Genomic DNA, 115,343 nt, shown 5'->3' with positions numbered 1-115,343 from the left:
ATGGCGCGCACACCTACCCCCTGATCTATAGAAAAACTTCCTGTTTTTACTATACCCTCCTCTAAACTCCAGCCCTCGTTTTTGGTAAATTGAAAATACAAATCGGCATAGTCGATGCGATGTGTAAACATTGAGCCCAAGGCTTTTTGCAACTTAGCTTCGTCCAAACCAAATGGCGTAAGTAATATGTCTCGGGCAATCGCGAGGTGCTGCAGATTAGAATCAAAAAGTTTCATATGCTATCTATAGAAAAGGGGCGGAACCTTGCGCAAGAGGCGCAGGGGCAAAATTATTGTTTAAATTGATGCCCAGATCTTCGAATTGTAGATCATCTGACCGTAACGCAGGGATCAAACCAGTTTTCTGTGTTTTAAGGCGGGTAAATTCTCACGTATTCCCTGCAATAGGCTCATATCGAGTTCACCGCTGACAAGCCCCTCGCCTTCGGGCAAAACATCGACGATTTTACCCCAAGGGTCGATCAGCATACTATGCCCCCATGTGCGTCGGCCATTGGTGTGCAAGCCACCTTGTGCCGCCGCCAGCACGTAACATTGGTTTTCTATCGCTCTGGCGCGCAATAAGACCTCCCAGTGCGCCTGCCCCGTGGTGTGAGTAAATGCTGCTGGCACGACAATCAGAATACACACTCCCATCTTCCGAAACAGCTCTGGGAAGCGCAGATCGTAGCATATCGATAGGCCGACCTTGCCAAGATCGGTCTCGAAAGTACTCACCTCATCGCCAGCTACGATGGTTCTGGATTCTTCATAGGACTCGCTCCCCTTATTAAATCCAAACAGATGGATTTTGTCATAGTGTGCAATCGCTACGCCCTGAGGGTTGTAGACCAGGCTGGTGTTGAGCACCTTATTTTCTTCTGAAGATATCAGAGGAAGCGTGCCGCCTATGATCCAGACGCCCAGACGGCGCGCAGTGATGGATAGAAAATCCTGGATCGTACCGTGCCCGAGCGGCTCGGCGATGCTCAGCTTATCGGTTTCTTGCATGCCCATTTGCGGCCAATATTCAGGCAGTAATAATAATTGCGCTCCGCCTTCGCTTGCCTGTTGAAGCAAAGAAGCAGCTGTCGCCATATTTTGCGCCAGGTTTTCGGTCGAAACCATTTGTATCGCGGCTACTCTCATAGTTCACCTATATAAAAATTCGTCAAATTTTCACTTACTCACATCACGCAGCTCAGGGTTTGAGAGGCTGGTTTTGCTGTTCCCGGCCGCCGATCTTGCTCACATGTGGCTCTTTCCATGGTCCGGTAATCTGATATTCGTAAGTAAAAGCGCGTGCCAATGGTTCGCGTAAAAATAGCTGCGCTAAAAAAGTCCCAAGTCCTATCACAGGATTGACCGCCAAGGCATACACCACCGATGCCGCACCAGCATTTATTTCAGGAATCACGGCGACATGCATGTCCTGTGTCTCTTTCGCGATATCCGCACTACCATCAAGTAAAACTGTCGCGTTAACACTGCGCATTTTGAGGTTTTCGGTACGCGCAACGCCCTGGGTGATTTTCGCCATGCCGGTAATTCCATCGAAAGCAAAGCCTTCAGAAAAAACATCTCGAAAATCCAAGCTAAGACGGCGTGACAAGGATTGCATGCTCAATACTCCCAACAACTTGGCAGCACCAGGATCGACTTTCAAAAACTGCCCGCTAGCAAGGTCCAATCGAATCTGACCATTCATGCTAGCGACATCCATGGCATACGGTAGACCATTCCAGCGGATATCGCCCTCAAGCTTGCCGCGACCACCACGCATGACACTGACAAAACCAAATCTATCCAATAATTTCCCTGCGTCTTCAACGTCCAACACATAGTTGAGATCACTCACACTCTCACCTGAACGATTTGACCATTTCCCAGAAGCTTTCAATTCAGCATCCACATTCTTCAACGAGAGCTTTTTGATATACCATTCGCGACCGGATGGTGCCGGCGTATTACTCGCCGACAATTCTAACTGTCCAAGTTTTTTATTGAAAAGTTCAAAATTTTCAGCAACGATATCCAAAGACGGCAGTTGCGCCACCGACTTTTTTCCCTCTATCAATTCTGAAACCTCAGATGCGGCTGAAGCGGGGATATTCAAACGACTGAGACGCGCACTTAGCGCACCGCCATTTGCAACGTTGCTAGACTCAATAAAGCTTAGAAATCCGGACACCTGGCTAGAGTCGATATTGGCCTGCCATACGCCGCCCTGATGTGAGGCGCCAAGGACTACATTATCGAGCCGCTTACCCATAATATGTAACTCGGCCGTTCTGACTGCCAAAACATTTGGCTCGATATACGGGGCAAAATCTTGGTTTGCTCGGTTATTCATGTTGCTATTGACGCTACTGTCAGCAGGCCCACTACTACCGGCCATGACATTGCGCCACTCGTCGACATTCAAGGTTTTAATGTCGACATTCACGTTTAAGCCACTCGCTGGCTCAGGCGGTGGCGCATTGACACCCACCCCACCCCGCAGCACTTGCCATATAGCATTTTTTTCATCCGCTTTTTGTCTCTGATAACGCGCACCGATTGCCGATCCCAGGCTCAATCGCAACTCGTCACGTAACATAGCTGGATTCGTAGAAAGTACCGGACTCATTTCGAAATGCAAAGGCAGCGTGTCACTGACGTTTTTTCTTAAGGGTGCTGGAAAGTTCAGACTCAGGCCTTGGAGCGCAGAGTCTATGATCAATTCGGGTTGGCGCTTTTTGACGTTCACTTGTGCACTGTAGCGAGCAGCCCCGCCAACTCTGCTTAACAGTCGTTCTGCGAACTGCCCGGGGAAATTCTTTCGCAAGCCCTCAGCGGTTGCCAGGCCATCGAGTTTTATCCGAATATTCCCATCTTTTTGCGTACCACCGTTGGCAATGACGTTGCCGCCTAGGAGACTGCCCTTTAAGGCATTCAGTGTCAGGCCTTTTTCATTAAAGTCGAGTTTTCCATTCACTCCAGAAATAAGCGGTATGCTGGTTTGCAACAAGGCTTCGTTATTTGTGAATTGCAAAACCCCTTGTACTTTCGACTCGATCAACTGATTCAACGGTAATTGCAAACCCAATTTTAAATGCGCGTTACCACTGGCTTTACTTTCTTGTAAGAAGTGCCCCAACCACGCATCAACCGGACTCGCGTTCACATACTGAAGCATGGTCTGTAACGCCGAACTGACATTTCCTTCAATGTTCAAAATCGCATTGTGGCTTAACAAATCAGGAATCACAGCCTTCACTTTAATCAGATCAGCCGTTAAAGTTTTAGCGCTATCACCGCGAATTTCCATTCTCGCGCGATCAAAAACAAAGCTCCCATCGATGTTGTCGATGATAGGCCACAAGGGCATTTTTCCATCGTCGGACAGATGCGCCGGAGCGAAATTAAGTTTGCCGTCAAGTAGTTTACCTTTTACCAAAAATTCGGTTTTTGGTAGCAGCTTTCCGGCTACCGCGTTAAACGGAAAAAAGGCCACATCACCTTTTATTTTCACACTGACATCATCGGCCCGGCCATCAAGTATCGCCGTCGTTAGCCAATGCCGCAGGTCGTCCGGAGTTTGCGTAGGGATATATCGATCCAATTGTTTCAAATCAAAACCACTGAATTTCCCGGAAATATCGATTTCATGCTTAGCTTCTGGCTGTCCTTTTTGCGCAGTCATATTGTGCTTGCCAGAAAACGCCGCCTTCATATTCCCTTGCTGAAATTCCATTTTATTGACTTGAAAACGAAACTTATCCGTGCCTTCGAATTGCCAGACTGCTTGCATAAACAATTTATCAAATAGCATCAAGGGATTGACGAACACACCGGGCAACTGTAAAACGACGTCAGCCGAATTGAGCATAAAATCCCCCCCCTTTTCGTTCGCATCTAAGCTACCGGAGATATTTTCAAATCCTGGTATCGCCGGCATCGCTACCTTTGCCGGGCTGCTCACTGACTTGCCGCGCGCAGCTTGGGCAACTTGCGGTTTCATCGCCAAATTAAAGAATTGACCTTTTAACTGGTAAGACGAAATGTCTGGGTAAACACCCTGCCAACGTGCACTAAACTCTTTCAGCTGGCCGCGCGGAGCCAGATCTGCCAGCATCTGACGTTGATCTAATGGAAGAGGCAAGTGCTCCGCTAATTGCGCCAGGGCGGCCAGATCCAACTGTGTCGCATGCACCTCAATTTTTTCCGCCTGCCCCTTTTGCGCGGGGATAAAACTCTCGCTAATGGTGGCAGCGGGAAAGCGCAAGCCTGCTCGGGTCAACATAGAAAAATTAACCAGCGAAATGGTATGCCCAGCTTGACCGAATAGGGCGGGCAGATATTTTTGACCAAGCGCAGCTTTTTCCAATGCGACCAAGCGACCACTCACCTGCTCCATATCCAGCGCCGGCAAGTCTTTAGCAAATGTCCCGAAAACGTCAGACAAACTAAGATCGGCAGTAAAGTCAGTGATGCGCCCAGCCTCAAAGCTAGCCCAGGAACGCAGATCGCCTTGTCCTTTTTGTAGATCAACCCGGGCACTCAAATAGGTTTTTAAAGCGGACAAATCCACTTGCCGTAAATCGGCATAAAGCTCTCCGGACCAACTCGAAATATCCGATTTTTTTCGGGCAAAAGTAGGATGTTTAAAATTCCCACGAACATCCAACCCCGCAGCCAAATTCACGCCTGGTAGCGCCTTCAAGGCGAACTTATGATGTCCCCATCGGTTATTTAAAAGAAAATTCACATCCCTCAAATTTAATTCTGGTGCAGAGCGAGATTGATCATTCCAAGTTAAGGCACCGTGACGTATGACTATTTCGTGCTGCGCTAACAACCAGTCCAAGCCGGTACCATCACTCTCCTTTTGGGTATCGACGAAGAAACCCGCGACAAAAATCTGCCCCGTCTGATCTCTACGCATGTCTATGCTAGGTTGAATGATTTCAATTTTTCTAAAACGTAAATCAGCCACCACCAAGGACCACCACGACAGTGTGGCATTCACTGTTGGCAGCGTCAGAGCGCTCCGACCTTGCTGATCAAGAATGACGACATTATTGAGGATTAGGCGAGGATTTAAGCCTTGCCAGGAAGCCGTCAAATTAGAAATGCTCAGTTTTCGCCCTATTGCTTTACTTGCGCTGAGTTCTATATCAGACTTGTAACTAGCAACATTGGGCAAGACGGCATAGCGCAACGTAAGAAATAGCGCACAAAACAGGAAATACATGAGCACGAGCAGCTTTAGCAGAGTGCGCAAACTGCGAGCACAAGCGAAACCCAGCGAAGCACAGGATAGATGAAAGCAGCGAAACACTTTGTCACGCAGCTTCGAATTCCGAGATGGATCTTGGTCTGGCATTAAACGAGAGACAGGAAAGAGAAGTCGGCCGTGCGATTAAATTTTAGTTCAATTAAAACAGGCAAAAACAACATACTCTCCTAATTCCCAGTAAAAAAGTCCCGATATGCGCACGTTCTATATGCGCTTGAAAAATATACTCCACTGGAGTATATGAAAACCACAGATAATTAAGCGAATCACTACGATCCATTCACTCTGATCACTAAACACAGCTACCGCAGAGACTCCTACCATGACCACGCCTAGCATCACAACACAACAGCACCCTAGCTTGTCTCGTTTCGTTAACCGATGGTTGCAAGCCGATCCGTCCAGAAATTCTGAGCTGGAAGATATATCACGATTATCCTTGAGCACTAGCCTTTTCGCGCAAATTTTACAAAATAAAATACTTTCCGGCGCCTCCCTCAATAGCGCCATGCGGCGCCTGCGTAATTTGCTGATGGCGAGTCTGATTACCCGTGATTTGAGCGGCAAGCTTGATCTCAACGAGGTCGTCACCAGCATCAGTGATTTTGCCGATTTTGCGGTGCAAACCCACTTGCAGGCACTGATGCAAGAAATGATCGCCGTACACGGCCAACCAATCGGGGAAGAATCGGGAGAGTTGCAGGAACTAATCGTATTGGGTATGGGCAAATTAGGTGGTCGGGAACTGAATGTATCATCCGATATCGATTTGATTTTTTGTTACGCAGAAGACGGGGATACGCTCACCAGTTCCGAGCAACAGAGGTCCCTATCCAATCATGAATTTTTCAGCCGCTTAGGGAAAAAACTGATCGCCGCCATCGCGGAAATTAGCGGGGACGGTTTCAGCTTTCGGGTCGATATGGCATTACGCCCAAATGGCGCATCCGGGCCTCTGGTTGCCAGCTTCTCTATGGTGGAAGAATATTTCTTGATCCAGGGACGCGAGTGGGAACGCTATGCCTGGGTGAAGGCACGCGCACTGACTGGCATACAACAACAAATCTCGGTGCTCGAAAAAATCGTTCACCCATTTATCTATCGCCGCTATCTCGATTATGGGGTAATTGATTCTTTACGCACCATGCACGGACAAATTCGTGCAGAAGTCGTGCGTCAGGAAACGCGCCATCCAGAACGCGGCAATAACGTTAAACTGGGGCGCGGTGGCATACGCGAAATTGAATTTCTGAGTCAAGTATTTCAACTCATACGCGGCGGCCGCGAACTAGAGTTACGCGATAGATCGACACGAAACACTCTGCAAACCCTCGCAAAAAAAGGCATACTTGAGCCTGGCGTTGTGAGCCAACTGCTAGCCGCATATACTTTTTTACGCAATGTCGAGCATCGACTACAGTACCTCGACGATGCCCAAACGCATACCTTCCCGGTCAAGGAAGAAGACCAAAAAATCATCGCCGAGATGATGAATTGCATTTCTACGCAAGAGTTACTGGCGCAATTAAATCCCGTGAGACAATTCGTCGCAGAGCAATTTGATTCTATCTTCAAAGAGAAAAAAGAACAGGGAGTCGACGGTGTAACGCCCCCCACCCTGAACGATCAAGATGATAGTGAAACCATAGAGACTCATCTGCTTGCACTGGGATTTATCGACAGCAAAGAGGCAGCGCAGCGATTGCTAAATACCTGGCAATCACCCAGGTTGCAATCGCTTTCTGAAGCTAGTCGCAACAAAATGATGGCTCTGATTAACAGCGCGCTGGGTATGATTGCGCAACAAGTTGACGGGCAATTAGCCACTTTGTTACGGCTGTTGGACTTTATGGAGGCAATTGCCCGGCGCACCGCCTATCTGTCACTGTTAACCGAATACCCGCATGCCTTGCAAAGGGTGATACGGATGATGGCAGCGAGCGATTGGGCGGCAAAATTCTTAACCCGCCATCCTATCTTACTCGATGAATTACTCGATGAATCAGTGCTGCATCAACTGCCTGACTGGGAACTATTTGCCGATAATCTGCAACTGCAATTAGAACAGCAGCAAGGTGATACTGAACGCCAAATGGAAACACTTAGGGAAATGCACCATGCGCTCCTATTTCGTTTGCTAGCCCAAGATTTAGAAGGCACGTTGAGCGTAGAACATTTGGCCGATGCTTTATCTAAATTGGCCGATATCATCGTTGCGGCAACTGTAAAAGCCGCCTGGCAGACCATAACGAGCAGACACCGCGAAATACCGCAATTTGCCGTCATCGCTTACGGGAAACTGGGCGGCAAAGAGTTAAGTTACGCCTCGGATCTGGACGTTATTTTTCTTTACGATGATGATCATCAGGACGCACCTGCTTCCTACGCAAAATTGGCCCAGCGCTTCATTACCTGGATGACTTCGCATACACCGGCAGGCATATTATTTGATATTGATATCGCTTTACGACCCGATGGTGCTAGCGGCCTCATGGTCTCGTCGGTGAGTTCATTTAATCGGTATCAAGAAAAATCGGCCTGGCTGTGGGAGCACCAGGCACTTACCCGTGCCCGTTACTGCGCTGGATACTCACCGATAGAGGCGCAATTTGATGCAACGCGTGTGCAAGTACTAAAGCAAAAGAGGGAAACCCAAAAATTAAAAGAAGAAGTACTGGGTATGCGCAAAAAAATGCGCGACGCCAATCTGAATCGTACGGATTTATTCGATCTAAAACACGATGTGGGAGGCATGATAGATATTGAATTCATGGTGCAGTATTTAGTGCTACTGCATGCCCATCAATATCCTGAGTTGACCGCGAATATCGGCAATATCGCGCTATTAAAACGATGTGGAGATTTAGGATTAATTAATCCGGATATGGCCCTGGCAACCGCGAACGCCTATCGAGTATTTCGCAAGTTACAGCACAACATCCGCTTGCAAGGTGAGGAGAAAGCCCGAATAGGGAAAGAGAATATCGCCAGCGAAGTGCTGGCCACTAGTGGCTTATGGGCAAGCCTATTTGTATCTCACAAAGATTAGATGCCAGCTTGCAACATGGCGAACATCGGGATCAGGCTTGAGGCTTCAACGTCTCGAGCCACTTGCGGATGCGCCCGGCATCGGCCAAGCGAGAATATTTTCCTTTAGAATCAAGAAACACCATCACAATAGCGCGACCCTCTATCATCGCTTGCATCACCAGGCAGCGACCCGCTTCAGAAATATAGCCAGTCTTTTGCAAACCGATATCCCAGTCAGGGCTGGCAATCAGTCGATTGGTAGTCGAGTACTGCATAGGTCTACCACCAGGATTGACTACATATTTGGCATCTGTGGAATACTCACGGATCAGTGGATGTTGATATGCCGCATTGATAAGTTTTACCAAATCACGCGCACTGGCAACATTTTGACTGGATAAACCAGACGAATCGACATAGTGCGTGTCATTCATACCAAGTTGCTTTGCCTTTGCATTCATCGCAAGCACAAAGGCAGGTAGACCACCAGAGTAACTACGACCTAAAGCGGAAGCAGCACGATTTTCTGAGCTCATTAGGGCGATATGAAGCATGTCAGCACGTGACAGTTTCGCTCCCATTTTCAGGCGAGAACCAGTGCCTTTCTCCTTATCAAGGTCATCTGTAGTGACCTCAATAATCTCATTCATGTCCTGATTCGACTCGACTACCACCAAACTGGTCATTAGTTTTGTAATTGATGCTATTGGCAAGGAAACATTCGAATTTTTTTCGAACAATACTTTAGAACTGGACTGATCAACCACAAAAGCAACATTTGATTGCAAAGCTAGCGGATCCTGAGACGATTTCAATCCAGCAATATCACCAGCAGATGGGTGTTCGGCGACTGGGTGCACCAGAGCTAAACGTTCATAAACAACCCGGCGTTTTCCATGTACAAGCATAGTATGCTTCACCAATCGGCCGTTCTCAGCTTTGGCGCTCTTGTGTGTTACATGTTTTTTTTGCGACTGTTTATGAGATTCAGTCGTCGCAGCGACTGCCAAGGCCGCTGGCAAAATTGCAGTGGCAATGATAAACAGTGCTCGACGGAAAACTTTCGCCATCAATTGCTCCCTGTGCAAAATATATTGAATTAATTCAGTGTAGCAAAACCACAAAATTTCGCAAGAGAATTAAAGACTTAGCGCATAAACCTCATTAAGATTCTTTATCTTTTTTTTAAGTATTTTCGACCTCCGATAGTCTCTCGAATAACAGAAATATCAAAATGGTAGTTTTTTCGCAAGAATTTTTTTAAATAATTGAAGCATTAATTTTTTACATAACGCTAGTGCAAGCCATCAATTTAATACCATTGTCATATTCAATAGACATAATTACCAAATTAAGGAAAGATGATTGTTTTTTTTGGTCCTGACAGCCTTAATAAATTACCATGCTGCAACGCACAATTTTACCTTGACTTATGTAATATCCAAGATAGACTATCAGCTGCTGCAATGCACAATTATTACTCCACACGTCCTTATCGTCTTTCATCTAACCTTCTTTTAGGAGAATTTCATGTTTTCAGTACCTGAACAGTTTTCCAATGCAACTAAAGCAAACATCGATGCTCAACTTGCGTTGCTCACAACCCTGGCTGGCAAAACATTTGAGGGCATAGAAAAATTCGTAGAATTAAATATGACGGTCGCTAAAACCTCAATGGACGAATCCGCTGCCTTTGTAAAACAGTTGATGACTGCAAAGGACAGCCAAGAATTCTTTCATTTATCGTCGACTTATGCTCAACCTGCAACTGAAAAAGCGTTGTCGTATGGTCGGCATTTAGCGAATATCGCTACAAGCACTCAGGCAGAATTAGCGCGTACAGCAGAAACTCAAATCGCGGAAACAAATAGCAAAGTCATGTCTTTGTTTGAGGATGTTACAAAAAATGCACCTGCCGGCTCACAAAATGTCGTTGCCATGTTGAAAACAGTCATTGGCAATGCAAATGCTAGCTATGACCAACTAACCAAGACAACTAAACAAGCGGTCGAAACTCTAGAAGAAAATCTGAGCTCGGTAGCAAACCAAATGTCACAAGCCAGTACGAAAGAAGTAGCGCGTCTTCCAGCTAAAAAATAATTGCCATGCATTACACGAGCAAAATAAAAAAGCCTCGATATTTCGAGGCTTTTTTTACTGCCCTAGCTTAATAATCAGGCTTCACCTAAATACGCGGCCTGCACTTTCGGATCATTGAGCATGTCTTTTGCATCACCGCTCATCGTAATGAGGCCCGAATCCATCACATATGCACGATTTGCAGCCTGCAAAGCAAGTTTAGCATTTTGTTCCACCAACAAAATCGTTACGCCTTCTGCTGATACGGTACGCACCACCTCAAAAATCTTCTCCACCATGATAGGTGACAATCCCATTGATGGCTCATCGAGCAAAAGTAATTTTGGATGACTCATTAAAGCCCTCGCCATTGCCAGCATTTGCTGCTCACCGCCGGACAAAGTTCCAGCCAATTGAGCCGCACGCTCTTTCAGACGCGGAAAAACAGAGAACCATTTTTCGATGTCGGCATTGATGCCTGCTTTGTCATTGCGAGTAAATGCACCCATCATCAAGTTTTCCTGAATCGTCATACGGGTGAACACTCCGCGCCCCTCAGGAACCATGGCTAGCTGATCATTTACAAGATTAAATGAGTTGATACCTTTGATTGATTTGCCGTTGTAGATAATATCGCCTTCGACTTTACAGTCCGGCAAAGTACCGGTAATCGCTTTCAGTGTTGTCGTTTTACCCGCGCCATTGGCACCAATCAAGGTAATTAATTCGCCTTTATTGACTTCAAGATCAATGCCTTTAACGGCTTTAATGCCACCATAAGCAACTTTGAGATTGCTCACTCTCAATACATTTTCAACCATTAGTGGCCACCTCCCAAATATGCCTCGATAACTGCCGGATTTTTTTGAATCTCGGCTGGTATTCCCTCCGCAATCGGTTTACCGTAATCAAGCACAGTTATTCGATCACACAAGCCCATCATCAATTTGACGTCATGTTCAATCAATAAAATCGTCTTTCCTTCGGCCTTAATTTTTACAAGTAACTCACGCAAGGCCAATTTTTCGGTCGCGTTCATCCCTGCTGCAGGCTCATCGAGTGCAAGTAATTTCGGGTCGGTTGCCAGTGCGCGAGCAATTTCAAGTCTGCGCTGATCCCCATAGGAGAGGAATTTAGAGGTGCGGTCAGCAAACTGTCCAATTCCAACAAAATCGAGCAATTCCTGAGCACGAATCCGAATTTCAGCCTCTTCCTTACGTGCTGCAGAACTTCTAAAAACGGCACCGAATACACCTTGGTGGGTGCGAATATGCCGTCCAACCATGACATTTTCCAAGGCCGTCATTTCACCAAAAAGTCTGATATTTTGAAAAGTTCTTGCAATTCCCGCTTTCGCTACCTCATGCGGTGCTGATGGCGAATAAGGTTTGCCAGCAAGCTCGAAAGTGCCGGTGTCAGGCTGATATAGACCAGTGATGACATTGAAAAACGTCGTCTTACCTGCACCATTGGGTCCAATCAATCCGTAAATTTGACCTTGCTTAATATTGATGCCCACATTGGACAAAGCCTGCAGGCCGCCAAATCGTTTATTGGCACCCTCAATTTTTAAAATAGTTTGTTGAGTCATATCCCTATTCCTTATGCCGCGGCATCATTGGTAGTGGTCATTCTGTCTTCATGTTTTGGCGCTGGCCACAAACCCGCCGGACGATTCAACATAATTACAACCATCGCAAAACCGTACAGTAATTGGCGCAAAACTTCCGCCTCTACCCAAATTTTTCCGAATAAGAGCATTTGCACAGGCTCCACGACATGCCGCAACACTTCCGGTAATGCAGCTAATAATACGGCTCCGAGTATTACGCCAGGGATATGACCGATACCACCAAGCACAACCATCGCCAAAATAACAATTGACTCCATTAAGGAGAACGACTCCGGAGATACAAATCCTTGAAATGAGGCAAACATTGCCCCTGATATGCCCCCAAAGGATGCTCCCATAGAAAACGCCAACAATTTCATATTGCGGGTGTTAATGCCCATCGCTTTCGCAGCAATCTCATCTTCACGAATAGCCACCCAAGCACGCCCAAGTCGAGAGTCCTGTAATCGAAGTGAAATAACAACAATTGCTATACATAGTGCGAGGAACAAAAAGTAGTAGGCATTGACCGAAGGCATACTAAACCCACCCAAAATCACAGTAGCGTTGGACCCAGCCTCACCTCCTAAGGAGACACCGAAAATACGAATAGGGTCGATCATATTGATGCCTTGAGGACCATTCGTGAAGTTGATTGGTGAGTTTAAGTTATTCATAAAAATACGAATAATTTCGCCAAAACCCAAAGTAACAATTGCGAGGTAATCGCCACGCAACTTTAAGGTTGGTGCACCTAACAACGCACCAAACAAGCCGGCTAAAGCCGCAGCCAAAGGAACGATGAACCAAACTGACAAATGAATACCGTTTTGGCTTATTTCTGGGCCGAATAGGGTTATCAAAAAATTTCCCACTGCAGGATAATTATTAACAAACGACTCAAGTACCACAGCAAATTGCTGTGAACCTAGCAACGCAGCCAAATAAGCACCAACAGCATAAAACGCTATATACCCAAGATCAAGCAAGCCAGCGAAACCGACGACAATATTAAGCCCGAGTGCCAACATAATATAAAGTAGGGCAAAATCAATAATCCTAACCCAAGAATTTCCAAAGTTCGCAGCGACAAAAGGAAACAAGACGAGCAATACGCCCATTATGGCAAAACTGGTATATGCCTTCGTCGGATTACTTTTTACATCAAACATAGTAGACATCGCTTTCCCCTTACGCACGATCAGCCACACGTTCACCCATAATTCCAGATGGACGTAGTGTCAATACAATAATCAATACAACGAAGGCAAAAATATCTTGATAATGACTTCCAAGAATCCCGCCAGTCAAATCACCAATATATCCAGCGCCTAAACTTTCAATTAATCCGAGGAGAATGCCGCCAACCATCGCACCATAAATATTTCCAACGCCTCCTAAGACTGCGGCTGAGAATGCCTTTAATCCCGGCAAGAAACCCATAGCAAATTGAGCTGAAGAGTAGTTTGCAGCCCACATCACGCCAGCTATAGCAGCAAGCGCAGCACCGATCGCAAATGTGGCGACAATTACTTTATTTGAATCAACCCCCATCAAACCAGCAACCCGAGGATTTTCTGCGGTAGCACGCATAGCGCGCCCCATCTTTGTCTTCTCGACCAACAATACCAAACCCACCATCGCCAAGGTCGCCAATGCTAACAACAAGATTTGTGTTTGTGAAATCACAGCACCACCAATACTGACAGGTACCGAAGGCATAATCGCTGGAAAAGGAATAGGACTGCGACCCCAGATCATCATTGCGAAAGTTTGAACCAATGTAGAAACGCCAATCGCTGTAATCAAGGGCGCTAATCGTGGTGCATTGCGTAACTTTCGATAAGCTAGGCGTTCAATCAGCACGTTGACGGCAATACAGACAGGTATTGCGCCTAAAATGGCGATGATTAATTTAACAATACCAGGCAGGTCGGGTGCTATGACTTGTAGTACTTTAAGGATACTTAATCCAGCCATCGCGCCCACCATTAACACGTCACCATGGGCAAAGTTAATTAGATTCAAAACACCGTACACCATGGTGTACCCTAAAGCGACTAGGGCATACATACTCCCTAGTACCAAGCCATTAATTATTTGTTGGATAAATGTATCCATGTCGGTTTTCTTCCTATGAACGAATTAATATTTCTTTGAGACTAAAACCTATAACTACAGAGGTATTTTCAAAAAAATTATTTTAGATAACAAAAACGGCGCAAGTCACTTTATTCTTCTCCTAAAGGTCCGTGAGTCAGTTACCTTATTTGATATATCGCACTGTTCACAGCAGTGACGTAGTGATGAAAACACATGATAGAACTCTCCTCAACAATGTTGAATAATTTTTTTTATAATATTTTTTATTACACTAGGCATTAAGGCGCAGCATAAAAACGTAAACTTTACGTCAATTACACAAAGCTTACATTTCTCTGGAGCTAGCTATGCCCATACTACTATAGTCATCGTTCGTAACACGAAAGAAACTGTATTTATGCAAAATTAACAGCCACGTAATATTAACGATGAATAAACGAAATAAAATACTGAATAAATAAAAACCACAAACTTTTATTTACATAAAAAAGGTGTTTTTTAATTACTTATGCCATTCAAACCCTTTGGCATCGGAAACGTGACGTTTTCCTCAGTCCCAGCTAAAGTGCGCACACTTCTCACGCCTAAGGTTTTAAGCCGATTGATGACTTCAAGAACCAACAACTCTGGCGCGGAAGCTCCTGCAGTTACACCAATACGACTACAACCTGCTATCCATTCTGGATCGATCTGTTCAGCCTTATCTACCATAAAAGAATTGACACCCATTTTTTGGGCCACCTCTTTCAGACGATTGGAGTTTGAACTATTGACACTACCGACTACGATAAGCAAATCGACCTGAGGAGCCATAAATTTGACGGCAGCCTGTCGGTTTGTTGTCGCGTAACAAATATCGCCTTTTTTTGGTTCAATAATATTAGGAAATCTACTCTTTAGAGCCGATATAATTTCTAAGGTATCATCCACCGACAAGGTGGTTTGTGTCACATAGGCCAACTGATCAGGATTAGCTACCTTTAATTTTGCGACATCTTCAACAGTCTCCACTAAGAACATGCCCCCCTCACTTTGCCCCATGGTTCCCTCAACTTCGGGATGTCCCTGATGTCCGATCATGATAATTTCTCTATGCTCACGTCGCATTTTTGCAACTTCAATATGAACCTTAGTGACCAAAGGGCAAGTAGCATCAAATATTGTCAATCCTCTTTTTTCAGCCTCTAGTCTTACCGTTTGCGAAACTCCATGTGCGGAAAAAATCAAGGTATTTCCGGCCGGAACATCGTCTAAATTTTCAATGAAAATCGCGCCTTTTTGTTTTAAATCGTTGACGACGTATGCATTGTGAACAATTTCATGCCTCACATAAATCGGAGAACCAAATTGCTGCAGGGCGCGTTCAACAATTTCTATAGCTCGATCGACGCCAGCACAAAACCCTCGAGGCTGAGCTAGCAAAATTTCCTTATCCATGATGATCCTATAATATGCCGATAATTTTTACTTCAAACGTAATTATTTGCCCAGCCAATGGATGATTAAAATCGAACAAAGCACCATTCTCATTGAAAGCTCTCAAAATTCCCGCAAATTGCCCCCCCGCTGGTGCGGAAAATTCAACTAAATCACCAACAACATATTTTTCGCCAAATACAGAATTTTCTTTTAAGGTTTCCAAGGAAACTTGTTGTATTAAATCAGGATTTCTTGGTCCAAAGGCATTCACTGGCGCTAGTTCAAGTATTGTGTGTGACCCTTCCTCCAAACCCAATAAGGCCGACTCAAGTTCTGGAGCTAGTTGTCCAACGCCCAATTGCAAGGTGGCAGGGCTGTTATTAAAAGTGCTAATTATTTCATTGCCATCACTGCTAACTAAGCGATAATGTAAAGTCAGGTAGGCATCAGGGGTAACTACAGGGATCGTTGAATAAGGCATAATTTGGCATGAGTTCAATTAAGTCGCCATTGTAAATCAGCTAGAGCCTGAAGATCATTGCAACTTGTATTTCTTGTTCATTTGGAGACTATCAAATGGGAATAAGTGACTGGCCTGTTGATCAACGTCCTAGAGAGCGCCTTATTAAATACGGTGCCAGTGCGTTATCTGACGCAGAGTTACTCGCTGTATTTTTGCGGGTCGGAGTAAAAGGAAAAAGCGCAGTAGATTTAGGAAGAGATATGCTCGCGCAGTATGGGTCACTCAGTGCACTATTCGCGGCGAGCGCGAAGGACTTTTCGAAAATACATGGCCTAGGCGACGCGAAATATGCGCAAATACATGCGGTTTTGGAATTGGCAAAACGCGCCATTTCAGAAGACTTACGGATTTGTGAAAACCTGTCATCACCAAATACCGTAAAAAATTATCTGCAGCTACTCATAGGAAATAAACCCCATGAATCCTTCGCGGTTTTATTTTTAGATATAAAAAACCGACTAATTAAGACAGAAGAACTTTTCCGTGGAACACTCAATCACGCCAGCGTGTACCCAAGAGAAGTCGTCAAGGCAGCGCTACTACATAACGCTGCAAGCATAATACTTGCGCACAATCACCCGTCGGGATCATGCGAACCAAGTCAAGCAGATCTGGCACTAACCAACACATTAAAGCAGGCATTAGCACTTGTCGATATCCGAGTTCTTGATCACTTTATTATTGCAAATCCAAACGTTTACTCGTTCGCAGAGCATGGTCAAATTTAACAGCCAAAATTGTTAAATTTAAAAACATGTTAAGACACAATTGTTTTTCGCAAGTCGTTGATAATTCATGAGATTTTAGTTATACTCTTATTTTTCCAATTTCGGAAACCATTAAGGAGTAAAACATGGCGCGTGTCTGCCAAGTTACTGGGAAGGGGCCAATGGTTGGCAACAACGTTTCCCATGCGAACAACAAAACAAAACGTCGGTTTTTGCCAAATCTGCAAAACCGTCGCTTTTTCGTAGAATCAGAGAACCGTTGGGTAGCCCTTCGTTTATCTAACGCAGGCTTGCGTATTGTGGATAAAATCGGTATTGATGCCGTTTTGGTCGACATGCGTGCTCGCGGCGAAAAAGTTTAAGCAGAAACTATTTTTAGGAAAATATCATGGCTAAATCTGGTCGCGACAAAATCAAATTAGAATCGACTGCTGGTACAGGTCACTTCTACACTACATCAAAAAACAAGCGCACTATGCCTGAAAAAATGGAGATCATGAAATTTGATCCTAAGGCTCGTAAGCATGTTATTTACAAAGAAACTAAGATTAAATAAGTCTTATCTTCCCAAAAAGCCCGCTAAGCTAGCGGGCTTTTTTTATAAGTATTACCTTAATACTTATATGAAGCGCAAACTTGATCACTCATGCTCAAGATAAAGCACTCCATAATTTGTTGAAAAATAACCAAAAAAAAATGGCGTCTTAAGGACGCCACCATTAATACTTATTCAAACTTTCGACTAAGCGTAACTACGCAGCCTACGTGAAAAATCATGCAGGGTCTGGATGCCTGATGCTTCTGCTCTAACGCACCAATCTTGTAGTTGCTGAACTAACTGTTCGCGACTCGCGGTTGAGCGTTCCCAAATGAAGCCTAATTCAACGCGCATATCGTGCATAGTTTTCAGTGCATTACTATGCGCAAGCAACTCCGACAATTGTTGTTTTTGAGGATCCTCTAGCTTACTAGGTTCACGTTGTAAAAGTTTTTTTGCCGCCTTTAAAAAACCCGCTTCAAAAGGTGCTTTTTCACGTAATTGAGCCAATTCGTCACGCCACGCCTTGCGTAGTGATTTTGTATATTTGGCCATTACATCATAACGATTTGTGATGACCGCCTGCAAAGTTTCCATATCTATTACGGTTTTAATTTCCGCAAATTTCGGCTCTGGAGCCAATTTTCGAACTTTTGCTAAACCTATTATTTCCATACAACGGATATATAACCAACCGATATCAAATTCATACCACTTCGACGATAACTTCGCAGAGGTTCCAAAAGTATGGTGATTATTATGTAATTCTTCGCCGCCTATCAAAATACCAAAAGGAATGATGTTGGTAGAGGCATCAACACAATCATAGTTGCGATAACCCCAATAATGTCCAATTCCATTAATAATTCCTGCTGCAGTTACCGGTATCCACAACATTTGTATCGCCCAAACTGTTACTCCAACAACACCAAATAAGAAAACGTCAATAAAGAGCATAAGCACTATTCCCATCCAACTACGGCCGGTGTATAGCTCACGCTCGATCCAGTCGTCAGGAGTTCCATGCCCATACTTTTGCATGGTTTCAAGGTTTTTCGATTCAGCACGATATAACTCGGCCCCCTCAAATAACACTTTTTTTATGCCTCTTGTTACCGGGCTATGCGGGTCCTCTTCCGTCTCGCATTTTGCATGATGTTTGCGATGTATCGCAGCCCACTCCTTGGTAACTTGCCCTGTAGTCAACCATAGCCAAAATCTAAAAAAATGACTTGGAATTGCATGTAATTCCAAGGCACGATGCGCTTGGCAACGATGTAAAAAAATTGTAACGCTTGCAATGGTAATGTGAGTGACGAGCATGGTAAAAGCAAATACTTGCCAGCCAGTAGCTCCTGTAATGCCATTGGATAAAAAATCAAAAATAGTACTCAAAATAACATGTGCTCCATAGTTAATCAGTTCTTTGCAAATTCATCCACAGCAAATCAAAGACGCCAAATTAGAAGTTTCCGTCTAGCATTGTACGCTTTTTCCAAGCGACCTTCCAATTTCACTGGCAGCATCACTCATAGTAATGACTCTTTGAGGATATGGAAGTTCAATCTGGCGAGTCTGCAAAACTTTCCAAATTGCACGATTGACTTCCGAAAGTACATTGGTTCGACCATTTTCTGGATCTGCTATCCAAAACCCGACTCGTAACTCCAAACCATCCGCGCCAAATTTAACGAGATATGCAGACGGTCCATTTTCAGTCAATACCCGGCTTACGCTGGCAGCCGCTTCGGCTAACAATGGAAGGATAGACTCCAAATCCGTCTTGTAAGCCACGGTAAGATCTGTTGTCATTACAACGGACCGATCCGTCAATGAGTAATTCTGCACAGGATTCGATACCAGCATCTCGTTTGGAATAATTGACTCACCACCATCCATTCCTTTGAGTACGGTGTAGCGCGTCTTAATATCGGTTATTTCTCCGTTGAATTTATCTACAGATACCATATCACCGATCGAGACGCTACGATCGAGCAAGATAATGAACCCAGAAATATAGCTACTGGTTATTTTCTGTAAGCCCAGTCCCAGCCCCACACCTAATGCGCCACCAAAAATAGACAAGACAGTCAAATCTATTCCGACCATGGTAAGACTCGCCAAAATCGCTACAATTATCAAGACTCCGCGTCCAAGTCTTGAAAAAACCACTTTGAGAGAGATATGCATGCTTGGCAACAACATCAAACGTGCTTCTAACGCGGCACTTGCCCACATCGCCACAAGCAATGTCACGATCACTGAAGCAATTGCCTGCAAAATTTCCAAAATAGAAATTTTATTGCGCCCTATCGGGAGCACGATCTCATCAAGTGCTGAAGATAGCTCTTGCCACAAACCAGTAAAATATAATGTGACGCCTAGGACGACTAAACCAATGAACAGTTTTTCAAAAAGTACGAGAAACCGCCCGACCGTCCCATCTTTTGAGAATGTCCGCCTGACCACATATAAGACAAAACGAATTAAGGCAAAGGAGCCAATAATCGGAAAAAGCAGACTCAATAAATTGGTGTGCTGCCATTTTCCGAGTATCACTTTTGCAACAAGGATGAACATCAAACAAAACCCTGGGAACAGCACAGGAGAGAAGCTCTCCACCCCCAACTTTATTACGTCAGAAGTTGCCCCGACGGAAGAAAATATTTTCCTCACTTGCCTTGAAACAAGCAATGCCAACACGCAGCAAATTATGACTGTCCCTACTTGCCATAGAATAGCCGGACTCTGCAGATCATCGACCAAATCAGAAACAAGTTTTGCCAGCAAAGGTGTACTCATAAAAAAACGAACTTAGATCGAATTGTTAATCTAACGGTGTCACTGCGACAGGCGCCACCAGGTTGTCCCTTTGCATGATTGCAGCAAAAAAACCATCTGTTTGATGACGATGCGGAAGAAGTTTTAGGTAGTCACCCATTTCAAGATCGATCTTTTGATCAGACAGCACCTGTGAAGCTGGTATTAACTTAAAGTCGGGATGCGTCGACAAAAAAGCTTGGACAATATCATCATTTTCTTCATCTAAAACGCTACAAGTGGCGTAAACCAAGCGTCCTCCAGCCTTTACCAAACGTGCTGCGCTATCAAGAATTGCTGCCTGCTTAACATTTAGCTCCGCAACACCAGTCTGGGTTTGGCGCCACTTGACATCGGGATTGCGTCGCAGAGTACCTAAACCACTACAGGGTGCGTCAACCAAGACTCGATCAAGTTTACCAGCCAATCGTTTTACTTTTGCATCGCGCTCATGCGCAATAAGTACAGGATGGACATTAGACAGGCCACTACGTGCCAATCTTGGTTTTAACCTCGCTAAACGTTTTTCAGAAATATCGAACGCATATAAGCGCCCGGTATTGCGCATAAATGCACCTAAGGCTAAGGTCTTACCGCCAGCACCAGCACAAAAATCTGCAACCATTTCACCGCGTTTAGCACCTAATAATTGCGCCAGAAGTTGGCTACCCTCATCTTGAACCTCTATGGTACCGTCCTTAAACAAGGGGAGATTTTGAATCGAAGGTTTTTTAATGACACGTAAACCGGTTGATGAATACGGAGTAGGCTCAGCCACAATCGGCGCCTGCGCCAAAACACTAATTACTTCATCACGATTGCCTTTTAACGTATTCACCCTTAAATCAAGAGCGGCTGGCGTATTGAGAGATTCGGCCAGTTGTAAAGCTTCGACTTCGCCGTATTTCGCCACCAGCTTTTGCCACAACCAATCAGGCATATTTGATTTCATTGCGACAGGCAAATGGGAGCGGTCGATTTGCATTACGCGTTCGAGCCAAGCGATTTCATCCTCACTTAAACCGCCTAAGGAATCCACTCCAGCGGCGTCAGCCAAACCTAATAAAGTAAGCCGGCGCATAGGCGAGCCGTAACCCGACTCCGAAAAACTGGTATAAACGCTCTTATTACGTAACAAGCCGTAGATTGCTTCTGCGATAACACCGCGCTCCCGCCCCCCGAGACGTGGATGTTCGCGGAAATAGCGTGATAACGTTCCATCAGCAGGGCCGGTGAATCGCAAAATTTCGCGTAAAACTTCTTCGGTATGACCGACAATTGCTGGAGGTAATCTCATTCTATTTCTTTCTCAGTTCGTACTTTAATTTATTCTTTAATTCGTTAAATCGGTATCTACATCTACGTCGACACGATTGCCATTCACTTTTAATTTACCCTCGACAAACCAACGAACGGCTCTCGGGTAAATTATATGCTCCTGGATTAATAATCGTTGCGACAAGCTGTCTTCATCGTCGGAGCTTAGTATTCTGACCGCCACCTGTTCAATTATGGGTCCATGATCCAACTCTGGAGTCACAAAATGAACAGTTAATCCATGAATTTTGACGCCTGCATCAAGGGCCTGTTTATGCGTCTTTACGCCAACAAAACTTGGTAGCAATGAAGGATGAATATTCATCATGCGATTCGTGTAATGCTCTACGAATGCTACGCTCAAGATGCGCATAAAACCGGCTAATACGACAAGATCGGGGGAGTAACGGTCTATTTCAGTCTGAAGCACAGCATCAAATGCTTCACGTGTGGGGAAATTTTTACTAATGATTACTGAGGTGGGAATGCCCATACTGGCGGCATACTCCAACCCGGCGGCGTCACTACGATTGCTAATCACTGCGACGATTTCTGCTGACCAATTTTCTTTTTTTGCGGCCTGGACGATAGCCTGCATGTTGCTGCCACGACCAGAAATTAATATGACTATCCTTTTCATTGCGGCATTGTACCTGTGTACAGGCCCAAGCCCCAAATAAAAATACTGCAATTTCAAACGTCTGCAGCGAATTGGGTAAAGATTTGAAGTTTACTGAAACGAATAAAATACTCTAAAAGCAATTTTTTTTTCGGCCCAAAATTCCGCAGCATCGCGAAAAACATCGAGCAAGGTCTCACGCGCTTCCTTGTCGAACTTTGGAGTGTTTGGTAATTGCTCCAAAACGACTACAAAACCAGCCTGGGCACCTGCTTTGTATATGAGATCGGTCAGGCAGTCCGACAATGCATCGAAATTTTTACCCACATACTTGGGAAATCCAAATGATGTTGCTATTAACCCTAAGACTTGCTGCTTGGTTTTAGCTTCAAGACAATACGCATACAAAAAATGCTGACCTGATTTACTAGCCTCAGCTTGCAATTCCGGGATCCGGAATGCTCGAATTGACTGCACTACATTCGGAGTGACCGCCTCTAGTAAACTTACGTCTCCCTCATTTGGCGAAATTATGACCATGAAAGCTCCGTCGACATAAAATTATAAAAATGGCATTTATTCTTGTATTTTTCGAAAATTCTCATAGTGGTCGTCAGTATAATAATATTCGCCTGAGAATTTTGCGCTCCCACCGGCAATGATACGTCGAGCACCTCGATTTTTGGCCCGTGGCGTTTTGACCGTATATTCATGATAGTAGCCACGTTTTTGCCTGGGCAACTTCGACTCATAATTTCCAAAAACTTTAGCATCTTGTGAATAAGGAAACGGGCCACCCTGTTTTATCAACATTAACGTTGTTTGTGCCTCCTGTGGCAAATCATGAGCTAAGACAACATCAAAACCAAGAAACTCTTTAGAAAACACAGCAGATGAAAACAGCAACAAAAACAAAATTGCCATCCATCGTCTTAAAATCATCGGTTTATTCATCTTTAATTTTATTTGCAGAATTTGCGATATCGCCTTACAGAGTAACGTTTTGACAGCGTCGAATCAAGCTAAGGCGAAAAAAACATATTTTTTCATGACGCCGTTTTTCTATTCTTGAAAAAAATTACAGACTTCCTGCCGATTCGCCCAAGTATCTTTTTCACCCAATGCAATCAATTCTCGGGTGTAGCTGGCCTCGAAAAGTAAATAGGATGCCAATCCAGCCCCGCGCACCTCAGTTGCGCCGATACCACCTAACATTGCCCTTACCGGCAGCGGCAAGCTATTAATGTGTCGGCTGGCAATCTCATCCAAGCGCTCTGATGGAGCAATCACAAGTATTTTGACTGGTTTTAAAGGGGTTTTCTCCAAATACTCAGGAGGTAGCATAGATAAGGTTTTATTAATACGCGTAAGCCTTTCAATATCGACAGCGAGACTATCGAGAAAAATACTGGCCATCGCATGTCCGGCGATTTGCGCGAAACTTGGGTATTGTGCGTTTTCTGTTTGCTGCCGGGGTGGTTCAGTCAGGCGTCCGGCACCAATAATTAAAACCTTCTCCGCTCCCAAATGAATCGCCGGAGAAATGGGAGCCAATTGGCGCATCGATCCATCCCCACAGTATTCTAAGCGCCCGCCCCAATTGAGAGGGACAGAGGGAAAAATAAACGGGATCGCAGAAGATGCCATCAAATGCTGTACGCCGATAAAATCTCTTTGCGACAATCTTTGCGTTCTGACCCAAGGCGCAATATCAGCAAGCGTCTGATAAAAGGTTAAATGATGTCCAGCAGTATACGAAGAAGCCGTCACGGCCAGCGCATGCAGCGATCCTTTGGCAAGAGTTTGATCCAGCCTATCCAAATCCAACAAACGAGTCAGCAATTCGGAAAGCGGTGCGTTATTCAACAACGAGGTTGGCGGTGTTTTTCTCCATTTATTCAATAGCCAGCCAAACGACATGAGCGACAACCATCTGGCACCTGAACGTATCACACCTATGGAGTCAGCACGATACACCTGGGCTGCCTCAAAATTTTCCCAGACATGAACAATACTAGATACAGCCTCTTTAAAATGATCACAACGACATGCCAATGCCGTGGCATTGATCGCGCCGGCTGAGGTTCCACAGATAATACCAAAAGGATTATCTTGTTCGCTCCATCCCTCTTCCAGCAATATCTGCGAGATCGCTTTCAATACGCCCACTTGGTACGCTGCTCTTGCGCCACCACCGGTCAATATCAATCCTGTTTTAGTATTATTTTTCATCTAGCCTACAAATAAAAAAGGGCAAACATCCTGTCCGCCCTAGTGTATAAGCACGCTATAAAAATGTCATGTTACAAGATGTTATTTCCTGCTTTACATAACAAATTACAACATAAATTATTTTGCCTGCATACGTATAGCGCCATCAAGACGTATCGTCTCGCCGTTAAGCATGACGTTTTCTATAATCGCTTTTGCCAGATGCGCATATTCATCCGGCCGCCCCAAGCGCGATGGGAATGGCACCATTTTACCCAAGGCATCTTGCACTTCTTGTGGCATACCAAGCAACATAGGGGTTTCAAAAATCCCCGGAGCAATGGTCATGACGCGGATACCGTTACGTGAGAGATCACGCGCCATAGGCAAAGTCAAACCAACTACTGCCGCCTTGGAGGAGGCATAAGCAGCCTGCCCCATTTGTCCGTCAAACGCGGCTACGGAAGCGGTGTTGATGATGATACCGCGCTCACTATCGCTGCTGGCCTCCGTTTTTCCCATCGCCTCTGCCGCAAGACGCGCCATATTGAAGGTACCGATCAGATTGATATTCACAGTACGTTGAAATACATCGAGTGGATGAGCACCCTCTTTGCCTACGGTTTTAACTGCAGGTGCAACGCCGGCGCAATTGATCAAACCGCGCAGAGTCCCGATAGCGGTGGCAGCTTCAACCACGGCTTTGCCGTCAGCTTCTGATGTGACATCGCATTTGATAAATTTCCCACCAAGTTCGGCGGCCAATTTCTCGCCTTGCTCAACTTGTACATCGGCCAATACCACTTTACCTCCATTGGCAACGATCATGCGTGCCGTCGCGGCGCCTAAGCCCGACGCACCACCAGTAATGATGAATACATTATTTTGAATTTGCATTTTTCTGTCTCTTTCAGATTAAATTTATAGTCCTTGGTGCTCATGCGTTTCAATAGCATAGTCCAGCAACGCTTCGGCGTCAGGGCTTTAAGTCGCAATGATGCTCACAGCGAGACTCTTCGTGTGACGTTTACGTAAACGTAAGCCAGTCATATATTGTAACCATTTTTTAGTTACGAAAATCAAAAAAGGCAGCCGCAGCCGCCTTTTTTGATGCTGTCAGCCGTTTATTTAGACGCTGATGCCGCGACCGTTGAGGATGCGGCCGCTGGAACAAACACCACTGCCGAGCTGGTTTCTACCTGCTGCACTGCTGCATGTGGAGCGACTGCAGGCGCATCTGCCCACGGCAACAATGGGAACAAAGGCACCAATAGCAAAGCCACAATATTGATAATTTTGATTAAAGGATTAACTGCCGGGCCCGCCGTGTCTTTATACGGATCGCCGACCGTATCTCCAGTCACTGCAGCCTTGTGAGCCTCGGATCCTTTACCACCAAAATGACCGTCTTCTATATATTTTTTCGCATTATCCCAAGCACCGCCGCCAGTCGTCATAGAGATAGCGACAAACAAGCCAGTCACTATGGTCCCCATCAACATGCCGCCCAAAGCCGCCGGTCCAAGTGCCAAGCCGACCACAATCGGCACTACCACCGGCAACAGAGAAGGCAAAATCATCTCTTTAATCGCCGAAGCGGTCAGCATATCCACCGCTTTATCGTATTCCGGCTTGCCGGTACCATCCATGATGCCCTTGATTTCTCGGAATTGTCGGCGTACCTCCACCACCACGGCGCCAGCCGCGCGCCCTACCGCTTCCATCGCCATCGCGCCAAACAAATAAGGAATCAGGCCACCGATGAATAAGCCGACGATCACTCTAGGATCAGACAAATCAAACGAAACTTGTAGGCCTACGGACGACAAGGCGTGCGTGTAATCTGCGAACAAAACCAAGGCGGCCAGACCGGCAGAGCCTATCGCATAACCTTTGGTCACTGCTTTGGTGGTGTTACCGACCGCATCAAGTGGGTCAGTAATGGCACGTACCGACTCGGGCATACCCGACATTTCAGCAATGCCGCCCGCGTTATCGGTAATCGGTCCATAAGCATCGAGCGCGACGATAATACCCGCCATCGACAACATCGAAGTTGCTGCAATCGCGATGCCATATAAACCGGCGTCGCACATTTGCCCCAGCTTGTAGGAGACCAGTATCGCAGCGCACACCGCCAACACAGGATAGGCGGTTGATTTCATAGAGACGCCCAGGCCGGCAATAATATTCGTGCCATGTCCGGTAGTGGATGCCTCGGCAATATGGCGCACAGGTTTGAAGTCGGTGCCAGTGTAATACTCGGTGATGTAGACCATTAGCCCGGTCAACACAATGCCAACAACCGCTGAGCCCATCATAGGCACACGCATATCTTCCGGCAACAACGTCCAGGTCACTACTGCAAAGCCGATCAAAGAAAGACCTGCCGCCCACCAAAGGCCAGTATATAAGGCCGACATAATTTTCTTGCCAGGAGTATGTTTCACCATAGAGCAACCGACGATAGAGGCCGGGATAGATACCGCACCTAACAACAGCGGATACATAATCGCAGCCGTGGTCGCCTTGGTAATCACCAAAGCACCGAGTAGCATAGTGGCGATCAGCGTCACCACATAGGTCTCAAATAAATCGGCCGCCATACCGGCGCAATCACCGACATTGTCACCGACGTTATCGGCAATCACAGCGGGGTTACGCGGATCGTCTTCCGGAATACCGGCTTCCACTTTACCAACCAGATCAGCACCAACGTCAGCACCTTTGGTAAAGATACCGCCACCTAAACGTGCGAAGATAGAAATCAGGGATGCGCCAAACGCCAAACCTATCAGCGGCTTAATTACGTCATGCTCAGTGACCGTATGTCCGAGACCGTGTGGTGCCGATGCCATCAGCACCCAATAGAAGCCCGTGACACCCAATAAACCCAAGCCAACTACCAACATGCCAGTAATCGCCCCGCCCTTGAACGCCACATCGAGCGCCTGATTCATGCCCTTGGTGGCGGCTTGCGCGGTTCTGACATTGGCCCGCACCGAGACGTTCATGCCTATGAAGCCGCATGCGCCCGACAATACCGCGCCAATTAAGAAGCCCATTGCAGGCAAGGCACCCAAGCCAGGCAAGGCCCAGATCAAAATAAACAAAACGGTGCCAACAATGGCAATGGTTCGATACTGCCTGGCGAGATAGGCGGCCGCCCCCTCTTGTATCGCCTTGGCGATTTCTTGCATACGCGCATTGCCAGCATCTTGTTTCAAGATCCAGCTACGTGACATCAAACCGTAAAGCACCGCAATTACACCGCATGCAACGACGAACCAAAGACTAGCTACCATGTTGACTCCTCCAATTGTTATGGGCTTTTCTTGCATGGATAATGCAAGACCAAGCCTTATGAAACACAGCGACAAAGCAAAACAACGACGATACTTCACTGCCTCAAGCAAACTGCTTTTACGCAATAAAAACTGCACACTGCAACACTTTTACGCCGCCCTGCTTGGTGGAGTCTGCATGCAAACTAAGCCTGGGCTGGCCAATCATTTTTAATGACTTACGCAAAACCACTCTAGTGTCTTTGCACTCGCCTTACCTGAACAATTTTGCATAAGTCGTATTTTTTCAGATAAAAACTGAAAGAACTTCTGCCAACTATTTCGTCGAAAAAAAAGCGGACGCTCAGGTCCGCTTTTATTATTCTGACAGCTCCGCGAAAGCACTGTCGCGGATTGCCTCGACCGGACCTACGCCGGCGATTTTGCGATACTTAGGCGCGCCAGGTTGACCGGATTTTGCCCAATCACCGTAGTAACCAACCAAAACCTCAGTTTGCTCATGATAGACAGCCAGACGTTTTGTGACGGTTTCTTCTTTATCGTCATCGCGCTGAATCAATTCTTCACCGGTCTCATCATCACGACCTTCAACTTTTGGTGGATTGAATTTGACATGATAGGTACGACCAGAACCGGAATGCACGCGACGACCGCTCATGCGCTCGACAATTGCGCTGTCTGGCACGTCAATTTCCAAGACGTAATCGATACTCACGCCGGCATCTTTCATCGCATCCGCTTGTGGCGTGGTGCGAGGAAAACCATCGAACAAATAGCCATTGGCACAATCTGACTGGGTCAATCTATCTTTTACCAAGCCTATGATAATGTCGTCCGATACCAAACCACCGGCATCCATAACTTTTTTGGCTTCCAAACCGAGCGCTGTGCCCGCCTTAACCGCGGCACGCAACATGTCTCCGGTTGAAATTTGAGGAATATTATATTTTTCCTTGATAAAAGTGGCTTGTGTACCCTTACCAGCTCCTGGTGCTCCCAACAAAATAAGACGCATTTTATTTCCTAAGACGAGTTTGAATTATTTAAATTTTTGCGTGCATGCAGAACGCTATGCCAATCTAAGGATTGGCTAGATGATCAACATGCGAATTACTTGATTTGATATTTCTAATGCTAGTTTTACGTTATTTATTTTATTTAGCACTAGTAATATCACAGATTCTTTTCACGAAACTTACCACAGTTTTTTAGTTTATTGATGCTTTGCCACCTTATTGCATCGATATGCAACGTTATCCGGCAATATCCGTACTTTTTCTCTGTTTGTTACTCAATAAAACTGCCTGATGCGCTCTAAATCCTCTGCCGTATCCACTCCTGGCGCAGGGCAGGCGTCACTGACGTGGACGGCAATTGCAAAACCATTCCACAAGACCCTTAATTGCTCCAGAGCCTCGATTTTTTCTAGCGGAGAGATTTCCAGCAAGGGATAAGCTTGCAAAAAATCGTTGCGATAGGCATACAAACCTATATGTCGCAAAGGGGCATAGCCGGCCGGCAAGCTGTCTTTGCTCAAGGCAAAGGCATCCCTATCCCAGGGAATGGTGGCGCGCGAAAAATACATGGCGCGGCCGTTTTTATCCAACACCACCTTCACCACGTTGGGATTGAAGACGTCCTGCAGTTCATGCAAGGGATGGGCGGCGGTCGCCATAGGCACACTCTGACTCACCAATTTTGCCGTCGCCGCGATTAAATCCGGGTCTATCAATGGTTCGTCACCTTGCACATTAACCACTACCGCATCGGCCGCTAAACCCATAGCCGCCGCCACTTCGGCGATTCTATCGGTACCAGAAGGATGATCGGCGCGCGTCATACAGGCTGGAATGCCGTGCTGTTTACAGGCAGCCAGAATATCGACATGGTCGGTCGCTACCATAATCTGACTAGCCCCAGACAATAGCGCTCTCTCAGCAGTACGCACGACCATAGGTTTGCCACCCAGATCGGCCAGCGGTTTATTCGGCAGGCGGCTAGACGCCATGCGGGCCGGGATAATGACGGTAAAACGCATGCCTTACTTCGCTCTTTCAGTCGCAGCCAGGCTGCGCGCCTGATCGGTCCACATGATAGGAATGCCATCGCGGATAGGAAAAGCCAGCGCATCGGCATTGCAGACCAACTCTTGTGCAGCCTTGTCGTACACCAAGGGGCCTTTACACAAAGGGCAAACCAAAACATCGAGCAAGCGTGCGTCCATCTTATTTCTCCGAAATCATTTTAAGTAATTGTGCGGCAAACCCGGCGTCGAGTTGCGCGCTCACTGGCACCACCCAGATGCGTACATCATTGCGCAATTCAGCTAACTGACGACATTTTACTGCATCCTTTTCAGTGATCAGGATGATATCGGCGTCAATCGTGCGAAAAGTTTCACTGGTAAATGCGTGGTGATCCTGCAGCGCCAGTTCATCAAACTGCAATCCCGCGGCGCGCAGCATCGCAAAGTAACGCTCCGGATGGCCGATTCCCGCTGCTGCTGTAATCCGGCGGCCATTCATCTGCGCCAAACTCGTTTTTTGCTCAGGTGCCGCCAGACAAAATAAAGTATCCGGGATTAGCTGCATACGTAGCACCTGATCACCTATTCCCGTCACCGATACACCTAAAGGCGCATTCAACACCGTAAAGTCGCGCCGCCGTGACACCGGCTCGCGCAAAGGTCCGGCCGGCAGTAGGTAGCCATTGCCAACACCGCGCTGATCAAACATCAGGATCTCGACATCCCGCGCCAAGGCATAGTGCTGCAAACCATCGTCAGAAATAATTACATCGGTCTTTGGATAAGCCTCCAACAAGGCGCGCCCGGCAGCCACTCTATCGCGCCCAACCATCACTGGACAAGACGTACGCTGCGCTATCAGCAAAGGCTCATCGCCGACCACGCTCGCCAAAGAATCAGTCCACACTTCAGAGATAGTTTCAGCGCTAGCACCATAACCGCGCGAAATGACACCCGGATGCTTGCCGGCCCGTTTTAATTGCTGCGCCAGCCAGATCACCAATGGCGTCTTGCCAGTGCCGCCGATAAAAATATTTCCGACCATGATCACAGGCACCGCTAAACGCGTCTGCGACTTATAGCCGAGCATGATCAAGCCTAAGCGAAACTGTATGATTAGCTGAAACAGCTTGGACACTGGCCAAAATACACATGCCAGCCAACCGCGCCGCAACCAAGCACGTAATAAAGCTGCTTCGAGTAGCGCACGCAAGGGGATAAACTCCGAATGGGTCTCTGGTCGGGCAGCATACTCCCACCCAGTACCAGAAAAAATTTAAAAATGCGCGCATAGAATATGCGCAATAGAGGAGTAAATGCTTATACTCCTCTATATACCTTACTACTTAGCTAGCTAGCTACTTAGATTTAGCAGAAGCCTGCGCGGCAAACGTCACCTTGGCTAAACCGGCCAGTCGAGCCGCTTCCAAGACATCGATCACAGACTGATGCGTGGCTGCTCTGTCGGCATTGATGATGACGATAGGATCATGTTGCGCACCGTCCTTCGCCGCATCCATAGCGCCAGCGGCTTGCTTAAGATCATTGGCCAGAGTTGCGGTATCCAAAAATGACACAGCCTGGCTATTGATTTTATAGCGCCCCTGCGCATCGATGCCGATCTCGATTTGATTCGGTTTGTCCTGCGCCTTTTCTGCATCGGCCGTCGGCAGCGTGATTTGTAATTCGGTAAAACGGCTATACGTCGTTGTCACCATCAGAAAAATCAAAATCACCAGCAACACGTCGATAAAAGGAATCAGGTTAATCTCGGGGTCTTCCCTGCCTTTGCCTTTGCGAAAATTCATCTTATTTTCTCGCGTTGTGGACAGTATCGACAAACTTCACCGCTTGCTGCTCCATATCGACCACTAGACTATCGACCAGAGCGCGGAAATGGCGGTAAAAAATCAAAGCTGGCATGGCGATCAGCAGACCAAAACCGGTGTTATACAGCGCCACCGAAATCCCATGCGCCAGTTGAGCAGGATTGGCGCCAGCCGCAGTTTGCGAACCAAAAATTTCTATCATACCGACCACGGTACCGAACAAACCCATCAACGGTGCCAGTGAGGCTATCGTCCCCAAAGTCGTCAAAAAGCGTTCCAGATCATGCGCGACGCCGCGACCTGCTTCTTCGATCGACTCCTTCATGACTTCTCTAGGCGCATTCACATTGCGCAAACCGGCCGCCAAGACTTTACCCAGCGGCGAATTGCTCGCCAATTGATCGATCACTTCTTGCTTGATCTTGCCAGAATGATAGACGCGTATCACCTCATCGAGCAGAGTCTTGGGCAGGATGCGTTGACGTCGCAATGACAGCGCACGCTCCAATATCAGCGCCAGAGCGACAATCGAGGAAATGAGTAAAAGATAAATGGGCCAACCAGCAGCTTGAATAATGGCGAACAAAAGAAACTCCTAAGGGTATGAATCCAACCCCGCAATGTAGCTTAGTGTGTCTCTATGAGCAAGTAGATGCGGACGAAATTTCAGAATATTTCGCTGTCTATGCTGATAAGCATGCCGCTGCCATCCGTTTCTAGCACCAAGTTTTACACATATTTTGTGTGGAAACCTGTGGATATCTTAGCAAACCTAGGCTAAGCGCTTGATTTATATACCAATTAATCGCCTGCAACAAAAGTAATCAGCGTCGCATACGAAAAATTCTAGACATCACGAGCAACTCAAGACACATACTCGGCTCTGTTTTTGCACACTTTGTGTGGACAAAATTGTGAACAAGCCAAGAACACATTGCTAAGCAATTGATTTCAATCAGCATTTCATCTCTGCTCAAGAATGTGGCAACACCCCAGTTTGAGCCACTAAATTGAGCAAATATGGGTTTAAATAGCTACCGCCATCGCTGACACAAAGTTTTTCACATTTATTGTGGATAAGATTGTGCAGCATTCTTGGAATTAAGGATAAAGCTCTGATTTATAAGCGTATTTACTAGTCGCTTAGAAAACAGGCAGGTGCCGGAATTAGCACATTTAATTGCGTAAAAAGCAAAAATAACCAAACAAATCACCTTCGGTCGAGGATATGCATAAGATTCTGCACATTTTTTGTGGACAAGATTGTGCAAAAGCCTGGGCTTACATGTTAGATCATTGATTTCATTCGTTATTTTCCGTATGCCTTCGATTTAAGCAGTGAAGAGATGCAGATTTCTGCAGGCATTCAGGCCAATCGAGCGAAAACCTAAAAATAGTCTTTTTCCAAAAGTTTGCACATATTTTGTGGATAAGATTGTGCGCAAACGGAATTTAAAATGCTAAACCCATGATTTTAATCAATATTTAATGACTGCCAAGATTTTAAGCAGGTCCGTCTGTTTTTTATAAAATATTATTTCCATAAAGAAATTCAGGCGCGAGATGCAGGTCCGTGCATTTCCACACATATTTTGTGGACAAGATTGTGTACAAAGGCATTATTAATAGATAAGTAGTTGATTTTAATCACTATTAATCTCCTGCTCAAGAATCATGCATCTATGCACTTTTTCAATTTTTAAATATTAAATATATAATTTATTACTCTTCATCCTTAGAAGAAAAAAGTTCTTCACATTTTCTGTGGATAAAGTCCCCAAAAAAACCACTAAATAATTTTAAGCGCATGATTTAAATCGGTATTTATGCGCTGCCCTAAAATTAAACAATGCGGATAAATCGGTATTTATCCACAAAAAAATTAACTAAAAAGAAAGTAAGCCAATTTAAGCACATCATTTCCACACATATTTTGTGGACAAGATTGTGTACAAAGCTTGCGTATAGGATTAAGTCTTTGATTTTGTTCAATATTATTGCATTGCAACAAAATGAGGCAGGTAATTATTCAAAATTACGGCGACGTTTAACCCAACTATTTTCGAGATTTCTGTGGATAAGTTTGTGCACAAGCTCGCTTGCCAGCCGCCAAGTGTTTGATACATAAGGTTTTTATGATACTGAGCTATGGATACGCTAAATAGCTTTAGCTATAAAAATCAAGCACTTAGTATATTTTCCTAAGTTTTTTTTGACATCAGCCGGGCTTGATGACATCCTAGCGAGCATTCCACGCTATTGTGGACAGCTTTTGCCCCGCAGCCCTTATGAATTCTGAATCCAGCTTCTCAAATCCATCTTCCGCCAGCCCTGTGATTACCGTCTCGGCACTCAACCAGGCCGTGGCGCAATTGCTGGAACGCAATTTTCCGTTAACTTGGATCTCTGGTGAAATCTCTAATTTCACCAGAGCCGCCTCTGGACATTGGTACTTCAGCTTAAAAGACAGTGCGGCGCAGGTCAAAGCGGTGATGTTTCGTGGCCGTGCGCAATACGCCGCCTTCTCCCCACGCGAAGGAGACAAGGTCGAAGTACGTGCCCTGGTCAGCCTGTACGCGCCGCGCGGCGATTATCAAATTAATGTAGAGGCAATACGCCGCGCCGGAGTTGGCAATCTGTACGAAGCCTTTTTGCAACTAAAAGCCAAACTGGCGAGCGAAGGCTTGTTCGATACGGCAAACAAGCGCGCCATTCCCTCGTTTGTGCGATGCATAGGTATAGTCACCAGCCCACAAGCGGCCGCTTTGCGCGACGTCCTAGCTACCTTGGGTCGCCGCGCCCCGCACGTGCAAGTGATACTGTATCCGACCCCGGTACAAGGCGAAGGCGCAGCCGATAAAATTGCCCAAGCCATCGCCACCGCGTCAGCGCGGGAAGAATGCGATGTCTTGCTGGTCTGCCGTGGTGGTGGCAGCATAGAAGATCTTTGGTCGTTTAACGCTGAAATTGTGGCGCGCACGATCGCCCATTGCAGCATGCCGGTGATTAGCGGGGTCGGACACGAAAGCGATTTCACGATCGCCGATTTTGCCGCCGACTTACGCTCAGCAACCCCCACTGCCGCCGCCGAACTTGCCGCTGGCGCACGCAGCGATTTTTTAGCGCAACTCAGACTAATCCAAATTTCTTTGCAGCGCGCTATGCAAAGAAGCCTGGCGACGCAGGCACAAAACCTGGACTGGACTGCTCGCCGCTTGCTCAGTCCTGGCGCAGCGATCGCCAGTAAGCGACTGCAATTACAAAACTGCTCGCAACGCCTGCGCTACGCCAGCCATATGCCATTGCAACAAGCGCAAACAATACTTGGCCAATGGCGCGCACGCCTAAGCGCACAGCGCCCAGACAGCGCTACTGCCAGCCTGCACCTGCAAGCACTACAACGCCGCCTCACAGAGGCCAGACTACGTCATCTGCACCAACGGCAAAGTGAGCTCACGCACCTGCAAGCGCAACTAGAATTACTCAATCCTCAGCGCACCCTAGAACGTGGTTATGTAATCCTGAGCGATCACAAGGGCAAGCTGATACGCTCAAGCGCAGAGATCAAGCCACATAGTGTGCTGCATTTGCGCACCGCTATTGACCATGCCGAATTGGGAATTAGTTCAGTCCAGAGCACGCTAGCGATCACTGCTGAACAAAGTTAGCCAGGACAATAAACTAGTCCTGCCGAGACCAAGCGCTGCCATAAAATCAAGGGTTTGCTGCAAGTATTTGCACAAACGCTTACAATGCTGACTTTAGCGTTTCAGATATTGGAACGACAGCCCACCGTAATCAAAACCAAGGATGCACTATGGAACATACCCTACCGGCACTGCCCTATGCAATGGACGCTCTGGCTCCACATATCTCCCAAGAAACTCTTGAATATCACTACGGTAAGCATCATCAGACCTATGTGACAAATCTGAACAACCTGATCAAGGGTACAGAGTTCGAAAACGCCACGTTAGAAGAGATCGTCAAAAAATCTTCTGCCGGTATTTTCAATAATTCCGCCCAAATCTGGAATCACACTTTCTACTGGAACGGTCTCAAGCCTAACGGTGGCGGTGCAGCAACTGGCGCAATCGCCGATGCGATCAATGCCAAGTGGGGTTCATTTGATGCGTTCAAAGACGCATTCACTAAATCTTGCGTAGGTAATTTTGGTTCTAGCTGGACTTGGTTAGTCAAAAAAGCTGATGGTACTTTGGACATCGTTAATACATCCAACGCAGCCACACCTTTGACAACAACCGACACACCGCTGCTCACTTGCGATCTGTGGGAGCACGCTTATTACATCGACTATCGCAATGTACGTCCAAAATATCTGGAAGCATTCTGGTCTTTGGTTAACTGGGATTTTGCCAACGCCAACCTGGCGTAAGCTAGCCTGATATCTACGCCATGCAGATGGCGCGGATGATAAAAACCTGCGATGACTAAGTCTTCGCAGGTTTTTTTTCGTCTCGCTGATGAACTGTATCGTATCTATCACGTATCTATCACGTATCTATCACGTATCTCTCACGTCGCTAATCATTGTGCATGCGCGTAACAAATATAAAGCGTAAGACAGAATAAGCGCAATTTTCGGAAAAACACTGACCAAGTCGTGCTATCGTTTTGTTGTCCACAAGAATGCGCTGTCGTGGTGGAGTACATGGGCTGCAATAAGTCGAAAATCTACGCGATGGGATACCATGAGAACTACCCTACAAAAATTCTTCAGTCTCTTTTCGAGCACAAGCGATCCCGAGCCGCAAACCCAAGTGATCCAGCAGCCAGAACCGGCCGCCCCGACCGCCTCCATAATTAGCAACATTGAGATCGACAAAACTAGCACAAGCCTGAGCGCAAAGCCGCAAACGCCTGAGTCACCCGCAACAGCGCTGAGCGATCTCGCAAGCGAGATACCCGGGATCACGAAAACATCCGGGCCACAAATTTTTACGCCCTGGAAGCCGCTACTACCGATAGACAGTCTATTTTTCGACTGGAGCATGGCCAACCCCGGCGCAGGCTGTAATTTAGAGATAGAACAAAAAGTTCTGCAAGCCTTATTCAATTTGCTGAGCTCTGATCTTAACGATGCCACAGTGGTGCCGCGTGTGCCGTCCATCATTCCGCAATTGCTGGCCAGCTTGCGCAGTCGCAGCGTCTCAAATGGCGAGATCTCGCGCCAGATTGTCAAAGACGTGGTACTGGTCGGCGAAGTCATCAATGCAGTCAACAGCGCACTCTACAACCCGGCAGATCGTATCAATAGTCTGGAAAACGCGGTGATGATGCTAGGCGAAGATGGCCTGCGCCTGCTGATCGCAAAAGTCGCCTTTCGCCCCATCATCAATCTGAACTCCGGGCTATACACACGCCGCGCCGCGCCGCATATCTGGGCACAGTCAGAAAAATGTGCGATCGCCTGTCGTGATCTGGCCATTGGTTGTGACCCGTTCGAGGCCTTCCTGACAGGCATGATTAAAAATGTCGGGCTGATCATCGCTTTTCGCCTGCTCGACCAAGTGTGTGAGCAGCCAAAATTTTCTTATTCGCGGGCGTTTCAGCAAACCTTTACATCGGTCGCCGCAACCCTGTCTTACCGGATCGCGCAACGCTGGGGCTTCCCGCCCGCAGTCTTAGTCGCATTACAGCAGCAAACACCCGGCAGCAAGCCCATCGTCTGGAGTGAGCTAGGCTGCCTGCTACACGATGCCGACTTGCTGGCGAAAATGCGTATTCTAGTCAATCAGCGGCAAATCAAAATCGACGACGATTCAATTAAATTAGGCCTTAGCACCGCACAGATCACTTGCTTCGATAACCTCAATCAAGTGACGCAATACTGATGTGACTGAAATCTAGGTTTTAGCCACGCACCGCTTCCAGTTGCGCTCTGGCTGCCGTTTCCGCCGGCGTTTCAGCTCTCTTTGCTGCCATTGATCCTGTATTGCTAGCCATGGTCGCTCCTAGAATCGTTCAAATTTGGCGTCGTCAAAACCGGTATTGGTGACCGTATTGGCGACCGTCCTGCTGTGTTTTGGTGAGCTTTGACGTTTGGCAGGCCTGGTCTCTGGTCCGCTCTGACGGTTGGGTTTTCCTTGCTGTCCCAGGTTAAAGAAACCTACCAATTCCATTAACTGTTCGGCCTGACTGGTCATTTCTTCTGCGGTGGCGGCAAGTTCTTCACTCGATGAGGCATTTTGTTGCGTGATCTGATTCATCTGGTTCATGGCCGTGTTGATTTGTCCTACCCCGGCAGATTGCTCTTGCGAGGCGGCGGCGATCTCTTGCACCAGATCCGAGGTGCGACCTATGCCTGGCACAATTTCATCGATCAGTTCACCGGCACGCTCGGCGGTCTTGACGCTACCGCTGGCTAAGTCGCCGATTTCTTTTGCGGCGATCTGGCTGCGTTCTGCCAGTTTGCGCACTTCGGCCGCTACCACCGCAAAACCTTTACCGTGTTCACCCGCGCGCGCCGCTTCTATCGCCGCGTTTAAGGCCAGCATATTGGTCTGGTAGGCGATGTCATCGATGATGCCGATTTTAGAAGCGATCTCTTTCATGGCCGAGACCGTGCGTTTGACAGCATCACCGCCTTCTATGGCTTCTTTGGATGCCTTACCGGCGATGCCATCAGTGACTTTGGCGTTCTCGGCATTTTGGTTAATCCCAGCGGCCATTTGTTCTATGCTGGCACTGGTTTCTTCGACGCTGGCGGCTTGTTCACTGGCCGCTTGCGATAAGGCTTGTGAGGTGGCCGAGACTTGTTCAGACGCGTTAGAGAGCGCATCGGTGGCGTTGATGACGTCGGTGACGATTTGTGACAGCCGGTCGACGGTTTCATTACTGGCTTCTTTTAAGGCACCGAAGGTTCCCTGGTAGTCTTTTTCTATGGTTTCAGTCAGGTCGCCTTTGGCCAGGGCACCGAGTACCCGCAGCACTTCGTTGAGACCCTGATCACTGGTTTCCATCAAGCGGTTGACGTCGCTGCTAAGTTTCGCGAAGAAGCCGGTTTTGCCTTCTTCAACCAGCCTTGTGGTGAAGTTGCCGTTGACTGCCTGTTCGACGATATTGCCGACTTCTTTTTCTACTGCCACTTCGGCTGAGCGATCCAGCCATTCGACCACACTGCCTAAACGTTCGCCATGATTATTGATGACGGGATTGGCCGACAAAGCAAAGGTGCGTACACCCACCACAATTTGCGCCTTGTAGTTACTCGTAAAGGTGGCGAGTAAGTTCTTTTGATGGGCGGGGTTTTTATGGAATTGATCAATATTCGAGCCGATTAATCGTGATGCACTAAAAGTAGGTAACACTTTGCGCAGATCGGCTTCTGCGTTGCTGAGCATATCGACCACCGATTTATTCGCGTAAATAATGTTGCGTTCATTGTCAGCGATCATGACATTGGTGGCGCAACCGTCTAGCGCTATTTTGATACGTAAATTCTCTGCCGCTAGTTGTTCTGCTGCTTTTTGGGTGATCAGTTGCTCGGTAACGTCGGCCCATTCGACGACGCTGCCAAGACGTGCGCCAGTATGGTCGATGACCGGGTTGGCCGAGAGCGTAAAGTCGCGCACGCCAACCTGGATTTGTGCTTTATAGTTAGTGGTAAAGGTAGCAAGCAGCTGCTGCTGATGCGCCGGATTTTTATGGAACTGATCGATGTTGGACCCCATCAAATTGGCCACGTTGAAATTCGGCAGTACCTTGCGCACATCAGATTCTGCCTTGGTGAGCATGTCAATGATGGATTTATTCATGTAAATGATGTTGCGATCGGTATCGGCGATCATGACGTTGGTGGCGACGTTGTCGAGCGCGATCTTGACACGCATGTTTTCTGAGGCGAGTGCCGCCACGTTTTCTTGGGTGACTAGCTGCTCGGTAATGTCGCCCCACTCAACGACACTGCCTAAACGCTCTCCGGCATCATTGATGACAGGATTGGCCGATAAGGTAAAGGTGCGCACGCCTACCTTGATCTGGGCTTTGTGATTGCTGTTAAAACTGGCTAACAGGTTCTTTTGGTGCGCCGGGTTTTTATGGAACTGGTCAATGTTCGCCCCCATCAGTTTGGAGACATTAAAATTCGGCAGTGCCTTGCGAACATCGGCTTCCGCTGCACTTAACATCTCGACGATGGATTTGTTCATGTAGATGATGTTGCGATCGGTGTCAGCGATCATGACGTTAGTGGCAACGTTGTCCAGTGCTATCTTGATGCGCAGTGTTTCTGCGGCGGTTTTAGCCGCTTCTGCAGTGCGGTTTCTAATCGTCTCGACCATCGCCATTAAATTGGCGGCGATGCTGGTCGTATCATTACCATGTAAGGCGATGCTTGCTGCGTAATCTCCGCCAGCGACTTGCGCTGCAAAATCGACCACATCACCTGGCTCCTGCCCAACTTGCCGAATAACCGATCGGATCATATACCAGGACAAAAAGGCGACTAGCATTAACAGGAACAGGCAAATCCCCACAGTGATTATCCTGTTCAATTTTTTTTGATGGAAACGTGCCTCGGTTGTCTGAAGCAAGGTATCTGTCAGCATTTTTTCAAATTCGTAATTGCCGTCGATACTGGCACTGAGCTTTTGAAAATAGCTTTGCGCGTCATAGTCTAGTTTATTGTTATCAAGAATCTCCTCCTGAATCAGCTTAACCGCCTCCAAGCTAATTAAGTCTTGTTTTTGTAAAGTAGGCCCAAGTAGCTCACGGTATTCTGGCGCGACTTTCAACAACCGAGAAAACATTAACTTATTCTTTTCTATCTTGGTACGTATCTTAAATTGCAAAGCAATTATGCTGGCTTGCTCGTTCGTTGATAACTGCTTTTTGGCCAACGCGACGGCACCCGCGGCTCGAGATTGGCCCAGGTCCTCATTCAGGCCAAGCATGGTATTACTGGCCATGCTCATCAAGAAAAACGATGCGCCATCCGGGCTCAAGGTGAGTCCACTGACATCCATCAACTCATCCAAAAACTCTAGCAACTGCTTGATCAGAGCAGTGTGACGGAGATTGCTTTCGACTGCACTCAAGCGATCTTTATCCGCATACACACCACTCCAATTTTGTTTGATCTGATTTAGCTTGTCTCCAAGATTCAATGCGGGGAAAGATTTTTCCGAACTAAGTAAGGTATCAAACGCCGCGTTCGCGCCCTCAGCCGCAGTCTCACGTGCGGGTTTAAAACTAAGATTTCCACCCAGTACCGCCCCGCTCAAACCTCTGTGTTGTTGCAGCATCTGTATCACCTTTACTGCTTTAGGTAATACAGCGGCTCCCATTTGCTCATTCTTTGCAGCATCCACATCACTATTGATGCTAATAAGATAGAAATAGAAAGGCAGGCTAAAAAGACCCAGGACAAAAATGCCGATGATCGAAAATTTTTGCCACATCTTCAGAGAGGTGAGAAGCGATTTCATTTATTCTTCCTTAGGATTGAGAAGCTAAATTACTTTGCCAAAGAGCTGGCTAAGCGCCGCTGCAGTAAATGCGCTTAGTTTGAGATAGAAAGGTGAAACGAAAAACGCCAGAAAACCCGAGACTATGCGATCGCTAGCAGGGCAAACTGAAATTTAATTAACCAATCATTAATATACTTAATGATTAGTTAATTCAAGCCTATTTTGATATGCATTTGTAAATTTTACAAGCATTGTCTATACATGCTCGATATTTTTACTAAGCCGCCTATATTGTGCAACTGTAAAAATAAAGCGACTCGCATAAAAAAAGGAGAAACACCCCTGTTTCCCCTTTTTTGTTCTAAAACTAACGCTGGTATGATATCCCCATGCACATCCGCTTAGCGGCTAGCTTTGCGGAAATCCCTGACCCGAAATCCCATCGCAAACAAAGCGACAAAATAGCTCAGCATGCAAGCCAGAATAATCCCGCCCAACAGCCCAGCGCGCATCAACTTCTGACTCTTCATGCCTATCCAGTCAACTTGCCCGGATAGCGCCAGCGCCACGCCCGCCATCAGCGTCAAGGCCGCCGCCAATTTCAGCAAGAATGGCCACCAGCCGGCTTCCGGCACATAAATACCGCGCTGACGCAAACCGCGGTACAACATACTCGCATTCAGGCAAGCCCCCAGACCAACTGACAAGGCCAGACCCGCATGCTTGATAAACGGTACAAACATCAGATTCATGACTTGGGTCGCTAGCAGCACGAGGATGGCAATCTTTACCGGGGTGCGGATATCCTGCTTGGCATAAAAGCCCGGTGCCAAAATTTTGACAAAGATCAGGCCGATCAAACCTACCCCATACGAGGTCACCGCCTGCCCCGTCATGGCCACAGCATGCGCATCGAATTTACCGTTATGAAACAGGGTCGCCGTCAGCGCCTCGGGCAAAGTCGCCAAAGCCACCGCCGCCGGCATCGCCAGCAAACAAGTTAAGCGTAAGCCCCAATCGAGCAAGGAAGAATATTCGGCGGTATCGGCCTCGGCATTGGCTTTCGACAAACTAGGCAAGAGCACCGTACCAAGTGCCACGCCCAGCAAGGCGGTAGGAAACTCCATCAACCTATCCGCCGAAGCCAGCCACGACATACTGCCGTCCGGCATATGCGAAGCCCAGGTCGAGTTAATTAAGATACTGATCTGTGTCGCCGACACCGCCAGCACAGCCGGCCCCATCTGGCGCAATACCCGCATCACACCAGGGTCGCGCAAGGCAAACATGGGATTCAGACTTAGGCGTGGCAACATGCCTATCTTGATCAGCGCTGGCACCTGTATCAGCATCTGCAACACGCCACCGACAAACACCGCAATGGCCAGCGCATAAATCGGCTGCGCCATATGCGGCGCCAAAAACAGCGAAGCCGCGATCGACGACAGGTTTAACAACACCGGCGTAAATGCCGGCACCTTAAACTCGCGCCAGGTATTGAGAATACCGCTAGCCAACGCCACCAGCGAGATAAAACCTATATACGGAAACATGATGCGCGTCATCACCACGGTGATCTCAAACTTGGCCGGATTGACCGCAAAACCAGAGGCGAACATATACACAAAAATCGGCGCACCGGCCACCCCGATCAGGCAGGTAAACAGCAGCGCCCACACCAGCACGGTAGCGACATGATCGACCAGATCCTTAGTGGCTTGATCGCCTTTTTTATTCTTGTATTCCGCCAGTATCGGCACGAAGGCTTGCGAAAACGCGCCCTCGGCAAACAGGCGACGGAAAAAATTCGGTATCCGCATCGCCGCAAAATAGGCATCAGTCCAGCCGCTGGCACCGAAGTAACTGTTAATTAAGACATCGCGTATCAAACCGGTGATGCGCGAGAGCATGGTCATGCCACTAATGGTAGCGAGTGTTTTCAATAAGTTCATGGAGCGGCATTATAACGGGTGTAGCCAAGCTTGCCGCCCAGACGCGCCAGCGATCTTGCTTTTTTAGCCAATTTATTTGCAGGTATAGTGCGCTGGGCGAGCCCAACAAGGATGACAACAAGGCCAGCAAAACCAAAAAACCACCAGAGAAAACCAGCTTTTTGCGATGGCAAGGCAACAAGTGGCTTTCATTCAAAGAAATTTCTGCTACAATAGCGAGCTTCGCACGTAGAGAACTAGTTCATTACATGCAAAGCAGCAGGAGAGATGGATGAGTGGTTTAAGTCACACGCCTGGAAAGCGTGCGTAGGTTCATAGCCTACCCGGGGTTCGAATCCCCGTTTCTCCGCCACAGATACTGTCAAGCTTAACCAGCTTGAAGAAAAAGCCCCTAAGAATTTAAACGCTTAGGGGCTTTTTTTATGCGTGTTTTTCTTGAGCATTTTCTTGCTTCTTTTGAGTGCTTCTTTTGAGTGATTCTTCGTCTGGTCTTTGCACTCTCTTGTGCATCAAGCTGGGCGAGCACGACTGCCTGCCATCAAATCAAAAAGCAGCAAGCCCAGCGCGCATATTCCATGCGGCTCCCAGGCCTATGTGCTTGAAGAAGCGCATGGAATATGCGTGCTGGCAGGGATGCTTGAGAAATTTCATACTGCGCAATAGATGAAGTCCATTGCACCTTACAATTTTATTGAAAATTAAATGTAATGCGGCCCCCTTTGCCTTGTCGGCAACTTCGTCAGCTTAAGGAGAGGGATCGCCCCAAATTTCAACGAGCGTAGCACCGTATCGACTCGTGTCTTGCGGATCTAGCTCTGCCACGTACATGGCTACTCCACCTCGGGCAATCATGCGCATGCGAAGAGCTGGCCGCTTCCATTCATAGACAAACCGACCCCAGTCCCAGTCGTCATACTCCAAAGGCCTACCTAGTATCGCGAAAATGTCTTCGATGGGGACATTGACGAAGTTCGTGGTGTTTGCAAAAAATCGGCGAATCTCATCCTCTGTTGCGTATTTGTTCGACAATTGCGTGTATGCCGAGGGATTTTTAATGCGGTTCCCGCCAGTGCAGGTCAAAAAATGGAAAATGAAGCAAACTCGCCTGCGGCTCAGACAGCTTCATTTCTAATCCATTTTCTGCCATGCACAAGCGGCAGCGCCAGATGCGGAAAGCGAAAGTCAACACATCCGTAGTGCGACTTCCGTCTCTCCACGCACGCAATGCTCAAGCACATCAAGCGACGGCAATCTTCTGCTTTTGACTAGGCTTTGGACTTGGCTTTGGACTTGGCTTTGGACTTGGCTTTGGACTTGGCTTTGGACTTGGCTTTGGACTTGGCTTTGGACTTGGCTTTTGAATCGAATTCGCATGTGGCGCTGCCAATTGTGCGGAGCGGAAAATGGATCAGAAGTGAAGCTTGTCTGAGCGCAGCGAGTTTGCTTCATTTCCCATTTTACGACTTGCACAATTGGGCATCCCGCAGGGACAGCGACTTTGCGTCGCCTTCTTTTGCTTCCGTTTCTTGGCGAAGCAAGAAAAGGAAGTAGCCGCCGGTCTACCACCGGCCAGCAATCGCACAATAACGACGGAAAATCATCAAACATAAAACCACAGCAAACCAACAAAAAACAAAGAAAACTAAAGGGGTCAAAACCAAAGGAATCCGCATCACAATTAAATTCAAGGCCGCAAAGCCACAATCTCCGCAAAAATATCGTACCCTAGCCTTTCCAATTGTCACCCCGTCCAGCGCGCATATCCCATGCGCCTCTCCAAGCACATAGGCTGGAAACCCGCATGGAATATGCGTGTTGGCGCGGGTGCTGTAAAAAATTTGACTGTGAACCGGCTAGGCTTACAGCGATACGATTATCATCGTCTCAGACCCTGATGGCATCCCGCAGCGGTATGTCGGCAAACATGTGCAGGCCGGCGAAATGCTGGCACAAGCCGTTATCCTCGCACTGACGCAGTCGTTGCAGCGGGCTATGTGAGCCGTGGGCCGTAGACCGTACGCCGAGGCCATACCTCGCAAGCTCCATAGCGACAAACCTGTGCTCTTAGGATTCCAATTGCATGCCTCTGACAAGGGGTACTGGGCAAAAAATCCCGAGAGCAGCATGGCAACGCTAAATATTATCAAAATACTAGCAAAATGGCCGCCTATTGGCTTACAATTCCAAGCGCAGCAAGCTTGTGAAAAACGCTGTAGCCGTGCCTACTGCCGATAGGCCCAAGCAGCTAAGTCCGCTGCGGCAGTTAGCGTCAAACTCTAGGAAAAAGGAAGCAAGGAATGAGCATAGAACTGTTGATTGCAGACTCGGATGAAGATATCTACGCTTGTTTCCCAGCGTTTAAAGAACTCCGGCCACAGCTAGACTACGAGAATTTTCTGGCGCAAATCAGACGACAGCAAACTCAGTGCTATGAAATTCTGGCACTACGCCATGACGGCAGAATAAAAAGTGTCGCGGGCTTTCGGTCTGTGGAATTTTTAGCCTGGGGTAAAGTCTTATACATAGACGATTTAAGTACCCTGCAAAATGCCAGGGGCAATGGCTATGCCGGCAAAGTCTTGGACCACTTAATTGCGCACGCTAAAAGTTCTGGCTGTGCCGGCGTCCATTTAGACACAGGCTACGCGCGTCATGCTGCCCATCGCCTGTATCTGGAAAAAGGCTTTCAATTTAATTGTCATCATCTGGCGTTTGCTTGTTGAAACCTTAGGCTGAAGACCGCCGCATCTATCACTGGATAAAAGCACGGTAAAAAATCACGATACAAATATTTGGCTCTTCAATCATAGTGAAATTCCATTCGCCAGGGTAGCGCCCCCGCTCTGGCAAACGACACGAGCGCAGCATGTTACGAATTTTTCTCACATTTGTTTTGATATTGATTCTTAGTCTAGATATAGGCTACACCAAGCATGCGCGTGCGCATGAGCTAGCATTTGAATACGCCGGATTAAGTCTGGCGAGCACTGCGCAAGACCTCCTCAGACGCTATCCCGACTCGACATTTGAAGCTCACAATTATTTTCAGTTATCGGCGAAGGACACGCATGATCATATCTTTTCGATAGAGCTGTTTGGCCCGCATCGCAATGCCAGATTGCGACTCGGGTTTGAGAGCCCGGAGCGCACTTACCCTACTTGCAAACAGATAGAAAAATTGCTGATCTCACGCTACGCCAAGCCAAGTAACGTTGCCACATTCAATGAAGAGAGCGTCAAGAACCGCTACCTCAGCTGGACTTTAACAAGAGAAAGCGTGAGCCTGTATTGTTTTAAAAGAGCGCAAGATACTGACTATCAGGCCGAAGCAATCGCCGTGGCTCCGCATTAATTCAAACACAGTATCAACGATGAAAACACTGCTCCCAGCATGACGGATGTTCAACGCAAGATGCGCTTTGCCGACGACGGCACCGCTGACTTGGCGAATCGTCGCAAGGTGCCATGCGCGGCCGCAGCTACATCACCAATCCTTAAACCATATTATTCAAAACTATGAACTCCATCACCCTCGATACGCTAGCAGCTTTTCCGACACAACTGCAGGCACACTACGATGCCATCCCTGATGATTTTAAGAACTGGGCACCGGCTTCCTGGCTGGGTATTCCTAGTGAGGCGTTTACGGCGCTAGAGCAGATTTGCCACATCAGGGATATCGAGATAGAGGGTTATCACCTGAGGTTTAGCCGCACCCTGAACGAAGTGAATCCACTATTGGCATCCATAGATAGCGAACCGCTGGCCATCAGCCGCGCCTACGGGACGCAGAACGCGACAGAAGTGTTTGCCGCTTTCCGCGAGGCGCGCGCGCAAACCATGACTGTACTGCGCGAACTGACGAGCGAACACTTTAATCGCAAGGCGCAGTTCGAAGGCTATGGGCCGCTCACCCTGCGTAGTCTGGTGCATTATTTATGCAGCCATGATCAACAACATCTGGCGGGCCTGCAATGGATACTCGGTAAGATAGAGGCCGGGCGTGGCTAAGTGTATGGCTAAGTGTATAGCTAAGTGCGTAGCTAAACACCTGCTTCAAGCTCCCGCTAATCCCGTGCAATAAAACCTTCCCTCAACACAGGAATCGACTTAGCTATGCAAAGAATTTTTGGATACGACTTGGCGCGCGCCTTGGCTATTTTTGGCATGATTTTCGTCAACTTCAAAACCGTGATGCATGTCGGCCATGACGATGAAGTGTGGTGGCTAAGCATGTTCAACTTGCTCGATGGTCGCGCCTCTGCCGTGTTTGTCATCCTGGCGGGGGTCGGTTTATCACTCATGACTCAGCAAGCGCGCTTGAGCGGCGATCAGAAAAGCCTGCGGCAAGCACGAACAACTTTACTCAAACGTGCTGCGTTTTTGTTCGTGATCGGCTTGCTCTACCTACCAATTTGGCCAGCTGATATCTTGCACTATTACGGCGTGTATATTGCCATCGGCGCCTTGCTATTGGAGCTGTCGAGCAGGTGTTTGTTATGGCTAAGCCTTGCACTGGCCGCCGGATTCTCGTTTATTTTCGCGGTACTCGATTACAGTACCGCCTGGAACTGGAGCACCCTCAGCTATGCAGATCTATGGTCGCCCCAGGGTTTCTTACGCAATCTTTTCTTTAATGGATTTCATCCAGTGTTTCCATGGGCCGGATTTTTGATTTTCGGGATGGCACTGGGGCGACTACCTATGCAGCAAGCGAAGACACGCCAGCGTGTTTTTTTCGCTGGATTACTCGTTTGCCTGCTGATCGAAGTTCTGGGTTTTGGGATACGCCAGTTGCTATTGCAGCAGGCTTATGCGCCCGACTTAGTCAAGTATTTGTTCAGTACAACACCGATGCCGCCACTGCCCTTGTATTTTTTATCGGCGCTGGCCAGTGCATGCGCATTGATTGCCTTATGCGTAGAAGTGGCCGAGCGCTGCCACGATTCGGTCTACTTGCGGCCCTTAATCCATACCGGCCAACTGGCGCTGACGCTGTACCTGGCACATGTGGTGCTGGGTATGGGTGCACTCGAGGCACTCGGCTACTTAAAACAACAATCGCTGGCGATGGCGCTCAGCTGTGCTCTGATTTTTTGTGTCGTGGCGACGATCTTTGCTAGCTACTGGAGAAATTACTTCAAGCTAGGGCCGCTAGAATATTTATTGCGTAAAGCCACTGGTTCAGCATAATAATTATGTTCAAAACCAAATCTGACGATACCCTTACCCATTGACATCTACTCCTGTAAACCGACATGCGCTATCAAGGAAAAATAAAAACTTGGAACAAGGAACGCGGCTTTGGCTTCATCGCACCGGCTCAGGGCGGGCCAGAAATTTTCGTCCATATCAGCGCCTTATCGAAAAATTTTAATTCCCCAACTATAGGACTAAGCCTCACTTACGAGCTCGATCTGCAACAAAATTCCAAACCGCGTGCCATCAAGATCAGGGCGCAACATGGGGCAAGTCAAACCAGGCCGCGCCAACCAAATAGTAGTAAGCGCCACAGCGCACCTGCTGCGCAATCGGGGCTGCTCGGCGCCAGCGCTATTCCTCTGTTTATAGCGCTGTATTTGCTGCTCAATCTGCAGTGGCCGATTTCGCCGTGGTGGGCGCTCAGCTATCTGTTGCTGAGTCTGGCTAGCTTGCTGATCTATGCGATCGACAAAGCGGCCGCCAAGGCTGGCCGTCGGCGCATCCCGGAAAACAGCTTGCATCTGCTAGCTCTGTTGGGCGGCTGGCCAGGCGCGTTGATCGCACAACAATGGCTACGCCACAAATCGAGTAAGCTGGCGTTTCGTATCGTATTCTGGTTCAGCGTAGGTTTGAATATCGTGCTGTTCCTGCTGCTCACTACACCCTTACTGGCGGTGCTAATCGGTTGAAGATCCGGCCCGGGCACGGCACTTTCAGCGCTCTGGCCGGTCACTAGTTTTTCGATAAATAGAGGGAGTATCTGATGTAACGCTTCGTTTGCGCATAGCCTACCTGCGTAATTTATAAAATGTAGTTGATACTCCTATCCAGTATCACTTTTTAAAAAAATCTAAAACCGCTTACTTAGGTTATCTAAGGATAAGATGATACGCATCGTCCCCGCCAGCACGGCCACCACACCGGCTCTGATACAACTGATACTACAGATACAGTGTCAGGAGTTTGGGCTAACCACCTCACTCGCCGCTCAGCCGGATCTGGCGGATATCGAGCAGTATTATCAAAGCGCAGGCGGTGGTTTTTGGCTGGCCTTAGACCAGGATGAAGTCGTCGGCACGATAGGCTTACGCGACATCGGCCACCAGCAAGCTGCGCTGCGCAAGTTGTATGTCAAAGCCAGCCATCGCGGTGCTCAGCATGGCGTGGCCGCACTACTACTGGCGCGCTTACTGGCAGCGGCGGATGCGGCGCAGATGCAAAGCCTGTATCTGGCAACGACCGAACAATTTGCGGCGGCCTGCCGCTTCTATGAAAAAAACGGCTTTACCCAAGTCACACTGGCGTCATTGCCAGCAGCGTTTCCGCGCATCCCGCAAGAAACCCGTTTCTATCGCCGGCATGTGGTTTAAACCCGCGCAAAGTAGGACAAATTAGCGCGATTTATCAATGAGGATGGGCGCAGACTCTGTGGCATTCGGTACAATGCCGGATGCTCTCAGAATTCGACCTCATCAAGCGCTATTTTGCGCAACATAGCAGCACCGACCCTCGCATAGCGCTGGGTATAGGCGACGATTGCGCCCTGCTCTCGCCTAGCCCCGGCATGCAGTTGGCGGTCTCTACCGACATGCTAGTCTCGGGACGACATTTTTTTGCGGATGCCGATCCTTATCTACTCGGGCATAAATGTCTGGCGGTGAATCTGTCGGATCTGGCGGCTATGGCTGCCAGCCCGCTAGCGTTTACTTTGGCTTTATCGCTGCCTGAGGCGAACCCGGTCTGGCTAGAAAAGTTCTCGCAAGGCTTACTGGCACTGGCCGATACCCATGGCTGCAGCCTGATAGGCGGCGACACCACCAAGGGCCCTTTAAACATTTGCATCACGGTGTTCGGCGAACTGCCGCCGGGTAGCGCATTGCGGCGCGACGCGGCGCAGTTAGGCGACGACATCTGGGTCTCGGGCACGCTGGGTGACGCCCGTCTGGCGCTGGCCAGTTATCGCAAAGAACTGACTTTAGCACCGTTAGAACACCAGTTGGCCGCATCACGCATGCATCAGCCCAGCCCGCGTATCGCGCTGGGTATGGCCTTGCGCGGGATTGCGCACGCGGCACTGGATATTTCGGATGGCTTGATTGGCGATCTGGGCCACATACTGGAGCGATCCAAACTCGGTGCCAGCTTGCATATCGATAGCTTACCGGCAGGCCCCGCATTAAGCCGCCAGCCTATCGCTCTACAGCGCGAATTTACCCTCGCTGGTGGCGACGATTACGAATTGTGTTTCACCGCGCCAGTGGCACAACGTGCTGCCGTGCTGGCCGCCGGCCTTGCCAGCGCCACCGCGGTGACTCGGGTCGGTAGTATCGAAGCCGCCCCTGGGCTGCGCTTACTCGATGATTTCGGCCAGCCTGTGTCTTTGCAATTAACTTCTTTTGATCATTTCTCTAGCCCATGACAATTTTAGAATCCGGCCAACAGGCAAAAATTGTGCGCCCCACCGCGCGTTTTATGTTCTCGCATTCTGCACATATTCTGGCACAGGGTTTCGGCAGCGGGCTCTCGCCCATCATGCCGGGCACAGCCGGCACCTTGTTTGCGTGGCTTACTTTTAACCTATTTTCTGTGCGTTGGCCTGAGCTGTTTACGCCGCTCAATTGGGCCGTCATCATAGTGCTAGGTTTTTTTGTCGGGGTCTGGGCTTGCGCTGTCACCGGCAAGCATATGGGCGTGGCCGACCATGGCAGCATGGTCTGGGATGAGATCATCGCGTTCTGGCTAGTGCTGTTATTGGTAACACCGGCCGACTTTAAAACCCAGTGCTGGGCCTTCATCGTGTTCCGCTTTTTTGATATGGTCAAACCACCGCCTATAGGTTATTTTGACCGTCGCTACAAAGGCGGCTTCGGCGTCATGTTTGACGACATCGTGGCGGCATTTTTTACGCTGCTGGCATTTGCCTTGTGGCGCGTGCTGTAATCGAACATGACAAAACCCGCCCAACTTACGCGTTTTATGCGTTCCACCAAAGCGGCAGAGCATGCCCCGTGCGCCAATTGCAACAGCGTATTTAGCGGAAATTATTGCCCGCAATGCGGTCAGGAAGCCTTGCTGGGCGCGCCTACCACGATCGATTTTATCTACGAGTTTTTAACCCGCAATGTGCTGGAGCGCGGCAAGATGCCGCGCACATTATGGCACCTGATCCGCTATCCGGGCGGCCTGACGGTGGATTTTCTGGAAGGCAGACGACAAAGATTTATCCGCCCTGTGCGTCTGTATATCGGTTTGTCGCTGCTGTATTTTTTGATGCTGTCGCTCGCTAGCAAGTTCGACTCAGACAGCAGCATAGCGGTTGAGCCAGCAAGCAATAATCAGACGACCGCGCCGGAGCAAACCGAAAAACCAAAAAAAATCTTACTGCCGCAAGGAATTAGCTCAGTCGGACCACATCCTGATCTAAAGGAAAATTCATTTCAGATCAATATCCCGGAAGACGAAGAGTTTCATATTGTCGCCGGTGACACTAAGATCGCCATGGATTTTTTAGGCCAGACCTTTGGTGAGCGCACCGCGCAAGCGATCGCAACAAAGATAGAACGTTTCGAACAACTGCCGCCCAAAGAACGTATCCAGGCGGCCATGCAAGGTCTGTTGACACAGGCACCGAAAGCCATGTTTTTTTTAATGCCGGTGTTTGCCATGCTCTTGAAACTGCTATTTGTCAGACGGCGCATTCCCTATGGCGCGCATTTGCTGTTTGCGTTTCACTTTCATGCGTTTTTGTTTCTAAGCTCTTTACTGTTAATGCTGCCGTGGTACGGCCTGATCACTTTTCTCATCGTACTTGGCAGCAGCGTGTATCTGCCTCTGGCACTGCGCACGACGTATGCGATAGGCTGGTTCAGCGCGCTGTGGCGTTGCATGGCGCTGGGAATGCTTTATCCTATCGCCATCATGCTGGCCTTGATTGGGGCTTTGGCCGCAACGCTTTTACTATAAAGCGCATCAGTAGGACATAAAAAAAGCGATGCAAGGCATCGCTTTTTTTTATTGCCGGACTTACTATCCGAACCAAATATCCGGGCTAAATTACAGGGCAGCTACCAGTGATTGCACGGCTTCTTTCAATTTCGTTTTAGCCAGCGCGCTGCATTGCTCAGGCGTGGCACCAGCTTGGGTACCCAAGGTGATTGAGGTCTTTTTAGGATCGTAGATGAAATTTTTGCCGCTTACCGGTACTTGCATGGCGCGTGCCACCACTACGCAATTTTTGTGGTCATCAAAACCGCCGTTGACTTCACTCAGGTAACCTAGTTTTTTAACTGGATATTTTAGGGCCGTCGCTTCTGGCAGATTTTCCAACCAGATAGCGCGTGCGCCTGCATCGTCGATCAGGGCCACTGGAGCATTATTTTTTACGGCGAATTTCGGTGCCGCTGCCATGGCGTTGGCGGAAACCAACAGGGCTGCGCCCAAAAATACAGAAGTCAGTGCTCGTTTCATCTTATTAGTCTCATTCGTGATGGTTGAATTATTAGCGTGCTTGGCTCTTGGTTTGCTTGTGCCCAACTTACTTATCGGCGACACAGACAAGCTAGGGTTTCGATTATAGCAAGCACGGTCGCAACTTAGCACGCTGATCAGAAAATTTACTTACTACCAAGGCAGGCTCAGGCACAGCCTGCTAAACACAGAAAAAGAGAACTTCTAAAAACCCAGTGCGCAATATCCATGCGCCTTAGCGTCGCATTTAGGCTCAGGAGCCGCATGGATATTAGGTTTTTTATTTTCCTGAATATCTGCGGCGTACCGGCTGTTGCCAATTTTGCTTGTTTTTTCTCTTCACTCTGCATAAAAACCGCAAAATCTGTGCGCCAAAGTGGTAAAGTATTTCCACACCCACCACCATAGGAGACCATGCCATGCTGAACTCTATAGAACTCGCAGAAAAATTGGGTGAGGCGCTCAAATCGCGTAAGTTACTGCTGACGATTGCCGAATCCTGTACCGGCGGCGGTGTCTGTCAGACCGTCACCGAAGTGGCCGGTTGCTCAGAATGGTTTGACTGCGGCTTTGTCACTTACTCGAATGCCTCTAAAACCGAAATCCTCAACATTCCCGATTCTTTGATTGCCCAACATGGCGCGGTCAGCGAAGAGATCGCCGCCGCCATGGCCGAAGGCGCACTGGCTCAGTCCGATGCACATGTCGCACTGTCTACCACGGGCATCGCCGGACCGACCGGTGCGGTACCTGGCAAGCCGGTAGGTACCATTTGTTTTGGCTGGGTAGTCGGTGGCGTGACGCACACCGAAAGACGGGTCTTTTCAGGCGATAGGCATGCAGTGCGCGAGCAAACCATTGCGCACGCACTAGAGCGGCTGCAACGTTATCTGGATGAAATCTGAATTAATGGCGACAAGCACGCATATTCGGGTACTGCTGGTGGACGATGATGTTGAAATTGGTGAACTGCTCGCTCGTTATCTTGAAAAATTTGGCATCGCCTGCCTTGCCGTCACCGATGGCAAGGCCATGCGTCAGCAGCTGGCAAGGTCTAGCTTCGACCTGATTTTGCTAGACTTGATGCTGCCCGGCGAGGATGGTTTATCGCTACTGAGTAGCCTACGCCACGATCCCAAAACCCGGCACATTCCCATTTTAATGTTGACCGCACGCGGAGAATGTAGCGACAAAGTAACCGGACTCGAACTAGGTGCCGACGATTATGTGGTCAAACCATTTGACGCCCGCGAACTGGTGGCGCGCATCTATACGGTTTTACGACGTAGTAATAACGAGCCACAGGCCAGACCAGCCACGCCAAACAAGGAAATCATTTTCAACCGGCGGCGTCTCGATTGCCAGAGCCGTCAACTGACGACGATGGAAAATAAAGTAATCCCCTTGTCGAATGCCGAGTTTCGTCTATTGATGGCATTCATAGAAAGGCCGGAGCGCGTCCTTAGCCGCGAACAATTGCTCGACATCGCACGCGGAAAATCGGTCGACATGTTTGACCGCAGCATAGATTTACTGGTATCGCGCTTACGTCGAAAACTCGATGACGATCCGTCTGAGCCGACCATGCTTAAAACCGTGCGTGGTGAAGGCTATATGTTCACGCTACAAGCCTGAGCCAATCGCATGAAACGCTTTTTTTCTGACACCATATTCTCGCGCATGTTCGGGCTGGCGATGGCGGCGGTAATTGCCAGTCACATTATTACCCTGGTACTGCTGTTTGCGTTTTTGGGCGATCATCTGCCGCCACATTCGACATCATTCGCACCACACAGCACCCAGTCTCTAGCACAAGCAGGTCCAGCTCCCGATTTCCCGGCGCCGCCAACGCCACCACCAATGCCACCGCCACATTTGAGAGCACATCCGCCGCACAATCAAAGCCTGATGTCAGGTCCATTCTTAGGATTTTTCGTCAGCATGCTACTGCAACTGGGATTTTTAGCGCTTGCCACCTTTTGGGGATCACGCAGTCTGGCAAAACCGATACAACGCCTGGCCGACGCTGCCAGCCTGATCGGTGATAAGCTCAATGCCCCGGCCTTGTTAGAAAGCGGGCCGTCCGAAGTGCGACAGGCGGCGCGTATCTTCAACAGCATGCAGCAAAAGATTCATACCCAGCTCGAAGAGCGAGGGCGTTTTCTGGCATCGGTATCACATGATCTGCGCACCCCGCTTACACGCATGTATTTACGCGTCGAGCATCTGGAGAACGAGCGCGAAAAAGACAAACTGCGGCAAGATATAGAAGAAATGCGGCAAATGCTCGATGCCACGCTCGACTATCTACGTGATAGCGCTCACGGCAGCACGCTCGACAGCGACAGCAAGATTGCCAATACCGCTGGCCAGTTTGGTAAATTGGGACAAAGTCTGGATATCGAGGCGCTGCTTGAGGTACTCACCGACGACGCCAGAGAACAGGGTAAAGAAGTGTCATTGACGGGCAACACGCTCCCCATCATCGCCATACCGGCAGACTTACGTCGCTGCCTGAGCAATCTACTGGAAAACGCTGTCAATTACGGTAAATCAGCACACATCAGTCTGCATGACAGCGCGTCCCAGCTCGTCATACGTATCAGCGATAAAGGCCCCGGCATTCCCGAGGATGCCTTGCTACAAGTATTCGAACCGTTTTACCGCCTATCCTCCTCGCGTAACAAGAACACCGGTGGGGTCGGGCTTGGACTTGCGATTGCCAGGGAAATCGTACGCCAGCATGCTGGCCAACTAGAACTTTACAACAATGTGCCAGGGCCTGGACTCACCGCGCAGCTGACGCTGCCCAGAACGTCTTCCCATAGCGCCCTAGACGGGAAATAACGTATACCGCCCTACCCTGCAGCAAGCAGCATGACGCCATCCACGCGACCAGCCTAGGCAAGGCTTTGTGTCAGCACTGATACAAAGCCGACACACGCAGGCAACATCGCGTGGTGACAATGGGATCCCACACAGATCAGAACCGCATACCAACCTCCCGGGAGTCACATCATGAGTTCGATAGGAAGCATAGGCAATTCGTCTGCCTATAGTAGTTCGGCCAGCAACGTCCAACGTCAACGACCTGATCGCGCAAAAATCGCTGATGAAGTTTTTTCCAAGATTGATACCAAGTCTCAGGGCTATCTGGAGGTCTCTGACCTCGAATCAGCCTTCAGCAAAATCAGTGCGGGCACATCCTCCGCTAGCGACACCGCAACAAGTAGCAATGCGGCCAGCGTCAGCGACCTGTTCAGTAAACTTGATGGCGATGGCGACGGCAAGGTCACTAAAAACGAATTTAGCTCTGGCCTGAAAAAATTGAGCGATGCACTCGACAGCCAGTTCAATGCCAGCCGCACCACAGACGCAACCGGCACCCAATCTAGCCAAGCAGCACGGGGCGCGCATCGGCCACCACCTCCGTCTGGCGGCGACCACGATGACGCTGGTATCAGTCAAGATCAAATGAAGCAAATGGCAAGCGACATCAGCAAAACCAACAGCGCAGCCGGTGCTAGCCTGAGCAAAGTAGCCGAAAATTTTGCCGCGGCGGACACCAATGAGGACGGTAAGGTCAGCATGCAAGAAACCCTGGCCTACCTCGAAAAGAGCACGGCGACGGCAACTACAAACACTAGCAACACCGCCGCAAGTTCGGCCAGCACCAGCACCGTCAATAAAAGCGCAAGTTCGGCATCAACCGACAGCAACTCCGATTCTGCTAGCAGTAACGGCAACAATAGCAGCGATGCGGCCATCTTTAAAAAGGTGCAGCAATTGCTACATGCCTATGCCGATCCGCTCCAGTTCATGGATAAGCAAAACTCTGGAGGCATCTCGGTAAGCGCTTGAGCATAATTCAAACGTAAATTCAAACGTAAAAAAAGGGAGCTGCCTCCCTTTTTTAATGCGCGGTAAATTTAATGACTAGGACTAGGACTAACGGCAAGCGTTAATCGCATCGCGGGTTTCCAGCGCGACGCGGCGTGCCGCCTGAGTGTAAGACTCGCCAGCCAAAGCCTTGGCGTACAAGATCGCGCGTGAAGAATTGATCATCATGCCAGTGCCATCCGCCGTTTTACCGGCAGCCACGGTCGCAGCGACATCACCGCCCTGTGCGCCTATGCCCGGCACCAGCAAGGGCATATCGCTTATGATGCTGCGCACCTGCGCCAATTCATTCGGAAAGGTAGCACCAACGACCAAAGCGCACTGACCATTAGTATTCCATTTATCGGCCACCAGTTGCGCCACGTGCTGATACAGCGGCTTACCATCAACATTTAAAAACTGCAGATCAGAACCGCCGGCATTGGAGGTGCGACACAAAACGATCGCGCCCCGGTCTTTCCACTCCAGATACGGTGCCACCGAATCAAAGCCCATGTAAGGATTGACCGTTACGGCATCGGCGTCGTAACGCTCAAACGCTTCGCGTGCATATTGCTCGGCGGTGGCACCGATGTCGCCGCGCTTGGCGTCCAGAATAATCGGGATGGCAGGGTAAGTGCGTTTGATGTAGCGACAGATATCTTCCAACTGATCTTCGGCGCGCAAGGCGGCAAAGTAGGCGATTTGCGGCTTAAACGAGCACGCCAGATCGGCCGTGGCGTCGATGATCGTTTTACAAAACGCAAAAATCGCATCCGGCTGCTGCGCCAGTTCGAGCGGAAATTTATTCACATCCGGATCTAAGCCTACACACAACAATGAATTATTGCTGACCCAGGCGGCTGAGAGTTTTTGTATGAAAGTCATGCTTGCCTTTGCAAAGAGGTATGTGCAACGGCACAAAACGGCATCATTATACCCGCTGCCTTTGGCGCAACCAAGAACCGGGCCGAGAGCACCCCCGAACGCCGGAGTTTGATACCCGTCTCCTGGTCTTTTTTGATATTCCTTACCTAATCTGCGCCGCGCTAGGTCTTGCCAGCGTAGTGCCTTAGAATATGCCGGCGCCGAGATTATGCACAAACGCAGCGCGCCACTTTTACATCAAGAATATGAAGCCAGCAAAAAAAATCCCTGCCGCACTAAGATTGACCAGAGATGACTGGCTCGACGCCGCTTTCAAGGCGGTGGTGGAGGCCGGCTTTAAGAATATCCGTGTATTGGTATTGGCCGACCAGTTAGGCGTCACGCGCGGCAGCTTTTATTGGCACTTTGCCGACCATGCGGAGCTGGTGAGCGCCTTGCTGACACGCTGGCGCGAGCGCGAGCTGGAACAAGACCGACGTCTGCGCAGCGATCTACTGGCAGATCCGCAAGCCGATCTGGAACGTTTGCTAGAGGTTGCCCTGTCTCATGGCGGCGAGGATTTGGAAATCATGCGTTTTGAGCTGGCCTTGCGCGGTCTGGGCCGACGCGACAGCGCCGTGGCCAGCATGCTGATCGAGGTAGATCAGACGCGCATGCATTTATTTGAGAGCAAGTTTCTCAGGCTGTGTCATGACAGCAAAAAAGCGCATGAGCTCGCCTCCCTGTTTTACCTGGCTCTGGTCGGCAGCTTTCAGGCCCTGAGTCGCCCCGGCAATTCGCCACAATTAAAAAACCACCTCAAGAGCATCATTGCTAACTACCTGATCCATCAGCAAGCTGGCTAACAGCACCGACTTCGTCGTTAGCGCGCCGTTTCAGTCTGCCCTAGCACGGAAAACTGCGCCGCATTGGCCAGCAACCATTGCTGCGACAAACTTGCCTCGTGCTGACTGGGGTGAAAATCGGGCGACAGATAATCGCGCCACAGGCCGACATTGCTGCGTATTAAACCATCTTTGGCAAACAACAGTCTGGTCGCGCTACGCCAGGTAGAAAACGAAAACAGGCTGGAGTCATGCCACAGATTGCGCACGGTCTGACGCGCCAGATCGACCATAAAAATCAGGGAAATATAGTAAAACGCTCTGATACGCCAGGCATGCTCGCCGCCCATCGCCTTATACATATCAAAGGCGGCACTGCGATGCTCGGACTCTTCCGCGCAATGCCACTGCCATAGTGTCTGCAAACGCGGCTCGGCACCGGCCAAGGCCTCTGGGTGACGTAAGATCCAGTCGGCAAAAATGGCGGTGAAATGCTCGGTAGCGGCGGTGGCGGCGACGTGCGAACGTAGGTTATAGCCCGAGTTCGCCTTAATACGCTGGATCGCGCGTGCCTCGATTTCATTGGTATAGCCTAAATTATCCAGATGCTGGTTAAACAGCGTATGCAGACGACGATGGGTCGCTTCCTGCCCAACAAAGCCCTGAACTTCTGCCGCAAAGCGCTCACGCTCCTCTTCCGGCAGATTTTTTAGACCATTACGTACCGAGTCGATAAAGTATTGCTCACCAATCGGAAAACTCATCGACAAGGCGCTGAAAAATGCCGAGCGAAACGCGTCGCCTCCATTCCAGCGACTGACTATCGGGCTTTTCATGTCTATCAAAAGACGTCGCACTACGAGATCGCTCATGGGGGTTCTCCTCTATTTTTGTCGTCAATAGCCTGGCAATGCCAAGTACTTGTGCGCTGAATTTATACATAATCAAGACGACTTACTGAGCTGCTAATCGCCATCAGGATAATGCTTTGCTATCGGTATGCAAGATACAAAAATTATCTATATTGCATGCAACGACCAACAATACAGTAGTGTATTGAAAATCCAAAGTCAACGCCTGCCGAGCACCAAAATGTCGAAATCAGCCACTCCGACAGCATCGGGACAAAGTTAAGCGTCCCTAGGGACTTAAACGAAGTTAATGAATAAAATAGCGAGCATACCAACAAATAGAGGAATATATCTGTGCGAGAAATGTCGCTAAAGGTCAGCGGTGCACTCTTGCCATGAAAACCGAGGCTAGGCTCCAATCGCACGGGCGCGAGCATTTTTGCGCAACCAGGGGTATCCCATAATGACCGCCACCCTGCAATAACAGGCTTAAGACATGTACTGGCCACCATTCACATCAAAGCTGACGCCGGTGATGTAGCCAGCCTTGGCAGCCGCATAATTGCTTTGGCCGAATTGCCCTTTTTCGCCGTTGATAGAGCTGATATTGACGATGCGCGCAAGGCTTAGCGTGGCAACAAGCACACACCAGAATTAAGGGCAACAAAAAAGCCTCGGATCTTATTCAGAAGCGAGGCCAGATGATGTGTCCATTTTTAGCGCTAAGCAAAACCTGGTCCCTCCGACAAGAATCGAACTTGTATCCCACGCTTAGGAGGCATGTGCACTATCCATTGTGCTACGGAGAGACGCGGGAAAAATAGCGAAACGACACTTTTTTCTGCGAAGCCAGCAATAATACATGAGCTAACACGAACAATCAATTAAGAAGAATCGCCGGTACGGTACAATACGCCTTTTATTTACCCCGCATCGGCTCTTTTCAGCCCTACAGAAGTATTTATGGCAGTCATTTCACTCAGTAACGCTCAGTTGGCATTTGGCCACGTCGCCCTGCTAGACCACGCAGAATTCTCTATCGAAACCTCAGAACGCGTCGGTTTGATCGGCCGCAATGGTACCGGCAAATCGTCTTTGCTGAAAATTATTGCAGGCACCTCCAAACTCGACGATGGTTTGCTGGTGATGCAACAAGGCATCAAGATTGCCTATGTAGAGCAAGAGCCACAATTCGATCCGAATCAAACCGTGTTTGATGCTGTTGCCTCTGGTCTGGGTGAAATGCCGGCGCTGTTACTCGAATATGAAGCGATCACCGGTCAGTTCGGCGGCGACAATGACGACGCCCTGATGGAGCGCATGCACGACATCCAGGTGCAAATCGATGCGGCCGATGCCTGGAACCTGAATAACACGGTAGAGACGACTTTAGACAAGCTGAACCTGTCCAAAGATGCGGTCATGAGCACTCTGTCTGGCGGTATGAAAAAGCGCGTCGCGCTGGCCTGCGCCTTAGTCAGCGCACCCGATGTCTTGCTGCTCGATGAGCCGACCAATCATCTGGATTTCTCGTCTATCTTGTGGTTAGAGGGCCTGTTGCGCGATTTCAAAGGCAGCGTACTGTTCATTACCCATGATCGTAGTTTCCTCGATAACGTCACCACCCGCATCATAGAACTCGATCGCGGCAAGATCACTTCTTTCCCGGGTAATTTCAGCACTTACCAGATCCGTAAAGAAGAACAGCTTGAAGTCGAAGAAGTCGAAGCGGCCAAGTTTGATAAATTTTTGGCACAGGAAGAAATCTGGATACGCAAGGGCGTGAAAGCGCGTCGCGTGCGTGATGAGGGCCGCGTTAAGCGCCTCGAGCATCTGCGCGTAGAACGTAGCGCACGTCGCGATCAACAAGGCCAGGTACGCCTCGATGTCACCACCGGTGAGCGCTCGGGCAAGATCGTCGCTGAGTTGGAAAACGTCTTTAAGAGCTTTGGCGAGAAGAAGATCATCAACGACTTCTCCAGCATCATCATGCGCGGCGACAAGATCGGCCTGATCGGTCACAACGGTGCCGGTAAAACTACCCTGCTCAAACTGATCCTGGGTCAAGACGAGCCAGACAGCGGCACCATCAAGCAAGGTACCAAGCTGCAGATCGCTTACTTCGATCAGATGCGTAGTCAACTAAATGATGAAGACAGTCTGGCAGAAACCATTTCTCCGGGTAGCGATTGGGTTGAAGTCAACGGTCAGCGCAAGCACGTGATGTCTTATCTGGGCGACTTCTTGTTCGCACCGGAACGCGCCCGCTCCCCTGTGAAATCATTGTCGGGTGGTGAGCGTAACCGCTTGCTATTAGCGCGCCTGTTCGCCAAACCAGCCAACGTCCTGGTCCTCGATGAACCTACCAATGATCTGGATATCGAAACTCTGGAATTGCTGGAAGAATTGCTGGAAAACTATGACGGCACCGTGTTCCTGGTCAGCCATGATAGAACCTTCCTCGACAACGTCGTCACGCAAGTAATCGCCTCCGAAGGCGAAGGCAACTGGAAAGAATACGTCGGTGGTTACTCCGATTGGGAAAGATACCGTAGCAGCGCGCCGGCACCGAGCAAATCAGCGATAGGCAAGACAGAGCAAAAAGCGGCGGCCACAGCGGCTGCTGCCGTGGCCGCGCCCGCCGTCGTCAAAGCGAAAAAACTCAGCTATAAAGAGCAAAGAGAATTTGACGAATTGCCAGCTCTGATCGCCAAGTACGAAGCCGAGCAAAAAGATATTGCCGACCGTCTGGCAGATCAAGATCTGTACAAAAAAAGCAAAGCCGACGACATCAAGAAGATGAACGAACGCCACGCGGCTTTGGATGATCTGCTCTTAAGTGCAATGGAAAAAATGGAACTACTCGGCGGCTAAGCAGAATCCGAAAAGTAGCCGACAAGCGCCTCGCCCCTTAAAACGGCGAGGCGTTTTAACATAAAAGCCCATTTTAAATTCCCAACAGACCTTATACTTTAGGCACTGTAATCACTTACGCCCAACATGAAAAAAATCACCTGCCTCCATCCCACCTGGCTAATCCCCGTAGAGCCACGCGCTTGCGTCTTGACGCAGCATGCCCTAGTCATCTGCGACGACAAAATCAGCGCCCTACTTCCTAGCGCACAAGCGTATCAAGACTACCCGGATGCTGAGCATGTAGTGCTAGCGCAGCAGGCCTTACTGCCCGGCTTCGTCAACTTGCACGCACATTCGGCGATGTGCCTGTTACGCGGCTTGGCCGATGACCTGGCTTTGATGGACTGGCTGACCCAACATATCTGGCCGGCCGAGAAGCAGCATGTCTCGGATGAGTTTGTGTTTGACGGCAGTTTGCAGGCAATGGCCGAAATGCTACGCGGCGGCACCACCACCGTCAATGACATGTATTTTTACGATCAGGCGGTTGCCCGCGCCGGCATTGCATCGGGCATGCGTACCGTGGTTGGTTGCAGTATTTTGGATTTTCCGACCGCTTACGCTGACAATGCCGATGGCTATTTGGCTAAGGCGGTCGCGGCACATTCTGCCTTCGCCGGACAAAGCGGAGTCAGCTTCAAACTAGCACCACACGCCCCGTACACAGTCGGCGATGAGAGCTTTAAAAAAGTGTTAGCACTGGCTGATAAGCTGGCGATCGGCATCCATTGCCATATCCACGAAACCGCGGATGAAGTGGCCACCAGTTTGCAGCAATATGGGATGCGTCCACTAGAGCGCCTGCATCAGCTGGGTCTGCTCTCGCCACAATTGATTGCGGCCCACATGGTGCATGCCAATGACGCTGATCTGGCGCTATTGAGCAAAACTGGGGTGCACATCGCTCACAATCCTGCCAGCAATCTGAAACTGGCCTCGGGTTTTGCACGCGTGCACGCGATGCAAGGTCTGGGCATTAACGTCGGCATCGGCACCGATGGCAGCGCCAGCAATAACAAGCTCGATCTTTTGGGCGACTTGCGGATGGCCGCCTTACTTGCCAAAGCCGAATCAGGCAATGCCACCGCCCTGAGTGCCGCCATCGCCTTAGAAATGGCGACATTGGCGGGTGCCAAAGCCTTGGGCATGGGCGATCAAATTGGTAGTCTGGTAGTCGGCAAACAAGCCGATCTGATTGCGATAGACTTGTCAGCACTGGAAACCCAGCCAGTCTACGATCCACTCTCGCAGATCGTCTACGCCGCCGGGCGCGAGCAAGTCAGCCATGTCTGGGTAAATGGCCGCTGCCTGATGCGCGAGCGTCAATTATTGACGATGGAAATGGGAGCCTTACTCGATAAAGCGGCGTGGTGGCAGACTCGCATTGCCAGCCCGACGATTTAATCGGCCTTCAATAGCGCAGCCAGTAGCGTTCAAAAAAATCGAAGGGTGGCCGCTTACGCATATCCCATGCGGGTTTGCGGCCTGCCTGCCCTGCAAGGCGCATGGAATATGCGCTCTGAGCCTATGCCTTTTTGAAATCAAGTATAGGCATCTTGGTTTCGCCTAGCTTAGCTATAGCAGCCAGTTGCTACCCTATTATCAGTAGCATATGATCAGTAGCGTGGTGGCGAGCATCAGCAAGGCTAAATAAGGGAAAGCCACGGTGGGTCTAGCTGCATTTTTGAGGTACTCCAGTACCAGGCCAAGTGCGCCACCGCGCTGCTGTTGCCACTGCGTATGCAGTTGAAATACCTGCGTTCCAGCGTGTGCTAGAGCAGCGTCCCGCAGCGAAGCTTCCAGCTGCAAAATGCGCGCGACCAGACGCGCTTGCGAAGTTCTGACGATCGCTTCTTGTAGCCAGAGTATACAAACAAAGGCTGCTGCCAAGTACCAATTCAGAGTCAACATCAGTCCGAGTGCAAACAGCAGCACGCAAACCAGCTTCATCAAGAGACAGCTGCGTTCCAGTTGCTCACTTTGGCTTTGCAGTAGCAACCACTCCTGACTAAGCATAGTGCGGTCTTGCCTAACTGCGTCATCATTACGATGCTCGATTTGATCATGCATAGCCAGGCTTCCCGATAATCAGTGAAAAAATAAATACGCCACAAATATAGCGGCCACCACACCAGCAAAATCGGCCAGCAAACCCATAGAAATCGCATAGCGGGTCTTGCGTATCCCTACCGATCCAAAATACAGGGCGACGATGTACAGGGTGGTGTCGGCCGAACCTTGGAAAATACACGCTAGCCTACCGACGAAAGAATCGACGCCATAGGTACGCATGGCATCGACCATCATGGCTTTGGAGCCACTGCCGCTCAAGGGCTTCATCAAGGCAGTGGGCAAGGCTGGCGTAAAATCGGTATTCATACCCAGTTGCACGAACACCCAGTTAAACCCCGATACGATCAAATCGAGCACGCCAGAATTACGCAGCACACCTATCGCCACCAGCATCCCGACCAGATATGGAATAATGGTCAATGAGGTTTGTATACCTCCCTTGGCGCCCTCGATAAATGCTTCGTACACATTGACGCGCTTGCGCAGCGCAGCGAGCATGAAGACCACGATAATCGTGAATAACAAGAGATTACTGCTGAGCTTAGAAAACACTTCTATCTCGCTACGGCTCATAGTCTGGCTCATAGTCCAGACCAGCGCCACGATCAAGCTGGTGATGCCTCCCAGCCAAGCCAGCACCACTCTGTCGAGCAAATTAATACGCTGTTTAATCGCCACGGCGATCAGGCCGACCACAGTAGCAACATAGGTGGCGATCATGCAGGGGATAAAAATATCCGAAGGGTCGCGCGCGCCCAGCACGGCGCGCTGCGCCATGATCGCCACCGGTATCAAAGTCAAGCCGGATGTGTGCAAGACCAGAAACATGATTTGCGCATCACTGGCCTCTTCCTTGTTCTGGTTTAAAGTTTGCAGGCTCTCCATCGCCTTCAGCCCAAACGGGGTGGCCGCATTATCCAGTCCGAGTAAATTGGCGGAAAAATTCATCACCATATGCGCATTCGCAGGATGCTGGGCCGGCACACCTGGGAAAATCCTGGCAAAAAATGGCGCGATGATCCTCGCGATAAAATTGATAGCACCCGCCTTCTCGCCGATATTCATAATGCCCAGCCACAGTGTCATCACCCCGGCCAAAGGCAAAGCGATATCCATCACGCCTACTTTTGCCGACTCAAAGGTGCCATCGATGATGCGCTTAAAGACCTCGACATCGCCTAAAAACAACCATTGCGCCAAAGCTGCGATAAAGCCGACAAAAAAGAAACCTGTCCAGAGAAAATTAAGTGCCATAGAAATTATTTGAGGATTGCAGAATGCGTAAAACCCAAGGACAGCGAACGCAGTTTTATGCCAGAAGCCAGACGCCAGATACAGGCACAAGGCGCAAGGTAAATTTGCCTTAGTTACCAACCAAACTAGCGGCGATATTGATAGAAAAGCCCAGTATCGCCAAATTAAAAAAGAAACTTAACACCGCATGACCCAATACCGTTTTGCGCATTTGACGCGACATGATGGTCACATCGGAGGTTTGCACCGCCAAGGAGATGGTGAAGGAGAAATACAAAAAATCCCAATAATCCGGAAACTCTTCGTCGTCCGGAAAGCGCAAAGGTCGCTGGTCTTTAGCGGATCGATAAAACAATAAGGTGTAATGAAAGGTGAAAATCGTCGCCACCAAACACCAGGATCCAATCACCGTGGCCACGGTTAGGGCATATTTGAGAAAACGTACGTCCTGTGGCAAGCCCTTCATACCTGATAGTTCAAACACGATAGCGAAAAGGCTAAGTGCCGCGGAGAGCGACATGATCAGCAATACAGCCAGCGCGCTTGCATCTTCTTGTTGGGCAAGTTTACGCACGCTGGCTTTATGATCGCTAAACATCAACCAGGCGATTAACAGCAAATAACACCAGGCAGCGACGTTCCAGCACAAAAGTGCACGCGTGATACCGCCCCAATTATCGGGCAACAATAAAAAAGCGAGCATTCCTAGCGCTACACTAATGCTTAGTCGCGAGCGGCTATGGAATAAATTCTTCAAATAGGCCATGAAATGTGTTTTTCCCAGAAATCGCGATTAGCAAAGCTGGCTTGCCCAGCCTCAAAATAGATGAATTCATGCATATTTAGCCAGAGCGTAGTATATAGTAGGAAAACTGTTATTCATCAACAACAAAAGCATGGTAATTTATAGAAAAGTTATTACACTTAATTGTGCGGTGCCTTGCTAATGATGCGAATAGGTGATTAATTTGTGCAAGGTATAAATTACAGTCAGGATAAGTTAACTGCCATGAATAAGCGCCACCACTATCTGCCACTTCAAAGCGTTATCGCAGACATGGTCTTAGCCGACAATCTGCTCGATAAGCAAGGGCATGTTTTGTTACCCGCCGGCACTTGTCTGACTAGCGTCATGATCGCCTCCATGCATCATCATGACGTCCATCAGCTTTCTATCCTGATCGACGATGCATCAGAACCGGAACAAGATAAAGAAGTAACGCGGCAAGCGAAAATGGATAGGCTCAATAAGATATTCAGGCACGCAGAACAAGCGGGGCCGATTGCTAGCCTGCTCATCTATTTACAAAAATATCGCCAAGAGGAGACGCTATGAGTGCATCCCTCATTGAAAACCCAGGCCAACAACTGCCCTTGGAGCAGGTAATCAAGCAGATCAAGGATTTGCCGTCCTTACCCGAACTGGCTCGACAGATGTTGTGCAATCTGGACGATGAAGACAGCAGTCTGGATGCCATCAGCGCTAAAGTCGCGCAAGACCAGTCGCTCGCGGCTAAAACATTAAAATTAGCAAATTCCTCCTTGTATGGTGCCAACTCAAAAGTGGTTACCTTACAGCAGGCAGTTGCCATGTTAGGCGTCAAGAACGTTAAGAACCTGATACGCATGACCTCGTTGACGAATAGTTTTCCAGTGACACGCTGCCGCGGCTTTGATTTCAAAGCATTTTGGCGGCACAGCGTTGCTACCGCCATTTGTGCTGAATTAATTTCCCGCACTCTGCACATGAAGCATGACTTCGCCTTTACCGCTGGCTTACTGCACGACATAGGTCGCCTGGTGCTGGTCACCCGCTTCCCCAAAGAGTACGAACAAGTGCTGGTCTGCCAGGCGCAAAGAGATTGCCATCTGATCGACGCAGAACAAGCTATTCTGGGTATCGATCATGTAGCTGCCGGTTTAATTCTGGCGGTCCATTGGCAATTTTCGGATGCGATACAAGATGCAATTCGAGGTCATCATGAGCCGGAAGATAAGGAGCTCAATTCGGTGGCTGCCATCGTCCACGTTGCCAATGCAATCGCGCATGCGCTCGACCTTAGTCAGACTGAAAAAGAGCTAGTTCCCTTGCTGTCCAAAACGGCCTGGGATACGCTGGCGCTGACAGAAGCAGATTATCTGGCAATCTTCCACGAGACTGAATTACGTTTTGAGGCGATGGATCAGGTTTTATGATGGCGTAGGCCTAGCATTGGACTAGTTTGCGGTAAATTCGTCCAGCGAATACCCTGTTTTTTTGTAGTTTTTATTACTTGCTATTAACGTATTTGGAAAATTTATTTTGGAACAGCTGAAGTATTTTAAGAATGCAGATTACGACATTGATAGCATCCATCTATTTCGCAACATTTCTCCAGAAGATAGACAGCAAATTGCCCACATCATCAAAAATTGCTTTGTGATGAAAGCAAAAGCCGGGCAGATCGTATTGGATGCACATAGCTTTGGTGCCCGCCTCTACATCGTTCTGAGCGGTGCACTGGGCAACACAGGTGCCGCAAGTAACTTAGCCGCAAGCCCGGACGGCAAACCAACAGAACATGCCAAACTCCAATATCTACCCGGTGAATGTGTAGGCGAAATTTCTGTGCTGGATGAAGAAATTTATTCGAGTAATATTTCGGCCCTCTGCGATAGTGAGCTACTCGTGGTCGAGGCCGAAACCATGTGGAAGTTGATCGACGAATCGAACGGCGTCGCTAGAAATCTCTTGCAACTACTCTCATTTCGTATCCGTGCAGCAAATGCACAAATTCGTAAGCGACAAAAAGTCGGTGAGTTTTATCGCCAGCTTTCTATGGTTGACGGTCTCACTGGCTTGCATAACCGGGCCTGGCTCAATACCCAATTGCCCATCATGATAGAGAATGCTCACGCCACTGGAAGCCCCCTGAGCATCATCATGGTCGATCTGGATCACTTTAAAAAGTTCAATGACACGCATGGCCATGTGATGGGTGATGATGCCTTGCAAACTGCGGCAAAAGTACTCAATGCGGGTTTGCGCCCCAGTGATTTTGCGGCACGTTATGGTGGTGAGGAAATGATCGTTATCTTACCCAACACCAACGAGCAATCTGCAATGATCGTGGCAAATCGACTGTGTGAACGCCTGCAAAAGGCCCGTGTGTTTGCCGACTTACAAATCGATTTACCGCATGTTACCGCCTCATTTGGTCTAGCCATGCTCAGAGAAGCGCAGGATGGTACTGTGTTTGTGGCAGCAGCAGACGCAGCACTGTATCGGGCCAAGGAGGCAGGAAGAAATCAAGTCTCGCTTTAGCGTTTACTGCGTGACAATTTATTGCGTGGAAATTTAAATTTGCGCATAAAAAAACCAACGCTGCGTTAAAGCAGCGTTGGTTTTATATTTTCTAAACTTGCGAAAAAACCGGACTCGGATTTAGAACTTATAGCCGACGCCAAAACTGACACCCAAAGGATCAAATTTCAGATCCTGAGTTTGACCGGTAGAGAAAGTTGCCTTCGTTTTCAAATAGGTCTTGGTCACACTCAAATCCATAAACCATTTTTCATTGAGCGCAACGGCTACGCCAGCTTGCAAGGTCGCGCCCAGTTTATTATCGAGTTTAAACGTTGCCGGTGGACCACCTACATCCAACAGCGCCGTCAATTGTGCAGAGCCTGTAGTCTTGGTGAAGACGGCGTAAGTTGCGCCGACACCGACATAAGGACGCAATGTTGCGGTCGGGCTCAGGAAACGGTATTGCACCAAGCCTGTCACTGGCAATACTTTAGAACTACCCAGCATCCCCGTGCCTTCAATCGCACCGGCACCGTACAAGTTATGCTCGTAAGGCAAGCCCAAAGGGAGCTCCAGAGAAATATGATCAGTCAGGCTGTAAGTGATGATGAGCACAGGCTCCGTATCAGTACCGACCGCCGCTTTAGTATGCGGCAAGGCAGGTGCCGACAAATCACCACTCTCGACCTTAGGCGTGATCACATTCAAACCAGCCTTAACTGTCCATTGGCCCGCGCTTTGCGCTGAAGCGCTAGCCGCGACTGTCATTGCTGCCGCTACCGCCAGCATTTTCACTGCGCTCTGTATATGTAATTTCATTGTGTCTCCAGATTCATTTTAGTGTGGCTAACGCCATTGTACTGTCGGCCCGGCGGTCTCATCACAGTACCTACGGGCCTATCAAGTCTTACATCCAGCCTTTGACAACCAGGCGCTCAGTCACATAACGTGCCAATAACCAATATCCAAACGGTGTTGGGTGAACGGAATCGGCAAACTGATAGTGGCTCACGTCACCCGCCACCAGGTTTTTAGCATTGCAACCGAGTGAACTTTCCAGTGGATTTTTCGCTTTATCGAGATCACAAGCCATGTCTTTTACATTCGACAGACCATACGGTGCTGGATTTGTCGCCTGATCGTGACTTACACTAAACACGTCGACCAACACCACTTTGGCTTCACTCGCCAGACCAGCATTCAACTGATCATTAAATGTTTTTACCATCAAATTGATCAAGCCCTGAGTTTCAACACTTTGGCTAAGGCTACTTGGCGTGGTTCCCAAATCAGGCAGATTATTGACTACAACACGAGTAGCACCATTGGCGATAATTTGCGTCTTCACTAAAGCAACTAGCTCAGCACCAGCAACACCCATCGCTACGACCGCTGCTGGTCCATTGGCATTCGCGTAATCGGAACCCGCTGTTTTACCTGCAGCTTTTGCAGTAACAACCATAGGACCATAGACTGCAGGCGAAGCAACAGAAGAATTGCCAGCCTGAACTGCCGCAGCACCAACAGCGGCACCGACTACAGTCTCGTCAGTATGTCCGGCGCGTGCGCTTTCGGTTGCCATTGCAATACCGATAGCCTGTGCCGCCGAAGCGGGATTAGTCGCGCCAGACGCCAACAAACCAACCAGGGTACTCGCAAATTTATCTTGCCCTGTTTTAGTCGCACCTGCAGAAAGTGTGGCTAACTGCATCAATGCATCATTACCACCGGCCATCACGAACACCAGCTCATCGCCTTTAAACTTACCGCCAACGGCAGCCAGGTGATTTTTAATTTGAGTTGTAACTGGTACAGTCAATGCGCCTAAAGCAGAGCCTGTCAGAGCATTACCTGGCCCGACAGGATTAGTCACGCGCGCACCGCCTTGCCCGTAGCCATAGCAACCAGGATGACTTACCACTGGCACTGCGAAACCCTTAGCTGCCTCACCGTTCAAACCTGTCATCGCTGAGCATGGTGCAGGCAAATTTAATTGCGCCGCCATCAGTTCGGTCCAGTTTTTGCCAGTCAAAGCAGGATTAACCGCAACGTTATTGCCATTAATATTAAATTTGCCGCCGCCCAGTGCTTGAACCGTGCCAACTGCATAGGTCCCGACGTCAGACAGGCTATCGCCAAAAGACACTTGCGCACTGTATTTAAATTTAGGAGTTTGATCTCCCGCGCTATTGGTACTACCGCCGCAGCCGGCTAATACTGCAACCGCAGTTAAGATAGCCAAGGTAAATTTGGTTTGACGCATTTTGTCTCCGATGATTTAATTTTATGTAAGTCAAGAACTGTCCCACACCACTAAGATTAATGGAACGAGCGTACTAAAAACTTAGTGAAGAGTATGGCATCCGGCATGAAAGCCTGAATACCGAAAACTAGCGTTTAGAGTTTTCACTCTAACAAAAAAGAGACACTTTTAAAATATATCCAGCAAGCATCTTTACCAGAAATAAAAAATGCCCTTATATAAAGGGCATATTGAATATTTAAATTGACTCTAACTTGGTATTCTCGTCTTCATCTATTGGCTTTCTAGAGAAATATTTTTGTGCTTTCCGCCCCCAACTATCCAGATAAGTGTATGCAATAGGTACCACCAATAAAGTCAGCATGGTAGAGGTAATAATCCCCCCAATCACAGCTCGTCCCATAGGTGCCTGTGACTCAGCACCTTCGCTCATACCTATCGCCATCGGCAACATGCCAAAGATCATCGCCAGTGTGGTCATCATGATGGGCCGTAGACGTACCTGCCCAGCGGCCAGTATTGCATCATGTTGTGACATACCGTGGCGCTGCGCCTGATTGATAAAATCTACCAGTAAGATGCCGTTTTTTGTCACCAGTCCCATCAACATAATAAAGCCGATGATCGAGAACATATTTAAGGTACTGCCCGTCACAAGCAATGCAAGTAACACCCCTATTAAGGAAAATGGCAGCGCCGTCATGATCGCCAGTGGCTGTAAGAAACTACCGAATTGTGAGGCGAGTATCAGGTAAATAAAAATCACCGCGATACCCAAGGCCGCCAGCGCCGAGTTGAAGGACTCTTGCATTTCCTGAGTTTGTCCACCTATATCAAAGCGATAGCCAGGCGGCAATTCTATAGTTTTTACCAGTTTCTGAACTTCGCTGCCAACATCTCCACTTGGGCGCCCCTCGACGTTCGCATAAATTGCCGCGCGTCTTTGCAAATTCTGGCGCTTGATCACGCGTGGACTGGTGCTACTAATAAACTCTACTACCTGCCGCAAGGGCACCATCACTGGCTTACCACTGGCGTCGAGGCGGCTACTGGCCAGCGATAAATCGGCCAGATCAGAAATTTTTTGCCTTCCTGATTTTGGTAGTTGTACATTTATTTCATAGTTTTGCCCATCTGGTGCCTGCCATTGCCCTATTGTGTCTCCCGCTACAAAAGGACGCAGTGCTGAGCCTATCTGTTGCACCGACAAACCCAAATCGTTGGCAAGCTCATTATTTACTTTTACCAGTACCGTAGGATTGGCCCCTGTCAAACTACTCTCCAAGTCAGCAATGCCTTTAATCGCGCCGACCTTGCGCATGACTTCTGCAATCACATCCTGTAATTTATCTGCATCCGGCCCCAAAATAGCGATATAAATTGGCTTATCAAAACCTACCCCGGCCTCTATTCCCGGTATCGCCTGCAAGCGCTCGCGTATCTGCGATTCCAATTGTTTTTGCGATTTCCTATGCATCACACTAGGTCTATGTAGCTTGATATTGATTTGTGCAGTATTCCTTTCATTCTCTATGCCTATACTGGTATTGAGTGTGATGATCTCTGGCATCTTTTTCAAAATATCTTCGACCTGGCGCGTTTTTTCATCGGTGTAATGCAAACTCGAACCGACCGGTGTTTTTAGATTTAACATGATCTGACTCTCGTCAGACTCTGGAATAAATTCAGCGCCTATCAAGGGCAGCAAAAAGAAACTGGAGATAAACAGGGCCAGTGCCAAGACCAGGGTGGTTTTACGTTTACGCAATACCATTTCTAACAGACGTCCATACACGGCGTGCAGCCACTCTATGCCATGTTCAATAGTCTCCATCATGCGCCCCAATATCGGGAAGCGCTGAAAACGGTTTGCGCTAGGATCATGCCAGACCGAAGACAGCATAGGATCGAGCGTAAAACTAACGAAAAGCGAAACCAGCACGGCCACCGAGACGGTGATCCCAAACTGGTAAAAAAATTGTCCTATCATGCCCTTCATGAATGCCACAGGGATGAATACGGCAACGATCGCAAAGGTGGTCGCCATTACTGCCAAACCTATTTCATTGGTGCCGTCTTCGGCTGCTTGCCGGTGATTCTTCCCCATGCCGAGATGACGCACTATGTTCTCGCGCACCACAATGGCATCGTCGATTAGCAAGCCTATGCATAAAGAAAGCGCCATCATAGTCAAGAGATTGAGGGTAAAACCAAACACCTTCAAAGCAATGAAGGTCGCGATCACCGAGATCGGCAAAGTCAGGCCGGTAATAATCGTGCTGCGCCAGGAATGCAGAAATAAAAACACAATCAGGACCGTCAAGACGGCACCTTCGAGTATTGTTTCTTTCACGCCATTGAGGGCTTGCCGGATATAGTCGGCATTATTTTCACTGACATTAATCACCACATCTTTTGGCAAACGGGTCTTTAAATCAGCGATAGCGGCAACCACACCATCGCCGACTTCAACAATATTTGCATCTTGAATTTTTGAAACTGCCACTGCTATGGCACGTTCACCATTTACACGAGAAATCGAAAATTCTTCTCTTTCGCCATCCAACACATCGGCAATTTGTTCCAGATAGACCGGGGTGCCGGCGCGACGTGCCACGATGATTTTGTTAAAGCCTCGGGTATCCTGAATCTTCGCTTCCAGACGTACTAATTGATCCTGAGCGCCACGAGTGATCAGGCCGGCAGGCATATTTTGGTTGGTCGTCTGGATCGCGCTCAAGACTTCATTCACACCCACATTATTCGCCGCCATGCGGTCAGGATTGAGCTTAATCTGAATCTGGCGCACCACGGCACCGCGTACATCGACGCGCCCGACTCCTGGCACACTCTGAAATTTTTTGGCGATAATCTGATCGGTTAAAGTCGACAGTTCGCGCAAACTCAGTAGCTTGGAGCTAATCGCCATTTGCACCACGGGCCTATCGTTACCATCTTGCCCGCCACGGATGATAAAGGGGTCTTTGACATCTTTAGGAAAACTCGGACGTATCTGCGCGACCTTATCGCGCACTTCTTGCAATACGCGATCAGCATTGACTGACAACTGAAACTCTATCCATATCCCAGCCCGCCCTTCATACGAGCTTGCCATGATACGTTTCACGCCGCTAATCGTGTTGACAACGCTCTCGACCGGCTTGGTGATATCGTTCTCAACGATTTCTGGTGAGGCGCCTGGATACAGCACCTCCATCCACACCCCTGGCGCCTGCACATTGGGCATCTGCTCTAAGCCTAGACCTTGATAGGAAAACACCCCCAACACCAGGAGCGCCACCATCATCATGGTAGCAAAAACAGGATTTTGAATACTAACTTTAGTGACCCACATGATTAGCCTTTTAGCGTAGTTGCCGTGGGTTTAGTGGGCATAGGATTATCCGATTTAGCCTCCACTTTTGGTAGGCTTACTTTACTCCCCGGTTTAATCCCATCCAATTTGGCAGAGATCACAATCGCGCCTGGATCTAAGCCTTCTAAGACTTGCACTACGCCCTCATCCTCATTGCGCACGCCTAAGCTCACCGCCTGAACCTGAACAACATTGTTCACCAGCTTGTAGACCACGTCTTTGCCGTTTTGCTGACGTACTGCGACTAACGGTATTACAGGCATAGCCGTCGACTTCTCCAGGATCAAACTGCCCTTGGCGAACATACCCGCCTTTAAAGCGGCATCTGCATTATTCACGGCCACATACACCAGCATAGAGCGTGAGCCCGTTTCCGCCGCTGGATTAATTCTAGACACCTTCCCGCTAAAACTGCGAGCACCAAAGCCATCTACTTTAAAACTCAGCAATTGCCCAATTTTTATACGCGGGATTTCATACGCTGGAACTGGCGCTTCCAAGATTAACTGTGACAAATTAACGATGGTAAATAGCGGGCTGTCCAACGACACCTTGTCACCCGCCTGCACATGTCGTTTACTAATAATGCCATCGATGGGGGATTTTACTTCGGTATCGGCTAGCGCTAATTGCGCGACCTGGCGCTGCGCCAAAGCGGACTTCAAACTAGCTTGGGCCAGCTCTACACTGTTATTCGTTACATCAAAGGCGTTTTGCGAAATGTAGTTTTGCTTGAGCAGACTTTCATTCGATTTGCGATTTTTGTTCGCCATTCCTAACTTGGCCTGTGCCTCATCGACACTGGCCTCTTGCGCGGTCAAACGTGCACGTAAATCAGCAGCATCAAATCGCGTCAGTATCTGTCCCTTAGTCACCGCCATCCCTTCCTGGACTAAGGTCTCACGTACTTCAGCACCCACTTTTGCACGCACAGTAACCTGACTAAACGGAACCAGCGATCCAGAAATCGCCAGACTTGTATTCAAATCACGTACTTCAGACTTGAGCACGTCGATCGCTGCCAATTCAAAGACCATACTGGTTTTATTTTCTTTTTCCACATTCGCTTTAGCTTCTGCGTTCGATTTTTTTGCGTAGACTAAATAGCCTGCAGCAGCGATGGTGATTGCCAGCAAACCGAACAAGGGCAAGCGCCAGCGGCGCAGAAAGGAAGAGGCAGGAACACGGCCAGTTGTAGTCATAATTTTCTTTGTAATGGGTGATGGCAGCATCGAAGACAGTTACGATATATTTTGCCTAAAAGCAGCAGCAAATTCTGAATTTTTATTTTGGGATTTTTCTTTTGCAGGCTAAGACCTAAGGAATGAGAAAAAGTTCTCAAAACAGCATCTTTTACTACTTTAATTCAATTTACACGAAACTGCACTACGATGCGCTAAATGACTAGGGAGAGGCTGTGCTCTCCCTGTATGCTGCCAAAAGCAACTTTAATTACTAAGGCTTAATTACAAAAGCTTAATTACTAAGGCTTAATTTCTAGAACTCAAATTGAAACCATGTTGGTTTTTATACGCTGATCTAAAGAAAATTTTCCTGGGCCGACCATCATCAAAACCAATAATAAAAGGCCCCAATAAAAATGATCATTAATAGCGGCAGGACATTCAAATTGCCATAACTGAGGATAGGAAATCACTGCCATCGCGTTGACGGCAAACAAGCCCAAGGCAGCAGGTCGAGAAAACACGCCAATTATCAGCAAGAGCGGAAAAAATAGCTCGCCTCCGGCCCCCATTACCGCTGCCAACTCTGGCGACAAAAACGGCACCATGTATTCTTCACGAAACAAAGAAAGAGTCAATTCCCAGTCTCCTAGCTTGATCCAGCCAGCCTTCAGAAACTGCCATGCCACAAAAATACGCAGTACCAAGGCTAATACCGAAACACCCCACTGCTCCAGAAAGCAATCAAAGCGCAGGCTTAAACGATGTAGCTGCAAAAAGTAGTTCATAGTATTTCCCAAGTTTATTGTTGACTACTTTGAGTCGAGACAGCAGGCTTTTACTTACTATTTTTATGCGATTATTTAGTTAGCCTACACAGAATAAGCTGAAAATGCGCCTGCAGAAAACCACAGATTGAGCTGAGTCGCAATATCGAACTGTGCGTCCTGCTCCATTGCTACTTCAAGAGCGGCTTCTACGGTCTTTCCCTGCGCCAGTGCCTGCAATGCAAGGTAGGCCGCGCAATCAAGAGCATGCACCTGAACTTGCCACTCTTTGCGCGTAATCAGTGCAAAATTATTGACATTCAAATCCGCTGGCAAGCCTTGTTCCTGCTCAGACTGATGCGCCAGCCAAACCTCGGCACTAGCAGTAGCAGATTGATGCAATTGAGTTGCTGGATGCAGACGAAGAGTGGCGCTTTGCAAATCTTCCCCGGCAGCGGACAGTAGCCCTGCCAGGCTCAGCATATCGGCATCCGCGGCATAATAGGCGCGGTGCACCTGCCACTCCAAAGCGGCAACATCGGCAAAATACGGATAGTCTGAGGTCATACTGGCGCTGCGTAAAAAACGCGACAGATCGGCTCCAAAATAATTCAAATCGCCGCAATCTGAGGGGAAGGCAAATCCGTAGGCGTGCGCCATTTGTTCAAAAAACTCCAGCCCTACCAATTGCTGTAGCACCGGGTAAGCATTCGCCAGCGCTTGATTCCAAATCGCATACAAATTACCGCGATAAAAAGCCAATCGCCCTTCTCGTAATGATAATTCTGTGGAAAATAGCGGTAACGCCGCTTGTGTATTCGCGACATCCAATAAAGCGCCGGCAAACACTAACTGACTATTTTCTAAGTCTGACATGTCATGCTTTGTCATGCGAAGCTCGTTCTTTGGCACGACACTTCTCTGCCTTGTTGGCCTCGGCAAGTAAAACATCAAGTGCCGGGATATCGGTATCCCATTCGATTAAGGTCGGAATTTCCGGACCGAACAAACTGCAAGCCTGTTGATACAAGTCCCAAACGGGAGCCGCAATTTGACTGCCATGATGGTCCACCACGCACTCTGGCGTCAGCAAATGACCCGCCAGATGAATTTCGCCTATGCTGCTAGCCGGAAGCTGGGTAAAACACAGCAAGGCGGCATGCGCATCCTCAGCATGATTACATTGATTGACATACAAATTATTCACGTCCAGCAAAATACCGCAGCCGGTTTTTTTAGCTAATTGAACCAGAAATTCAGACTCTGAAAATTCATCTCCAGCAAACCTCAGATAAGTTGAGACATTTTCAATTAACACCTGTCGCTTCAGCGTCTCTTGCAGCTGGGTCACCCTGCTAGCCAACAAATCAAAGGCTTCGTTCGTCAAAGGCATAGGGAGTAAATCGTTCAACTGACGGCCAGCAATGCTGCCCCAGCACAGATGCTCAGACACTAAGCCGGGCTCTAGTCTTTGCACCAGACCTTGCAGTTTTTCAACATGTTGTGATGAATAGCCTCGTTGAGAACCGAGACCAAGGCCGACCCCATGCAAACTGATGGGGTAGTCGCGACGCAGTTGCTGCAAGACATGCAGATCATAACCACCATCGCCAAAATAATTTTCTGTATGCACCTCTAACCAGTCTATCGCGACTGGTGCGCTCAGAAAATCACGGTAATGCTGACTACGCAAACCAACTCCGTTACCCGACAAGGCAGTGGAGGGTTTGCGTAACTTATCTGTAGAAATGGAAATATCCACAAATAATGCCCGTCGCTATAAAACTTAAGCTTTAGGCGCTTCGAGCTTACCGCCCATTTTTTCGCAAGTACCGGCAGGCACTTTTTTCCATTCATTCGCATCCAAATCTTTTTTACCCTGGCCCGCGCATGAGTGTGTACCGTTTTTTGTCGCGCAGTCATTTTGACCAGCTTTGGCGACACCATAACATTTTTCAGTTTTTGCGCCATCAGCGGCCATTGCCATTGAGGATCCCATCAAACCAGCCAATGCCACTGCGATCAATGCTTTGTTACTCATGTCCATCTCCTTGAAATTAAAAAAAAATATGGCCCGATTAGCGAGCCTATCAATACGACTACAGGGAATAGTCGTTCAAAGCGGAACTACCTTACATTTATTTTCAAACATTTTCAAAATTTTTTGCTTTTTATAAAATTATTGAAAATCAAGCGTGGAGACTTTAACATGGAATTGTCTGCGCTTTAAAAAGCTGAAATGGTGTATGCTCCTTGCCCCAAGATCTACAAACCCAAAACGGACATCCTATGCAACAAGTTTCATTTACCCTAGACGGCGAATACGTAGAACTCAACCAACTTTTGAAACTGGCGGGTTTGTGCGACAGCGGTGGTGCTGGCAAGATGCTGGTCGCCAAGGGCGTCGTTAAGGTAGATGGCAAACTAGAACTGCGCAAAACCGCCAAGATTCGGCATGGTCAGCTAGTGACTTTAGGCGACGTCGCGATCAAGGTGCAGGCTGCCTGATCGGTTGCGCCTATGCCGCTACGCAGCTATGCCGTCGGTTTCACTCGTCACGCTCAGCATAAAGCGCGCCAGCATATTATCCATGGTATCGACATGGTGCTCGAACCAGTGTGGCAGCTCTTCAGCCAATCTTGCGCCTAGTTCAGTATCACCGGCGGCGATACTACGGCGCACTTCTTGCATCAGTTCAAGTACAGCATCGTGCTCTTTTTGATGGCAACCTAGAGGCGGGAAGCTGTGCTCACGCATCCAGAGGTTTTCTTGTTCAAAATGCTGCTCGGTATGTGCGATCAAGGCATCTAAGCTTTGCAGAAAACTCTCATTATCAGGATGGGCAACAGCTAGCGCAGCACATAGACTGACAAATTCCTTATGCGTTTCATCCATAGGTTCAAATTTCGAGACCAGTCGATCCGACCATCCCCACACTGCTGCTGTCATAGCTTTCCTTTTTGCAGAATTATTTACTAGCCCGAATTATCCACCATTGGCGCTGGCACGGTGCGGTCCAGGCAGATTTTAATCCTAACTTATGAGCCCCCGCTATGCTCCAGACAAAAAAATAGCGCTACCTAAGGCAGCGCTATTTTTCTTGAAAACTAATTGAATCAGAACGATTCAAGCAGTCGTATTGATATTTTGCCCGAGATGCGCAGGTAGATTCGGTAGCGAAGGGGCTTGCGGGATCGCTTCTATCAGAGCGGTGGCGCTTTCGGTACCAAAATCGATGGCTTTTTTCAGAACCGCCAGACTCACTGCTTGGCTGGTACCCACATCTGCCAAGGTTGATGCTACATTTGCAATACCGTTAACGTCCATCACAATTCCCCTTATCTTCTAACTATCTAACTACTTAGGGTAACGGCAGACAGCACTGCATACTTTAGGTTTATTTATGCGCGGATCGCAAATAAATTCTTTTGCATAGCCTCGCTCAGCCACTCCAGCACCGTCCCTGGCTGATTCAAGTCTAGCCAAATCAAGCCTGGCGGCAAGTCGTCTGGAGCCGCCACATCGGAGGCAACGGCGACGATATGACTGTCTTCACGGAAAATGGCTGGCTTGCCTATTGATGGTCGATGAATCTCGAGTTTGGCGATAGGCTCCCACTTAAAACCTTCTACCAGGATCAGATCGGAGGGTGCCAGACGGCATAACAACTCGGACAAAGTTGGCTCAGGAGCATCGCGCAACTCATGCACCAGGGCGTAACGATACGGCGATGCCAATAAGATTTCGGCGGCCCCTGCGCGCCTGAGTCTAGCGCTGTCTTTGTGTGCTGGTTCTAGAATAATATCGTGATGACTGTGCTTGAGCACGTTCACGCGTTTGCCTTGCGCCGCTAGTTGCGAGACCAGATATTCAAGCAAGGTGGTCTTACCACTGCCGGACCAACCCACCACGCCCAGCAATTGCGTTCCGCGTTCCATATTTCACCATCAAAAAGCACATAATCAGGGGAGTATAACTAAAAACCACCCCGTTCGCGCACATCCTGATTGCGTACTCCCACTATACCCCTATGAGTATAGTGGGGATTCCAAGAGCCGCGCCTGCGCTTAACCGCTATTCCTTAAACCAGCAGCAATTCCATTGATAGACAAATGGATACCGCGCCGCACGCGCTCATCCGGGTCACCCTGACGATAGCGTTGCAGCAACTCCACCTGCACGTGATTCAACGGTGACAGATAAGGGAAGCGGTTGCTGATAGAACGTTTCAGCAGTGGGTTAGCCGCCAATAATTCGTCCTGGCCGGAAATGAGCTTCAACACCTCGATCGTGGCCGCGTGTTCGGCCTGCAATCTAGGGAAGATGCTGTCGCGCAAAGCCTGATCCTTGACCAGTTGTGCATAGCGGCTGGCGATCCCGATATCGCTCTTGGCCAACACCATTTCCATATTCGACAACACGGTAGAAAAGAAGGACCAGTCCTTGAACATGGATTGTAAAATCTGCAAGCCATCCTCGGGATGCGCCTTCAGATAGCTTTGTACTGCAGTACCGAAGCCGAACCAACCCGGTAGCATCAGACGGCATTGCGACCAGCTAAATACCCAGGGAATCGCGCGCAGATCTTCGATCGCGGTGGATTTTTTGCGTGAGGCCGGACGGCTACCGATATTGAGACCGGCGATTTCTGAAATCACAGTCGATTCCCAGAAATACTGCTCGAAACCCTCGGTCTCGTAGACCAGATGACGATAGGCGCGGAAGGCGTGATCAGACAATTCTTCCATTGCCGATAAAAATTCCGGCTTTGGCGGCGCTTCGGTATGCGAGAGCAAACTCGCTTCCATGGTGGCGGCCGCCAACACTTCCAAATTGCGCCGACCGACTTCGGGATTGCCGTATTTGGCAGTGATCACTTCGCCCTGCTCGGTCAGACGAATTTGTCCCTGCACGGCACCGGCCGGTTGCGCCAGTATCGCCTGAAAACTCGGTCCGCCGCCACGACCGACAGAACCGCCACGGCCATGAAACAGACGCAAACGTAGCTGATGCTTTTCAAATACTTTGACCAAATCGAGTTCAGCTTTAAATAGCTCCCAGCCCGAGGTCAGGAAGCCGCCGTCTTTATTGCTATCGGAGTAACCGAGCATAACTTCTTGCGCCATGCCGCGGCTGACCAGCAGGCGCGCATACGCCGGGATCGCGAACAAGCGGTCCATAGACGGGGCGCTATTTTGTAAATCGCCAATAGTCTCAAACAGCGGGATAATGTTGACGTCGAGACGTGCCTGATCAGGATGTAGCATGCCCGATTCTTTCAGCAACAAAGCCAGCTCCAGCATGTCGGAAACGCCATCGGTTTTGGAGATGATGCAGTTAGGTACTGCGCCCATGCCATAACGCTGCTTGGCAGTACAGGCGGCGCGGTAAATCGCCAGCTCAGACTGGGTTTCTTCGGAATAGCTCAAATACGGTGATGCCAGCGGGCGCGATGAACTGATTTCAGCGATCAGAACGGCAATCCGCCCTTCTTCATCTAGCTCCAGATAACGCATCTCCGGGTTTGCTGCTTGTAAGAGTTCAGCCACCACGCGCTCATGCACATCAGAATTCTGACGCAGATCCAGCGGTGCCAGATAAAAGCCAAACACGCTGACGGCGCGCCGCAAATGGCGCAGACGTCCACGCGCCAGACCGGCTGAGCCGTTGGCGAGCAAAGAGGCGTGCACAATATCAAGGTCAGTCGCAAGCTCTTCTGCATTGGCATAAGCCTGCGCTGCGCCACTGGCGGGTATGGCTGGAGTGAGTCCTAACAATTGCAGGTAAGTGCTAGCCAGACGCGCATACATGCCGCTGATCGCCAGGCGATACGGCTCGTCTGAACGGTGTGGCGAATGATCGGGCGAACGCTCCGCCAGCGTTTGTAAATCCGGCGAAACCTTGACTAGCAAAGTCGCCATCGACAGTTGCGAACCCAGCGTATGCAACTCATCGAGATAAAATTTGAGCGCGCGCGTTGCTTGCATCGCCAGGGTCTTTTCCAGCACTTCCGCGGTAACAAAAGGATTACCGTCACGGTCGCCACCTATCCAGCTCCCCATCTTCATGAAGCTAGGCAGCTCTACCGGTGCATGCGCCGCATCTTTGCTGGCCAACAAATCTTCCAGACCGGCGTACAACTGCGGTAGTTCGCGCAAGAAAGTGTAATCATAAAAACTCAGGCCGTTTTCTACCTCATCGAGCACCGAGAGTTTAGAGGTGCGCAGCATGCGGGTCTGCCACAAAGTCAGGATGGCACGCCCTACCGCCTCTTCATTGGCACTAGACTCTTCCGGCGTCAGTTGCATACGATCGCGCTCATCGAGCAGGCGGGTAATCGCCATCTGGCAATTGAGTATGCTCTTGCGCTGCACTTCGGTAGGATGGGCAGTCAGTACCGGGCTCACTTCGGCAGTTTGGAAAAACTCTTGTAGTTGCGCGGTGCTGTGGCCATTTTCATACAGCGCCTCGATGGTGTGTGCCAGGCTGCCACGACGGGCAGCGGAACCGGCGATTAGATGGGCCCGGGTACGGCGCACATGATGCTGATCTTCGGCCAGATTCACCAGATGCGAAAAATAGCTAAAGGCGCGTATCACCTGGGTGGTCTGATCATTGGTCAGACTGTCGAGCGTGCTTTCCAGTTCGCTGCGCGCAGCCGGATCGGCATCGCGCCTAAAGCGTATCGAATTTTGTCTAACGGTTTCGATTAATTCAAAAATTTCGTCGCCATGCTGATTGCGCACGGTGTCACCCAGTATCCGTCCAAGGCGGCGGATATCTTCGCGCAGGCTGTGGTCTTTGTCGTCTTCAGAGAGATCAACTTTGGTATAGAGATGAGTATTCATACTTGAGGAGTTTACGGTACTGAAAAAAACATGGGATGAAAAATTTTATCTGGAAGCTGAATCCTGTTGCGTCGCAGTATCGCAGTAACTCCGCAACTCAGCTTCCAGACTAAGCGATCAGCTTGACGCCTTGCTTACAAATTTCACTCTGGCTGTCTGGCGTGCGTAGTTTTATCGCGACGCCGTATCGCTTGCAACAAACCGCGGGTAGAACTGTCGTAATCTTCCTTGACCGCCTCTGGATCGAGACTGATCAATTGCTGCGCCAGTGATTTGCCCAGTTCTACGCCCCACTGATCGAAGGCATTGATGTCCCAGATCACGGATTGCACGAACACTTTATGCTCATACAGAGCGATCATGGCACCGAGCGAACGTGGCGTCAGAGAATCGAGTAACAAGGTCGAGGTTGGGCGATTGCCTTCAAACACCCGCGGTGCCAACATTTTTTCCGGTAATTCGCCGAGCTCAGCTTTGACTTCTTGCATGCTCTTACCCAAAGCCATAGCCTTTGACTGGGCAAAGCAATTGGCCAGCAAGGCCTTGTTATGCCCCGGCAAACCGGCATCGTCTTCGGCCACCACAATAAAATCGGTAGGGATAATCGTCGCACCTTGATGCAGTAACTGGAAATAGGCATGCTGACCATTAGTACCGGCCTCGCCAAACAAAATCGGCGAAGTGGTGTAGTCAACACGCTGACCTTCACGCGTGACCGACTTGCCGTTACTTTCCATCTCCAGCTGTTGCAGATAGGCCGGCACGCGCGTCATGCGCTGGTGGTAAGGCGCAATCGACAAGGCTTGCAGGCCAAGGAAGTTGATATTCCAAACCCCGATCAAGGCCATCAGTACTGGCAGATTTTGCTCTAACGGCGCTTGCGCGAAATGCAGATCCATCTCGTGCGCACCGGCCAGCATTTCTTCGAATTTATCCATGCCTACATACAGGGCAATCGAGAGCCCGATCGCGCTCCACATCGAGTAGCGCCCACCAGCCCAGTTCCAGAATGGGAACACGTTTTCGGGCGCGATACCAAATTCGGCCGCGGCTTCTACATTGGTGCTGAGCGCCACAAAATGCTGACGGATCTGCCCGGCCGGACAGCCATGCGCCAGCATCCACTCGCGTGCGGTGCGTGCGTTGGTCAGCGTCTCCATGGTGACGAAAGTTTTCGATGCCACCACAAACAAGGTTGTCTCAGGATCTGCATTGGCGAGCGCGTCTGCCACGTGGCGACCATCGACATTCGAGACGAAATGCAGGGACAGATTTTTTTGCGACCAGGGCGCTAAGGCGATGCACGCCATTTGCGGTCCCAGATCGGAGCCGCCAATACCGATATTGACGATAGTGCGGATAGGTTTGCCGGTATAGCCCAACCAGCGCCCTTCGCGTACCGCATCGCTAAAGCTACGCATCTGCGCCAAGACTTTATGCACATCAGCGGCGATGTTTTCGCCATTCAGCTTAAACGTTTCGCCTCGGGGTAAACGCAAGACGGTATGCAAGACCGCGCGATTTTCAGTGTGATTAATGGCTTCGCCGCGCAACATGGCATCGCGCCGCGACTCGACTTCTTGCTGTCTGGCCAGCGCCAGCAAATTGAGCTTGGCGGTGGTATCAATTCTTTGTTTCGAGTAATCGAGCAACATGCCACACGCAGACGCCGAGAAATGCGTAAAGCGCTGCGAATCGGCTTGAAACAAGTCCTTCAGGCTAGGCATATTGTTGGCGCGTTGCTGCAACAGGCACCATAAAGGAGTACGGGAAACAGAAATTGCCATGATGTCTTTATGCTTAAATAAATTAACTGGAGAATTACCTGAAAATGCGCTAGTTACTGTGAGTTTTAGGGGAGTATCACTCATCAATGCTAGCTTGCGCATATACTGATTGCGCAAAACTAGCATCATTTGCCATACCCTCCCCTAGTATCTTATTTTGCCGCAGCTGCAGCCTGAGCCGCCAGATGACCAATCGCGGTCCAGTCCTTAGCCGCGATCAAGCTAGCCGGACACATCCACGAGCCGCCGACGCACAGGATATTCGCCTGTTGCAATAATTGCGGCATAGACTCCAGCGTCACGCCGCCAGTCAGACAAAAACGCACGTCGGGAAATGGCCCACCCAAGGCTTTGGCCAACTTAATCCCGCCGACTATGTCAGACGGAAACAGTTTGACGACATCAAAACCATGCTCCAAAGCCAGCATCAAATCGCTGGCACTAGCGACACCGGGAAAATACGGTAAGTCAGACTCAGCCGCCGCTTTTGCCAACAACGGAGTGATGCCCGGGCTAATACCGAAAGCCGCGCCGGCTTCTTTGACTGCAGCTAGCTGAGCTGCCGTCAAGATGGTGCCCGCCCCTACCGTCACTGTCGGACATGCCTTGACCACTTCACGCAATACATTCATGGCGTTAGGGGTGCGCAAGGTAATCTCTACCGCTGGCAATCCATGCTCGGCCAGCGTCGTCACGCAACGTATCGCCTGCTCTACATCATCAGTGACCAAGATCGGTAACACGCGTAGTTGGGCTAATTGGGCAATGATGCTAGTTTTGGTAGGACTCATAGTGTTCTCTTATCTAAAATGTGGGTGCTGTGCACCACAGTACAAAGCAAAATCAATCTTTTTAATCAATTAATCAATAAATAAAGTCGAAGCACCCTTCTCTGGTGCCGTCACGACCCGGCGTTGCGCCACAAATAAATCGCGGCCATAACCATGCGCGGCATCTTCTGTCATCTTGCGTGCTGGCCGGCTCATCCACTCCTGCTCGGACACCATGGCAAGCAACTCGCCGGTATGCACATTGAGTTCTATGATGTCACCATCCTGCACCTTACCCAGATGACCGCCCTGCGCAACTTCTGGACTGACATGCAGTGCCGCCGGCACTTTGCCGGAAGCGCCCGACATACGACCATCGGTCACCAGCGCAACTTTATAGCCAGCCGACATCAGGCTACCCAAGACAGGCGTAAAGTGATGCAGTTCGGGCATGCCATTGGCTTGCGGGCCCTGGAAAATCACGACGGCGACAAAATCCATATTCAATTGCCCGGCCTTGTAAGCATTTACCAGAGCGTCTTGCGAATCAAACACTTTGGCCGGAGCGCGGACTATCCACGCCTCTTCCGGCACGGCAGACGCTTTGACGATGGCGCGTCCCAAATTACCTTGCAGCAGACGCAAACCGCCAGTAGTAGCAAACGGATCATTCACATTACGTACCACGCTGGTATCGGTAGACAATGCCGGCAGCGCTTGCCATATGACTTTCTCACCCTCCAACACCGGCTTGGTGGTATGTGAATTTAAGCCCTGGTCACCAAACACCGTCATCACATCGGCGTGCATCAAACCGGCCGAGAGTAATTCGCGGATCACAAAAGTGGGGCCGCCAGCATCTTCAAACGCATTCACATCGGCTGTGCCATTTGGATACACGCGGGTCAGCAGCGGTATCACCGACGAGAGTTCATCGAAATCAGCCCAGTCGATCAGAATACCGGCAGCGCGCGCTACCGCGATCCAATGGATAGTGTGATTAGTCGAGCCACCAGTGGCCAACAAAGCGATGACGGCATTGACGATACATTTTTCATCGACTAGTTGGCCAATAGGACGGTAGTTGCCACTCTGTTCGGTCAACTGCAACACGCGCTCTACCGCCGTATCGGTCAAGGCTGCACGTAAAGGATCGGCCGGATGAACGAAAGCGGCGCCCGGCATATGTAAGCCCATCGCTTCTAACAACATCTGGTTACTATTGGCGGTGCCGTAAAAAGTACAGGTACCGGCACTGTGATAGGCCGCACTTTCGGCCGCCAGCAATTCTTCTTTGCTGGCCTTGCCTTGTGCATAGCGCTCACGCACCGCAGCTTTTTCTTTATTCGACAAACCTGAGCCCATAGGTCCGGCTGGCACGAAAATAGTTGGTAAATGGCCAAACGCTAAAGCGCCTATCAACAGGCCAGGAACGATTTTGTCGCAAATCCCCAGGCATAAGGTGGCATCGAAAGCATCGTGCGAGAGCGCGACTGCAGTCGCCTGGGCAATCACGTCGCGTGAAAACAGCGACAACTCCATGCCAGGGCGTCCTTGAGTGACACCGTCGCACATGGCAGGTACACCGCCCGCTACTTGAGCGGTAGCATTAAAGCGTAGCGCCGTTTGCTTAATTTGGTCCGGATAAGTGGCGTAAGGCTGATGCGCCGACAACATATCGTTATACGAAGTGACGATGCCTATATTGGATTTCTGCGCTTGATTGAGCCAGATTTTAGCCTTGGAATCGGCGGCTGCATTGGCATGCGCCTGATTCGCACAGGACAGACTGGCGCGACGCGGGCCACGGCCACGCATTTGCTCTAAACGCAGCAAATAATCGGTGCGCAAAGCCTTACTGCGCTCAATAATGCGTTGCGTCACGCGCTCCAATACGGGGTGGAGTGCAGGATTTACGCCGGGCTGCTTGGGTGTGCTCATGAGGGGCTCGCTTTACGCTTTATTCAGATGATGAAAGATAGCATAAAATCAGATTTTCTGTAACAAACTTTCAGAAATAAGCTTAACAGCGACAAATTCATCAAAAACACACAAATAACTCGTAACGAAACTACATTTCTGTTTGAAATATGCCATAATTCAGACACATATTTAGGACTTGCGCAAAAATTTCCCCGCCAGGCTTAGCGCCGACGACGTACTTTTGTACACTGAGTACGATAGAGCGGATACCAGGACACTGGGGTGATTTTTCGCAAGTAATAACAATTTCAGAACCAGAACAAACCGGAGTCAGCATGACCACATTTGTATTGTTTGGCGGCACTGGCGATCTCGCCAAACGCAAAATCATCCCTGCTTTATATAGTGCGTATGTCAATGGTCGGCTAGCTGCCAGTTTTAGTTTTATCGGTGCGGCACGTGAAGCGCTGAGTAATGAAGAGTTCTGCGGGCGCGTGGCAGCCAGCATCGAGGCTTACGCCAACAAAGACGCCGATCACAGCGCCGAAAAAATGGCGGCCTTTCTGGCACTAACAACTTATTCCAAGATCGATGCGCATGAAGCCGGCGATTTTGAACAGCTAAAACAGAGCATTCATACTTCCGACGCCAACCCGACACTGTTTTACCTCGCCACTGGCCCAGACATTTTCATCCCGGTGGTTGAGCAACTCTCTAAGCATGGCCTGGTCGAGGGCAATGCCCGCGTAGTGGTTGAAAAACCGTTGGGGCGCGATGCCCAGTCGGCCAAAGAGATTAATCAATCGCTACGCACTTATCTCAACGAAAATCAGATTTACCGTATCGATCACTATCTGGGTAAAGAGATGGTGCAAAACTTGTTGGCCTTGCGCTTTGCCAATTCGTTTTTAGAGCCGCTATGGAATCGCAAGTGGATACAGGACGTACAGATTTCGATTTCCGAACAAGTCGGGGTAGAGTCACGCGGCGATTTTTACGATCGCACTGGCGCGCTGCGCGATATGGTGCAAAACCATTTATTACAGCTGGTCTCTATCGTTGCCATGGAGCCGCCGGTGAACGCCAACCCCGATGCGATCCGCGATGAAAAAGTCAAGGTATTGCGCGCCCTACATAAATTTACGCCGGAAGAAGTGAGTAAAAAAACCGTTCGCGGCCAATATCGTGCCGGCGCCGTCGATGGCAAACCGGTCATTGGTTATCAAGCTGAACCGGGTGTGCCGACCGCCTCGCGCAACGAAACCTTCGTCGCGATCCGTGCCGAGATCGACAACTGGCGCTGGGCTGGCGTACCGTTTTATCTACGTACCGGTAAACGTATGGCGAGCCGCTGCGCTGAGATTACCATCAACTTTAAGCCGATACCGTATTCCATTTTTGGCAAATCGCAAGGACCTTTGCGCTCGAATCGTCTGGTGATCTCGCTGCAACCGGAAGAAAGCGTGCAGCTTTTCATGAAGGCGAAAGAACCGGGCGAAGGGATACGGCTGTCGGATGTGGCACTCAATCTCGATTTCGCCGAGGCCTCGAATTTACGCCGGGTTGAATCGTATGAACGCCTGCTGTTAGACGCCATGCATGGCGATCTGACCCTGTTTGTACGTGACGATGAACTCAGTGCCGCCTGGGCCTGGATCGACCCTATTATGAGCGCCTGGCAGAACGACAGCGAAGGTTTGAAATCTTACATCGCCGGCAGCTGGGGCCCGGCCGCATCTAGCTACCTGCTAGCGCAACATGGTGCCGCCTGGGGCGAAGAATATGTGGAAGCCTAAGCACAAATGAATCATATGAAATTCAACTCCTACGCAGACTTTTCTGAACTCAGCGCCGCATTGCTGGCCGAGTGGATAGCTGAAATCGATCACGCAGCAGCGGCGCGGCTTCCAGCCTATTTTGCCCTGGCAGGCGGCTCCACGCCTGCGCCTTTGTATCGCCAGTTAGATAGCATGCTGGCTGCCCGCGACATCTGCAACCTGCATCTGGTGGCGACCGATGAGCGCTGGGTGGCCGACAGCGATGCGCAAAGCAATGAGGGCTTATTCAAGCAATGCATGCCACTCTCGTACGGCAAACAATGGCAGTTGGTGTCACTGAAAAATACGGCGCGTACGCCTGAAGTGGCGGTCGAAGCGATCAGCGAACACCTGCATCAGCAAATTCCGCAGCGCTTTAATGCCGTCTTGCTGGGCATGGGTACCGACGGTCATATCGCTTCGCTGTTCCCCGGGGCTCCGACTCAACACGACCAGCTGGACTGTCTGGCGGCATTGCACCCGCAGACCAGGCAAAGTCGTATCTCGTTATCGCTACCGCGTCTGCTAGCGAGTAAAAAAATCTGGCTGCTCATCACTGGTGCAGAAAAACGTCAATTACTGGAGCATGCCGCCCAGTCTAGTTTGCCCATTTCTAGCTTACTCGCCGAGCCAGGCTGTAACATAGAGGTCTTTTGGTGTCCCTGAATTTTTATCTATTCAGATCGTGCCCTCAAACTGTTTTTTAGACGTCTCCTTTTACAGCTTAAATGCCCAAGAAACATGGTAAATGCTCTCCACGCAAGCAAGCCCTCTAAACCTACTCCTTCTGAAAAAGGATTGCTGGCAAGGATACGTACCGCCAGTACCGCGCTAAGTCGCGCCGAGCGTCAGGTTGCCGAATTTTTACTGCAAAAACCGCATAATGCGCTGGAGATGTCGATACGGGTGCTAGCGCAAGCCTGCGACGTCAGCGAACCGACGGTCGCACGATTTTCGCAATCGATGGGTTTTGATGGTTTTAAAACTTTTAAGATGGCCTTTGCCAAAAGCCTGGCGACCGGCATTCCTTACCTGCATCTGGACGTTAACCAGGCCGATCACGTCAGAGACGTCCTGCCCAAGGTGTTCGACCGTACTATCGCGGCACTGATGGAGGCACGCAATTCCGCCAACCCGACCAGCTTTGAAGCAGCCGTCCATCTTTTGGCCCGCGCCAGACGCATAGAATGCTATGGCCTAGGTTACTCTGGTGCGCTAGCCGTCGACGCACAGTTAAAATTTTTCCGTTTTGGTATTCCGACCACGGTATTTTGCGATGGTCACTTGCAGGCGCAATCGGCATCCCTGCTCAATAGCGATTGTCTGGTGGTGGCATTCTCACGCACCGGCCGCACCCGCGACCTGATACGCAGCGTACAGCTGGCGAAAAATGCCGGTGCCAAAATTTTAGTGCTGTGCGCCAGCGGCGGCCCACTGGCCGATCTGGCCGATGTCCACCTGAGCGTCGACGTGGAAGAAGATCCGGATATTTACACACCGATGACATCGCGTCTGGCACATCTGACCTATATCGATGCGCTAGCTGTTGCGGTCACTTTATTGCGCGGCCCGGCGGCCATCGATATGCTGGAACGCGCCAAAAACAGCATTAGCGAAAAAAAACTAGATTCGAAACTGGAATAAATTTTTATTCAAACTACCTATTCTCATCTCACAGTTTTCTTTTAGTCAACGCGACCACTCTGGCTGACTGACTGACTGCCAGGCAGTGCCAAGTAAGAAAAAATTCAGTTTCTGCACACCTTGTCGCACAATTCCAGCGTAATTTCTGGCAAGCTAAGCATTCAGGATCTCTTACACCACATCGAGTACAGGAGTATCACGGATGAATATCATTAGCCTTCAACAAGTTACAGAAAAAGTCAAAGACTTACCAAGTCTTCCGGCCATCGTCATGGAGCTATTAAATGATATCGACAACGAAGAACTTGATATCCATTTACTCGCCCAGAAAGTGACGAATGATCTGGCGCTGACCGCGACCACTTTACGCTACGCCAATTCGGCGTATTACTCGACCATGATTAAGGTCACTACAATCCAGCAGGCAATCTCATTAATGGGCTTGGCCACTGTCAAAAAAATTATCATGATGGCGGCCTTAAGCGGCTGTTTTCCTGAAAATAACTGCAAAGGTTTTGATCACAAAGCGTTCTGGCGCCATTCGATCGCGGTAGCAATCGCTGCCAGGTTGTTAGCCAAACGACTCAATCTCAATGTCGATGCCGCCTATACCGCAGGCCTCTTACATGACTTGGGTGCCTTGGTATTAGTCACCCAATATCCCCGCCAGTACGAAGCGAGCATCGCTTACCGGCATCAACATCAGATCAGCCAATTCGAAGCCGAGCGTCAGGTCTTGGGCATAGATCATGCTGCGGTGGGCTTGAGTCTGGCAAACCTGTGGAATTTTTCTGAAGTGATGAAGAATGCGATTGCTGGTCACCATCAGCCGGATACTCCTGGCTTAGGGTTCTTGGCAACCGTCATCCATGTAGCGGACGGTATTGCCCATGCCATAGGCGTCAGCAGTACGCCGGATAGCCAGGTGACAGAAGTATCGGGGCAGTCGTGGGAGAGTTTGGATCTGGATCAGACCGTGCTACAAGAGTTAATGCAAGAAACCGCGGCGGAATTAGCGCAAATTAGCCGGGAAGATTTGTAGAAAAATCTGCACTAAATTGCACTAACGTCCTCGCCATTGCCTTTGTGCCGCCACCAAATCCCATCCAAGTTGGCGACGCGCCTCCTTAGTGTTAGGTGGCGTTGTCGATTGCACTTGCTGCGACTGCGGCAACTCTTGATCCTGATGTTTAGCTGGCTGAGAATAGTGTTCCATGATTGCGCCTCTTAATGACATCCTCTATTTGCTTAACGGCTAGTTTTTATTTTTGTTGACGCTAACAAACAAGAAATTTAATCTCTGAGCTGCAAAACATGAGCGCATTCTATTCTTTGCCTTGCACCAGTAACTCGGTGATCAACACTGCCTGAATTTTTTCCGAGCGCGCGTCCTCATTGAGCTGCTGCTTCAAGGCCAATTGCGTCTCAGCGATACCTTTAGCGGAACGTAGATCGTCGGGATTCATTGCAGCGATCGTCCTCTGAAAACTATTCTCCAACTCTTTTTTATGCTGTTTCAACCAGTCGGCATCTTCCATGTCTATCTGTACCGAAACCTGTAACCTGGCGACGTTTCCATCCATATTGACGATAATTTGCGGGAGAGTGACGTAGTTAAGCCCACTCACATTACGAGAGCTATCCTTGTACATATAAATCAAGCCAGTGACGGCGATCAGGCCTAGCAGCACTAATCCTGCAATAGTCTGCGTGAGCCTGTCTTTTTTTTCTGGTTCGGCGGGCTTAGTGCTTTTCAATTTGACATCCATTTTTGGAGAGGGCTGCGACGCTGTTGGACTTTTTTTATTCTCAACGGGAGATTCAGTCCCTGACTTAAACACAGCTTGCGGGGCGGTAACATCGGCCTTTTGCGTCTGCTCAGCACCATCAATATTCTCGAAATCGAGTTTAGACGTCAGCAAGTCTTGTTTTGATGGCGATTTTGACATTGTCTACCTTGGGAAAATATATCCACATGGAAATAAAATAGCGATTTTACTGTACATATTTGTCCGATAGTAGCCGGTAGCCGAGATCGAGTGCCAAGCGCACGTGACCGTCGATTAAAATGCGATCAATACACCACAACGCCAGACGATTTTAGTCGCAAGCAATTTCCATTTTATGACAATAGCCAGCATTTATCCGGATATTTTGAGATTGGGCGCATTGAGCCTGACGGCGTCAAAAATATGCAAAAAGAAGGGAGAGTGGTAAATAGACGGGAAAGTACGCTGTATTGTTCTCAATGCTCTGTCCCCAGAGTCATACAGCGTCGCTAGATCAAAAGAAGCGAAAAACTAGGTTTGAATATTATTTGGATCGAACTGCTTAGGATTTTTACCTGAAATACCAGCGTAAAACTCCTGTATCACTTTCATGTCTTTATCAATATCACCGGTAGGATGAAACACCTTACCGATACCACCAGCTTTGCGTTTGAAATCCAGATAGCCAAGCGCGATAGGAACACCCGCACCAACGGCGATATAATAAAAACCTGTTTTCCAGTGCGTCACTTTGTCGCGAGTACCTTCCGGCGGCACGATCACGGTCAACTTCCGATTGTCATCGAAGGCATTCACCGTCCCTTGAACCAGATTACTGGCGCGCGCCCTATCAACTGCGATACCGCCCATCCAGCGCGAAAAACCTCCAAAAAATGGAGGAAACAAACTAGCCTTGCCCATCCAATACACGTCCAGACGCAATGCAAAGCAGATCATCAGCGTATACGGAAAATCCCAGTTGCTGGTATGCGGCGCGGCAATCAATACATATTTCAACTCGGACGGTTTCTGTCCTTCGACTTTCCAGCCACATAGTCGTAAAACGCCCATTGAAAACCAGCGCATGAGAGTATTAATAAGTGGGGTGTCAAAAATTGTATAATGCATACCGTAAGCAATTGATAATAAAAGAAAATATGGGACTTCCAATGTCACGGCATTATAGTGACGCGGCACCGGAATGAGGGAAAAATCTCACTCAATTGCTATCAAATTTCGCTATTTTTTTCTATCTATAATCAAATTACTATCGAAATGCAAAAAACGTAATTGCTACTGGCCCGTACAGGCAGTAGCCGTCTGCAGTTCTAAATTACTTCTCTATCCACTTCAATATTTGCTCCCATTGCAGCAAATCTTTTTCCACCCGCGACGGTGCCACATCCCACAAGGTCGCGCCATGCGCGGCCAGCTGTATATAGTTTTGCGTATCGCGCAAATAACCCAGGACAGGCAAGCCTAATTGCGACACGTAAAGTTCCAATTGCTCGGCGGCGCGGCTACGCGCATTGACGCGCATACCAAGTACGCCTACGTCAAATTCGCCTTCACGCTTGGCTAGTTTTTTTAAAAATTCATCGGTCGCCAAAATATCAAAGATCGAAGGCTGTAAAGGTACGATGACCTTATCGGCCAGCTTCAATACTGCATCGAGCTTGGCACCGCTAAGGCCGGCAGGTGTATCGAGCACAACATGTGTCGTGCCTTTGGGCGGCTTGGCGATATGCCCGTCTTTCAGCTCCCAGGCATGTATCGTTGGCAAATTTGCCGGACGTATAGCTAACCATGCATGCGAAGATTGCTGCACATCGGCGTCACCGAGCATCACATGATGCCCTTGCGCGGCAAAATAACCGGCCAGATTGGTCGAAAAAGTACTCTTACCTACGCCCCCTTTGGGGTTTGCAATGACGATCACAGGCATGTTTTTTCCTTTTATTAGAAGATGAAAAATATTATTGTCCGTCTGGCACCAATAAGGCCATATGCTGAGGTGTTAGATAGCACCACTCGCCCTCTTCCAAGCCTAGCGACTCCAATCTGAGTTGGCCGATTGCGGTACGGCTCAACGCCGCGCAATGGTTACCAGCAGCGGCCAGCATGCGTTTGACCTGATGATACTTACCTTGCTCCAGGATGATTTCTAATTGATTTTCACCCAGGCGACGGCAAATTTTAGCAGCAAGCGGTTCTGGTTCATCATGCAATTTCACGCCAGCCAACAAAGTCTGCACCAATTCATCGGTGATGGGCTCGGCGGTAGTCGCTACATAGATTTTCGGAATATGGCGTTTGGGTGAGGATTGCGCATGGATAAAGGGACCATCGTCCGACATCAGCAACATGCCGGTGGTATCGTGATCCAGGCGACCTACCGGCTGCACATCGCGCCAACTAAATTGCTCCGGCAGTAAGGTCAAGACACCGGGATGATGACTGGGCTTGCGTGAGCATTCAAAATTGGCAGGTTTATTCAGAACGATGTACAGATGCTCGTGATATTCCCATTCTTCATCAAAGATAGTAAAAGTCAGATCTGTGGTTTCAACGGCTGTTTTGTAAGATTTGAGCACTTCGCCGTTGACGCTGACTTCGCCATCATCAATTAGTTCTCGGCAATATTTACGTGTGCCGAAACCTTGCGATTGTAGGATGCGATCAAAAGATAATTTACTCATGGTGGGAATGGTGCAGAAGCTAAAGCGCGTATTTTACATTTTTTTTACCCCGCCACGACACCGCATCATCTGGAAACAGCGCTTACACTAAGGAATTCCAGTCTGAGTCAAAAATGAACGCAGCGCCGAATTTTTCGATCAGTAAGTCTTTACCGCTTGCGGTGTGGTTGAGACATATTAAGAGATCCAGAACAAAAACGACAACTCAGCGTAGCAATTCAAAAACAAACCATCAAACAAATTTGATTTGTCTACGCTAACCGATTATCAAGCAGTCCCGTCCGCGTCTATTTCTGGAGCTGTGACCGGCAATACCAGCACGATGCGGGTGCCGCGACCAGGCTCGCTATCGAGACGAATGGTGCCACCCAGCACGCCGGTCGTAATGTTGTAGACGATATTCATACCCAGGCCTGAACCGCCCTGACCTAGTTTAGTGGTAAAAAATGGATCAAACACGCGTTTTTGATCGGCCTCGCTGATCCCTACGCCATTATCAGAGAACACTAACTCAAGCTGTTCCTGATTCAAGAGTTTGGTGGTAAGCCGCATCTCGCCATGCTCGCGTCCGTCAAAGCCATGCGTCAGCGCATTGGTCAAAAAATTGGCGAGTATCTGTCCCAAGGGCCCGGGAAAGCTATCCATTTGTATGTTCGGACTAAGCTCCATCACCAGGGTATACGGTCCTTTTTTATACATGGGCGACAAGGTCGAGACTATTTCTTCCAGCAGAGTCTTTAAATCGAATTTCCGGCGCTGGCTACTGGCTTGATCAACCGCTACTTGTTTAAAGCTGCCGATTAAATCTCGCGCTGAGCCTAATGAGCGCATCAGTATTTCGGTACCGGCAGCGGCATGATTGAGGTATTCCTCCAGCATTGATCTGCGTAGTTTTCCTGCTGCGATTTCGCTCAACAATTCACGCGTATTATCTTGTAGTGTACTGGCGACAGTGACGCTATTACCTATTGGCGTATTGAGCTCATGCGCAACACCCGCGACCAGCGCGCCCAAAGCCGCCATTTTCTCCGAGCGTATCAGCTCATCCTGCGTGTATTTGAGCGACTCCATCGCGTTGGCGAGTTCTTGATTTGCTTGTTCAAGCTTTACGGTGCGCTGCATGACCCTGTCCTCTAATTGCAAAGTCATGTCGCGAATTTCTTTTTCTACCTGGTATTGTCTTGTGACGTCTTGAATGCAGAAAATAAACAGGTCTTCCCCCTTCATGACAAAGCTTCTGGCCGAAATCAGACAGATCAAAATCTCGCCTGCTTTGCTACGGATATGCGCCTCAAAACGATCGACCAAACCGTTTTCTCGCATTTTTTGCATGAGGTTTTGACGCTCTTGTAAATCGTGCCAAAAATTTATTTCTAAGGCGGTGCGCCCTACCGCTTCCTCGCGACTATATCCAAATTGTGTAACCCAACTATCGTTAAGTTCGACTACGCACGAGTCCTGCATTCTTATCAGGCCAAGTGGAATTGGCGAGAGCTGCACAATGTTCGAATATTTTTCCTCACTCTCGCGCAATAAATTTTCGGCCTGTACTTTGGCTTTTTCTGTGGCGATTTCCTGATCGATATTTTGTACCGACAGCAGCAGGTAAGCACCATCACCAGCTTCAAATTTAGAACCAGACACTCGACACTGAAAGATATGGCCTTGCTTATGGCGAAAGGCGATAATCATGTTATGCACTTCTCCAAATTGCTTTACTTGCTCCACCATTTTTGTTCTTTGTTCAGGTAATCCCCAAATATTTAATTCACCAGAATTACGCCCCAATGCCTCTTCGCGCGTAAATCCAGATAAGGGCTCCCAATTGCGATTGACATCGATATAGTGACCATCACTCATACGCGTGATGGTCAGGGTCGCAGGTACCAATTGAAATACCCGTGCCAGTATCGCTTCACGTTCCCGCAGATTTTTCTCGGCCCTTTTGGCACTGGTGATATCGCGTATGGTGACGATTACATGCTCGACCTGCCCAGGAATTCGTTCTGAGAAAACCGGCTCGGTCTCGAACAACAGATATTTAATTGGCGCACCTGACACGCTTATCCCGAGAACCTTATCGCGCTGCGACAATCCACTGCTAAAACTGCGCCACAGGCAGGCATCGGCATGCCCAATCGGCCTGCCGTCTTCGGTGAAAAATTGCGTCTGCTGCGCATCATATAACTGAGGTAGTTGCGCGGCATTCAGACCAAGTATGTTTAAGGCGACCGGATTGGCAAAAACAATTTCTGAAGCGCGGTTAGCAACGAGCATGCCACTGCCCATCAAATTCAAGAGCCCGCGCAATTGTTCTGGCTGATTTAACAAGTTATGAGTTTGTTCTGATACCGAATGCGTAGCGTGCGTAGAGCGATTGAGATGACGTGCGGCGCACGATGCCAACCTACGGCTGTAAAAGTAAGCAATAAGCAGCAATAGCAGCACAATAAAAACGCTGCCAGCTACCAAACTTAAAGACAAATAAAAAGTCATATGCGTCTCAAATTGAGCATGAATTGAGTGCTTACTATTCAATCACTCTGTAACTTTAGTTGAACAGCCGGACCTAAGTATTGTAATATATCAACTAGGTATTATGATTTCGTAAAACTTACCCGGCTGTAATTTTTTCATTAATTAACAATTAGACCTGGTCAGTTCTTGATTATCAGCATCGGTTCACATAAGATGAAATTCAAGAGCGCGATAATTACACAAACGGGAGAGCACTGATGAAGCAAGCAAGCTACAGTAACACGCCCAGTTTGTCCGGACGTACGAATGTCCTGCAATTTGTGCATGGACGTTTTGGCACAAGCACGTCACACCAATTTCAGTATCAGGCCGACAGCGACATTTCTAATTGTGCGACTTCCGAAAATGATGATGACACCATCGATTTTCTAGACGAAGAGAGTGCACAAGATACGCAAGCAAAACTGCAAGAACCATGGAAAATCCTGATTGCGGATGACGATAGTAGTGTGCACGATACGACCTTACTCGCATTGGCGGGCGTGCGTATCCATGACCGGCCATTAGAATTTTCGCATGCTTATTCAGCAAAAGAAGCGCATCAGGTTTTGCTAAGCAATCCTGATGTGGCGCTGATTTTACTCGACGTCGTCATGGAAACTGTGGATGCAGGTTTAAAATTAGTCGGTGTGATACGCAATGAGCTGGCACGTGAAGATCTGCGGATTATTTTACGTACAGGCCAGCCTGGCTATGCGCCAGAACAACATGTCAACAGCGAATTTGCCATCGATGGCTACACTACCAAATCTAAACTCACCCGTTCAGTGCTGATTTCCGTCCTCAACGACACGCTCACCGGCACCAGTTCCAATCCAGGCTTAGCGAATTAACTCGGCACCAGAGTCGAGCTTATTTTTACATGTAAAAAAGGGATGGCAAAAGCGCCATCCCTTTTTTTCACACCTACCGTGCACAGCCTAGCTTACGCAGTTTTGCGCTTACTCGGCATCCGCTTGATTGCCTGGTGCCGCCAGAATAAATGCCTGCAACTCCATACAATTTTGATGGATACGCATCAATTGCGGCGTTGTCGATAAATCACATTTGAATCTTTGTGCATTGTAAATCTGCGGCACCAGGCAGCAATCAGCCAGCGTCGGTGTATCGCCATAACAAAATTTTCCGCTACGTGGATCAGCCGCGATTTTTGTTTCCAAAGCACTCAGTCCAGTCATGCACCAATGCTGATACCAGGTGTTTTTTTGCTCTTCGCTGATCCCCAAAGTTCCGGTTAAATATTTCAAAACACGCAAATTACTCAGGGGATGAACATCACATGCAATCGCCAGTGCCAGCGCCCGTACATGCGCCCTGTCAGCTAGATTTTTCGGTAGTAAAGCGGATGCAGGATACTTCTCTTCCAGATATTCCATGATGGCCAGCGACTGGCTGAGCGCTAGCTCAACGCCCTCATGTTCATCAACCAGAGCTGGTACCAAGGCCTCGGGGTTGAGCGTGCGAAAACTGGCTGACAATTGTTCGCCGCCGTTTTTCACCAAATGCACAGCCTCGCTGTCATAGGCTAAGCCTTTGAGGTTTAAGGCGATACGAACCCGATATGAGGCCGAACTTCTGAAATAACCGTAAAGCTTCATGCTCGCGACTCCTGCAAATTTTTATGGATAGGCCTGCGTGAACACGAGCTCTTACAACACCGCACTGGCAGCCAGAATTTCTTCCAGACGCTGCGCGTTTGCGGTCGATGTCAATACCGGCAAACTCAAGAGGCGATAGCTAAGGATACTGGCAGCATCTTGTTCTGAGCCGCGTTTTAAAGAATTTTGCAAGACCTCTACCTGCATTTGCAAACGCTCACGCGCCAATTCTGCCGGACTATCGATACCGAAAAGTATTTCTAGCTGGAGCAGGCTGGCATCGAACTCGCTGGCGTTATTTTTTAAGGCAGCGGCAAAGGAAGTATCACCCGCAGTGAGCGCCGCAATCGCATTCTGAAAGCGGGTCTGCAATATCGCGTTTAGCTTTGCCGACAACTTGGCGTTGCCGCCGCCGACTGCCGCTTGCAAAGAGTCCCAAGCGCTTTGCAGAGTACTCAACTCGGTGCCGATGCGCGCATCCTGCGGCGTCAGCACTAGCAATTGTTCAGCTTGCTGGCATAGCGATAATTTCTTCACATTGAGTTGATGACTGAGCTGTTTTTGCTGATCCTGTAGTGTCTGGCTATGTTGTTTCAGACTCGCCAGAGCTTGCTGATAGCGCTGCTCCAAAGCCTCCTCATCAGCTCTGGGCACTGGTCCTGCGTTTCTCCAGTCGGCCGCAGTTTGCTGCAACAATTGCTTGATGTTTGACTCATTACCATCCAACTTGACGCCAGCCTGCTCCAGCACTTCACACAGTGCCAATTTGCTTGCCAGATTTTCTTTGCGTTGCGCATCGGCCTCGCCTGAGGCTTGTTTGCGCTGCGCGAACAGAGCATCGCAAGCGGCACGATATTTATCCCACAGCACTTGCTCGTCTTTACGTCGCAAAGGCACGGCCGCAGCCTGCGCCTGCCAACGTTGTTGCAAAGCTTTCAGCTGATCAGTAGTACTGCGCTGCATAGGATCGAGCGCCAATACTTCGGCAATCAGGCCTTCGCGCGCCAGCACTTCTTCGGCTCTGCGTTGATCCAGAGCCTGTTGCACACCCTGCACGCAGCCATCAAATGCAGCATCCAAGCGGCCTTTATGTTTGCGATCAACATGACCGAGCTTCTTCCAATCCTGTTGCGACTGCATGCAAAAATTCGCCATTTTTTTCCAATCGGGCACGCCCTGCAGAAGTTCGGCTGCGTTGCTCTGGAGCGTACTCAATGCAGCCTCAGCCAGATCCAGATTGGCTTTACGTTGTTCCGCCTGTTGCTGAAAATGCAGCGCAGCGGGCGCGTAGGCCAGATGACAGGCAGCATCAAAACGCTCCCAAAGTTCTTTACTGGCGGCACCACTACTGGCTTCCATTTCTTTCCAACGCTCACGCAAGGTCGCAACTTTTTTGGCCAACTCGTTTGGCCCCAACTCTAAGGCCGGCATTTCATCGAGCGTCTTGATCAGCTCATCTCTGGAGACATCACCGCCCCACTTGGCCCAGCCTTGCAGATACACCAATTCGCTACGGGCCTCGAACAATTGATCTTTTTGCTCCGCACTGAGACCGGCATGTTTGGCATCGACGCCACGCAGTTCTCTGTCGAGTTTACGCGCCGTTTGTATACTGCCTAGAGCCAAAGCTTCAGTCAAAGCCTCGATTGCGGCGACTATCTGAGCCTTACTTAACGTGGATGCAGGTTTATCCTTATGATCCTTAGCTTCGCGTCTTGCTGCCTTGCGCTCTGCCTCAGCCGCCTGCGGCTCGACCTCCAAAGCAGCTGCGGCCGTTGCACTCGGCTCGGGATTATTCTCAGTTGCTGCGCTGGCGGCGCTTAGCTCCGCTGCAATCCGGTTCTGCTGAAATTTTTCCTGTTTTTGCTGCTCTTTTTGCTGCGCCGCTTGCAGCGCTTGCTGACGTGATTTCCAAGCAGATTGCAGCGTTTGCAGTTTGCTGACAGCATCCGCCAAAATATTTTTAGGCAAAGACGCTGCCTCGGTCTTCTGCTGGCATTGGTCCAACTCTTGCTGCCATGCCGCCAGACGCATTTCCTCATCTGAACTATCAACAACGGCATCGGCTTGCTCGGTCACCGCTTGACTTTGCCCAGCCTGATTTAGTTGGGCGAGGAGATCGAGCACGCGGCGCTGCAGCGCCGTTTGCGCGAGTAATTTTGACTCTAACTGCTGACGCAAAGAGCTAAACTGAGTCAACAAATGGGCTGGAAACTGCACTGCGGCCTGACGCTTATCCAAGTCGCTGACCTGATTGGCGATCAAATGCGGCAGCTGTACCAAATGACTCGCTTCTTCCAGGCATAGCTGTGCCAATTGCTCTTGCTTGCCAGCTTGCGCGATCACGTCAAGACGACTCTGCATTAATTTAACCACCCGTTTATCGCTCTTAAGCATGGCCGCTCTAACTTGCTCCAGACCCGCCTGGCTGTGCACATGCTGCGCTGCTTGCAAACGTCCGTCAGCGAAATCACAGGCCAGCAAGAGTTCTATCGCCGCCGCTTCATTGCCATCGAGATTAGTCATCTTGGCCAAGCTCGCTGCACGCGCTTGCTCCAACTGGTGTTTTTTAGTTTCTGCTTGCTGCTGAGCGACGATAGCGTTGGCGCTTTGTGCCGCTATTTTGGCGGCTGGCTCATTTTTAAGGCTGCGAGGACGACGAAACAGTAACTTAGCGAGGAAATCGAACATAGCGAATGGGTATAGGTAGGAGAGAAAACAAGCATCATAACAAGTCTTGCTCTCTATAGCAGCATGAAAAATCAGCAAGCCTCTGGAATTTGAGCGCAGTTTGCAGCATAAACGCGCCAAGCCGCCATCCCGGAACTGCGTTTGAGCCACTACCGAAGTAAAAAAACAACTAGGCTAAGGCGCATATTCCATGCGGGTTTCAGGCTGGCATGCCGGCAAACCCGCATGGAATATGCGCGCTGGCGGCATGCCAAAAATTTTTTGAGACTGCTAAACAGTGATGCGCCAGCCGCGCAGCTTAAACAGCCACATCAAGAGTGCAAACACGCCGGTAAACGCGGCAGCGTAAGCAAAGGAAGCAAACTCCGGACCGAAATGGGCAGCCAAGGGACTGGCAAACAGCGTACGATAAACAGGCTCGGCCCATCCGCCAGCGGCCAATACACAGGTCGCCACCCAAGATCCGGCGTAAGCGGCGATCGCGTTAATCCCAAAACTACGTCCCACTGCTGGCATGCCACGCATATCGATCAGCACGTGCGCGACACTCATGCACAAATAGGCGAAGCCGGCGGTCCACAAGACAAAGGAAGGCGTCCACAATTGCTTATTCAGCGGTATCAAATAAGCACTTAGATATCCGGCCAGCAGGGCTAACAGTCCAGCCTGCCACAAATATTTAGCCTGACCATTGCGTAGCCAGCGGCCAGCCTGTAGACCGAGTAATACGGTGGCGATACTTGGCAAGGTCGACAACAGGCCTTCCGGTTCGTGCGCCAAGCCCGTCATCGGATTAAAACTGTAGGCCAATTTTCCTAGCAGCAGGCTATCGATTTTATCCACCAGATTCAGATCTGGCTGCAGCGAGCCGCTAGCCAACAAGAGAGTGCCATAGCCAATTAAAATAGCGGCAATGATCAGCCATTGGATCTTCACGCTGCGCACATGAATCACAATCATGCCGACGATGGCGAAGCAGATACCGATTCTTTGCAATACGCCCATCAGTCGAAATTGACGACCCTCTATCAGCCAGTAAGCGATCAAATGCAAGGCTAAACCCAAGGCAAAAATCCGCAAACCGCGCCCGACCACGCTGCGACTCAATTCGACCAGATCAGTGTTGCGCTCGAGCTTGGGAGCTAGCGCCAAATGCAAAGAAACGCCGACGATAAAGAGAAAAAAGGGAAAGATAAAATCGGCCGGCGTGCAGCCATTCCACTCGGCGTGCTCTAACCAGGCATACACATGATCCCAGTCTCCTGCATTGTTTACCAATAACATAGCAGCCACGGTCAGACCGCGCAGCGCATCAATGGAAGAGAGTCGAAGCGGATTTTTCATGCACTACCTTGTAGCTAAAATTAAAAAAATAGAAAGGGCCAATACCAATTCTGCATCGCCAGATTATTTCCAACATAAAAAGAGGTGGCCTATTGGCTCACGACACCAATACCACTTAGAAAAAATCAAGAGGCATCATGTTTTGCAGAACGAACGCGACAAGCCCGCGCAAAATGAAAGAGCGGCGAAATTGCAGAGTATTCTAAGCGATTTATCTAAAAAAAATGATAGCCAAGCTTTAGTATTTCCAGCAAATTCCAAATTTACTGGCATTTAAGTGGCATTAAAAAGACAAAACCAGTTGACCAACAATAATTGGGCTAGTATGTTGTAGGCTGCGCGCTACGAGCAAGAGTAAGGACCATCATTATCAGGAAAAATTTCACTCCTATCTAAGTAGGAACTGAAGTTCGTACATGACGACGAGCGGCGCAGCCAGATAACGAACAAGAACCAATAAAGAGACCTTCATGACAACTGAAAACACAGCCCCACGCCACCCTATGCGCTGGGTTCCAACGCTATATCTGGCCGAAGGTTTGCCGTTTTACGCGGTAGCACTGGTGGCGAGCCTAATGTATAAAAGCATGGGCGTGGCCAATGACGAGATTGCGTACTGGACTGGTTTAATCACGTTTGCCTGGGTATTTAAGTCTCTGTGGAGTCCGTTTCTGGAAGCGGCCAGTAGCAAAAAATTCCTGGTCGTGATGTTTCAATTGATAGGCGGAGTTTGCCTTGGCTTAGTCGCCCTCTCTTTACAACTACCTATGTACTTTGCCATCAGCATCGCCTTGCTAGGTCTAGTTGCGATCGCCGCAGCCACCCACGATATTGCGGCCGATGGCCTGTATATCGCTAGCCTGAGCAATAAACAACAAGCTGCCTATGCCGGTTGGCAGGGTGCGTTTTTTAATGCTGGTAAATTTATCTCACTAGGTGGTCTGGTGGTATTGGCCGGACATCTGGAAAAAAGTATGCCGCCGGCACAAGCCTGGGCCGTCATCTTCGGTATTTTAGGCAGCATGATGATCGCCTTGGCGCTTTACCATAGCTGGGCCTTGCCAGGCACTAGAAACACCAATACCGATGCTTCCATGCGCAGTGTGTTTCTCACTTTAAAAGATGTGATCATCACCTTCTTCCAAAAACCCGGAATCTGGCTGGCAATACTCTTCATCTTGTTGTTTAGAGTCGGTGAAGGACAAATCCAAACCATAGGTCCGCTATTTTTACGTGAAGCCAAAAACCTGGGTGGTCTGGGTCTGAGCACTGCCGAAGTTGGCATCGTCTACGGTACCGCAGGCACCATCGCCTTCCTCGGCGGCAGTGTTTTGGGTGGCTACTTCGCCTCCTGGCTGGGTTTAAAACGCGCCCTGCCCTGGTTGATACTGGCGATGAACGTGCCCAATCTGGTGTTCTTCTTCCTCAGTACCAGCTTGCCTGAGAATCTCGCCATTGTTGCCACCGCGCTGAGTTTTGAGATGTTTGGTTATGGTTTCGGTTTTGTCGGCCTGATTTTATTCATGATGCAAGTGATCGCGGTCGGCAAATATCAGACCGCCCACTATGCGCTGGCCACCGGCGTCATGCAACTCGGCCTGGTCGTACCGAAGATGATTAGCGGATCGATACAGATGTCTTTGGGGTATAAGAATTTTTTCATCTGGGTGTTGATTTCAGCCATACCCGTGCTCTTAATGTCACGTTTGCTGGTGATTAAAACACCGCAAAAACCCGTGCAAGCCGTGAGCGGCAATACTGCCGAAGCCTGATAGTGAATTAGCTGTAGGCTGGGATATATCCCAGCCTACTCTATCCTACTTAGTGAGCTAACTTAAATACGCGGACTAGCCTTGCCGCTGGCATCAAACAAATGGCAGCGCCTTGCCGGCAATTGCACTTGTATCGTTGCGCCCGCCTTGACGCCTGCCGATTCCATAGGCAACTTAATGGCCACGACGCTGGGCTCGTTTTCCAGCTTGGCGTAGACGATGGCAGCATCGCCCAGATACTCGACAAAATTTACCTCAAGCTTTAGGCTATTTGGCACACCAGACTCAGCTGTGACCAGCGTCAGATGCTCGGCGCGACAGCCCAGCGTCACCTCAGCAGCGATCGCTAAAGACTGGCCATCGACTGCCACCACAAGCTCGCTGCCATCAGCTAGCTGCACAGTCACATCCTGCTGGCGAATCTGCACTACCCTGGCCTTAAGCAAATTCATTTTTGGTGCGCCCAAAAAACCGGCCACAAACAAATTGGCCGGCGCCTCATACAGTTCCAGAGGCGCGCCGACTTGCTCGATACGGCCGCCATTAAACACCGCAATGCGCTGTCCCAAAGTCATGGCCTCAACCTGATCGTGCGTGACATAGATCATGGTGGTTTTTAATTCTTGATGCAGACGACTCAGCTCTATGCGCATTTGCACACGCAAGCTGGCGTCCAGATTCGAGAGCGGTTCGTCAAACAAAAATAGCTGCGGCTTACGTACGATGGCTCGCCCTATCGCCACCCGTTGACGCTGGCCACCCGACAGATCCTTGGGCTTACGTTGCAGTAAATGGTCTATCTGTAAAATCGTCGCGGCTTGCTGCACCGCTTGCTCAATCTCACTGGTCTTAAGTTTGGCCATTCTCAGGCTAAACGCCATATTCTCGTACACCGACATATGCGGATACAGCGCATACGACTGAAACACCATGGCCAGGCCACGCTTGGCTGGCGCAATATCGTTGGCCAGTTGCTCGCCGATAAAAAGCTGGCCAGAGCTTATTTGCTCTAGACCCGCGATCATGCGCAGCAGCGTTGACTTGCCACAACCAGAGGGGCCCACAAAGACCATGAATTCACCGTCATGGATTGCCAAGTCTATGCCGTGAATGACCCTGTTACCATCAGCATATTCTTTGCAGATATTACTAAGCTTTACCGCTGACATGCAGGCTCCTTGATAAGGATGGCTAACTTAAGAATAAAAAGTCGTCACTGGCATCTTACCGTTGGCACTCACTTCACCGGCAAACCAGGCGGCGGCGGCCTGCAATGCGGGCGTGGCCGAACCATAAGTAATCAGGGCTGGCGCGGCGATATCCAGAGTCTGAAATGGATTCCATAACACCAGATGCAGATCCGGCTTCCAGGTATTGCAGGCATGTGCGCTGTAACGCAGACGTATGGTAGAAGCGAGTATCACGAAGCGTCCGTCATCGGGCAAACTAGCCCAGTCGAATTGACTATCATCGCTAAAAGTAGTCACGACGACGTCGTACACCGTGGCCAGCATGGCAGCGACTTTTTCGGCGCGCACACCAGCTTCAGAAACGCCATCACTAACTACATCGGCACTGATCACCAGCCGCACTTTACTGCCAGGTGCCGGTGCCTCGGCTGCCAGATGGGTAGTCAGGCCGCGTTGCCATGCAGTTTGCATCAAGGCGGTATCGATCGTCTCGGTCTCTGTTGCATACACGGTTTGCTGACATGGATAGTCTTGCGCCAGTTTTGCCATGCGTGCCAATCTTTGTTGTAGTTCTGCCGCTTCGATTTGCCCCTCTTCGATCGCGGCGGTCAATGCCGCCAGGGTTTCTAATTGCGTCTCGGTATTACCCAATGCCATCACCATATCGGCACCCGCCACCAGCGCCCGCACTGCGGCATTGCCGACACCGTAACGACCGGCAATCGCATGCATGTCCATGCCGTCGGTGATTACCACGCCCTGATAATTCCATTCTTCACGCAAGATACCGGTGAGGATTTTTTTCGACATGGTGGCCGGATTTTCGGCATCCAATTGCGGATACACGATATGCGCCGTCATCATGGCAGGCGCATAACCCTGGCTGCGTGCTGCCGCCATCTGAAATGGCGCCAGCTCCAACAGATCGAGCTCGGCGCGCGATTTATCCACCGTCGGCAAATCTCTATGTGAATCGACATTGGTATCGCCATGCCCGGGGAAATGTTTAACGCAACAGGCCACACCTTCCGATAAACTACCGTCCATCCAGGCAAACGCCAGCGCCGCTGCGCGTTGCGGATCTGAGCCAAATGAACGCTCAGAAATAACAGGATTATCGACGTTATTGTTTAAATCCAGCACCGGCGCGAAGTTCCAGTTAAAGCCCAGAGACTTCACCGCACGCGCCACCGCTGCCCCGACTTCACGGCACAGCGCCACACTATCGCTGGCACCAAGCGACATCGCCGCCGGGGGTTGCGGCACCCAGGTAGCGCGCACCACGGCGCCACCTTCCTGATCAATCGCAATCAGAGACTCTGGCCCCATCACGGCACGCAGGTCCGCAGTGAATTTACCTAGTTGCTCAGCGTTGAGCATGTTTTGCCGAAACAGGCAGACCGCGCGGATATGATGTTCGCGCAAAAAAGTCGCCATCTCGGCAGTCAGCTCGGTACCGGGCATGCGTATCATGATCAATTGACCGGCGATTTGTTTGGCATTCATGGCGACATCCTTCGTAAGTTTCATAGTATTCATCGTATTGGTGTTGATCATTTCACTGCGCCATCCATGCCGCGCATAAAAAATCTTTGGGTAAATAAAAAGGCAACCAGGATAGGAGCAACCGTCAAGATAGTGCCGGCGGCAATCACGCGGGTGCTGCTGCCGTAAGTACCACGCAGATAAAGTATGCCCGCCGACAAGGGGAAGTCTTCCGGTTTGCTGATCACGAGCGATGGCCAGATATAGTCATTCCAGGCCTCCACCGCAGTCAAGATAGCGACCGTGGCCAACCAGGGCCGTATCAAAGGCAAGACGATGTTCCAGAAGATGCGCAACTCGTTGGCCCCGTCAACGCGGGCAGCATCGATCAGGTCTTGCGGCACCTCATCGAAAGCTTGTTTGAGTAAGAGTATTGACACCGCCGTGACCAGATTAGGCAAGATCACACCGGTATAGGTATTCACTAGACCGATCTTGGTCATAGTAATGAAGTTGACCAAAAAATTGACTTCGGATGGCAAAATCATGGTCGCCAATATCAAGCCGAACACCAGCTTACTACCGCTAAAGCGCATGCGCGATAAAGGATAGGCCGCCAGCGAACACAGCAGTAGTTTCCAGCACACGGTAGCAATGGTGATCAATAAAGAATTTTTATAGAAAGCGAGCATAGGGATGACCCGAAACACCTCTATAAAATTATCCAAGGATATTGCTTGCGGCAGAAAGCTAGGCGGAAACGCAAAGATATTGCCCTGAGTCGAGACCGCCACTACCAAAGTCCACCAGAACGGGAACACGCACAAGGCCGCCAGTGCCAGCAAAATGGCGTATTGAAAAAGCATGCGCGACAAGCGGCGATAAGAGAATGTTTTCATGGTCATTGACTATTCGCTTAACGATGGCGCGGTTTTAAGTAACGCAGACACAGCAAGGCTATCCCTATGCAGCCTAGCGACACCACGAAACTGGCGGCCAGACCACGTGGCAATTTTAGATGTTTTAAGCCTTGCTCATAGGCGTAGTACAGCGCCGTGAAGGTAGAATTCATCGGCCCGCCTTGGGTTAAGACATCGACTTCCTGATACGCCTTCAAGGCTGCCAGTACCGACATAATGGTACACACCATAATGGTGGGGAATAGCATAGGCACAGTAATTTTCCAGAAGCGTTGCCACAGATTGGCGCCATCTAAAATAGCCGCCTCCTGCATCTCAGCGGGAATGGATTGCAAAGCAGCCAGATACATCACCATATACCAACCCAGACCGCGCCATAAAGAGACGAACATGATAGCGAACAAGGCAATCGCATCATCCGACAGCCAGCCTAGAGGCGAATTGATCAGGTGCAGCTGCAGCAGGATGTAATTGAGTGTGCCCTGCTCATGAAACATGAAGCCCCACATAATGCCCACCACCGACACCGTAGTTACCACCGGCACATAGTAAGCGGCGCGAAAAAACTTAATCCCCGGTAATTGGGTATTCACCAGCACAGCCAGGCTGATCGCGCCTAGCTGTATGCAGGGAACGATGAGTAAAAACAGCACAGAATTTTTCAGACCTGTGAGAAACATATCGTTATTGAAGATATAGCGATAATTATCTAGCCCTACCCAATGCGTAGGGCGCACCAGACTAAAATCAGTCAGGGTCAGGTAAGCGCCGAACAGCACCGGCCAAAACGAGAACAAGACCAGCAAGAGCAAGGCAGGCGCTAAAAACAGATACGCCAGCAAGCCATGGCGGCGACTAAAATTGATGAGTTGATTCATCGCGCCACCTTCGCCAATTTGCGATTCCAGATCGCCGCCGCTTCATCCAGCGCTTGCTGTATATCGGCCTTACCGGTCACGCCAGCTTCGACCGCCTTCACCAAAAAACGGCGCAATTCGTCGTAATCTTCTATGCCCGCCACATACAGACTGCGCGAATTATTCATGGATCTGGCGGCGACTGCTTGCGCTTTTTCGGCGGCAGCAGCTTGTAAGGGCAAGCCCAGAAAATACGGATTTGCCAAAGCCTTAATTGTGCTGGGCATGACGTTGGCATTTTTAGCGAACTCTAATTGATTTTCATCGTTCGTCAAAAACTGCGCGAACTTGGCCACTGCTGGCAAAGACTGTTTAGCTACGCCCTTAGGCACGGCAAAGTGAAACATCCAGCCACCGTCGGCGATACCGGTCGGGCCTATCGGTGCCGCAAAAATATCGGTGATGGCATACATCTCTTTCGAGTCACTCTGTATCCTGCGTAAGGCGGTAGGAGCACTGACCATCATACCGAGTCGCCCGCCCAGATAGGCATCTACCACAGCGGGGAAATTATCTTCGGCAAACAATTTATCTTTCAGAAAACCGTTCGCCGCATAGGTCGCCGCCAGTTTCTTGACCAGTGCCACATGCGCCGGCGAATTAAAAATCGCCTTGCCGTCTTTGATCAAATCCAGACCTTGCTGCATCATGAAACCGTCGATCTTGCCCAGCGCCGGGGCATAGCCGGCCTTGCCGGTCTTGGCGGCGATTTGTCTGGCGTAGGCCAGTAACTCGTCCATGCTCCGCGGTGCCGCACTGATGCCGGCAGCAGCCAGGATAGTCTTATTGTAGGCAATCACATTGACGTTGCTGTAATGCGGAAAACCGTAGATATGTCCGTTAAAACTCAGGTCAGCCAGCGCGCCCTTGGTGTAGATCGGCGGCTGACTCATCAGCGCCTCGACTGGTTCGAGCAAACCATCGCGCGCCAACTCTTCGGCCCATGGCACGCTCAGATTAACCAGCGCTGGCGGAGTCCCGGCGGCAATCGCGGTGATCAGTTTGAGCTGCAAAATTTCCCAGGGAAAATCCACCCAGACTATTTGGACGCCAGGGTTTTGCGTCTCGTACTTTTTGACTAAATCGAGAAAATACGGAATGAACTTGGGCTTGAGACTCATGGTCCAGAATTCGATTTTTTCGGTCGCCATTGCATACGACGGGCTTAGCATTTGCAGCATACATGCCAGCAAAATACGGCCCAAAGCGCGAAAAAAAAGAATCTTACTAGGCATGAAGGCTCATCCGGTTTGGAGCAAAATTTTGGGGGGAACTAGCGTAAAGTTTGACGCAAAAATCAGCGCAAACACTGCTCACTATCACCCTTAAATTACCATTACTTTTTTCGCAAAAGAATATACTCCCCTTAAAATATATTCAAATCATGTGATTGCGCATATGTATCGTGCGCAATAAAAATATACTAAGGGGAGTATGCAATTTAAGCGTACAAAAAAACCTAATGTGTTTTGGTCACTTTATTCAAATGACGTGGCGTATCCGGATTCAATCCACGGGCGATCGACAGATTCGCCGCCATCACATAGAATGCCTGGATTGCAGCGATAGGGTCCAAATCTGGCGTCGCAGCGGTTGGCAAAGTCAGGTTGCGTTCCGCCACATCACTAGGCGCTGCCAGCAAAACGTTCGCACCGCGTCCACGCATCTCTGCGGCCAGACTAATCAAGCCAGCCTGGGTCGCACCACGGGTAGCGAAAATTAGCAAAGGATACCCATCATCGATCAGAGCCATAGGGCCGTGTTTGATCTCGGCGCCACTAAAAGCTTCGGCCTGTATCGCTGAGGTTTCTTTAAACTTCAGCGCCGACTCCAGCGCTACCGGGAAGCTGATACCACGACCGACTACCATGATGCGCGATGCTGGCGCTAACACTTCAAGCGCATTCGACCAATCGAGTTGAGTAGCGGCATCGAGGGCTTCTGGCAATTGTTCGATCGCGTTAAGAAACTCGGCATCGTTTTGCCAGTTAGCGGCCAGACGTGCACCGGCCACCAGTGAAGTAATGAAACTCTTAGTCGCGGCCACCGACAATTCAGGGCCTGCGTGCAAAGGCATGGTCCACTCGGCGATTTGGCCCAAAGGCGAAGCCGCATCATTCACCAGCGCGACCGTGGTGGCGCCGCCTTCGCGGAAATAACGGATAGGCTCGACCACATCTGGGCTTTGGCCGGACTGCGAAATCGCAATCGCCAACGCATCTTTGGCGTGCAAAGGCGCTTTATTCAAGGTCACCAAGGACATAGGCAAAGAAGCGACGATACGCCCCAGACGCGCCATAATCAGATAGGCCGCATAGTTGGCCGCGTGATCCGAACTGCCGCGCGCCACTGTCAAGACCGAGCTAGGCGGATGATCACGCAGGTGCTGGCCAAGCGCGACGTAACGCTCTTTATCCTGAGTTAATTGTTGAGCGACAAACTCGGCGGAAGAACAGGCTTCCTTAAGCATTTTCGAGGTCAATTTTTTCTCCTTCTATATAAACGGCAATCAGATTGAGTGCACGGTCCAGCACTACCATATCGGCATACGTATTGGCTTGCAGGCGACCACGCTCGCTCAGACCTAAAAAGTCGGCGGCATAGGTAGAGACGCGTTTCGAGGCGTCGGCAATATCCAGACCTATACTCACCAGATTGCGCAAGGCCTGATCCATAGTCAAGGTGCTGCCAGCCAGAGTGCCGTCGGCCAGACGTACACCGCCCAAACACTTATGTACCACCTGACGACCCAGCATGTACTCACCATCCGGCATACCGGAAGCCGCGGTCGAGTCGGTCACGCAATACAGCTTAGGAATAGCCCGCATCGCAACTTTGATCGCGCCCGGATGTACGTGCAATAAATCGGGAATAATTTCAGAAAACTCAGCATGCGCCAAGGCGGCACCAACCATGCCGGGGGCGCGATGATCGAGGCGCGACATGGCATTATATAAATGGGTAAACCCGCTGGCACCATTGGCCATGGCAGCCACGCCATCGTCGTACGTGCCCAGAGTATGACCGAGCTGCACGCGCATGCCCATAGCGGTCAGCTCACGCACCAGATCAAGATGTCCATTGACTTCCGGGGCGACCGTAATTAAGCGTATCGGCGCAATCGCATGCAGCTTTTGCACCTGCTCTAGCGAGCCAGATAGCGCAAAATCTGGCTGAGCACCGAGCTTGCCGGGATTGATGTAGGGGCCTTCCAGATGCACGCCTAATACCCGCGATGAGCCCACTGCGCGTTGCTGGCATACCGTGGCCAGCGCTTGCAATGCCGCTTCCAGATCCGGCATCGGCGCCGTCATGGTGGTAGCGAGCATGCTGGTCGTGCCGTGCTGCGCCAGTTTGCGCGCGATCGTGCCAATCGCCAAGCCAGCATCCATGGTATCTTTGCCGCCCGCGCCATGCACATGCAGATCGACGAAACCAGGCAAGATGTAATGCTCTTGATTCAAGGAAGGATCGCTAGTCACGCCATGAATAGCATGGACTCTTTCCGAAAATTCTATATTGCCTTGTACCCATCCCGAGGCTGTCAGGACGTTTCCGTGCAATTGCTGAGATTGCTGTAATTGTGCTACTGCGCTCATCGAAACAACTCCGCGACAAAGTCATAATAATCACTGCGACAATATGAATGTGTCAGTTCAATCGCAGTGCCGTTAGGCAGGTAACCGACACGGGTAATAAACAGCATGGCCGCACCTTGTTTGATGCCAGCCAGTTTGGCTTGCTCGGGCGTGGCGTTGACCGCACGGATATGCTGCAAGGCGCGGCTAGGTGCGAATTGATTCGATTCCAGATAGCCATATAAACTATCCGTGACCAATTTAGGATTCGGCAAATACAGCGCCGGTATGGTGGTGCTCTCTATCGCCATCACCACATTGTCGGCGGTACGCAAACGCTTCAAACGCGACACCACGGTGTGTGGCGACAAACCCAGCGACAAAATCTCTTCCGGCGCTGCCACACCGGTCTCGCGGGATAGCCATTGCGAACCAGGAACAAAACCACGCTGGCGCAATTCTTCACTGAAGTTAGTCAGGCGCGATAAGGGCTGCTCTAACTTGGGAGTGATGTAAGTGCCGGAGCCGTGTTTGCGATTGAGCAAACCGCGCTCGCACAACATATCGATGGCCTTCCTTGCGGTAACGCGGGAGATATCCAGCGCTTCCGACAATAAACGCTCGGACGGCAAAGCCTCATCCGGCTGCCAGAGACCGCTATGTATTCCGGTTGCCAGCTTGTTGGCCAACTGCAGATACAAGGGTGTAGAGCTTTCGCTATCCGGTTTAAAATCTATGATATGTGCCTGCATGTTCACGCTTCCGAAAGACGGTTCAAAAACTGATTTTTGATTAAAATCAGCGCTCCTGTTGCAGAATCTGCTTGCGGCTTGATCACGCGTGCCCGCAAACTTAGCGGCAAATAGGCGCGCATAGGTTCGGCCAAGCCGCCACATAAAGCGATAGGCATTGCAGCACTAGGGTCCAGTGCCAGCGCCATTTTTTCCACTTCTAAACCAGCTGCCAACATGATCTCGCTGGCCTTAGCAACCTGCCCTGCATGTTGTATTAAGACTGGTGCCAACTGGGCAAACCTGGTTTGATTGGCTTGCGCTAACCAATTAAAAACAGCATCTTTTTGGCTAACACCCGGCGCACTATCAAGCGCACAAAACGCGATTAAGGCTGCCGACAAAGCATCCGGTGCGCTACGACCATCCAGCACATGCTGCACATGATTAATCGCACGCAAACCCAACCATGCACCACTGGCCTCATCGCTAGATGGAAACCCCCAGCCGCCGACTTCACGGCGACTTCCATCGGCCTGCATCACCTCGCCCACACTGCCCGTGCCCAAGGCAATAATGACGCCGGGCTGGCCTTGATGCGCACCCAGCAAAGTGGTTCCCGCATCGGTTTCTATCGCCAATCCAGCCAGGCCAGGATTTTTTGCGGTAAAATCTGCCGCCCACTGGGTATTATTCACACCGGCCAAGCCGCAGCCTATTGCGATTTGATTTAAAGGCGGTGTAGTCATACCTGCCTGGGCAAAGGCATCAGCGATGGCTGCAAGGATAGACAACCATGCCAGATCAGCGCCATGCGCCAGACCAGAAGGACCAGCGCTGCCTCGGCCCAGTTCCACGCCTAGTGCATTGCTTAAGAGAGTACGGGTACCGGTTCCGCCGCCATCGACGCCTATCAGGTATTGGTATTGGGATTGAACTTGTTTATTCACTGCTTTCCATTCAAGAATCACTGTCAACGCTGCATAAGCACACTGCAAAATACGAGTAAGCCACTGTAGGTGCTTACTCTAGTGGTTGTCAATAGGTATTTAAGTGGTATCTAAAGAAATTCAGCGTTTTCGCACAGTTTTTCGCTGTTCCCAGTCTACTTGTTTTGCACTGGACTGAAAGCCTCGCGGCGTCTATTTCAAGAACTGCTCATTGCCGACCATACCGATTTTGGTCACACCCAAACGCTGCGCCGATGCCATCACTGAGGCGACTGCCTTATAGGCGGCCAGTTTATCAGGACGAATATGTACTTCAGCCT

The 115,343-nt window shown here is 49.5% G+C and carries 102 protein-coding genes, 2 tRNA genes and 3 pseudogenes (1 of these 107 running past the window's edge); 37 read left to right on the top strand and 70 right to left on the bottom strand.

The features are described from left to right. The 3 genes from tldD to ACO0K8_RS11165 all read right to left on the bottom strand — a co-directional run. A protein-coding gene (gene tldD, locus ACO0K8_RS11175) for a metalloprotease TldD (RefSeq protein WP_422946738.1) crosses the window boundary here: on the bottom strand, positions 1-236 show its 5' portion. 1,225 nt of this gene lie to the left of the window's left edge; the window shows 236 of its 1,461 coding nt (coding positions 1-236); its start codon is at positions 234-236; its stop codon lies off the left edge, out of view. 114 nt (positions 237-350) lie between these two features. Then, on the bottom strand, positions 351-1,148 hold the full coding sequence (locus tag ACO0K8_RS11170) for a carbon-nitrogen hydrolase family protein (RefSeq protein WP_422946737.1): 798 nt from the start codon (positions 1,146-1,148) through the stop codon (positions 351-353). Positions 1,149-1,200: 52 nt separating this feature from the next. Continuing rightward, a complete protein-coding gene (locus tag ACO0K8_RS11165; RefSeq protein ID WP_422946736.1) occupies positions 1,201-5,367 on the bottom strand; it encodes a YhdP family protein in 4,167 nt (1,388 codons plus the stop codon). 235 nt (positions 5,368-5,602) lie between these two features. Here ACO0K8_RS11165 and glnE point away from each other — a divergent pair, with 235 nt between their 5' ends. Beyond that, positions 5,603-8,329 carry a bifunctional [glutamate--ammonia ligase]-adenylyl-L-tyrosine phosphorylase/[glutamate--ammonia-ligase] adenylyltransferase gene (glnE, locus tag ACO0K8_RS11160; protein ID WP_422946735.1) on the top strand — a complete coding sequence of 909 codons (2,727 nt, stop codon included), beginning with the start codon at positions 5,603-5,605 and terminating at the stop codon, positions 8,327-8,329. A 31-nt stretch (positions 8,330-8,360) separates the two neighbouring features. Here the strand turns inward: glnE and pbpG are convergent, their stop codons facing one another. Further along, positions 8,361-9,380, bottom strand: coding sequence for a D-alanyl-D-alanine endopeptidase (pbpG, locus tag ACO0K8_RS11155; protein WP_422946734.1), 1,020 nt, complete (start codon positions 9,378-9,380; stop codon positions 8,361-8,363). Positions 9,381-9,840: 460 nt separating this feature from the next. Between pbpG and ACO0K8_RS11150 the strand changes: the two genes are divergently transcribed. Then, positions 9,841-10,410, top strand: a complete 570-nt coding sequence (locus ACO0K8_RS11150; RefSeq protein ID WP_422946733.1) for a phasin family protein — start codon at positions 9,841-9,843, stop codon at positions 10,408-10,410. 74 nt (positions 10,411-10,484) lie between these two features. Here the strand turns inward: ACO0K8_RS11150 and ACO0K8_RS11145 are convergent, their stop codons facing one another. From ACO0K8_RS11145 to ACO0K8_RS11120, 6 genes are all read right to left on the bottom strand, one after another. After that, complete coding sequence (locus ACO0K8_RS11145; RefSeq protein WP_422946732.1) at positions 10,485-11,210, bottom strand: ABC transporter ATP-binding protein; 726 nt, start codon at positions 11,208-11,210, stop codon at positions 10,485-10,487. Continuing rightward, a complete protein-coding gene (locus ACO0K8_RS11140; protein ID WP_422946731.1) occupies positions 11,210-11,980 on the bottom strand; it encodes an ABC transporter ATP-binding protein in 771 nt (256 codons plus the stop codon). Before ACO0K8_RS11140 ends, ACO0K8_RS11145 begins: the two co-directional genes overlap by 1 nt. Positions 11,981-11,991: 11 nt before the next feature. After that, positions 11,992-13,182, bottom strand: a complete 1,191-nt coding sequence (locus ACO0K8_RS11135; protein WP_422946730.1) for an ABC transporter permease subunit — start codon at positions 13,180-13,182, stop codon at positions 11,992-11,994. Between the two features lie 10 nt (positions 13,183-13,192). Next, positions 13,193-14,122: a branched-chain amino acid ABC transporter permease gene (locus ACO0K8_RS11130; protein ID WP_422946729.1), complete on the bottom strand. Its 930-nt coding sequence runs from the start codon at positions 14,120-14,122 to the stop codon at positions 13,193-13,195. A 480-nt stretch (positions 14,123-14,602) separates the two neighbouring features. Further along, on the bottom strand, positions 14,603-15,541 hold the full coding sequence (gene ispH, locus ACO0K8_RS11125) for a 4-hydroxy-3-methylbut-2-enyl diphosphate reductase (protein ID WP_422946728.1): 939 nt from the start codon (positions 15,539-15,541) through the stop codon (positions 14,603-14,605). Positions 15,542-15,548: 7 nt separating this feature from the next. Next, a complete protein-coding gene (locus tag ACO0K8_RS11120) occupies positions 15,549-16,004 on the bottom strand; it encodes an FKBP-type peptidyl-prolyl cis-trans isomerase (protein WP_422946727.1) in 456 nt (151 codons plus the stop codon). 95 nt (positions 16,005-16,099) lie between these two features. Between ACO0K8_RS11120 and radC the strand changes: the two genes are divergently transcribed. The 3 genes from radC (at position 16,100) to rpmG (ending at position 17,330) form a co-directional block, all read left to right on the top strand. Next, positions 16,100-16,774, top strand: coding sequence for a RadC family protein (gene radC / locus ACO0K8_RS11115; protein ID WP_422946726.1), 675 nt, complete (start codon positions 16,100-16,102; stop codon positions 16,772-16,774). Positions 16,775-16,899: 125 nt separating this feature from the next. Further along, on the top strand, positions 16,900-17,136 hold the full coding sequence (gene rpmB, locus ACO0K8_RS11110; RefSeq protein WP_126128825.1) for a 50S ribosomal protein L28: 237 nt from the start codon (positions 16,900-16,902) through the stop codon (positions 17,134-17,136). Positions 17,137-17,162: 26 nt separating this feature from the next. Beyond that, complete coding sequence (gene rpmG / locus ACO0K8_RS11105; RefSeq protein WP_110257750.1) at positions 17,163-17,330, top strand: 50S ribosomal protein L33; 168 nt, start codon at positions 17,163-17,165, stop codon at positions 17,328-17,330. Positions 17,331-17,516: 186 nt separating this feature from the next. On the opposite strand, the gene ACO0K8_RS11100 is transcribed toward rpmG, so the two are convergent. From ACO0K8_RS11100 to ACO0K8_RS11060, 9 genes and pseudogenes are all read right to left on the bottom strand, one after another. Next, positions 17,517-18,707: a DesA family fatty acid desaturase gene (locus ACO0K8_RS11100; RefSeq protein WP_422946725.1), complete on the bottom strand. Its 1,191-nt coding sequence runs from the start codon at positions 18,705-18,707 to the stop codon at positions 17,517-17,519. Positions 18,708-18,788: 81 nt separating this feature from the next. Continuing rightward, positions 18,789-20,114 (bottom strand): mechanosensitive ion channel family protein, encoded by a 1,326-nt coding sequence (locus tag ACO0K8_RS11095; protein WP_422946724.1) that lies wholly within the window; start codon positions 20,112-20,114, stop codon positions 18,789-18,791. 25 nt (positions 20,115-20,139) lie between these two features. Then, the gene (locus ACO0K8_RS11090; protein ID WP_422946723.1) at positions 20,140-21,429 is read right to left on the bottom strand and encodes an RsmB/NOP family class I SAM-dependent RNA methyltransferase; all 1,290 of its coding nucleotides are present in this window, start codon (positions 21,427-21,429) and stop codon (positions 20,140-20,142) included. 36 nt (positions 21,430-21,465) lie between these two features. Then, positions 21,466-22,089, bottom strand: coding sequence for a phosphoribosylglycinamide formyltransferase (gene purN / locus ACO0K8_RS11085; RefSeq protein ID WP_422946722.1), 624 nt, complete (start codon positions 22,087-22,089; stop codon positions 21,466-21,468). Positions 22,090-22,179: 90 nt separating this feature from the next. Beyond that, positions 22,180-22,602, bottom strand: a pseudogene (locus ACO0K8_RS11080) (barstar family protein); the annotation flags it as partial. Between the two features lie 42 nt (positions 22,603-22,644). Further along, positions 22,645-23,022, bottom strand: a complete 378-nt coding sequence (locus tag ACO0K8_RS11075; protein ID WP_422946721.1) for a ribonuclease domain-containing protein — start codon at positions 23,020-23,022, stop codon at positions 22,645-22,647. 108 nt (positions 23,023-23,130) lie between these two features. Further along, positions 23,131-24,300, bottom strand: a complete 1,170-nt coding sequence (locus ACO0K8_RS11070; protein WP_422946720.1) for a patatin-like phospholipase family protein — start codon at positions 24,298-24,300, stop codon at positions 23,131-23,133. 117 nt (positions 24,301-24,417) lie between these two features. Next, positions 24,418-25,176 (bottom strand): 3-hydroxyacyl-CoA dehydrogenase, encoded by a 759-nt coding sequence (locus ACO0K8_RS11065; RefSeq protein WP_422946719.1) that lies wholly within the window; start codon positions 25,174-25,176, stop codon positions 24,418-24,420. A gap of 227 nt (positions 25,177-25,403) precedes the next feature. Continuing rightward, positions 25,404-27,584 (bottom strand): sodium-translocating pyrophosphatase, encoded by a 2,181-nt coding sequence (locus ACO0K8_RS11060; RefSeq protein WP_422946718.1) that lies wholly within the window; start codon positions 27,582-27,584, stop codon positions 25,404-25,406. Here ACO0K8_RS11060 and ACO0K8_RS11055 point away from each other — a divergent pair. Next, positions 27,583-27,798 carry a hypothetical protein gene (locus ACO0K8_RS11055; RefSeq protein ID WP_422946717.1) on the top strand — a complete coding sequence of 72 codons (216 nt, stop codon included), beginning with the start codon at positions 27,583-27,585 and terminating at the stop codon, positions 27,796-27,798. The genes ACO0K8_RS11060 and ACO0K8_RS11055 overlap by 2 nt on opposite strands. 144 nt (positions 27,799-27,942) lie before the next feature. On the opposite strand, the gene adk is transcribed toward ACO0K8_RS11055, so the two are convergent. From adk to ACO0K8_RS11025, 6 genes are all read right to left on the bottom strand, one after another. Beyond that, complete coding sequence (adk, locus tag ACO0K8_RS11050) at positions 27,943-28,599, bottom strand: adenylate kinase (protein ID WP_422946716.1); 657 nt, start codon at positions 28,597-28,599, stop codon at positions 27,943-27,945. Between the two features lie 276 nt (positions 28,600-28,875). After that, positions 28,876-29,622: a 3-deoxy-manno-octulosonate cytidylyltransferase gene (gene kdsB / locus ACO0K8_RS11045; protein WP_422946715.1), complete on the bottom strand. Its 747-nt coding sequence runs from the start codon at positions 29,620-29,622 to the stop codon at positions 28,876-28,878. Between the two features lie 3 nt (positions 29,623-29,625). Then, complete coding sequence (locus tag ACO0K8_RS11040) at positions 29,626-29,808, bottom strand: Trm112 family protein (RefSeq protein ID WP_422946714.1); 183 nt, start codon at positions 29,806-29,808, stop codon at positions 29,626-29,628. 1 nt (position 29,809) lies between these two features. Next, complete coding sequence (lpxK, locus tag ACO0K8_RS11035) at positions 29,810-30,823, bottom strand: tetraacyldisaccharide 4'-kinase (RefSeq protein WP_422946713.1); 1,014 nt, start codon at positions 30,821-30,823, stop codon at positions 29,810-29,812. 145 nt (positions 30,824-30,968) lie between these two features. Continuing rightward, entirely contained in the window at positions 30,969-31,418 is a 450-nt protein-coding gene (locus ACO0K8_RS11030; protein ID WP_422946712.1) for an ExbD/TolR family protein, read from the bottom strand. A 1-nt stretch (position 31,419) separates the two neighbouring features. Beyond that, positions 31,420-32,025, bottom strand: a complete 606-nt coding sequence (locus ACO0K8_RS11025) for a MotA/TolQ/ExbB proton channel family protein (protein WP_422946711.1) — start codon at positions 32,023-32,025, stop codon at positions 31,420-31,422. Between the two features lie 1,702 nt (positions 32,026-33,727). Here ACO0K8_RS11025 and xseA point away from each other — a divergent pair. From xseA to ACO0K8_RS11010, 3 genes are all read left to right on the top strand, one after another. Continuing rightward, positions 33,728-35,107 carry an exodeoxyribonuclease VII large subunit gene (gene xseA, locus ACO0K8_RS11020; protein WP_422946710.1) on the top strand — a complete coding sequence of 460 codons (1,380 nt, stop codon included), beginning with the start codon at positions 33,728-33,730 and terminating at the stop codon, positions 35,105-35,107. Positions 35,108-35,256: 149 nt separating this feature from the next. Continuing rightward, on the top strand, positions 35,257-35,835 hold the full coding sequence (gene sodB, locus ACO0K8_RS11015; protein ID WP_422946709.1) for a superoxide dismutase [Fe]: 579 nt from the start codon (positions 35,257-35,259) through the stop codon (positions 35,833-35,835). A gap of 316 nt (positions 35,836-36,151) precedes the next feature. After that, entirely contained in the window at positions 36,152-37,294 is a 1,143-nt protein-coding gene (locus ACO0K8_RS11010; RefSeq protein ID WP_422946708.1) for an HDOD domain-containing protein, read from the top strand. 1,041 nt (positions 37,295-38,335) lie between these two features. On the opposite strand, the pseudogene ACO0K8_RS11005 reads toward ACO0K8_RS11010, so the two are convergent. From ACO0K8_RS11005 to ACO0K8_RS10995, 3 genes and pseudogenes are all read right to left on the bottom strand, one after another. Then, positions 38,336-39,742: pseudogene (locus ACO0K8_RS11005) on the bottom strand (PAS domain-containing protein); the annotation flags it as partial. A gap of 1,529 nt (positions 39,743-41,271) precedes the next feature. Next, positions 41,272-42,822, bottom strand: coding sequence for a murein biosynthesis integral membrane protein MurJ (gene murJ, locus ACO0K8_RS11000; protein ID WP_422946707.1), 1,551 nt, complete (start codon positions 42,820-42,822; stop codon positions 41,272-41,274). After that, complete coding sequence (locus tag ACO0K8_RS10995; RefSeq protein WP_422946706.1) at positions 42,819-42,995, bottom strand: hypothetical protein; 177 nt, start codon at positions 42,993-42,995, stop codon at positions 42,819-42,821. The genes murJ and ACO0K8_RS10995 overlap by 4 nt, the downstream gene beginning before the upstream one ends. An 88-nt stretch (positions 42,996-43,083) precedes the next feature. On the opposite strand from ACO0K8_RS10995, the gene ACO0K8_RS10990 reads away from it, so the two are divergent. The 10 genes from ACO0K8_RS10990 to ACO0K8_RS10945 all read left to right on the top strand — a co-directional run bounded on the left by ACO0K8_RS10990 (position 43,084) and on the right by ACO0K8_RS10945 (position 51,987). Further along, positions 43,084-43,174, top strand: a tRNA-Ser gene (locus tag ACO0K8_RS10990). Positions 43,175-45,119: 1,945 nt separating this feature from the next. Further along, positions 45,120-45,545, top strand: a complete 426-nt coding sequence (locus tag ACO0K8_RS10985) for a GNAT family N-acetyltransferase (protein WP_422946705.1) — start codon at positions 45,120-45,122, stop codon at positions 45,543-45,545. Between the two features lie 143 nt (positions 45,546-45,688). After that, the gene (locus ACO0K8_RS10980) at positions 45,689-46,174 is read left to right on the top strand and encodes a hypothetical protein (protein WP_422946704.1); all 486 of its coding nucleotides are present in this window, start codon (positions 45,689-45,691) and stop codon (positions 46,172-46,174) included. Between the two features lie 164 nt (positions 46,175-46,338). Continuing rightward, positions 46,339-46,833: a DinB family protein gene (locus tag ACO0K8_RS10975; RefSeq protein WP_422946703.1), complete on the top strand. Its 495-nt coding sequence runs from the start codon at positions 46,339-46,341 to the stop codon at positions 46,831-46,833. A gap of 105 nt (positions 46,834-46,938) precedes the next feature. Then, on the top strand, positions 46,939-48,015 hold the full coding sequence (locus ACO0K8_RS10970) for a DUF418 domain-containing protein (protein ID WP_422946702.1): 1,077 nt from the start codon (positions 46,939-46,941) through the stop codon (positions 48,013-48,015). Positions 48,016-48,080: 65 nt separating this feature from the next. Beyond that, complete coding sequence (locus ACO0K8_RS10965; RefSeq protein ID WP_422946701.1) at positions 48,081-48,713, top strand: DUF1294 domain-containing protein; 633 nt, start codon at positions 48,081-48,083, stop codon at positions 48,711-48,713. 195 nt (positions 48,714-48,908) lie between these two features. After that, positions 48,909-49,394: a GNAT family N-acetyltransferase gene (locus tag ACO0K8_RS10960; protein WP_422946700.1), complete on the top strand. Its 486-nt coding sequence runs from the start codon at positions 48,909-48,911 to the stop codon at positions 49,392-49,394. Positions 49,395-49,474: 80 nt separating this feature from the next. Beyond that, positions 49,475-50,443 carry a thiamine-phosphate kinase gene (gene thiL, locus ACO0K8_RS10955; protein ID WP_422946699.1) on the top strand — a complete coding sequence of 323 codons (969 nt, stop codon included), beginning with the start codon at positions 49,475-49,477 and terminating at the stop codon, positions 50,441-50,443. Beyond that, positions 50,440-50,964 carry a phosphatidylglycerophosphatase A gene (locus tag ACO0K8_RS10950; protein WP_422946698.1) on the top strand — a complete coding sequence of 175 codons (525 nt, stop codon included), beginning with the start codon at positions 50,440-50,442 and terminating at the stop codon, positions 50,962-50,964. Before thiL ends, ACO0K8_RS10950 begins: the two co-directional genes overlap by 4 nt. 6 nt (positions 50,965-50,970) lie before the next feature. After that, entirely contained in the window at positions 50,971-51,987 is a 1,017-nt protein-coding gene (locus ACO0K8_RS10945) for a DUF3667 domain-containing protein (RefSeq protein WP_422946697.1), read from the top strand. Positions 51,988-52,077: 90 nt separating this feature from the next. Here the strand turns inward: ACO0K8_RS10945 and ACO0K8_RS10940 are convergent, their stop codons facing one another. Then, positions 52,078-52,491, bottom strand: coding sequence for a hypothetical protein (locus tag ACO0K8_RS10940; RefSeq protein WP_422946696.1), 414 nt, complete (start codon positions 52,489-52,491; stop codon positions 52,078-52,080). 419 nt (positions 52,492-52,910) lie between these two features. On the opposite strand from ACO0K8_RS10940, the gene ACO0K8_RS10935 reads away from it, so the two are divergent. The 4 genes from ACO0K8_RS10935 to ACO0K8_RS10920 all read left to right on the top strand — a co-directional run bounded on the left by ACO0K8_RS10935 (position 52,911) and on the right by ACO0K8_RS10920 (position 56,352). Further along, a complete protein-coding gene (locus ACO0K8_RS10935; protein ID WP_422946695.1) occupies positions 52,911-53,396 on the top strand; it encodes a CinA family protein in 486 nt (161 codons plus the stop codon). Next, positions 53,386-54,126, top strand: a complete 741-nt coding sequence (locus ACO0K8_RS10930; RefSeq protein WP_422946694.1) for a response regulator — start codon at positions 53,386-53,388, stop codon at positions 54,124-54,126. Before ACO0K8_RS10935 ends, ACO0K8_RS10930 begins: the two co-directional genes overlap by 11 nt. A 9-nt stretch (positions 54,127-54,135) precedes the next feature. Continuing rightward, on the top strand, positions 54,136-55,338 hold the full coding sequence (locus ACO0K8_RS10925; protein ID WP_422946693.1) for an ATP-binding protein: 1,203 nt from the start codon (positions 54,136-54,138) through the stop codon (positions 55,336-55,338). Between the two features lie 171 nt (positions 55,339-55,509). Next, positions 55,510-56,352: an EF-hand domain-containing protein gene (locus ACO0K8_RS10920; RefSeq protein ID WP_422946692.1), complete on the top strand. Its 843-nt coding sequence runs from the start codon at positions 55,510-55,512 to the stop codon at positions 56,350-56,352. An 87-nt stretch (positions 56,353-56,439) separates the two neighbouring features. On the opposite strand, the gene pyrF is transcribed toward ACO0K8_RS10920, so the two are convergent. After that, positions 56,440-57,258 (bottom strand): orotidine-5'-phosphate decarboxylase, encoded by an 819-nt coding sequence (gene pyrF / locus ACO0K8_RS10915; protein WP_422946691.1) that lies wholly within the window; start codon positions 57,256-57,258, stop codon positions 56,440-56,442. A gap of 245 nt (positions 57,259-57,503) precedes the next feature. On the opposite strand from pyrF, the gene ACO0K8_RS10910 reads away from it, so the two are divergent. Further along, on the top strand, positions 57,504-58,103 hold the full coding sequence (locus ACO0K8_RS10910; RefSeq protein ID WP_422946690.1) for a TetR/AcrR family transcriptional regulator: 600 nt from the start codon (positions 57,504-57,506) through the stop codon (positions 58,101-58,103). Between the two features lie 17 nt (positions 58,104-58,120). Here ACO0K8_RS10910 and ACO0K8_RS10905 read toward each other — a convergent pair whose 3' ends face one another. The 3 genes and pseudogenes from ACO0K8_RS10905 to ACO0K8_RS10895 form a co-directional block, all read right to left on the bottom strand. After that, positions 58,121-58,954: a metal-dependent hydrolase gene (locus ACO0K8_RS10905; protein WP_422946689.1), complete on the bottom strand. Its 834-nt coding sequence runs from the start codon at positions 58,952-58,954 to the stop codon at positions 58,121-58,123. A gap of 519 nt (positions 58,955-59,473) precedes the next feature. Beyond that, a pseudogene (locus tag ACO0K8_RS10900) lies at positions 59,474-59,551 on the bottom strand (SDR family NAD(P)-dependent oxidoreductase); the annotation flags it as partial. Between the two features lie 116 nt (positions 59,552-59,667). Beyond that, a tRNA-Arg gene (locus tag ACO0K8_RS10895) sits at positions 59,668-59,742 on the bottom strand. A gap of 154 nt (positions 59,743-59,896) precedes the next feature. Here ACO0K8_RS10895 and ACO0K8_RS10890 point away from each other — a divergent pair. Continuing rightward, a complete protein-coding gene (locus ACO0K8_RS10890) occupies positions 59,897-61,807 on the top strand; it encodes an ATP-binding cassette domain-containing protein (RefSeq protein ID WP_422946688.1) in 1,911 nt (636 codons plus the stop codon). Between the two features lie 126 nt (positions 61,808-61,933). Then, entirely contained in the window at positions 61,934-63,253 is a 1,320-nt protein-coding gene (locus tag ACO0K8_RS10885) for a TRZ/ATZ family hydrolase (protein WP_422946687.1), read from the top strand. 198 nt (positions 63,254-63,451) lie between these two features. Here ACO0K8_RS10885 and ACO0K8_RS10880 read toward each other — a convergent pair whose 3' ends face one another. The 3 genes from ACO0K8_RS10880 to ACO0K8_RS10870 all read right to left on the bottom strand — a co-directional run bounded on the left by ACO0K8_RS10880 (position 63,452) and on the right by ACO0K8_RS10870 (position 65,942). Next, complete coding sequence (locus ACO0K8_RS10880) at positions 63,452-63,919, bottom strand: hypothetical protein (RefSeq protein ID WP_422946686.1); 468 nt, start codon at positions 63,917-63,919, stop codon at positions 63,452-63,454. A gap of 18 nt (positions 63,920-63,937) precedes the next feature. Further along, positions 63,938-65,176, bottom strand: a complete 1,239-nt coding sequence (locus tag ACO0K8_RS10875; RefSeq protein WP_422946685.1) for a nucleoside recognition domain-containing protein — start codon at positions 65,174-65,176, stop codon at positions 63,938-63,940. 109 nt (positions 65,177-65,285) lie between these two features. After that, complete coding sequence (locus ACO0K8_RS10870; RefSeq protein WP_422946684.1) at positions 65,286-65,942, bottom strand: DUF1345 domain-containing protein; 657 nt, start codon at positions 65,940-65,942, stop codon at positions 65,286-65,288. Positions 65,943-66,185: 243 nt separating this feature from the next. Between ACO0K8_RS10870 and ACO0K8_RS10865 the strand changes: the two genes are divergently transcribed. From ACO0K8_RS10865 to ACO0K8_RS10855, 3 genes are all read left to right on the top strand, one after another. Beyond that, positions 66,186-66,512 carry a hypothetical protein gene (locus ACO0K8_RS10865; RefSeq protein ID WP_422946683.1) on the top strand — a complete coding sequence of 109 codons (327 nt, stop codon included), beginning with the start codon at positions 66,186-66,188 and terminating at the stop codon, positions 66,510-66,512. Then, complete coding sequence (locus tag ACO0K8_RS10860) at positions 66,509-67,372, top strand: HDOD domain-containing protein (RefSeq protein WP_422946682.1); 864 nt, start codon at positions 66,509-66,511, stop codon at positions 67,370-67,372. Before ACO0K8_RS10865 ends, ACO0K8_RS10860 begins: the two co-directional genes overlap by 4 nt. Before the next feature lie 106 nt (positions 67,373-67,478). Further along, entirely contained in the window at positions 67,479-68,480 is a 1,002-nt protein-coding gene (locus ACO0K8_RS10855; protein WP_422946681.1) for a GGDEF domain-containing protein, read from the top strand. 120 nt (positions 68,481-68,600) lie between these two features. Here ACO0K8_RS10855 and ACO0K8_RS10850 read toward each other — a convergent pair whose 3' ends face one another. From ACO0K8_RS10850 to ACO0K8_RS10815, 8 genes are all read right to left on the bottom strand, one after another. Then, entirely contained in the window at positions 68,601-69,281 is a 681-nt protein-coding gene (locus tag ACO0K8_RS10850) for an OmpW/AlkL family protein (protein WP_422946680.1), read from the bottom strand. Between the two features lie 88 nt (positions 69,282-69,369). Next, positions 69,370-70,725: an SGNH/GDSL hydrolase family protein gene (locus ACO0K8_RS10845; protein ID WP_422946679.1), complete on the bottom strand. Its 1,356-nt coding sequence runs from the start codon at positions 70,723-70,725 to the stop codon at positions 69,370-69,372. 238 nt (positions 70,726-70,963) lie between these two features. Continuing rightward, the gene (locus tag ACO0K8_RS10840; protein WP_422946678.1) at positions 70,964-74,080 is read right to left on the bottom strand and encodes an efflux RND transporter permease subunit; all 3,117 of its coding nucleotides are present in this window, start codon (positions 74,078-74,080) and stop codon (positions 70,964-70,966) included. Between the two features lie 2 nt (positions 74,081-74,082). After that, complete coding sequence (locus tag ACO0K8_RS10835) at positions 74,083-75,303, bottom strand: efflux RND transporter periplasmic adaptor subunit (RefSeq protein ID WP_422946677.1); 1,221 nt, start codon at positions 75,301-75,303, stop codon at positions 74,083-74,085. Between the two features lie 302 nt (positions 75,304-75,605). Further along, the gene (locus ACO0K8_RS10830; RefSeq protein WP_422946676.1) at positions 75,606-76,073 is read right to left on the bottom strand and encodes a DoxX family protein; all 468 of its coding nucleotides are present in this window, start codon (positions 76,071-76,073) and stop codon (positions 75,606-75,608) included. Between the two features lie 84 nt (positions 76,074-76,157). Continuing rightward, the gene (locus ACO0K8_RS10825) at positions 76,158-76,943 is read right to left on the bottom strand and encodes a putative DNA-binding domain-containing protein (protein ID WP_422946675.1); all 786 of its coding nucleotides are present in this window, start codon (positions 76,941-76,943) and stop codon (positions 76,158-76,160) included. Then, positions 76,930-77,814, bottom strand: coding sequence for a DUF692 domain-containing protein (locus ACO0K8_RS10820; protein WP_422946674.1), 885 nt, complete (start codon positions 77,812-77,814; stop codon positions 76,930-76,932). The genes ACO0K8_RS10825 and ACO0K8_RS10820 overlap by 14 nt, the downstream gene beginning before the upstream one ends. A gap of 24 nt (positions 77,815-77,838) precedes the next feature. Beyond that, entirely contained in the window at positions 77,839-78,093 is a 255-nt protein-coding gene (locus tag ACO0K8_RS10815; RefSeq protein WP_422946673.1) for a DUF2282 domain-containing protein, read from the bottom strand. Positions 78,094-78,341: 248 nt separating this feature from the next. Between ACO0K8_RS10815 and ACO0K8_RS10810 the strand changes: the two genes are divergently transcribed. Then, complete coding sequence (locus ACO0K8_RS10810; RefSeq protein WP_422946672.1) at positions 78,342-78,560, top strand: RNA-binding S4 domain-containing protein; 219 nt, start codon at positions 78,342-78,344, stop codon at positions 78,558-78,560. Positions 78,561-78,578: 18 nt separating this feature from the next. On the opposite strand, the gene ACO0K8_RS10805 is transcribed toward ACO0K8_RS10810, so the two are convergent. From ACO0K8_RS10805 to edd, 7 genes are all read right to left on the bottom strand, one after another. Next, entirely contained in the window at positions 78,579-79,001 is a 423-nt protein-coding gene (locus tag ACO0K8_RS10805; protein WP_422946671.1) for a hemerythrin domain-containing protein, read from the bottom strand. A gap of 177 nt (positions 79,002-79,178) precedes the next feature. Next, positions 79,179-79,379: a YjfB family protein gene (locus tag ACO0K8_RS10800; protein ID WP_422946670.1), complete on the bottom strand. Its 201-nt coding sequence runs from the start codon at positions 79,377-79,379 to the stop codon at positions 79,179-79,181. Between the two features lie 74 nt (positions 79,380-79,453). After that, positions 79,454-79,990, bottom strand: a complete 537-nt coding sequence (gene mobB, locus ACO0K8_RS10795; protein WP_422946669.1) for a molybdopterin-guanine dinucleotide biosynthesis protein B — start codon at positions 79,988-79,990, stop codon at positions 79,454-79,456. A 129-nt stretch (positions 79,991-80,119) separates the two neighbouring features. Then, on the bottom strand, positions 80,120-82,900 hold the full coding sequence (ppc, locus tag ACO0K8_RS10790; RefSeq protein WP_422946668.1) for a phosphoenolpyruvate carboxylase: 2,781 nt from the start codon (positions 82,898-82,900) through the stop codon (positions 80,120-80,122). Between the two features lie 143 nt (positions 82,901-83,043). After that, on the bottom strand, positions 83,044-84,681 hold the full coding sequence (gene pgi / locus ACO0K8_RS10785; protein ID WP_422946969.1) for a glucose-6-phosphate isomerase: 1,638 nt from the start codon (positions 84,679-84,681) through the stop codon (positions 83,044-83,046). A gap of 158 nt (positions 84,682-84,839) precedes the next feature. After that, positions 84,840-85,478, bottom strand: a complete 639-nt coding sequence (gene eda, locus ACO0K8_RS10780; protein WP_422946666.1) for a bifunctional 4-hydroxy-2-oxoglutarate aldolase/2-dehydro-3-deoxy-phosphogluconate aldolase — start codon at positions 85,476-85,478, stop codon at positions 84,840-84,842. A gap of 69 nt (positions 85,479-85,547) precedes the next feature. After that, the gene (gene edd, locus ACO0K8_RS10775) at positions 85,548-87,398 is read right to left on the bottom strand and encodes a phosphogluconate dehydratase (RefSeq protein ID WP_422946664.1); all 1,851 of its coding nucleotides are present in this window, start codon (positions 87,396-87,398) and stop codon (positions 85,548-85,550) included. Between the two features lie 317 nt (positions 87,399-87,715). On the opposite strand from edd, the gene zwf reads away from it, so the two are divergent. The 4 genes from zwf (at position 87,716) to ACO0K8_RS10755 (ending at position 91,883) form a co-directional block, all read left to right on the top strand. Next, positions 87,716-89,176 carry a glucose-6-phosphate dehydrogenase gene (gene zwf, locus ACO0K8_RS10770; RefSeq protein WP_422946663.1) on the top strand — a complete coding sequence of 487 codons (1,461 nt, stop codon included), beginning with the start codon at positions 87,716-87,718 and terminating at the stop codon, positions 89,174-89,176. 15 nt (positions 89,177-89,191) lie between these two features. Next, positions 89,192-89,863: a 6-phosphogluconolactonase gene (pgl, locus tag ACO0K8_RS10765; RefSeq protein WP_422946661.1), complete on the top strand. Its 672-nt coding sequence runs from the start codon at positions 89,192-89,194 to the stop codon at positions 89,861-89,863. Between the two features lie 75 nt (positions 89,864-89,938). Then, positions 89,939-90,841 carry an SIS domain-containing protein gene (locus ACO0K8_RS10760; RefSeq protein WP_422946660.1) on the top strand — a complete coding sequence of 301 codons (903 nt, stop codon included), beginning with the start codon at positions 89,939-89,941 and terminating at the stop codon, positions 90,839-90,841. Between the two features lie 202 nt (positions 90,842-91,043). Then, complete coding sequence (locus ACO0K8_RS10755) at positions 91,044-91,883, top strand: HDOD domain-containing protein (RefSeq protein WP_422946659.1); 840 nt, start codon at positions 91,044-91,046, stop codon at positions 91,881-91,883. A 21-nt stretch (positions 91,884-91,904) separates the two neighbouring features. On the opposite strand, the gene ACO0K8_RS10750 is transcribed toward ACO0K8_RS10755, so the two are convergent. The 6 genes from ACO0K8_RS10750 to ACO0K8_RS10725 all read right to left on the bottom strand — a co-directional run bounded on the left by ACO0K8_RS10750 (position 91,905) and on the right by ACO0K8_RS10725 (position 97,640). After that, a complete protein-coding gene (locus ACO0K8_RS10750; protein WP_422946658.1) occupies positions 91,905-92,057 on the bottom strand; it encodes a hypothetical protein in 153 nt (50 codons plus the stop codon). Between the two features lie 109 nt (positions 92,058-92,166). Then, complete coding sequence (locus ACO0K8_RS10745) at positions 92,167-92,790, bottom strand: flagellar basal body-associated FliL family protein (protein WP_422946657.1); 624 nt, start codon at positions 92,788-92,790, stop codon at positions 92,167-92,169. A 351-nt stretch (positions 92,791-93,141) separates the two neighbouring features. Further along, a complete protein-coding gene (locus ACO0K8_RS10740; RefSeq protein ID WP_422946656.1) occupies positions 93,142-93,738 on the bottom strand; it encodes a lysophospholipid acyltransferase family protein in 597 nt (198 codons plus the stop codon). A gap of 205 nt (positions 93,739-93,943) precedes the next feature. Then, positions 93,944-94,555 carry an AAA family ATPase gene (locus tag ACO0K8_RS10735; RefSeq protein WP_422946655.1) on the bottom strand — a complete coding sequence of 204 codons (612 nt, stop codon included), beginning with the start codon at positions 94,553-94,555 and terminating at the stop codon, positions 93,944-93,946. Positions 94,556-94,586: 31 nt separating this feature from the next. Further along, positions 94,587-95,309, bottom strand: a complete 723-nt coding sequence (locus ACO0K8_RS10730) for a pseudouridine synthase (RefSeq protein WP_422946654.1) — start codon at positions 95,307-95,309, stop codon at positions 94,587-94,589. 267 nt (positions 95,310-95,576) lie between these two features. Next, complete coding sequence (locus ACO0K8_RS10725; RefSeq protein WP_422946653.1) at positions 95,577-97,640, bottom strand: PAS domain S-box protein; 2,064 nt, start codon at positions 97,638-97,640, stop codon at positions 95,577-95,579. A gap of 404 nt (positions 97,641-98,044) precedes the next feature. Between ACO0K8_RS10725 and ACO0K8_RS10720 the strand changes: the two genes are divergently transcribed. After that, positions 98,045-98,680, top strand: a complete 636-nt coding sequence (locus tag ACO0K8_RS10720; protein WP_422946652.1) for a hypothetical protein — start codon at positions 98,045-98,047, stop codon at positions 98,678-98,680. Positions 98,681-98,788: 108 nt separating this feature from the next. Here ACO0K8_RS10720 and maiA read toward each other — a convergent pair whose 3' ends face one another. The 3 genes from maiA to ACO0K8_RS10705 all read right to left on the bottom strand — a co-directional run bounded on the left by maiA (position 98,789) and on the right by ACO0K8_RS10705 (position 103,480). Then, on the bottom strand, positions 98,789-99,445 hold the full coding sequence (gene maiA / locus ACO0K8_RS10715) for a maleylacetoacetate isomerase (protein WP_422946651.1): 657 nt from the start codon (positions 99,443-99,445) through the stop codon (positions 98,789-98,791). 51 nt (positions 99,446-99,496) lie between these two features. Further along, positions 99,497-102,136: a DUF349 domain-containing protein gene (locus tag ACO0K8_RS10710; protein ID WP_422946650.1), complete on the bottom strand. Its 2,640-nt coding sequence runs from the start codon at positions 102,134-102,136 to the stop codon at positions 99,497-99,499. Positions 102,137-102,406: 270 nt separating this feature from the next. Continuing rightward, on the bottom strand, positions 102,407-103,480 hold the full coding sequence (locus tag ACO0K8_RS10705; protein WP_422946649.1) for an acyltransferase family protein: 1,074 nt from the start codon (positions 103,478-103,480) through the stop codon (positions 102,407-102,409). On the opposite strand from ACO0K8_RS10705, the gene ACO0K8_RS10700 reads away from it, so the two are divergent. Both ACO0K8_RS10700 and ACO0K8_RS10695 read left to right on the top strand, forming a co-directional pair. Next, positions 103,479-103,757, top strand: coding sequence for a hypothetical protein (locus ACO0K8_RS10700; protein ID WP_422946648.1), 279 nt, complete (start codon positions 103,479-103,481; stop codon positions 103,755-103,757). The genes ACO0K8_RS10705 and ACO0K8_RS10700 overlap by 2 nt on opposite strands. 193 nt (positions 103,758-103,950) lie before the next feature. Beyond that, positions 103,951-105,252, top strand: a complete 1,302-nt coding sequence (locus ACO0K8_RS10695; protein WP_422946647.1) for an MFS transporter — start codon at positions 103,951-103,953, stop codon at positions 105,250-105,252. Between the two features lie 62 nt (positions 105,253-105,314). On the opposite strand, the gene ACO0K8_RS10690 is transcribed toward ACO0K8_RS10695, so the two are convergent. The 10 genes from ACO0K8_RS10690 to ACO0K8_RS10645 form a co-directional block, all read right to left on the bottom strand. After that, positions 105,315-106,421, bottom strand: a complete 1,107-nt coding sequence (locus tag ACO0K8_RS10690; protein ID WP_422946646.1) for an ABC transporter ATP-binding protein — start codon at positions 106,419-106,421, stop codon at positions 105,315-105,317. Positions 106,422-106,448: 27 nt separating this feature from the next. After that, positions 106,449-107,972: a beta-N-acetylhexosaminidase gene (gene nagZ / locus ACO0K8_RS10685; RefSeq protein WP_422946645.1), complete on the bottom strand. Its 1,524-nt coding sequence runs from the start codon at positions 107,970-107,972 to the stop codon at positions 106,449-106,451. Positions 107,973-107,995: 23 nt separating this feature from the next. Continuing rightward, on the bottom strand, positions 107,996-108,826 hold the full coding sequence (locus ACO0K8_RS10680; protein ID WP_422946644.1) for a carbohydrate ABC transporter permease: 831 nt from the start codon (positions 108,824-108,826) through the stop codon (positions 107,996-107,998). Between the two features lie 17 nt (positions 108,827-108,843). Then, complete coding sequence (locus ACO0K8_RS10675) at positions 108,844-109,725, bottom strand: carbohydrate ABC transporter permease (protein ID WP_422946643.1); 882 nt, start codon at positions 109,723-109,725, stop codon at positions 108,844-108,846. Further along, positions 109,722-110,999, bottom strand: a complete 1,278-nt coding sequence (locus tag ACO0K8_RS10670; protein ID WP_422946642.1) for an ABC transporter substrate-binding protein — start codon at positions 110,997-110,999, stop codon at positions 109,722-109,724. The genes ACO0K8_RS10675 and ACO0K8_RS10670 overlap by 4 nt, the downstream gene beginning before the upstream one ends. Positions 111,000-111,223: 224 nt before the next feature. Beyond that, positions 111,224-112,234: an SIS domain-containing protein gene (locus ACO0K8_RS10665; RefSeq protein WP_422946968.1), complete on the bottom strand. Its 1,011-nt coding sequence runs from the start codon at positions 112,232-112,234 to the stop codon at positions 111,224-111,226. Continuing rightward, positions 112,227-113,363: an N-acetylglucosamine-6-phosphate deacetylase gene (gene nagA, locus ACO0K8_RS10660; protein ID WP_422946641.1), complete on the bottom strand. Its 1,137-nt coding sequence runs from the start codon at positions 113,361-113,363 to the stop codon at positions 112,227-112,229. The genes ACO0K8_RS10665 and nagA overlap by 8 nt, the downstream gene beginning before the upstream one ends. Then, complete coding sequence (locus ACO0K8_RS10655) at positions 113,360-114,094, bottom strand: GntR family transcriptional regulator (protein ID WP_422946640.1); 735 nt, start codon at positions 114,092-114,094, stop codon at positions 113,360-113,362. Before ACO0K8_RS10655 ends, nagA begins: the two co-directional genes overlap by 4 nt. Positions 114,095-114,096: 2 nt before the next feature. Next, positions 114,097-115,023: a BadF/BadG/BcrA/BcrD ATPase family protein gene (locus tag ACO0K8_RS10650; RefSeq protein WP_422946639.1), complete on the bottom strand. Its 927-nt coding sequence runs from the start codon at positions 115,021-115,023 to the stop codon at positions 114,097-114,099. Positions 115,024-115,215: 192 nt separating this feature from the next. Then, positions 115,216-115,343 (bottom strand): ExbD/TolR family protein (locus tag ACO0K8_RS10645; RefSeq protein ID WP_422946967.1); only part of this gene is annotated, 128 nt, incomplete at its 5' end.

The organism is Undibacterium sp. Ren11W, assembly GCF_049340485.1.
Taxonomy (GTDB): Bacteria; Pseudomonadota; Gammaproteobacteria; order Burkholderiales; family Burkholderiaceae_D; genus Undibacterium.
The sequence above is the reverse complement of the archived record's forward strand: the minus strand, read 5'-3'. Positions and strand labels throughout refer to the sequence as shown.

What these genes read in the sequence shown, in the direction of transcription:
- ACO0K8_RS11170 (WP_422946737.1), bottom strand. Translation starts at nt 1,148, where the DNA reads ATGAGAGTAGCCGCGATACAAATGGTTTCGACCGAAAACCTGGCGCAA.
- ACO0K8_RS11165 (WP_422946736.1), bottom strand. Translation starts at nt 5,367, where the DNA reads ATGCCAGACCAAGATCCATCTCGGAATTCGAAGCTGCGTGACAAAGTG.
- glnE (WP_422946735.1), top strand. Translation starts at nt 5,603, where the DNA reads ATGACCACGCCTAGCATCACAACACAACAGCACCCTAGCTTGTCTCGT.
- pbpG (WP_422946734.1), bottom strand. Translation starts at nt 9,380, where the DNA reads ATGGCGAAAGTTTTCCGTCGAGCACTGTTTATCATTGCCACTGCAATT.
- ACO0K8_RS11150 (WP_422946733.1), top strand. Translation starts at nt 9,841, where the DNA reads ATGTTTTCAGTACCTGAACAGTTTTCCAATGCAACTAAAGCAAACATC.
- ACO0K8_RS11145 (WP_422946732.1), bottom strand. Translation starts at nt 11,210, where the DNA reads ATGGTTGAAAATGTATTGAGAGTGAGCAATCTCAAAGTTGCTTATGGT.
- ACO0K8_RS11140 (WP_422946731.1), bottom strand. Translation starts at nt 11,980, where the DNA reads ATGACTCAACAAACTATTTTAAAAATTGAGGGTGCCAATAAACGATTT.
- ACO0K8_RS11135 (WP_422946730.1), bottom strand. Translation starts at nt 13,182, where the DNA reads ATGTCTACTATGTTTGATGTAAAAAGTAATCCGACGAAGGCATATACC.
- ACO0K8_RS11130 (WP_422946729.1), bottom strand. Translation starts at nt 14,122, where the DNA reads ATGGATACATTTATCCAACAAATAATTAATGGCTTGGTACTAGGGAGT.
- ispH (WP_422946728.1), bottom strand. Translation starts at nt 15,541, where the DNA reads ATGGATAAGGAAATTTTGCTAGCTCAGCCTCGAGGGTTTTGTGCTGGC.
- ACO0K8_RS11120 (WP_422946727.1), bottom strand. Translation starts at nt 16,004, where the DNA reads ATGCCTTATTCAACGATCCCTGTAGTTACCCCTGATGCCTACCTGACT.
- radC (WP_422946726.1), top strand. Translation starts at nt 16,100, where the DNA reads ATGGGAATAAGTGACTGGCCTGTTGATCAACGTCCTAGAGAGCGCCTT.
- rpmB (WP_126128825.1), top strand. Translation starts at nt 16,900, where the DNA reads ATGGCGCGTGTCTGCCAAGTTACTGGGAAGGGGCCAATGGTTGGCAAC.
- rpmG (WP_110257750.1), top strand. Translation starts at nt 17,163, where the DNA reads ATGGCTAAATCTGGTCGCGACAAAATCAAATTAGAATCGACTGCTGGT.
- ACO0K8_RS11095 (WP_422946724.1), bottom strand. Translation starts at nt 20,114, where the DNA reads ATGAGTACACCTTTGCTGGCAAAACTTGTTTCTGATTTGGTCGATGAT.
- ACO0K8_RS11090 (WP_422946723.1), bottom strand. Translation starts at nt 21,429, where the DNA reads ATGAGATTACCTCCAGCAATTGTCGGTCATACCGAAGAAGTTTTACGC.
- purN (WP_422946722.1), bottom strand. Translation starts at nt 22,089, where the DNA reads ATGAAAAGGATAGTCATATTAATTTCTGGTCGTGGCAGCAACATGCAG.
- ACO0K8_RS11075 (WP_422946721.1), bottom strand. Translation starts at nt 23,022, where the DNA reads ATGAATAAACCGATGATTTTAAGACGATGGATGGCAATTTTGTTTTTG.
- ACO0K8_RS11070 (WP_422946720.1), bottom strand. Translation starts at nt 24,300, where the DNA reads ATGAAAAATAATACTAAAACAGGATTGATATTGACCGGTGGTGGCGCA.
- ACO0K8_RS11065 (WP_422946719.1), bottom strand. Translation starts at nt 25,176, where the DNA reads ATGCAAATTCAAAATAATGTATTCATCATTACTGGTGGTGCGTCGGGC.
- ACO0K8_RS11055 (WP_422946717.1), top strand. Translation starts at nt 27,583, where the DNA reads ATGTTGACTCCTCCAATTGTTATGGGCTTTTCTTGCATGGATAATGCA.
- ACO0K8_RS11060 (WP_422946718.1), bottom strand. Translation starts at nt 27,584, where the DNA reads ATGGTAGCTAGTCTTTGGTTCGTCGTTGCATGCGGTGTAATTGCGGTG.
- adk (WP_422946716.1), bottom strand. Translation starts at nt 28,599, where the DNA reads ATGCGTCTTATTTTGTTGGGAGCACCAGGAGCTGGTAAGGGTACACAA.
- kdsB (WP_422946715.1), bottom strand. Translation starts at nt 29,622, where the DNA reads ATGCGTTTTACCGTCATTATCCCGGCCCGCATGGCGTCTAGCCGCCTG.
- ACO0K8_RS11040 (WP_422946714.1), bottom strand. Translation starts at nt 29,808, where the DNA reads ATGGACGCACGCTTGCTCGATGTTTTGGTTTGCCCTTTGTGTAAAGGC.
- ACO0K8_RS11030 (WP_422946712.1), bottom strand. Translation starts at nt 31,418, where the DNA reads ATGAATTTTCGCAAAGGCAAAGGCAGGGAAGACCCCGAGATTAACCTG.
- xseA (WP_422946710.1), top strand. Translation starts at nt 33,728, where the DNA reads ATGAATTCTGAATCCAGCTTCTCAAATCCATCTTCCGCCAGCCCTGTG.
- sodB (WP_422946709.1), top strand. Translation starts at nt 35,257, where the DNA reads ATGGAACATACCCTACCGGCACTGCCCTATGCAATGGACGCTCTGGCT.
- ACO0K8_RS11010 (WP_422946708.1), top strand. Translation starts at nt 36,152, where the DNA reads ATGAGAACTACCCTACAAAAATTCTTCAGTCTCTTTTCGAGCACAAGC.
- murJ (WP_422946707.1), bottom strand. Translation starts at nt 42,822, where the DNA reads ATGAACTTATTGAAAACACTCGCTACCATTAGTGGCATGACCATGCTC.
- ACO0K8_RS10985 (WP_422946705.1), top strand. Translation starts at nt 45,120, where the DNA reads ATGAGCATAGAACTGTTGATTGCAGACTCGGATGAAGATATCTACGCT.
- ACO0K8_RS10980 (WP_422946704.1), top strand. Translation starts at nt 45,689, where the DNA reads ATGTTACGAATTTTTCTCACATTTGTTTTGATATTGATTCTTAGTCTA.
- ACO0K8_RS10975 (WP_422946703.1), top strand. Translation starts at nt 46,339, where the DNA reads ATGAACTCCATCACCCTCGATACGCTAGCAGCTTTTCCGACACAACTG.
- ACO0K8_RS10970 (WP_422946702.1), top strand. Translation starts at nt 46,939, where the DNA reads ATGCAAAGAATTTTTGGATACGACTTGGCGCGCGCCTTGGCTATTTTT.
- ACO0K8_RS10965 (WP_422946701.1), top strand. Translation starts at nt 48,081, where the DNA reads ATGCGCTATCAAGGAAAAATAAAAACTTGGAACAAGGAACGCGGCTTT.
- ACO0K8_RS10960 (WP_422946700.1), top strand. Translation starts at nt 48,909, where the DNA reads ATGATACGCATCGTCCCCGCCAGCACGGCCACCACACCGGCTCTGATA.
- thiL (WP_422946699.1), top strand. Translation starts at nt 49,475, where the DNA reads ATGCTCTCAGAATTCGACCTCATCAAGCGCTATTTTGCGCAACATAGC.
- ACO0K8_RS10950 (WP_422946698.1), top strand. Translation starts at nt 50,440, where the DNA reads ATGACAATTTTAGAATCCGGCCAACAGGCAAAAATTGTGCGCCCCACC.
- ACO0K8_RS10945 (WP_422946697.1), top strand. Translation starts at nt 50,971, where the DNA reads ATGACAAAACCCGCCCAACTTACGCGTTTTATGCGTTCCACCAAAGCG.
- ACO0K8_RS10940 (WP_422946696.1), bottom strand. Translation starts at nt 52,491, where the DNA reads ATGAAACGAGCACTGACTTCTGTATTTTTGGGCGCAGCCCTGTTGGTT.
- ACO0K8_RS10935 (WP_422946695.1), top strand. Translation starts at nt 52,911, where the DNA reads ATGCTGAACTCTATAGAACTCGCAGAAAAATTGGGTGAGGCGCTCAAA.
- ACO0K8_RS10930 (WP_422946694.1), top strand. Translation starts at nt 53,386, where the DNA reads ATGAAATCTGAATTAATGGCGACAAGCACGCATATTCGGGTACTGCTG.
- ACO0K8_RS10925 (WP_422946693.1), top strand. Translation starts at nt 54,136, where the DNA reads ATGAAACGCTTTTTTTCTGACACCATATTCTCGCGCATGTTCGGGCTG.
- ACO0K8_RS10920 (WP_422946692.1), top strand. Translation starts at nt 55,510, where the DNA reads ATGAGTTCGATAGGAAGCATAGGCAATTCGTCTGCCTATAGTAGTTCG.
- pyrF (WP_422946691.1), bottom strand. Translation starts at nt 57,258, where the DNA reads ATGACTTTCATACAAAAACTCTCAGCCGCCTGGGTCAGCAATAATTCA.
- ACO0K8_RS10910 (WP_422946690.1), top strand. Translation starts at nt 57,504, where the DNA reads ATGAAGCCAGCAAAAAAAATCCCTGCCGCACTAAGATTGACCAGAGAT.
- ACO0K8_RS10905 (WP_422946689.1), bottom strand. Translation starts at nt 58,954, where the DNA reads ATGAGCGATCTCGTAGTGCGACGTCTTTTGATAGACATGAAAAGCCCG.
- ACO0K8_RS10890 (WP_422946688.1), top strand. Translation starts at nt 59,897, where the DNA reads ATGGCAGTCATTTCACTCAGTAACGCTCAGTTGGCATTTGGCCACGTC.
- ACO0K8_RS10885 (WP_422946687.1), top strand. Translation starts at nt 61,934, where the DNA reads ATGAAAAAAATCACCTGCCTCCATCCCACCTGGCTAATCCCCGTAGAG.
- ACO0K8_RS10880 (WP_422946686.1), bottom strand. Translation starts at nt 63,919, where the DNA reads ATGCATGATCAAATCGAGCATCGTAATGATGACGCAGTTAGGCAAGAC.
- ACO0K8_RS10875 (WP_422946685.1), bottom strand. Translation starts at nt 65,176, where the DNA reads ATGGCACTTAATTTTCTCTGGACAGGTTTCTTTTTTGTCGGCTTTATC.
- ACO0K8_RS10870 (WP_422946684.1), bottom strand. Translation starts at nt 65,942, where the DNA reads ATGGCCTATTTGAAGAATTTATTCCATAGCCGCTCGCGACTAAGCATT.
- ACO0K8_RS10865 (WP_422946683.1), top strand. Translation starts at nt 66,186, where the DNA reads ATGAATAAGCGCCACCACTATCTGCCACTTCAAAGCGTTATCGCAGAC.
- ACO0K8_RS10860 (WP_422946682.1), top strand. Translation starts at nt 66,509, where the DNA reads ATGAGTGCATCCCTCATTGAAAACCCAGGCCAACAACTGCCCTTGGAG.
- ACO0K8_RS10850 (WP_422946680.1), bottom strand. Translation starts at nt 69,281, where the DNA reads ATGAAATTACATATACAGAGCGCAGTGAAAATGCTGGCGGTAGCGGCA.
- ACO0K8_RS10845 (WP_422946679.1), bottom strand. Translation starts at nt 70,725, where the DNA reads ATGCGTCAAACCAAATTTACCTTGGCTATCTTAACTGCGGTTGCAGTA.
- ACO0K8_RS10840 (WP_422946678.1), bottom strand. Translation starts at nt 74,080, where the DNA reads ATGTGGGTCACTAAAGTTAGTATTCAAAATCCTGTTTTTGCTACCATG.
- ACO0K8_RS10835 (WP_422946677.1), bottom strand. Translation starts at nt 75,303, where the DNA reads ATGACTACAACTGGCCGTGTTCCTGCCTCTTCCTTTCTGCGCCGCTGG.
- ACO0K8_RS10830 (WP_422946676.1), bottom strand. Translation starts at nt 76,073, where the DNA reads ATGAACTACTTTTTGCAGCTACATCGTTTAAGCCTGCGCTTTGATTGC.
- ACO0K8_RS10825 (WP_422946675.1), bottom strand. Translation starts at nt 76,943, where the DNA reads ATGACAAAGCATGACATGTCAGACTTAGAAAATAGTCAGTTAGTGTTT.
- ACO0K8_RS10815 (WP_422946673.1), bottom strand. Translation starts at nt 78,093, where the DNA reads ATGAGTAACAAAGCATTGATCGCAGTGGCATTGGCTGGTTTGATGGGA.
- ACO0K8_RS10810 (WP_422946672.1), top strand. Translation starts at nt 78,342, where the DNA reads ATGCAACAAGTTTCATTTACCCTAGACGGCGAATACGTAGAACTCAAC.
- ACO0K8_RS10805 (WP_422946671.1), bottom strand. Translation starts at nt 79,001, where the DNA reads ATGACAGCAGCAGTGTGGGGATGGTCGGATCGACTGGTCTCGAAATTT.
- ACO0K8_RS10800 (WP_422946670.1), bottom strand. Translation starts at nt 79,379, where the DNA reads ATGGACGTTAACGGTATTGCAAATGTAGCATCAACCTTGGCAGATGTG.
- mobB (WP_422946669.1), bottom strand. Translation starts at nt 79,990, where the DNA reads ATGGAACGCGGAACGCAATTGCTGGGCGTGGTGGGTTGGTCCGGCAGT.
- ppc (WP_422946668.1), bottom strand. Translation starts at nt 82,900, where the DNA reads ATGAATACTCATCTCTATACCAAAGTTGATCTCTCTGAAGACGACAAA.
- eda (WP_422946666.1), bottom strand. Translation starts at nt 85,478, where the DNA reads ATGAGTCCTACCAAAACTAGCATCATTGCCCAATTAGCCCAACTACGC.
- edd (WP_422946664.1), bottom strand. Translation starts at nt 87,398, where the DNA reads ATGAGCACACCCAAGCAGCCCGGCGTAAATCCTGCACTCCACCCCGTA.
- zwf (WP_422946663.1), top strand. Translation starts at nt 87,716, where the DNA reads ATGACCACATTTGTATTGTTTGGCGGCACTGGCGATCTCGCCAAACGC.
- pgl (WP_422946661.1), top strand. Translation starts at nt 89,192, where the DNA reads ATGAAATTCAACTCCTACGCAGACTTTTCTGAACTCAGCGCCGCATTG.
- ACO0K8_RS10760 (WP_422946660.1), top strand. Translation starts at nt 89,939, where the DNA reads ATGGTAAATGCTCTCCACGCAAGCAAGCCCTCTAAACCTACTCCTTCT.
- ACO0K8_RS10755 (WP_422946659.1), top strand. Translation starts at nt 91,044, where the DNA reads ATGAATATCATTAGCCTTCAACAAGTTACAGAAAAAGTCAAAGACTTA.
- ACO0K8_RS10750 (WP_422946658.1), bottom strand. Translation starts at nt 92,057, where the DNA reads ATGGAACACTATTCTCAGCCAGCTAAACATCAGGATCAAGAGTTGCCG.
- ACO0K8_RS10745 (WP_422946657.1), bottom strand. Translation starts at nt 92,790, where the DNA reads ATGTCAAAATCGCCATCAAAACAAGACTTGCTGACGTCTAAACTCGAT.
- ACO0K8_RS10740 (WP_422946656.1), bottom strand. Translation starts at nt 93,738, where the DNA reads ATGCATTATACAATTTTTGACACCCCACTTATTAATACTCTCATGCGC.
- ACO0K8_RS10735 (WP_422946655.1), bottom strand. Translation starts at nt 94,555, where the DNA reads ATGCCTGTGATCGTCATTGCAAACCCCAAAGGGGGCGTAGGTAAGAGT.
- ACO0K8_RS10730 (WP_422946654.1), bottom strand. Translation starts at nt 95,309, where the DNA reads ATGAGTAAATTATCTTTTGATCGCATCCTACAATCGCAAGGTTTCGGC.
- ACO0K8_RS10720 (WP_422946652.1), top strand. Translation starts at nt 98,045, where the DNA reads ATGAAGCAAGCAAGCTACAGTAACACGCCCAGTTTGTCCGGACGTACG.
- maiA (WP_422946651.1), bottom strand. Translation starts at nt 99,445, where the DNA reads ATGAAGCTTTACGGTTATTTCAGAAGTTCGGCCTCATATCGGGTTCGT.
- ACO0K8_RS10710 (WP_422946650.1), bottom strand. Translation starts at nt 102,136, where the DNA reads ATGTTCGATTTCCTCGCTAAGTTACTGTTTCGTCGTCCTCGCAGCCTT.
- ACO0K8_RS10700 (WP_422946648.1), top strand. Translation starts at nt 103,479, where the DNA reads ATGCACTACCTTGTAGCTAAAATTAAAAAAATAGAAAGGGCCAATACC.
- ACO0K8_RS10705 (WP_422946649.1), bottom strand. Translation starts at nt 103,480, where the DNA reads ATGAAAAATCCGCTTCGACTCTCTTCCATTGATGCGCTGCGCGGTCTG.
- ACO0K8_RS10695 (WP_422946647.1), top strand. Translation starts at nt 103,951, where the DNA reads ATGACAACTGAAAACACAGCCCCACGCCACCCTATGCGCTGGGTTCCA.
- ACO0K8_RS10690 (WP_422946646.1), bottom strand. Translation starts at nt 106,421, where the DNA reads ATGTCAGCGGTAAAGCTTAGTAATATCTGCAAAGAATATGCTGATGGT.
- nagZ (WP_422946645.1), bottom strand. Translation starts at nt 107,972, where the DNA reads ATGAAACTTACGAAGGATGTCGCCATGAATGCCAAACAAATCGCCGGT.
- ACO0K8_RS10680 (WP_422946644.1), bottom strand. Translation starts at nt 108,826, where the DNA reads ATGAAAACATTCTCTTATCGCCGCTTGTCGCGCATGCTTTTTCAATAC.
- ACO0K8_RS10675 (WP_422946643.1), bottom strand. Translation starts at nt 109,725, where the DNA reads ATGAATCAACTCATCAATTTTAGTCGCCGCCATGGCTTGCTGGCGTAT.
- ACO0K8_RS10670 (WP_422946642.1), bottom strand. Translation starts at nt 110,999, where the DNA reads ATGCCTAGTAAGATTCTTTTTTTTCGCGCTTTGGGCCGTATTTTGCTG.
- ACO0K8_RS10665 (WP_422946968.1), bottom strand. Translation starts at nt 112,234, where the DNA reads ATGCTTAAGGAAGCCTGTTCTTCCGCCGAGTTTGTCGCTCAACAATTA.
- nagA (WP_422946641.1), bottom strand. Translation starts at nt 113,363, where the DNA reads ATGAGCGCAGTAGCACAATTACAGCAATCTCAGCAATTGCACGGAAAC.
- ACO0K8_RS10655 (WP_422946640.1), bottom strand. Translation starts at nt 114,094, where the DNA reads ATGCAGGCACATATCATAGATTTTAAACCGGATAGCGAAAGCTCTACA.